Origin of the sequence: Streptomyces sp. NPDC051563, assembly GCF_044454225.1 — a bacterium.
Taxonomy (GTDB): domain Bacteria; phylum Actinomycetota; class Actinomycetes; order Streptomycetales; family Streptomycetaceae; genus Streptomyces.
This window is the reverse complement of sequence record NZ_JBITDL010000003.1, coordinates 114,689-227,333: the sequence shown is the minus strand read 5'-3', so window position 1 is coordinate 227,333 and position 112,645 is coordinate 114,689. Positions and strand designations below refer to the sequence as shown.

General features: G+C 71.9%; 107 protein-coding genes, 1 tRNA gene and 1 pseudogene (1 of these 109 only partly in view). 41 read left to right on the top strand and 68 right to left on the bottom strand.

Annotation, left to right across the window (positions count from 1 at the left end; translation table 11 throughout):
• The 3 genes from ACIA8F_RS05285 to ACIA8F_RS05275 form a co-directional block, all read right to left on the bottom strand.
• Positions 1-1,987 carry the 5' portion of an ATP-binding protein gene (locus ACIA8F_RS05285; protein WP_399376851.1) on the bottom strand. It extends 1,076 nt beyond the left edge of the window, so the window shows 1,987 of its 3,063 coding nt (coding positions 1-1,987); it begins with the start codon at positions 1,985-1,987; its stop codon lies off the left edge, out of view.
• 199 nt (positions 1,988-2,186) lie between these two features.
• The gene (locus tag ACIA8F_RS05280; RefSeq protein ID WP_243336243.1) at positions 2,187-2,510 is read right to left on the bottom strand and encodes an STAS domain-containing protein; all 324 of its coding nucleotides are present in this window, start codon (positions 2,508-2,510) and stop codon (positions 2,187-2,189) included.
• 160 nt (positions 2,511-2,670) lie between these two features.
• Entirely contained in the window at positions 2,671-3,519 is an 849-nt protein-coding gene (locus ACIA8F_RS05275; RefSeq protein ID WP_383947130.1) for a 3-hydroxyacyl-CoA dehydrogenase family protein, read from the bottom strand.
• A 195-nt stretch (positions 3,520-3,714) separates the two neighbouring features.
• On the opposite strand from ACIA8F_RS05275, the gene ACIA8F_RS05270 reads away from it, so the two are divergent.
• A complete protein-coding gene (locus ACIA8F_RS05270) occupies positions 3,715-4,287 on the top strand; it encodes a cob(I)yrinic acid a,c-diamide adenosyltransferase (RefSeq protein WP_399376850.1) in 573 nt (190 codons plus the stop codon).
• Positions 4,288-4,315: 28 nt separating this feature from the next.
• Here the strand turns inward: ACIA8F_RS05270 and ACIA8F_RS05265 are convergent, their stop codons facing one another.
• Positions 4,316-4,882, bottom strand: a complete 567-nt coding sequence (locus ACIA8F_RS05265) for a hypothetical protein (protein WP_399376849.1) — start codon at positions 4,880-4,882, stop codon at positions 4,316-4,318.
• 183 nt (positions 4,883-5,065) lie between these two features.
• Between ACIA8F_RS05265 and ACIA8F_RS05260 the strand changes: the two genes are divergently transcribed.
• From ACIA8F_RS05260 to ACIA8F_RS05250, 3 genes are all read left to right on the top strand, one after another.
• Complete coding sequence (locus ACIA8F_RS05260; RefSeq protein WP_399376994.1) at positions 5,066-6,271, top strand: sensor histidine kinase; 1,206 nt, start codon at positions 5,066-5,068, stop codon at positions 6,269-6,271.
• Positions 6,268-6,909: a response regulator gene (locus tag ACIA8F_RS05255; RefSeq protein ID WP_399376848.1), complete on the top strand. Its 642-nt coding sequence runs from the start codon at positions 6,268-6,270 to the stop codon at positions 6,907-6,909. Before ACIA8F_RS05260 ends, ACIA8F_RS05255 begins: the two co-directional genes overlap by 4 nt.
• Positions 6,910-7,111: 202 nt before the next feature.
• On the top strand, positions 7,112-8,971 hold the full coding sequence (locus ACIA8F_RS05250; RefSeq protein ID WP_399376847.1) for a glycosyl hydrolase family 18 protein: 1,860 nt from the start codon (positions 7,112-7,114) through the stop codon (positions 8,969-8,971).
• 88 nt (positions 8,972-9,059) lie between these two features.
• Here the strand turns inward: ACIA8F_RS05250 and ACIA8F_RS05245 are convergent, their stop codons facing one another.
• The 25 genes from ACIA8F_RS05245 to ACIA8F_RS05125 form a co-directional block, all read right to left on the bottom strand.
• Complete coding sequence (locus ACIA8F_RS05245; protein WP_327254967.1) at positions 9,060-9,509, bottom strand: DUF2550 domain-containing protein; 450 nt, start codon at positions 9,507-9,509, stop codon at positions 9,060-9,062.
• A 132-nt stretch (positions 9,510-9,641) separates the two neighbouring features.
• A complete protein-coding gene (locus ACIA8F_RS05240; protein ID WP_243336233.1) occupies positions 9,642-10,016 on the bottom strand; it encodes a F0F1 ATP synthase subunit epsilon in 375 nt (124 codons plus the stop codon).
• A 129-nt stretch (positions 10,017-10,145) separates the two neighbouring features.
• Positions 10,146-11,585 (bottom strand): F0F1 ATP synthase subunit beta, encoded by a 1,440-nt coding sequence (gene atpD / locus ACIA8F_RS05235; RefSeq protein ID WP_266881151.1) that lies wholly within the window; start codon positions 11,583-11,585, stop codon positions 10,146-10,148.
• Positions 11,585-12,502 (bottom strand): F0F1 ATP synthase subunit gamma, encoded by a 918-nt coding sequence (locus tag ACIA8F_RS05230; protein WP_266904423.1) that lies wholly within the window; start codon positions 12,500-12,502, stop codon positions 11,585-11,587. The genes atpD and ACIA8F_RS05230 overlap by 1 nt, the downstream gene beginning before the upstream one ends.
• Before the next feature lie 20 nt (positions 12,503-12,522).
• Positions 12,523-14,118: a F0F1 ATP synthase subunit alpha gene (gene atpA, locus ACIA8F_RS05225; RefSeq protein ID WP_266881149.1), complete on the bottom strand. Its 1,596-nt coding sequence runs from the start codon at positions 14,116-14,118 to the stop codon at positions 12,523-12,525.
• Positions 14,119-14,248: 130 nt separating this feature from the next.
• A complete protein-coding gene (locus ACIA8F_RS05220) occupies positions 14,249-15,064 on the bottom strand; it encodes a F0F1 ATP synthase subunit delta (protein ID WP_399376846.1) in 816 nt (271 codons plus the stop codon).
• Positions 15,061-15,600, bottom strand: a complete 540-nt coding sequence (locus ACIA8F_RS05215) for a F0F1 ATP synthase subunit B (RefSeq protein WP_399376845.1) — start codon at positions 15,598-15,600, stop codon at positions 15,061-15,063. Before ACIA8F_RS05215 ends, ACIA8F_RS05220 begins: the two co-directional genes overlap by 4 nt.
• 41 nt (positions 15,601-15,641) lie before the next feature.
• The gene (locus ACIA8F_RS05210) at positions 15,642-15,884 is read right to left on the bottom strand and encodes a F0F1 ATP synthase subunit C (RefSeq protein ID WP_328300823.1); all 243 of its coding nucleotides are present in this window, start codon (positions 15,882-15,884) and stop codon (positions 15,642-15,644) included.
• A gap of 78 nt (positions 15,885-15,962) precedes the next feature.
• Complete coding sequence (gene atpB, locus ACIA8F_RS05205) at positions 15,963-16,799, bottom strand: F0F1 ATP synthase subunit A (RefSeq protein ID WP_399376993.1); 837 nt, start codon at positions 16,797-16,799, stop codon at positions 15,963-15,965.
• A 211-nt stretch (positions 16,800-17,010) separates the two neighbouring features.
• A complete protein-coding gene (locus tag ACIA8F_RS05200; RefSeq protein ID WP_399376844.1) occupies positions 17,011-17,448 on the bottom strand; it encodes a hypothetical protein in 438 nt (145 codons plus the stop codon).
• Positions 17,449-17,723: 275 nt separating this feature from the next.
• Positions 17,724-19,058, bottom strand: coding sequence for an MraY family glycosyltransferase (locus ACIA8F_RS05195; protein ID WP_399376992.1), 1,335 nt, complete (start codon positions 19,056-19,058; stop codon positions 17,724-17,726).
• Between the two features lie 104 nt (positions 19,059-19,162).
• Positions 19,163-20,395 carry a serine hydroxymethyltransferase gene (gene glyA / locus ACIA8F_RS05190; RefSeq protein WP_399376843.1) on the bottom strand — a complete coding sequence of 411 codons (1,233 nt, stop codon included), beginning with the start codon at positions 20,393-20,395 and terminating at the stop codon, positions 19,163-19,165.
• A gap of 173 nt (positions 20,396-20,568) precedes the next feature.
• Positions 20,569-21,201, bottom strand: a complete 633-nt coding sequence (locus tag ACIA8F_RS05185; RefSeq protein WP_266881145.1) for a protein-tyrosine-phosphatase — start codon at positions 21,199-21,201, stop codon at positions 20,569-20,571.
• Positions 21,198-21,845, bottom strand: a complete 648-nt coding sequence (locus tag ACIA8F_RS05180; protein ID WP_399376842.1) for an L-threonylcarbamoyladenylate synthase — start codon at positions 21,843-21,845, stop codon at positions 21,198-21,200. Before ACIA8F_RS05180 ends, ACIA8F_RS05185 begins: the two co-directional genes overlap by 4 nt.
• 88 nt (positions 21,846-21,933) lie before the next feature.
• On the bottom strand, positions 21,934-22,779 hold the full coding sequence (prmC, locus tag ACIA8F_RS05175) for a peptide chain release factor N(5)-glutamine methyltransferase (RefSeq protein WP_399376840.1): 846 nt from the start codon (positions 22,777-22,779) through the stop codon (positions 21,934-21,936).
• A gap of 74 nt (positions 22,780-22,853) precedes the next feature.
• Positions 22,854-23,933, bottom strand: a complete 1,080-nt coding sequence (gene prfA, locus ACIA8F_RS05170) for a peptide chain release factor 1 (protein ID WP_399376839.1) — start codon at positions 23,931-23,933, stop codon at positions 22,854-22,856.
• A gap of 114 nt (positions 23,934-24,047) precedes the next feature.
• Positions 24,048-24,263 carry a 50S ribosomal protein L31 gene (gene rpmE / locus ACIA8F_RS05165; RefSeq protein ID WP_383947082.1) on the bottom strand — a complete coding sequence of 72 codons (216 nt, stop codon included), beginning with the start codon at positions 24,261-24,263 and terminating at the stop codon, positions 24,048-24,050.
• A gap of 215 nt (positions 24,264-24,478) precedes the next feature.
• Positions 24,479-25,579: an LCP family protein gene (locus ACIA8F_RS05160; RefSeq protein ID WP_399376837.1), complete on the bottom strand. Its 1,101-nt coding sequence runs from the start codon at positions 25,577-25,579 to the stop codon at positions 24,479-24,481.
• Between the two features lie 363 nt (positions 25,580-25,942).
• Entirely contained in the window at positions 25,943-28,078 is a 2,136-nt protein-coding gene (rho, locus tag ACIA8F_RS05155) for a transcription termination factor Rho (RefSeq protein ID WP_399376835.1), read from the bottom strand.
• A 470-nt stretch (positions 28,079-28,548) separates the two neighbouring features.
• Positions 28,549-29,475, bottom strand: a complete 927-nt coding sequence (gene thrB / locus ACIA8F_RS05150; protein WP_399376834.1) for a homoserine kinase — start codon at positions 29,473-29,475, stop codon at positions 28,549-28,551.
• A gap of 399 nt (positions 29,476-29,874) precedes the next feature.
• Positions 29,875-30,945 (bottom strand): threonine synthase, encoded by a 1,071-nt coding sequence (gene thrC, locus ACIA8F_RS05145; RefSeq protein WP_399376832.1) that lies wholly within the window; start codon positions 30,943-30,945, stop codon positions 29,875-29,877.
• Between the two features lie 6 nt (positions 30,946-30,951).
• Positions 30,952-32,250, bottom strand: a complete 1,299-nt coding sequence (locus ACIA8F_RS05140; protein ID WP_399376991.1) for a homoserine dehydrogenase — start codon at positions 32,248-32,250, stop codon at positions 30,952-30,954.
• A 161-nt stretch (positions 32,251-32,411) separates the two neighbouring features.
• Positions 32,412-33,803 carry a diaminopimelate decarboxylase gene (gene lysA, locus ACIA8F_RS05135; RefSeq protein ID WP_399376831.1) on the bottom strand — a complete coding sequence of 464 codons (1,392 nt, stop codon included), beginning with the start codon at positions 33,801-33,803 and terminating at the stop codon, positions 32,412-32,414.
• Positions 33,804-33,875: 72 nt separating this feature from the next.
• The gene (gene nrtL / locus ACIA8F_RS05130; protein ID WP_399376829.1) at positions 33,876-34,865 is read right to left on the bottom strand and encodes an ArgS-related anticodon-binding protein NrtL; all 990 of its coding nucleotides are present in this window, start codon (positions 34,863-34,865) and stop codon (positions 33,876-33,878) included.
• 89 nt (positions 34,866-34,954) lie between these two features.
• Positions 34,955-35,431, bottom strand: coding sequence for a response regulator (locus ACIA8F_RS05125; protein WP_399376990.1), 477 nt, complete (start codon positions 35,429-35,431; stop codon positions 34,955-34,957).
• A gap of 100 nt (positions 35,432-35,531) precedes the next feature.
• Between ACIA8F_RS05125 and ACIA8F_RS05120 the strand changes: the two genes are divergently transcribed.
• Positions 35,532-35,603 (top strand) — tRNA-Arg (locus ACIA8F_RS05120).
• A 245-nt stretch (positions 35,604-35,848) separates the two neighbouring features.
• On the opposite strand, the gene ACIA8F_RS05115 is transcribed toward ACIA8F_RS05120, so the two are convergent.
• A complete protein-coding gene (locus tag ACIA8F_RS05115; protein ID WP_399376828.1) occupies positions 35,849-37,408 on the bottom strand; it encodes a carboxylesterase/lipase family protein in 1,560 nt (519 codons plus the stop codon).
• Positions 37,409-37,503: 95 nt separating this feature from the next.
• Between ACIA8F_RS05115 and ACIA8F_RS05110 the strand changes: the two genes are divergently transcribed.
• From ACIA8F_RS05110 to ACIA8F_RS05095, 4 genes are all read left to right on the top strand, one after another.
• Positions 37,504-38,076, top strand: coding sequence for a TetR/AcrR family transcriptional regulator (locus tag ACIA8F_RS05110; protein ID WP_399376827.1), 573 nt, complete (start codon positions 37,504-37,506; stop codon positions 38,074-38,076).
• Positions 38,077-38,188: 112 nt separating this feature from the next.
• On the top strand, positions 38,189-39,016 hold the full coding sequence (locus ACIA8F_RS05105) for a DUF4365 domain-containing protein (RefSeq protein ID WP_399376825.1): 828 nt from the start codon (positions 38,189-38,191) through the stop codon (positions 39,014-39,016).
• Positions 39,017-39,176: 160 nt separating this feature from the next.
• Positions 39,177-40,160: an XdhC family protein gene (locus tag ACIA8F_RS05100; RefSeq protein ID WP_399376823.1), complete on the top strand. Its 984-nt coding sequence runs from the start codon at positions 39,177-39,179 to the stop codon at positions 40,158-40,160.
• Positions 40,161-40,219: 59 nt separating this feature from the next.
• Complete coding sequence (locus ACIA8F_RS05095; RefSeq protein WP_399376821.1) at positions 40,220-40,624, top strand: DUF6479 family protein; 405 nt, start codon at positions 40,220-40,222, stop codon at positions 40,622-40,624.
• Between the two features lie 68 nt (positions 40,625-40,692).
• Here the strand turns inward: ACIA8F_RS05095 and ACIA8F_RS05090 are convergent, their stop codons facing one another.
• Entirely contained in the window at positions 40,693-41,646 is a 954-nt protein-coding gene (locus ACIA8F_RS05090; protein ID WP_399376989.1) for an ATP-dependent DNA ligase, read from the bottom strand.
• The gene (ligD, locus tag ACIA8F_RS05085) at positions 41,646-42,530 is read right to left on the bottom strand and encodes a non-homologous end-joining DNA ligase (RefSeq protein WP_399376820.1); all 885 of its coding nucleotides are present in this window, start codon (positions 42,528-42,530) and stop codon (positions 41,646-41,648) included. Before ligD ends, ACIA8F_RS05090 begins: the two co-directional genes overlap by 1 nt.
• A 31-nt stretch (positions 42,531-42,561) precedes the next feature.
• On the opposite strand from ligD, the gene ACIA8F_RS05080 reads away from it, so the two are divergent.
• Positions 42,562-43,659: a Ku protein gene (locus tag ACIA8F_RS05080; RefSeq protein WP_399376819.1), complete on the top strand. Its 1,098-nt coding sequence runs from the start codon at positions 42,562-42,564 to the stop codon at positions 43,657-43,659.
• Positions 43,660-43,921: 262 nt separating this feature from the next.
• On the opposite strand, the gene ACIA8F_RS05075 is transcribed toward ACIA8F_RS05080, so the two are convergent.
• A complete protein-coding gene (locus ACIA8F_RS05075; protein ID WP_399376818.1) occupies positions 43,922-44,713 on the bottom strand; it encodes a nuclease-related domain-containing protein in 792 nt (263 codons plus the stop codon).
• Positions 44,714-44,935: 222 nt separating this feature from the next.
• On the opposite strand from ACIA8F_RS05075, the gene ACIA8F_RS05070 reads away from it, so the two are divergent.
• The 3 genes from ACIA8F_RS05070 (at position 44,936) to ACIA8F_RS05060 (ending at position 47,758) form a co-directional block, all read left to right on the top strand.
• Positions 44,936-45,556: a hypothetical protein gene (locus ACIA8F_RS05070; RefSeq protein ID WP_399376817.1), complete on the top strand. Its 621-nt coding sequence runs from the start codon at positions 44,936-44,938 to the stop codon at positions 45,554-45,556.
• A gap of 121 nt (positions 45,557-45,677) precedes the next feature.
• Positions 45,678-46,508, top strand: coding sequence for a hypothetical protein (locus ACIA8F_RS05065; protein ID WP_399376815.1), 831 nt, complete (start codon positions 45,678-45,680; stop codon positions 46,506-46,508).
• Positions 46,505-47,758 carry a histidine kinase dimerization/phospho-acceptor domain-containing protein gene (locus ACIA8F_RS05060; protein WP_399376814.1) on the top strand — a complete coding sequence of 418 codons (1,254 nt, stop codon included), beginning with the start codon at positions 46,505-46,507 and terminating at the stop codon, positions 47,756-47,758. The genes ACIA8F_RS05065 and ACIA8F_RS05060 overlap by 4 nt, the downstream gene beginning before the upstream one ends.
• Positions 47,759-47,798: 40 nt before the next feature.
• On the opposite strand, the gene ACIA8F_RS05055 is transcribed toward ACIA8F_RS05060, so the two are convergent.
• The 3 genes from ACIA8F_RS05055 to ACIA8F_RS05045 all read right to left on the bottom strand — a co-directional run bounded on the left by ACIA8F_RS05055 (position 47,799) and on the right by ACIA8F_RS05045 (position 50,031).
• Positions 47,799-48,074, bottom strand: coding sequence for a hypothetical protein (locus tag ACIA8F_RS05055; protein WP_399376813.1), 276 nt, complete (start codon positions 48,072-48,074; stop codon positions 47,799-47,801).
• A gap of 255 nt (positions 48,075-48,329) precedes the next feature.
• The gene (locus ACIA8F_RS05050; RefSeq protein ID WP_399376811.1) at positions 48,330-49,046 is read right to left on the bottom strand and encodes a TetR/AcrR family transcriptional regulator; all 717 of its coding nucleotides are present in this window, start codon (positions 49,044-49,046) and stop codon (positions 48,330-48,332) included.
• 55 nt (positions 49,047-49,101) lie between these two features.
• Entirely contained in the window at positions 49,102-50,031 is a 930-nt protein-coding gene (locus ACIA8F_RS05045; protein ID WP_399376810.1) for a diiron oxygenase, read from the bottom strand.
• A gap of 176 nt (positions 50,032-50,207) precedes the next feature.
• Here ACIA8F_RS05045 and ACIA8F_RS05040 point away from each other — a divergent pair, with 176 nt between their 5' ends.
• A complete protein-coding gene (locus ACIA8F_RS05040; RefSeq protein WP_399376807.1) occupies positions 50,208-51,320 on the top strand; it encodes a ferritin-like domain-containing protein in 1,113 nt (370 codons plus the stop codon).
• A gap of 86 nt (positions 51,321-51,406) precedes the next feature.
• On the opposite strand, the gene ACIA8F_RS05035 is transcribed toward ACIA8F_RS05040, so the two are convergent.
• Positions 51,407-52,882, bottom strand: a complete 1,476-nt coding sequence (locus ACIA8F_RS05035) for a penicillin-binding transpeptidase domain-containing protein (RefSeq protein ID WP_399376806.1) — start codon at positions 52,880-52,882, stop codon at positions 51,407-51,409.
• On the bottom strand, positions 52,879-54,249 hold the full coding sequence (locus ACIA8F_RS05030; RefSeq protein WP_399376805.1) for an FtsW/RodA/SpoVE family cell cycle protein: 1,371 nt from the start codon (positions 54,247-54,249) through the stop codon (positions 52,879-52,881). Before ACIA8F_RS05030 ends, ACIA8F_RS05035 begins: the two co-directional genes overlap by 4 nt.
• 109 nt (positions 54,250-54,358) lie before the next feature.
• On the opposite strand from ACIA8F_RS05030, the gene ACIA8F_RS05025 reads away from it, so the two are divergent.
• Positions 54,359-54,748: a DUF6325 family protein gene (locus ACIA8F_RS05025; RefSeq protein ID WP_399376804.1), complete on the top strand. Its 390-nt coding sequence runs from the start codon at positions 54,359-54,361 to the stop codon at positions 54,746-54,748.
• Positions 54,749-54,774: 26 nt separating this feature from the next.
• A complete protein-coding gene (locus ACIA8F_RS05020) occupies positions 54,775-55,197 on the top strand; it encodes an SHOCT domain-containing protein (RefSeq protein ID WP_399376803.1) in 423 nt (140 codons plus the stop codon).
• Positions 55,198-55,320: 123 nt separating this feature from the next.
• On the opposite strand, the gene ACIA8F_RS05015 is transcribed toward ACIA8F_RS05020, so the two are convergent.
• A complete protein-coding gene (locus tag ACIA8F_RS05015) occupies positions 55,321-56,001 on the bottom strand; it encodes a hypothetical protein (protein ID WP_399376801.1) in 681 nt (226 codons plus the stop codon).
• On the bottom strand, positions 55,998-56,657 hold the full coding sequence (locus ACIA8F_RS05010; RefSeq protein ID WP_399376800.1) for an RNA polymerase sigma factor: 660 nt from the start codon (positions 56,655-56,657) through the stop codon (positions 55,998-56,000). Before ACIA8F_RS05010 ends, ACIA8F_RS05015 begins: the two co-directional genes overlap by 4 nt.
• Positions 56,658-56,847: 190 nt before the next feature.
• Here ACIA8F_RS05010 and ACIA8F_RS05005 point away from each other — a divergent pair, with 190 nt between their 5' ends.
• Positions 56,848-58,155: an NlpC/P60 family protein gene (locus tag ACIA8F_RS05005; protein WP_399376799.1), complete on the top strand. Its 1,308-nt coding sequence runs from the start codon at positions 56,848-56,850 to the stop codon at positions 58,153-58,155.
• Here the strand turns inward: ACIA8F_RS05005 and ACIA8F_RS05000 are convergent.
• The 5 genes from ACIA8F_RS05000 to ACIA8F_RS04980 are packed head-to-tail and all read right to left on the bottom strand — an operon-like array spanning position 58,116 to position 63,918.
• On the bottom strand, positions 58,116-59,366 hold the full coding sequence (locus ACIA8F_RS05000) for a styrene monooxygenase/indole monooxygenase family protein (RefSeq protein ID WP_399376797.1): 1,251 nt from the start codon (positions 59,364-59,366) through the stop codon (positions 58,116-58,118). The genes ACIA8F_RS05005 and ACIA8F_RS05000 overlap by 40 nt on opposite strands.
• Positions 59,367-59,377: 11 nt before the next feature.
• Positions 59,378-60,019, bottom strand: a complete 642-nt coding sequence (locus ACIA8F_RS04995) for a GTP-binding protein (protein WP_399376796.1) — start codon at positions 60,017-60,019, stop codon at positions 59,378-59,380.
• A complete protein-coding gene (locus ACIA8F_RS04990) occupies positions 60,000-60,389 on the bottom strand; it encodes a DUF742 domain-containing protein (protein WP_399376795.1) in 390 nt (129 codons plus the stop codon). Before ACIA8F_RS04990 ends, ACIA8F_RS04995 begins: the two co-directional genes overlap by 20 nt.
• Positions 60,386-60,877 carry a roadblock/LC7 domain-containing protein gene (locus ACIA8F_RS04985; protein WP_399376793.1) on the bottom strand — a complete coding sequence of 164 codons (492 nt, stop codon included), beginning with the start codon at positions 60,875-60,877 and terminating at the stop codon, positions 60,386-60,388. The genes ACIA8F_RS04990 and ACIA8F_RS04985 overlap by 4 nt, the downstream gene beginning before the upstream one ends.
• Positions 60,874-63,918, bottom strand: a complete 3,045-nt coding sequence (locus tag ACIA8F_RS04980; RefSeq protein WP_399376792.1) for a nitrate- and nitrite sensing domain-containing protein — start codon at positions 63,916-63,918, stop codon at positions 60,874-60,876. The genes ACIA8F_RS04985 and ACIA8F_RS04980 overlap by 4 nt, the downstream gene beginning before the upstream one ends.
• A 437-nt stretch (positions 63,919-64,355) precedes the next feature.
• Here ACIA8F_RS04980 and ACIA8F_RS04975 point away from each other — a divergent pair, with 437 nt between their 5' ends.
• A complete protein-coding gene (locus ACIA8F_RS04975) occupies positions 64,356-65,129 on the top strand; it encodes a hypothetical protein (protein WP_399376791.1) in 774 nt (257 codons plus the stop codon).
• Between the two features lie 105 nt (positions 65,130-65,234).
• Here ACIA8F_RS04975 and ACIA8F_RS04970 read toward each other — a convergent pair whose 3' ends face one another.
• On the bottom strand, positions 65,235-65,675 hold the full coding sequence (locus ACIA8F_RS04970; RefSeq protein ID WP_243336175.1) for a MarR family winged helix-turn-helix transcriptional regulator: 441 nt from the start codon (positions 65,673-65,675) through the stop codon (positions 65,235-65,237).
• 105 nt (positions 65,676-65,780) lie between these two features.
• On the bottom strand, positions 65,781-68,177 hold the full coding sequence (gene lon / locus ACIA8F_RS04965; RefSeq protein WP_399376789.1) for an endopeptidase La: 2,397 nt from the start codon (positions 68,175-68,177) through the stop codon (positions 65,781-65,783).
• 184 nt (positions 68,178-68,361) lie between these two features.
• Between lon and ACIA8F_RS04960 the strand changes: the two genes are divergently transcribed.
• The gene (locus tag ACIA8F_RS04960; RefSeq protein ID WP_399376788.1) at positions 68,362-68,931 is read left to right on the top strand and encodes a DUF6817 domain-containing protein; all 570 of its coding nucleotides are present in this window, start codon (positions 68,362-68,364) and stop codon (positions 68,929-68,931) included.
• Between the two features lie 23 nt (positions 68,932-68,954).
• Here ACIA8F_RS04960 and ACIA8F_RS04955 read toward each other — a convergent pair whose 3' ends face one another.
• The 3 genes from ACIA8F_RS04955 to ACIA8F_RS04945 form a co-directional block, all read right to left on the bottom strand.
• Entirely contained in the window at positions 68,955-69,791 is an 837-nt protein-coding gene (locus ACIA8F_RS04955; protein WP_399376787.1) for a DUF4097 family beta strand repeat-containing protein, read from the bottom strand.
• A 107-nt stretch (positions 69,792-69,898) separates the two neighbouring features.
• A complete protein-coding gene (locus tag ACIA8F_RS04950) occupies positions 69,899-70,774 on the bottom strand; it encodes a sulfurtransferase (RefSeq protein WP_399376786.1) in 876 nt (291 codons plus the stop codon).
• 214 nt (positions 70,775-70,988) lie between these two features.
• Entirely contained in the window at positions 70,989-72,020 is a 1,032-nt protein-coding gene (locus ACIA8F_RS04945; RefSeq protein WP_399376784.1) for a hypothetical protein, read from the bottom strand.
• A 557-nt stretch (positions 72,021-72,577) separates the two neighbouring features.
• Here ACIA8F_RS04945 and ACIA8F_RS04940 point away from each other — a divergent pair.
• The gene (locus tag ACIA8F_RS04940) at positions 72,578-73,216 is read left to right on the top strand and encodes a hypothetical protein (protein ID WP_399376783.1); all 639 of its coding nucleotides are present in this window, start codon (positions 72,578-72,580) and stop codon (positions 73,214-73,216) included.
• A 108-nt stretch (positions 73,217-73,324) separates the two neighbouring features.
• Here the strand turns inward: ACIA8F_RS04940 and ACIA8F_RS04935 are convergent, their stop codons facing one another.
• Positions 73,325-73,999: a TetR/AcrR family transcriptional regulator gene (locus ACIA8F_RS04935; protein ID WP_399376782.1), complete on the bottom strand. Its 675-nt coding sequence runs from the start codon at positions 73,997-73,999 to the stop codon at positions 73,325-73,327.
• Positions 74,000-74,147: 148 nt separating this feature from the next.
• Between ACIA8F_RS04935 and ACIA8F_RS04930 the strand changes: the two genes are divergently transcribed.
• From ACIA8F_RS04930 to ACIA8F_RS04910, 5 genes are all read left to right on the top strand, one after another.
• Positions 74,148-75,527 (top strand): MFS transporter, encoded by a 1,380-nt coding sequence (locus ACIA8F_RS04930; RefSeq protein ID WP_399376780.1) that lies wholly within the window; start codon positions 74,148-74,150, stop codon positions 75,525-75,527.
• 107 nt (positions 75,528-75,634) lie between these two features.
• Complete coding sequence (locus ACIA8F_RS04925) at positions 75,635-77,422, top strand: glycoside hydrolase family 3 protein (protein ID WP_399376779.1); 1,788 nt, start codon at positions 75,635-75,637, stop codon at positions 77,420-77,422.
• 207 nt (positions 77,423-77,629) lie between these two features.
• Positions 77,630-78,373, top strand: coding sequence for a response regulator transcription factor (locus ACIA8F_RS04920; RefSeq protein WP_330298546.1), 744 nt, complete (start codon positions 77,630-77,632; stop codon positions 78,371-78,373).
• Entirely contained in the window at positions 78,370-79,464 is a 1,095-nt protein-coding gene (locus ACIA8F_RS04915; protein WP_399376778.1) for an ATP-binding protein, read from the top strand. Before ACIA8F_RS04920 ends, ACIA8F_RS04915 begins: the two co-directional genes overlap by 4 nt.
• A gap of 257 nt (positions 79,465-79,721) precedes the next feature.
• Positions 79,722-83,645, top strand: coding sequence for a multifunctional oxoglutarate decarboxylase/oxoglutarate dehydrogenase thiamine pyrophosphate-binding subunit/dihydrolipoyllysine-residue succinyltransferase subunit (locus ACIA8F_RS04910; RefSeq protein WP_399376776.1), 3,924 nt, complete (start codon positions 79,722-79,724; stop codon positions 83,643-83,645).
• A gap of 243 nt (positions 83,646-83,888) precedes the next feature.
• On the opposite strand, the gene ACIA8F_RS04905 is transcribed toward ACIA8F_RS04910, so the two are convergent.
• Positions 83,889-85,115: an aKG-HExxH-type peptide beta-hydroxylase gene (locus tag ACIA8F_RS04905; protein ID WP_399376774.1), complete on the bottom strand. Its 1,227-nt coding sequence runs from the start codon at positions 85,113-85,115 to the stop codon at positions 83,889-83,891.
• A gap of 155 nt (positions 85,116-85,270) precedes the next feature.
• On the opposite strand from ACIA8F_RS04905, the gene ACIA8F_RS04900 reads away from it, so the two are divergent.
• Positions 85,271-85,456, top strand: a complete 186-nt coding sequence (locus ACIA8F_RS04900; RefSeq protein WP_399376773.1) for a DUF6104 family protein — start codon at positions 85,271-85,273, stop codon at positions 85,454-85,456.
• A 129-nt stretch (positions 85,457-85,585) separates the two neighbouring features.
• On the opposite strand, the gene sodN is transcribed toward ACIA8F_RS04900, so the two are convergent.
• The gene (gene sodN / locus ACIA8F_RS04895) at positions 85,586-85,981 is read right to left on the bottom strand and encodes a superoxide dismutase, Ni (RefSeq protein WP_030709803.1); all 396 of its coding nucleotides are present in this window, start codon (positions 85,979-85,981) and stop codon (positions 85,586-85,588) included.
• Positions 85,982-86,173: 192 nt separating this feature from the next.
• On the opposite strand from sodN, the gene sodX reads away from it, so the two are divergent.
• A complete protein-coding gene (sodX, locus tag ACIA8F_RS04890) occupies positions 86,174-86,641 on the top strand; it encodes a nickel-type superoxide dismutase maturation protease (protein ID WP_399376771.1) in 468 nt (155 codons plus the stop codon).
• Here sodX and ACIA8F_RS04885 read toward each other — a convergent pair.
• On the bottom strand, positions 86,545-87,174 hold the full coding sequence (locus ACIA8F_RS04885; RefSeq protein WP_399376770.1) for a CGNR zinc finger domain-containing protein: 630 nt from the start codon (positions 87,172-87,174) through the stop codon (positions 86,545-86,547). The genes sodX and ACIA8F_RS04885 overlap by 97 nt on opposite strands.
• A gap of 166 nt (positions 87,175-87,340) precedes the next feature.
• Between ACIA8F_RS04885 and ACIA8F_RS04880 the strand changes: the two genes are divergently transcribed.
• Positions 87,341-88,030: a class I SAM-dependent methyltransferase gene (locus tag ACIA8F_RS04880; RefSeq protein ID WP_399376988.1), complete on the top strand. Its 690-nt coding sequence runs from the start codon at positions 87,341-87,343 to the stop codon at positions 88,028-88,030.
• 101 nt (positions 88,031-88,131) lie between these two features.
• Here ACIA8F_RS04880 and ACIA8F_RS04875 read toward each other — a convergent pair whose 3' ends face one another.
• The 3 genes from ACIA8F_RS04875 to ACIA8F_RS04865 form a co-directional block, all read right to left on the bottom strand.
• On the bottom strand, positions 88,132-88,884 hold the full coding sequence (locus tag ACIA8F_RS04875; protein ID WP_399376987.1) for an amino acid ABC transporter ATP-binding protein: 753 nt from the start codon (positions 88,882-88,884) through the stop codon (positions 88,132-88,134).
• Positions 88,885-88,895: 11 nt separating this feature from the next.
• On the bottom strand, positions 88,896-89,846 hold the full coding sequence (locus ACIA8F_RS04870) for an amino acid ABC transporter permease (protein ID WP_399376769.1): 951 nt from the start codon (positions 89,844-89,846) through the stop codon (positions 88,896-88,898).
• Between the two features lie 70 nt (positions 89,847-89,916).
• The gene (locus tag ACIA8F_RS04865; protein WP_383952195.1) at positions 89,917-90,864 is read right to left on the bottom strand and encodes an ABC transporter substrate-binding protein; all 948 of its coding nucleotides are present in this window, start codon (positions 90,862-90,864) and stop codon (positions 89,917-89,919) included.
• A 524-nt stretch (positions 90,865-91,388) separates the two neighbouring features.
• On the opposite strand from ACIA8F_RS04865, the gene ACIA8F_RS04860 reads away from it, so the two are divergent.
• From ACIA8F_RS04860 to ACIA8F_RS04840, 5 genes are all read left to right on the top strand, one after another.
• Entirely contained in the window at positions 91,389-92,591 is a 1,203-nt protein-coding gene (locus ACIA8F_RS04860) for an NADP-dependent malic enzyme (RefSeq protein ID WP_389691425.1), read from the top strand.
• 187 nt (positions 92,592-92,778) lie between these two features.
• Positions 92,779-93,741, top strand: a complete 963-nt coding sequence (locus ACIA8F_RS04855) for a zinc-binding dehydrogenase (protein WP_399376768.1) — start codon at positions 92,779-92,781, stop codon at positions 93,739-93,741.
• A 68-nt stretch (positions 93,742-93,809) separates the two neighbouring features.
• Positions 93,810-94,019 carry a helix-turn-helix domain-containing protein gene (locus ACIA8F_RS04850; RefSeq protein ID WP_243336126.1) on the top strand — a complete coding sequence of 70 codons (210 nt, stop codon included), beginning with the start codon at positions 93,810-93,812 and terminating at the stop codon, positions 94,017-94,019.
• A complete protein-coding gene (locus ACIA8F_RS04845) occupies positions 94,019-94,531 on the top strand; it encodes a Clp protease N-terminal domain-containing protein (protein WP_399376766.1) in 513 nt (170 codons plus the stop codon). Before ACIA8F_RS04850 ends, ACIA8F_RS04845 begins: the two co-directional genes overlap by 1 nt.
• 105 nt (positions 94,532-94,636) lie before the next feature.
• Positions 94,637-95,686: an ALF repeat-containing protein gene (locus ACIA8F_RS04840; RefSeq protein WP_399376765.1), complete on the top strand. Its 1,050-nt coding sequence runs from the start codon at positions 94,637-94,639 to the stop codon at positions 95,684-95,686.
• 235 nt (positions 95,687-95,921) lie between these two features.
• Here ACIA8F_RS04840 and ACIA8F_RS04835 read toward each other — a convergent pair whose 3' ends face one another.
• Positions 95,922-96,839 (bottom strand): helix-turn-helix transcriptional regulator, encoded by a 918-nt coding sequence (locus ACIA8F_RS04835; RefSeq protein WP_399376764.1) that lies wholly within the window; start codon positions 96,837-96,839, stop codon positions 95,922-95,924.
• A 1-nt stretch (position 96,840) separates the two neighbouring features.
• A complete protein-coding gene (locus tag ACIA8F_RS04830) occupies positions 96,841-97,788 on the bottom strand; it encodes a DUF4097 family beta strand repeat-containing protein (protein WP_399376763.1) in 948 nt (315 codons plus the stop codon).
• A 146-nt stretch (positions 97,789-97,934) separates the two neighbouring features.
• Here ACIA8F_RS04830 and ACIA8F_RS04825 point away from each other — a divergent pair, with 146 nt between their 5' ends.
• The gene (locus tag ACIA8F_RS04825; protein WP_399376985.1) at positions 97,935-98,762 is read left to right on the top strand and encodes a hypothetical protein; all 828 of its coding nucleotides are present in this window, start codon (positions 97,935-97,937) and stop codon (positions 98,760-98,762) included.
• A gap of 48 nt (positions 98,763-98,810) precedes the next feature.
• Here ACIA8F_RS04825 and ACIA8F_RS04820 read toward each other — a convergent pair whose 3' ends face one another.
• Positions 98,811-99,755, bottom strand: coding sequence for a LysR family transcriptional regulator (locus ACIA8F_RS04820; RefSeq protein WP_383952181.1), 945 nt, complete (start codon positions 99,753-99,755; stop codon positions 98,811-98,813).
• A 207-nt stretch (positions 99,756-99,962) separates the two neighbouring features.
• On the opposite strand from ACIA8F_RS04820, the gene snpA reads away from it, so the two are divergent.
• Positions 99,963-100,622, top strand: coding sequence for a snapalysin (gene snpA / locus ACIA8F_RS04815; RefSeq protein ID WP_399376762.1), 660 nt, complete (start codon positions 99,963-99,965; stop codon positions 100,620-100,622).
• Here the strand turns inward: snpA and ACIA8F_RS04810 are convergent.
• The 5 genes from ACIA8F_RS04810 to ACIA8F_RS04790 all read right to left on the bottom strand — a co-directional run bounded on the left by ACIA8F_RS04810 (position 100,619) and on the right by ACIA8F_RS04790 (position 104,864).
• Entirely contained in the window at positions 100,619-100,870 is a 252-nt protein-coding gene (locus tag ACIA8F_RS04810) for a hypothetical protein (RefSeq protein WP_399376761.1), read from the bottom strand. The two genes, snpA and ACIA8F_RS04810, sit on opposite strands and share 4 nt — an antisense overlap.
• Positions 100,871-100,906: 36 nt before the next feature.
• Positions 100,907-101,491, bottom strand: a complete 585-nt coding sequence (locus ACIA8F_RS04805) for a dihydrofolate reductase family protein (protein ID WP_399376759.1) — start codon at positions 101,489-101,491, stop codon at positions 100,907-100,909.
• Between the two features lie 90 nt (positions 101,492-101,581).
• Positions 101,582-102,181 carry a GNAT family N-acetyltransferase gene (locus tag ACIA8F_RS04800; protein WP_399376758.1) on the bottom strand — a complete coding sequence of 200 codons (600 nt, stop codon included), beginning with the start codon at positions 102,179-102,181 and terminating at the stop codon, positions 101,582-101,584.
• Positions 102,182-102,332: 151 nt separating this feature from the next.
• Complete coding sequence (locus ACIA8F_RS04795) at positions 102,333-103,379, bottom strand: family 2 encapsulin nanocompartment cargo protein polyprenyl transferase (protein ID WP_399376757.1); 1,047 nt, start codon at positions 103,377-103,379, stop codon at positions 102,333-102,335.
• 78 nt (positions 103,380-103,457) lie between these two features.
• Positions 103,458-104,864, bottom strand: coding sequence for a family 2B encapsulin nanocompartment shell protein (locus ACIA8F_RS04790; protein WP_399376756.1), 1,407 nt, complete (start codon positions 104,862-104,864; stop codon positions 103,458-103,460).
• A 225-nt stretch (positions 104,865-105,089) separates the two neighbouring features.
• Between ACIA8F_RS04790 and ACIA8F_RS04785 the strand changes: the two genes are divergently transcribed.
• The 3 genes from ACIA8F_RS04785 to ACIA8F_RS04775 all read left to right on the top strand — a co-directional run bounded on the left by ACIA8F_RS04785 (position 105,090) and on the right by ACIA8F_RS04775 (position 107,591).
• The gene (locus ACIA8F_RS04785; protein WP_399376754.1) at positions 105,090-105,542 is read left to right on the top strand and encodes an RrF2 family transcriptional regulator; all 453 of its coding nucleotides are present in this window, start codon (positions 105,090-105,092) and stop codon (positions 105,540-105,542) included.
• Between the two features lie 167 nt (positions 105,543-105,709).
• Positions 105,710-106,906, top strand: coding sequence for a globin domain-containing protein (locus ACIA8F_RS04780; protein WP_399376753.1), 1,197 nt, complete (start codon positions 105,710-105,712; stop codon positions 106,904-106,906).
• A 94-nt stretch (positions 106,907-107,000) separates the two neighbouring features.
• Positions 107,001-107,591 (top strand): N-acetylmuramoyl-L-alanine amidase, encoded by a 591-nt coding sequence (locus tag ACIA8F_RS04775; protein ID WP_399376752.1) that lies wholly within the window; start codon positions 107,001-107,003, stop codon positions 107,589-107,591.
• Positions 107,592-107,775: 184 nt separating this feature from the next.
• On the opposite strand, the gene ACIA8F_RS04770 is transcribed toward ACIA8F_RS04775, so the two are convergent.
• Both ACIA8F_RS04770 and ACIA8F_RS04765 read right to left on the bottom strand, forming a co-directional pair.
• Positions 107,776-108,246 carry an NUDIX domain-containing protein gene (locus tag ACIA8F_RS04770; protein ID WP_399376751.1) on the bottom strand — a complete coding sequence of 157 codons (471 nt, stop codon included), beginning with the start codon at positions 108,244-108,246 and terminating at the stop codon, positions 107,776-107,778.
• A gap of 4 nt (positions 108,247-108,250) precedes the next feature.
• Positions 108,251-108,898: pseudogene (locus ACIA8F_RS04765) on the bottom strand (XRE family transcriptional regulator); the annotation flags it as partial.
• A gap of 283 nt (positions 108,899-109,181) precedes the next feature.
• On the opposite strand from ACIA8F_RS04765, the gene ACIA8F_RS04760 reads away from it, so the two are divergent.
• Positions 109,182-109,409 carry a hypothetical protein gene (locus ACIA8F_RS04760; protein WP_351043155.1) on the top strand — a complete coding sequence of 76 codons (228 nt, stop codon included), beginning with the start codon at positions 109,182-109,184 and terminating at the stop codon, positions 109,407-109,409.
• A gap of 132 nt (positions 109,410-109,541) precedes the next feature.
• A complete protein-coding gene (locus ACIA8F_RS04755; RefSeq protein ID WP_399376749.1) occupies positions 109,542-110,474 on the top strand; it encodes a 1-aminocyclopropane-1-carboxylate deaminase/D-cysteine desulfhydrase in 933 nt (310 codons plus the stop codon).
• Positions 110,475-110,535: 61 nt separating this feature from the next.
• Here the strand turns inward: ACIA8F_RS04755 and ACIA8F_RS04750 are convergent, their stop codons facing one another.
• Positions 110,536-112,113, bottom strand: a complete 1,578-nt coding sequence (locus ACIA8F_RS04750) for a Na+/H+ antiporter (RefSeq protein ID WP_399376748.1) — start codon at positions 112,111-112,113, stop codon at positions 110,536-110,538.
• Positions 112,114-112,176: 63 nt separating this feature from the next.
• On the opposite strand from ACIA8F_RS04750, the gene ACIA8F_RS04745 reads away from it, so the two are divergent.
• Positions 112,177-112,437 carry a UBP-type zinc finger domain-containing protein gene (locus tag ACIA8F_RS04745; protein WP_383952157.1) on the top strand — a complete coding sequence of 87 codons (261 nt, stop codon included), beginning with the start codon at positions 112,177-112,179 and terminating at the stop codon, positions 112,435-112,437.
• Positions 112,438-112,645 lie beyond the last annotated feature (208 nt).

Genomic DNA, 112,645 nt, shown 5'->3' with positions numbered 1-112,645 from the left:
CGGGAACCCCGGGAAGCCCGGGCAGTCCGGGAGACAGCGCAGCACCCGCGGTCCCGGGGACGGGCGGAACACCCGAAGCACCCGCAGCACCCGCCACACCGGCTGAGCCCGGTATCCCCGCACCGCCCGGCGCCCCCGCGACCGGCGGAACGCCCGCAGCACCCGGCACACCGGACGCACCCGCGAGCCCCGCGAGGCCCGGCACACCCGCAACACCCGCAACACCCGCACCCGGGATGCCCGGAACGCCAACGGAACCCGCGCCCGGCCGGACCTCCCCGGCCGCCCGCGCCGCTCCCCCGGCCCCGGTCCCGGCCCCGGCCGCAGCCGCGCCCGGCGGAGCCAGTCGCAGCGGCGGTGATATCTGGGTCTCCGCCGACTCCCGGTCGGTGACCAGGGCCAGCGCGCGCCGTCCCGCCACGGTGCCCCGCTTGTCGGCCAGCGCACCGCGCAGCCCGGTCGAGGCCTCCAGCTCGGCACGCGCCCGGTCGAGGCGGCCCTCGCACAGGGCCAGTACGCCCAGCTCGTGGTGGAAGTACGCCTGCTCCGCGACCTCGCCGGCCTTCCGTGCGGCCTCCGCGCCCGCGCGCAGCACCCGGTCCCAGGCCTCCCAGTGCAGCGAGGCCGCGAACGCCGGAGCCGCCGTCCGTGCCAGCAGTACCGCGGCCACCACATCGGCGCCGGCCAGCGCCGCGAGCACCGCGTCGGCCTCCGCCGCGACCCGCCCGGGGCTGACCGAGGTGTGGCCGGTCCACCAGGCGTAGTGCCGGGCGGCCGTACGGGCTTCCTCGGCGGCGGTGTCCGCGTAGCCGATGTCCTCCAGCTGCCGGGCGACCCCCGCGGCCAGCTGGTAGCGCGTGCCGACGGGGCTCAGCAGCCCGCAGTCGAGGAGCTCCGCGACGGCCGTGTCGGCGTGCGTGTCTCCGACCAGCGCGGGCAGGTGCGCGTGGTGCGGCAGCTCCCCGCCGAGTGCGCAGGCGATCCGCAGCGCGGCCCGCGCCGACTCGCTGACCCGGGAGGCGAGCAGCTCCGCCGGGGCTGCGCCCTCGGCCAGCGTCGGCAGCGGCACGAACACGGTGTCGCGCGGCTTCTCCTCGAAGACGCCGGGCTCCTCCCCGTCGTCGTCGCCGTCGCCCTGGCCGGTGCGGTTGAGTTCGTCGCGCTGTCGCAGCAGCGCGGCCGCCTGGACGAAGCGCAGCGGCAGCCCTTCGGAGGCGAAGCTCAGGTCGCCCGCCCAGGCCGTTTCCTCGTCGGTCAGGGGCCGTCCGGTGCCCGATTCGAGCAGGGCCACGCAGTCGGCGCGGGCCAGGCCGCCGAGGAAGACCTCTTCGAGGTGCGAGTCGTCGGAGGGGGCGCGGGTGTCGGGGGTGGCGGCCAGCAGGTACGCGCACTCCGGCGTGGCCCGCAGCAGTTCGTCGAGGGCGGTGCCGCCCATGTCGAGGTCGTCGACGAGGACGACGGCGCCTATCTCCGCCACCCGGGCGAGGAGCCCGGCGCGGTCGGGGCGTTCGGCCGGGGCCTCGTACACGGTGGCGTACAGCGCCTGGAGCAGCTCGCCGGGCTGCTGGTGTCCCTGGGCGCAGAGCCGTACGACCCCGTCGGGGGCGAGGTCCGCGCAGGCGTCGGCGACCGAGTCGAGCAGCGCCGTGCGTCCGGATCCGGAGGGTCCCGTCAGCCGTACGGAGCGGCCGCGCGCGAGGAGCCGTACGAGGCGGTCGCGCTCTTCCTCCCGGCCCAGCAGGGTCCGCGTACCGGCGGGGGCGCCCGGCGGTACGGGGGGCCGTGCGGCGGCCGCCGCGGAGGCGCGGGCGGCGGGGGTGCGCTTGACCGGGACGGGGGCGGGTTCGCCGCCGGGGCGGTGGGTGCGGACGATCTCGCTGCCGTCGACGGGGTTCACGGTGAGGGTGAAGTCCCCGGACGTCAGCGTCACCACGCGCGCCGGCTGCTCAGCCGGATCGGCCTGCCCCTGTGTGCTGCTCCGGTCCATGACCAAGTCCCCCGATCGCGCCGTGCGCCGTCGTCCCGCCCGGCCTTCGCACGCCGTGTGTCGCTACTGGTCCGGTTTCCGCCCGAACCCTAGACCGTACCCGGCCGGGCGTGAACCGCAGGGGTGCCTTCACCACCGGACCGTTACGTTTGCGCAGGACCTGCAAAGGGGCCCGGCACACGTGAACCGGGTACGGGCGTCACGCGCGGGGCAGCGACTCCGCTTCCAGCCCGCCTTCGATCGCGAGGATCCGGTGCAGCCGGGTGGCCACGAGCAGCCGCTGCATCTGTGGCGGTACCCCGCGCAGGACGAGCCGCCGGCCGGTCCGGCCGGCCCGGCGGTGGGCGCCCATGATCACGCCGAGTCCCGTCGCGTCCCAGGAGTCGAGCCCGGTGAGGTCCAGCACGAGGTCGCCGTGACCGTCGTCGAGGGCGGTGTGCAGGACCGTACGGGCGTCCGCCGCGCTGCGCACGTCGAGGCGTCCCCCGACCGCGAGTTCGGCGTGGTCGCCCCTGATGTGCATGTGTACTCCCGGCAGCGCGGTACTGATTGCTTATGGTCCGACTGGTCCGTGGTCGGCAACTCTCACTGCAACTGACTGCCTCAGGGGCAGGGAAGTTGCCGACCGTGAGCGAACCGATACCTAATTCACCCTGTGGGGTGCAGGCCTTTCGAACTGGTGCTCAGTGCTTGTAGAAGCCCTGACCGCTCTTGCGGCCGATGTCGCCCGCGTCGACCATGCGGCGCATCAGCTCCGGCGGCGCGAACTTCTCGTCCTGCGATTCGGTGTAGATGTTGCTGGTGGCGTGCAGCAGGATGTCGACGCCGGTGAGGTCGGCGGTGGCCAGCGGGCCCATCGCGTGCCCGAAGCCGAGCTTGCAGGCGATGTCGATGTCCTCGGCCGACGCCACGCCCGATTCGTACAGCTTCGCGGCTTCGACGACCAGGGCGGAGATGAGACGGGTCGTCACGAAGCCGGCGACGTCGCGGTTGACGACGATGCAGGTCTTGCCGACCGACTCGGCGAACGCCCGGGTGGTGGCGAGGGTTTCGTCGCTCGTCTTGTAGCCGCGCACGAGCTCGCACAGCTGCATCATCGGGACCGGCGAGAAGAAGTGCGCACCGACGACCCGCTCCGGACGCTCCGTCACGGCCGCGATCTTGGTGATCGGGATGGCGGAGGTGTTGGAGGCGAGGATCGCGTCCTCGCGCACCAGCTTGTCGAGCGCGCGGAAGATCTCGTGCTTGACCTCGAGCTTCTCGAAGACGGCCTCGACGACGATGTCGGCGTCGGCGACCGCTTCCAGCTCGGTGCTCGTGGTGATGCGGGCGAGCGCCGCCTCGGCGTCCTCGGCCGTCAGCTTGCCCTTGGCGACGAACCGGTCGTACGAGGCCTTGATCCCGTCGGTGCCGCGCGTCAGGGCGGCATCGGTGACATCGCGCAGCACGACGTCCCAACCCGCCTGAGCGGAGACCTGAGCGATTCCGGAACCCATCAGTCCGGCACCGATGACGGCGAGCTTCCCAGCCACTGCACACCCCACGTTCTTCTAGGACACGGCCTCGAATACGGCACAGCCTCGTTCGTTCTCCGGCGGAGACTAGCGTCCGCGAGCGGCCCCGTGACCGCGAAGTAACACGCGTCACGTCTCAGATGACGGACATCACACCGGGACGGCCCAGCAGTGCGCCGGGGGGCTGCAGTTGACCGCCACTAGGGTGGCGGCATGGTGAACCTCACGCGCATCTACACCCGCACCGGCGACAAGGGCACGACCGCGCTCGGCGACATGAGCCGCACGGCCAAGACCGATCTGCGGATCTCCGCGTACGCCGACGCCAACGAGGCCAATGCGGCCATCGGGACGGCCATCGCACTCGGCGCGCTGCCCGCCGATGTCGTGAAGGTCCTGGTCCGTGTGCAGAACGACCTGTTCGACGTGGGCGCCGACCTCTGCACCCCGGTCGTCGAGAACCCCGAGTACCCGCCGCTGCGCGTCGAGCAGTTCTACGTGGACAAGCTGGAGGCCGACTGCGACCTCTTCAACGAGGAGTTGGAGAAGCTCCGCAGCTTCATCCTCCCCGGCGGCACCCCCGGCGCGGCCCTCCTGCACCAGGCCTGCACGGTGGTCCGGCGCGCCGAGCGCTCCACGTGGGCGGCCCTGGAAGCGCACGGCGAGGTCATGAACCCGCTGACGGCCACCTACCTCAACCGCCTCTCCGACCTCCTCTTCATCCTGGCCCGCACGGCCAACAAGGAGGTCGGCGACGTCCTGTGGGTCCCCGGCGGCGAGCGCTAGGGGGCATACGGCACTTCGGGGACAGCCCCTACGACGCGTCCACCGAGCCGGGCACGGCGGACTTCGCCGGCGCCCGCTTGGGCCACACCGTGTAGGTGACGGCGATCAGGGCGTGGATGCCCACCACCCGCAGGGCCGTGAGCTGCCATCCGCGCAGCACCGTGGTGTCGCCCGAACCGCCGACGTACCAGATCGCGGCCTGGAGCAGCCCGGCCGCGACGGCCGCCGCGAGGAGGGTCCGGGCGACGAGCTTCCACTCGTGCAGGGCCCTCGCCCCGCCGTGGCCGGGGCCGGCCGGCTTCGGGCCCCCGGCCAGCCGGTGCGCGGCGTGGCCGTCGAGCCAGCGCACGGTGTAGTGCCCGTAGGCGACGGTGAAGCCGAGGTACAGCGCGGCGAGCCCGTGCTTCCAGTCCGGCTCGGCGCCGCCGCGCAGGTCCGCCGCGGTGGCCGCCAGCAGGGCCAGCTCCAGGAGCGGCTCGCACAGCAGGACGGCGGCGCCGGTCCGCGGCATCCTCGCGAGGTACCGCAGGGCCAGGCCGCCGGCGAGCAGGACCCAGAAGCCGATTTCACAGGCGATGATCAGCGTGACGAGCACGGGAGTCTCCGTTCCTGCGGTGGTGGATGCCTCCAGCTTCCCGCCCGGTGCGCACCGTTTCCTCGTCGCCGGTGACGAAAGCCGCGGCGGCCGTCTGCATCCTTCGATGTACGGGCCCGTCCGAAAGGCGGCCGCGAAGGCGACGCCCGTCCCGGCCGCAGCCTGTTGGATGGGTCCGTGACCTTGAAGATCCCACCACCGCACCGCGACGACGTGCTGCTCGCCGTGATCAGCGTGGCCGCCGGCCTGCTCCTGTGGTCGCTCGGGGTGTACAGCTCCCCCACCCGGGACCTGTTCCCGGCCTGGGCCGCCCTGGTGCCGCTCCTCGCCCTGGGCGCGATGGAGCTGCTGCGGCGCAGCACGCCCCGGGTGACCCTGGCGGTCGGCACGGCGGGGCTGATCGCCGACCAGTTCACCGTGGGCAACCTGGCCACCGTCCTGATCTTCACCGACCTGATGTACGCGGCCGTGGTCTACGGCAAACCGGCCATGGCCCGCCGCCTCCCGGTGCAGACCGGGCTGATCACCATCGCCGTGACCATCGCCTCCGTGGCCTGGCTGCGCACCCCGCAGGCCCTGCTGATCGGTGTGGTCACCGGCGTCGTCAGCTTCGGCCCGGCGCTGACCGGGGCCACCCTGCGCAACCACCGCGAGGCCGCCATCGCCTCCCGGCTGCACGCCGAGCAGACGGCGCTGCTGGCCGAGATGGACCGGTCGCAGGCGGTCGTCGCCGAGCGGGCGCGGATGGCCCGGGAACTGCACGACATGGTGGCCAACCACCTCTCCGCCATCGCCATCCACTCCACGGCCGCGCTCTCCATCGACTCCCCCGCCACCAGCCGCGAGGCGCTCGGGGTGATCCGGGAGAACAGCGTCCAGGGCCTGGCCGAGATGCGCCGCCTGATCGGGCTGCTGCGGGACGCGGGCGCCGGGCAGGAGGCCGTCGCCACGCCCTCACTGGAGGGGCTGGAGGCCCTGCTGGAGCAGGCCCGGACGAACGGGGCCGCGAGCGGGCTGGAGTTCGTGCTCCTCGACGGCCGGCCGTCCGGGGAGCCGCTGCCCGCCCCGGTGGAGCTGGCGGCGTACCGGATCGTCCAGGAGTCGCTGACCAACGCCCTCAAGCACGCCGCTCCGGGCACGGTCACCGTCCGCCTGGTGCACGAGCGCCCCGCGGGCGGGGGCCGGGGCGGCGCCCTGCACGTGGGGGTCGACTCCCCCTACGGGGACCGCCCCGGCCCCCGCGCACCCGGCTCCGGGGCCGGGCTGATCGGCATGCGGGAGCGGACGGAACTGCTGGGCGGGGCATTCGAAGCGGGCCGCGCGGACGCGGTCTGGCGGGTCCGGGCGACGCTGCCCGTGGACGGGGAAGAAGGGGCGGTACGGGCATGACGATCAGGGTCGTGGTGGCGGAGGACCAGAGCGCGGTACGGGCCGGGCTGGTGCTGATCCTGCGCAGCGCGGGCGACATCGAGGTGGCGGGCGAGGCCGCGGACGGGGAGGAGGCCGTGCGGCTGGCCCGCGAGCTGCGGCCCGACCTGGTGCTCATGGACGTGCAGATGCCGCGCCTGGACGGGGTCTCGGCGACCCGCCTGGTGGTCGCGGAGGGGCTGGCCGACGTCCTCGTGCTCACCACCTTCGACCTGGACGAGTACGTCTTCGGCGCCCTGCGGGCGGGCGCGTCGGGCTTCCTGCTGAAGGACGCGGACGCGGCGGAGCTGATCGCGGCGGTACGGACCGTCGCGCGCGGGGAGGGTCTGATCGCCCCGGCGGTGACCCGCCGGCTGATCGCGGAGTTCGCGGACCCGCGGCCCGTACGGGTCCCCGTACCGGCGGCGGTGGAGTCGCTGACCCCGCGCGAGCGGGAGGTGCTGGGCTGCCTGGGCGGGGGGCTGTCGAACGCGGAGATCGCGGTCCGCCTGGAGATGGCGGAGGCGACGGCGAAGACCCACGTCAGCCGGGTGCTGGCCAAACTGGAGCTGCGCAGCCGGGTCCAAGCGGCCGTGCTGGCACAGGAGTTGGGGCTCTAGCCGGATTCGGCCGGAAATTCATCAGCGGTTGCTATGGGAGGTCTGGACCTCTTGACGGTTGGTCCAGACCTTTCTACTCTCACGCACAACTGTGGTGAGCGTGCCATGACAAAACGTCATACGGCGCACTCACGGGCGGCGCAGGTCCCACCCCCATGCAGCGGCCGGCCCCACGGCCGCTGCGGACCTCGGAGGAGCACCCTTGAGCACAGCACCCCCACGACGCGCACCGCTGTTTCGAAGAGTCGCGGCCGCACTGGCCGTCCTCACCCTGCCCCTCGCCGGACTGGTCGCCATCGCCGGTCCCGCCGAGGCGGCCGCCTCGGCCACCGCGACGTACACCAAGGTCTCCGACTGGGGCTCCGGCTTCGAGGGCAAGTGGACGGTGAAGAACACCGGGACGACCACCCTCAGCAGCTGGACCGTGGAGTGGGACTACCCGGCCGGCACCGCCGTCACCTCCGCCTGGGACGCCACCGTCACCAGCTCGGGCACCCACTGGACCGGCAAGAACGTCGGCTGGAACGGCACCCTCGCCCCCGGCGCCACCGTCAGCTTCGGCTTCAACGGCACCGGCGCCGGCGCCCCCAGTGGCTGCAAGATCAACGGCGGCACCTGCGACGGCGGCACCACCCCCACCGACAACCCGCCCAGCGCCCCCGGCACCCCCACGGCCAGCGGCGTCACGGACACCGGGCTGACCCTCGGCTGGGCCGCGGCCACCGACGACAAGGGCGTCAAGAACTACGACGTTTACCGCAACGGCGCCAAGATCGCCACGGTGACGGGCACCTCCTACACCGACTCGGGCCTGACCAAGGGCACCTCCTACAGCTACACGGTCACCGCCCGCGACACCATCGACCAGACCGGCCCCTCCTCCGGCGCCCTCTCGGTGACCACCACCGGCGGCGGCGGGACGGACCCCGGCGACCCCGGCACCCCGGGATCCGCGGTCAAGCTCGGCTACTTCACGAACTGGGGCGTCTACCAGCGCAACTACCACGTGAAGAACCTGGTCACCTCCGGCACCGCCGCGAAGATCACGCACATCAACTACGCCTTCGGCAACGTCCAGGGCGGCAAGTGCACGATCGGTGACGCCTACGCCGACTACCAGAAGACCTACGACGCCGGCTCCAGCGTCTCCGGCACCGCCGACACCTGGGACCAGCCCGTAGCGGGCAACTTCAACCAGCTGCGCCAGCTGAAGAAGAAGTACCCGAACATCAAGGTCCTCTACTCCTTCGGCGGCTGGACCTGGTCCGGCGGCTTCGGCCAGGCAGCCGCCAACCCGGCCGCCTTCGCCCAGTCCTGCTACGACCTGGTCGAGGACCCGCGCTGGGCCGACGTCTTCGACGGCATCGACATCGACTGGGAGTACCCGAACGCCTGCGGCCTGTCCTGCGACACCAGCGGCGCCGCCTCCCTGAAGAACGTCCTCTCCGCGCTGCGCACGAAGTTCGGCAGCAGCAACCTGGTCACCGCCGCCATCTCCGCCGACGGCTCCAACGGCGGCAAGCTCGACGCTGCCGACTACGCGGGCGCCGCCCAGTACGTCGACTTCTACAACGTCATGACGTACGACTTCTTCGGCGCGTGGGACGCCAAGGGCCCGACCGCCCCGCACTCCCCGCTCACCTCGTACACCGGCATCCCGATCGCCGGCTTCAACTCCGAGGCCGCCATCACCAAGCTCAAGGGCAAGGGCATCGCCGGCTCGAAGCTCAACCTCGGCATCGGCTTCTACGGCCGCGGCTGGACCGGCGTCACCCAGGCCACCCCCGGCGGCACCGCCACCGGCCCGGCCCCGGGCACCTACGAGCAGGGCATCGAGGACTACAAGGTCCTCAAGGGCAGCTGCCCGTCGACCGGCACCATCGCCGGCACGGCGTACGCCAAGTGCGGCAGCAACTGGTGGAGCTACGACACCCCCGCCACCATCGCCTCGAAGATGGCCTGGACCAAGCAGCAGGGCCTCCGCGGAGCCTTCTACTGGGAGTTCAGCGGCGACACCGCCAACGGCGAACTGGCCCAGGCGGTCCACGCCGGCCTCTCGTAACCCCTGAACGCACCACCCGGTGAAAGACGAAGCCGGGGGAGACGGGTCCGCCCCCGTCTCCCCCGGCTTCTCCGTGCCGTACCGGCCCTCAGGCCACGTTCACCCGTTGCCCGGGAGGCGCGGCCTCCAGCCAGGCCAGGAAACCGGTCAGCGCGTCGTCGCTCATCGCCAGCTCCAGGCGGGTACCGCGGTGCGCACAGCAGAGCACGACGGCATCGGAGAGCAGGGCCAGCTCCTCCTCGCCCTCGGGCGCACGGCGGGCGATGACCTCGATGGAGGACCGCTCCAGCAGCCGGCGCGGCCGCGGGGAGTAGCTGAAGACGCGGAACCAGTCGATGCGGTCACCGCTGTAGCGCGCGACCCCGTACACCCAGCCCTTGCCGGAGACGTCGGGTTCCTCGGACACGCCCCAGCGCATGCTGCAGTCGAAGGTGCCGCCGGAGCGCTGGATCAGCCTGCGGCGCAGCCCGAACACGAACAGTCCGATCACCACCACGGCGACTACGACCAGGCCGCTCACAAGCAGAGCGAGGAGCATCTTTCACCGACCTCCTCGCTCATCGAATAGCCCAAAACGAAAAACGACCCGCATCGCCTCAGCCGCGACCCGGTCCGGAAAATTCCGGAACGAGCCGCGGCTGAGGGTTGAAACGTTTAACAGTACCGGGACTCAGCGCCCCGAAACCGCGCGCAGCCGGACATCGGCGCGACGCTCGGACACCGAATCGGTCTCCGCCTTCGCGCGCTCCAGTGCCCGTTCCGCCCGCTCGACATCGATCTCGTCGGCAAGCTCGGCGATCTCGGCCAGCAGCGACAACTTGTTGTCCGCGAACGAGATGAATCCGCCGTGCACCGCGGCGACAACAGTGTTGCCCCCGACGGTACGGATGGTCACCGGGCCCGATTCCAGCACACCGAGAAGCGGCTGGTGACCGGGCATGACGCCGATGTCGCCGGACGTGGTGCGGGCGACAACCAGGGTGGCCTCGCCGGACCAGACATTCCGGTCCGCCGCGACCAGCTCGACGTGCAGCTCAGCAGCCATGGTGGCTCCTCGGGTCACCACCCGGCGGGATGGCCGGGTGTTGGGTCAAATTCTAATGGGCGTGAGGAGAGGGACGGGACACACCCGCCCCTCTCCGTCAATCAGCTGTGCTCACGGATGAGCGCGGCTTCAGGAGACGCCCAGCTCCTTGGCGTTCGCCTTGAGGTCCTCGATGCCACCGCACAGGAAGAACGCCTGCTCGGGGAAGTGGTCGTAGTCTCCGTCGCAGATCGCGTTGAAGGCCACGATCGACTCGTCGAGCGGAACGTCCGAACCGTCGACGCCGGTGAACTGCTTGGCGACGTGCGTGTTCTGCGACAGGAAGCGCTCGACGCGACGGGCACGGTGGACAACGAGCTTGTCCTCCTCGCCCAGCTCGTCGATACCGAGGATCGCGATGATGTCCTGGAGGTCCTTGTACTTCTGCAGGATCCCCTTGACGCGCATCGCCGTGGCGTAGTGGTCCGCCGCGATGTACCGCGGGTCGAGGATGCGGGACGTCGAGTCCAGCGGGTCCACGGCCGGGTAGATGCCCTTCTCGGAGATCGGACGGGAAAGAACCGTCGTCGCGTCGAGGTGGGCGAAGGTGGTGGCCGGCGCCGGGTCGGTCAGGTCGTCCGCGGGGACGTAGATCGCCTGCATCGAGGTGATCGAGTGACCGCGGGTCGAGGTGATGCGCTCCTGCAGCAGACCCATCTCGTCAGCCAGGTTCGGCTGGTAACCCACGGCGGACGGCATGCGGCCCAGAAGGGTCGACACCTCCGAACCGGCCTGGGTGTAACGGAAGATGTTGTCGATGAAGAAGAGCACGTCCTGCTTCTGCACATCGCGGAAGTACTCCGCCATGGTCAGACCGGCCAGCGCGACGCGAAGACGCGTGCCCGGGGGCTCGTCCATCTGGCCGAAGACGAGCGCCGTCTTGTCGATGACGCCGGACTCGGCCATTTCCTCGATGAGGTCGTTGCCCTCACGGGTACGCTCACCGACGCCCGCGAAGACCGACACACCATCGTGGTTGTTGGCGACGCGGTAGATCATTTCCTGGATCAGAACGGTCTTGCCGACACCGGCACCACCGAACAGACCGATCTTTCCACCCTTGACGTACGGGGTGAGAAGGTCGATGACCTTGACGCCGGTCTCGAACATCTCGGTCTTCGACTCGAGCTCGTCGAAGCGGGGCGCCTTGCGGTGGATCGGCCAGCGCTCGGTGACGTTGGCGTTCTCCTCCGGGTAGTTCAGCACCTCACCCAGGGTGTTGAAGACCTTGCCCTTGGTGAAGTCGCCGACGGGGACGGTGATGCCCTCGCCCGTGTTGACCACCGTGGCCTGGCGGACCAGACCGTCGGTCGGCTGCATCGAGATGGTACGGACGAGGCCGTCACCCAGGTGCTGCGCGACCTCGAGGGTCAGGGTCTTGAGCTTGCCGTCCTCGGCCGGGTCTGCGACCTCGACCTTGAGGGCGTTGTAGATCTCGGGCATGGCGTCGACGGGGAACTCCACGTCGACGACCGGGCCGATGACCCGGGCGACGCGGCCCGTGGCGGCGGCCGTCTCAATGGTCGTCATTACTTGTCACTCCCCGCGGTCGCGTCTGCCATGGCGCTGGCGCCACCGACGATCTCGCTGATTTCCTGGGTGATTTCGGCCTGGCGGGCCGCGTTGGCAAGCCGGGAGAGGCTCTTGATGAGATCCCCGGCGTTGTCGGTGGCCGACTTCATCGCCCGGCGGCGGGCGGCGTGCTCGGAAGCGGCCGACTGCAGCAGTGCGTTGTAGATGCGGCTCTCGACGTAGCGCGGCAGAAGGGCGTCGAGGACGTCCTCCGCCGACGGCTCGAAGTCGAACAGCGGAAGGATCTCGCCCTTCGCGCCGGTCTCTTCTTCGACCTTGTCGAGGCTGAGCGGCAGCATCCGGCCGTCCACCGCGTTCTGCGTCATCATCGACACGAATTCCGTGTAGACGATGTGCAGCTCGTCGACGCCGCCCTCGGCCGTGACCGTCTGGATGGCCTCGATCAGCGGCGCCGCGACGCGCTTGGCGTCGGCGTAGGCCGGGCTGTCGGTGAAGCCGGTCCACGACTCCGCGACCTTGCGCTCGCGGAAGCCGTAGTAGGCGACACCCTTACGGCCGACGATGTACGTGTCGACCTCCTTGCCCTCGCCGCGCAGCCGCTCGGTGAGCCGCTCCGCCTGCTTGATGGCGTTCGAGGAGTAGCCGCCGGCCAGACCGCGGTCGCTCGTGATGAGCAGGACCGCGGCACGCACCGGTGCCTCGACCTCGGTCGTCAGGGCGTGCTTGGTGTTCGACCCGGTCGCCACCGCGGTCACCGCACGGGTGAGCTCGGTCGCGTACGGCATCGATGCCGCCACCTTGCGCTGCGCCTTGACGATGCGCGAGGCGGCGATCATTTCCATCGCCTTGGTGATCTTCTTGGTCGCCGTGACGGCACGGATACGACGCTTGTAGACCCGGAGCTGCGCTCCCATGAGTCAGCTTCCTTCCGTCGTCACTTGGAGACGTTGACGGCCGGCGCGTCCTCGCCCAGGAGCTTGCCGTCCGAGGTCTCGAACCCACGCTTGAAGTCAGCGATGGCGTCAGCGATGGAGGTGAGGGTGTCGTCCGACATCTTGCCGCCGTCCGCGATGGAGGTGAGGAGGTCCTTGCGCGAGACGCGCAGGTGCTCCAGCAGCTCCGACTCGAAGCGACGGATGTCGTTGACCGGGACCTCGTCCATCTTGCCGGTGGTGCCGGCCCAGACCGAGATGACCTGCTCCTCGACGGGCATCGGCTGGTACTGGCCCTGCTTCAGCAGCTCCACCAGGCGCTTGCCGCGCTCCAGCGAGGCCTTCGAGGCGGCGTCCAGGTCGGAACCGAAGGCGGCGAACGCCTCCAGCTCACGGTACTGGGCGAGGTCCAGGCGCAGACGGCCGGAAACCTGCTTCATGGCCTTGTGCTGGGCCGAGCCACCGACGCGGGAGACCGAGATACCGACGTTCAGCGCCGGGCGCTGGCCCGCGTTGAACAGGTCGGACTCGAGGAAGCACTGGCCGTCGGTGATGGAGATGACGTTGGTCGGGATGAACGCCGACACGTCGTTCGCCTTGGTCTCGACGATCGGCAGACCGGTCATCGAACCGGCACCCATGTCGTCGGAGAGCTTGGCGCAGCGCTCCAGCAGACGGGAGTGCAGGTAGAAGACGTCGCCCGGGTAGGCCTCGCGGCCCGGCGGACGGCGCAGCAGCAGCGACACGGCGCGGTAGGCGTCGGCCTGCTTCGACAGGTCGTCGAAGATGATCAGGACGTGCTTGCCGGCGTACATCCAGTGCTGGCCGATGGCCGAACCGGTGTACGGGGCCAGGTACTTGAAGCCGGCCGGGTCGGACGCCGGGGCGGCGACGATCGTCGTGTACTCGAGCGCACCGGCGTCTTCCAGGGCGCCGCGAACGGACGCGATGGTCGAGCCCTTCTGGCCGATGGCGACGTAGATGCAGCGAACCTGCTTGTTCACGTCGCCCGAGCGCCAGTTGTCGCGCTGGTTGATGATCGTGTCGACGGCAAGAGCGGTCTTGCCGGTCTGACGGTCACCGATGATCAGCTGACGCTGACCGCGGCCGACCGGGACCATCGCGTCGATCGCCTTGTAGCCGGTCTGCATCGGCTCGTGGACCGACTTGCGGACCATGACGCCGGGGGCCTGCAGCTCGAGGGCGCGGCGGCCCTCGGTCGCGATCTCGCCGAGGCCGTCGATCGGGTTGCCGAGCGGGTCGACGACGCGGCCGAGGTAACCCTCGCCGACGCCGACGGAGAGCACCTCACCGGTGCGCTGCACCGGCTGGCCCTCCTCGATACCGCTGAACTCGCCGAGGACGACCGCACCGATCTCGCGCTCGTCGAGGTTCAGGGCGAGACCGAGGGTTCCGTCCTCGAACTTCAGCAGTTCGTTCGCCATGGCGGAGGGCAGGCCCTCCACCTTCGCGATGCCGTCGCCGGCAACGCTGACCGTTCCGACCTCCTCGCGCGAGGCCGCGTCCGGCTGGTACGACTGGACAAAGTTCTCCAGTGCGTCCCGGATCTCCTCCGGCCGGATCGTGAGCTCCGCCATCTGGGTTCCCTGCTCTCCTTGTTGGGCCTGAAGCTTCTTAGGGGTCTGGGGGCGACCCCCAGGAATCTTCTGCAAGTTCTGCACGGCCCAACCGGGCCGCTAGGAATGCTTCGTACTAATTTGTGGCTGGTCAGCCGGCCATGCGGCGCGACGCCTCGGCGATGCGGTCCGCGATGGTGCCGTCGATGACCTCGTCGCCGACCCGCACCGAGATCCCGCCGAGGACCGTCGGGTCCACGTCGAGGTTCAGGTGCATCGGGCGGCCGTACAGCTTGGCCAGCACCGCGCCGAGACGCTGCTTCTGGACATCGCTGAGCGGAACCGCGGTGGTCACGGTGGCGACCATGCGGCCACGACGCTCGGCGGCGACCTTGGAAAGGGACTCGAGGCCCGCTTCCAGGCTACGTCCACGCGGGTGCGTGACGAGACGCGTGACCAGCCGCTCGGTGACGGCGTTCGCCTTGCCGCCGAGCAGGCTGCGGAGCAGCTGGCTCTTGGCGGCGGCGGTGGCCGACCGGTCGGTCAGTGCTGCGCGCAGCTCGGTGTTCGAGGTGACGATCCGGCCGAAGCGGAACAGCTCGTCCTCGACGTCGTCGAGACCGCCGCTCTGCTGGGCCGCAGTGAGGTCGGCGGTGGCCGCCAGGACCTCGAGCGAGTCCACCAGGTCACGGGACTGCGACCAGCGGGACCGGACCATGCCCGACACCAGGTCGAGGGTTTCCCCGCCCACCTGGCCGCCCAGCAGGCGGTTTGCCAGCTCGGCCTTGGCCTCGCCGGACTGCGCCGGGTCCGTGATGACCCGACGCAGCGAGACCTCACGGTCGAGCAGCGCGGTGACGGACGCCAGCTCGCCGGCGAGCTTCGCCGCGTCGACGGACGTGTTGTCCGTCAGCGCGTCGAGACGCTCGCGGGCGGTGGCCAGCGCGTCGCGGCTCGCTCCGTTCATCGGGCGGCCTCGGCCTTCTCCTCAAGCTCGCTGAGGAAGCGGTCGATCGTGCGGCTCTGCCGGGCGTGGTCCTCGAGGGACTCGCCTACGAGCTTTCCGGCCAGGTCGGTGGCAAGCTTGCCGACGTCCTGACGGAGCGCCGAAGAGGCTGCCTTGCGGTCGGCCGCAATCTGGGCGTGACCGGCAGCGATGATCTCCTCACGCTGCCGCTGGCCCTCTGCGCGCAGTTCTTCCTTGAGCGCAGTGCCCTGCTCCAGAGCGTCCTGGCGCAGGCGAGCGGCCTCGTGCCGGGCTTCGGCGAGCTGGGCCTTGTACTGCTCCAGCACGCTCTGAGCCTCGGTCTGAGCGGCCTCAGCCTTTTCGATACCGCCTTCGATGGCCTCGCGGCGCTCGTCCAGAACCTTGTTGATGTTCGGGAGGAGCTTCTTCGCGAGGAAACCGAAGACGATGACGAAGGCGATCAGACCGATGACGAGCTCGGGGATCGGCGGAATGAGCGGGTTTTCCGTCTCAGCCGCGAGAACCAGGAGGTTCACTTCAGTGCCTTTCGTCTAGGGAGTGGTCGTGGATCCGAGGATCACGGGCCGTAGACGAACGGCATGACCAGACCGATGAGGGCGAGCGCCTCACAGAAGGCGAAGCCGAGGATCTGGTTGGCGCGGATCAGGCCGGCAGCCTCAGGCTGACGAGCGAGGGCCTGGGTGCCGTTACCGAAGATGATGCCGACGCCGACGCCGGGGCCGATGGCCGCAAGGCCGTAACCGATGGAGCCGAGGGAGCCGGTGACGCCTTCGGCGGCGATGGTCTGGAGAGCGGACATGCCGGTTCTTCCTTCTCTTTCACGGACCCGGTGGGGGTTGGCCACCGGACGACATAGTGGTTTGGGGGAGGGCTTGACTCAGTGGTGCTCTGCGAGCGCGCCCTGAATGAAGCTGCAAGCCAGGAGGACGAAGACGTACGCCTGGACAGCCTGGATGAAGAGCTCGAAAGCGGTCATCACCAGGACCATGACGAACGAGACGCCCGCGTAGGCGATCCCGATGCCGTTCAGCAGGTACCAGCTGGCGATCGTGAAGAGCAGCAGCAGGGTGTGACCGGCGAACATGTTCGCAAACAGTCGGACCGCGTGGGTGAACGGGCGCACCAGGACGTTCGAGAAGAACTCGATGACCATGACCATCGGCAGGACCGGGCCGAGCGACTTGTCGTAGCCGGTCAGGTTCTTGAAGCCGCCGACGAAGCCGTGACGCTTGAAGGTCACGCTCATCCAGATCACGTAGACGATGGCCGCGAGGGCCGCCGGGTACGAAATGATCGCCGTGACCGGGAACTGCGCCAGCGGGACGATCGACCAGACGTTCATGATCCAGACGAAGAAGAACAGCGAGACCATCAGGGGGACGTACTTCTCGCCCTCCTTCTTGCCCAGCGTCTCGTAGACGATGCCGCGGCGCACGAAGTCGTAGCCGGCCTCCGCCACCATCTGCAGCTTGCCCGGGACGACCTTCGGCTTGCGGAAGGCGGCCCAGAAGAAGGCGACGATGACGACCGAGCCGAGCAGGGCGAGCAGCATCGTCTTGTTGAAGTACGCGCTGCTGTCACCGTCCCCGAAGATCGGCTCGAACAGGAACGAGTGCAGGCCGGGAGCCGGGAATCCACAACCGTCGAAGATGTGGCAATCGGTCTCGAAGGCGAGCACCGTCGTCGGGTCAGCACTCACCGCGGGCTCCTTCAGCGTGGCGCATAGGTACGGCAACCTCGTTGTGTCGGCGCGGCGGACAGCCGCTGTTCGGCACTGGACTGGTGTAACGGATGTGGGGGCGGCGGTCAGGCATCGAGCCTCGCGATGGAACAGGCGTCAGCCTCAGATGCCCGCGCCCGCATTGCCACAGTTGAAACCGGACGATAGCAGCATCCCGAACGCGTACTTATTCCGCCCCTACCCCTCACGACTTCTGACCCGAATTTCCGGGCTTGTCGCCCTTCATCGAGTCAGGTTCGACGTAGAGGATCTTGGCCTTCATATGAGCACGCGCCTGTGCGCCGATCCACACCAGGGTGGCGACGACGAGCGTGATGGCGAAGGCCCGGGGGTTAAAAAGAGTCGTGTTCTTGAACACGGCGAGAAAGACGAAGAGCAACAGGATCTGGGCCGTGTAGAGCATGAGCCCCATGGCCTGGAACAGGTGCGGAAGCGATTTCGCCGTGCGCTGCAGTACGAGGAACCCGATGCCCATGAACAACATCACCAACACCGTCGCTACGACGGCACCCAGGGCCCCCTTGCCACCGGCGACGATCCCACTGATGACGGCGGCGAGAGCGCCGGCGACAGCCGTGGGAACGGCGGATTGCAGGAGGGATCGGACGTCATCTGACCGCATGGCGGTTTGCTCCGCGTGGTGGTGGGGGCACTGGGACTCGTACAGGACGAGCGTAAGCCCGGTCCGAGAGGGAACCTCGGGCCAATGGACCGTCGCACTACGGTCCTTCGGCTCTGTCGCCGGGTTTAGTGAACGGTATCACAAAGTATTTGATGAGAGCTTTACTCGGAGGGTGTGCGGACTGTCACACATGAGAGTGACCCTGCGCGTGTGTGCGCGACAGCCAAGTGGCTTGTCTGGTAAAGGGGGTTCATGTCCGACATGTGTGCGGGACGTCAGCGCGAGGAGCCGGCCTTACGCCGGTCGGGGAAGCGCGAACGGGGGCCAATGGCAGTCGCCCCGTTGACGCCGGACACACCCGCCGCGATCGGGCGGACGAACTCCGGCTCCGCGGCGGCGTCGTCCTGCAGGGCGGCCTCGGCGGCCCGTTCGGCGTGCCGGTAGCGCGGCGGCACCAGTCGCTCCGCCCAGAGCGGGGCCCGCGGGGTGAAGCGCGGCAGCAGGAGCAGCAGCAGGCCCACGGCGCTCAGTCCGGAGATGGCCAGCACGATCCACATCGAGGCGGAATGCACGGAATAGGTCACCGTGCCGAAGGCGATCAATCCTGACCAGAAGTACATGATGAGCACCGCCCGGCTGTGCGAATGCCCGAGTTCCAGGAGCCGGTGGTGGAGGTGTCCGCGGTCGGCGGCGAAGGGCGACTGGCCCTTCCAGGTGCGCCGCACGATGGCGAGGACCAGGTCCGTCATCGGGATCGCGATGATCGTGAGCGGCAGGATCAGCGGGATGAAGACCGGCAGCATCGCGTGGGTCGCGTTGCGCTCGCCGCCGACGAACAGCGCCATCGCGTCCGGGTCCACCTGTCCGGTGACGGAGATGGCGGAGGCGGCCAGCACCAGGCCGATGAGCATCGAGCCGGAGTCGCCCATGAAGATCCGGGCCGGGTGCATGTTGTGCGGCAGGAAGCCGAGGCACATGCCCATCAGGATGGCGGCGAAGAGGGTCGCGGGCGCGGCCGCCTCGATCCCGTAGCCGAACCAGATCCGGTACGCGTAGAGGAAGAACGCACAGGTCGCGATGCAGACCATGCCGGCGGCGAGGCCGTCGAGCCCGTCCACGAAGTTCACCGCGTTGATGGTGATCACCACGAGGGCCACCGTCAGCAGGTTGCCCTGCCAGGGGGTGAGCGAGACCGAGCCGATGCCGGGGACCGGGATCCACAGGATGGTCAGGCCCTGCATGCACATCACGCCGGCGGAGATCATCTGGGCGCCGAGCTTGATCAGGGCGTCGAGCTCGAACTTGTCGTCGAGCACGCCGACCAGCCAGATCAGGGCCGCTCCGGAGAGCAGGGCCCGGGGCTCGTTCGACAGCTCGAAGACCCCGTTGAGGTTCTGCAGGTGGTCCGCGACGAGCAGGCCCGCGCACAGTCCGCCGAACATCGCGATGCCGCCGAGCCGCGGCGTGGGCTCCCGGTGCACGTCACGGGCGCGGATCTCTGGCATCGCGCCCACGGCGATCGCGAACTTCCGCACGGGCCCGGTGAGTAGATACGTCACCGCGACCGTGACGCAAAGCGTCAGCAGATATTCACGCACGGGCTGCCCCAGATGTTTCGCCGGCCATCTCAGCCCCACACACTAGCTGCGATGTACTCACTGTCGGGGACGTGCAGGGGCGGTATCCCGGTTGCGGTACGTCGCTCTTGCCCCTCTTAAACCCCATACGGCGGAAAACTGACCACCAGCTCGTTGACTTCGCTACGGATCTTCGCGGGCTCCCCGCCGGTCAGCGCGGCCGTGAACAGCGCGGCGATCCGGCCCATCTCCGCCTCCCCCATGCCCTGCGTGGATACCGCCGCGGTGCCCAGGCGGATCCCGCGCCGGTCACCGTAGGGCAGGGCGCAGGTGTCCAGCACGATGCCGGCGGCGGCCAGCCGGCCGCGGGCTCCCGCGCCGTCGAGGCCCAGCGGTGCGGGGTCGGCGGTGATCAGGTGGGTGTCGGTCCCGCCGGTCGTGATCGCGAACCCGCGGGCGGCGAGCGCGTCGGCCAGGGCGCGGCCGTTGGCGACCACCCGGTGCGCGTAGGAGGTGAAGGCGGGCCCGGCGGCCTCGCCGAAGGCCACGGCCTTGGCGGCGATGCCGTGCATCTGCGGGCCGCCCTGGGTGAAGGGGAACACCGCCCGGTCGATCCGTTCCGCGAACTCGGACCCGCACAGGATCATCCCGCCGCGCGGACCCCGGAGCACCTTGTGGGTGGTGGCCACGACGATGTCGGCGTAGGGCACGGGGCTGGGCGCGGCCCCGCCGGCCACCAGGCCGATGGGGTGGGCGGCGTCGGCGATCAGGAAGGCCCCGACCTCGTCGGCGATCTCCCGGAAGACCGAGTACTCCGGGTGCCGCGGATAGGAGATGGACCCGCACACGATGGCCTTGGGCCGGTGCTCGTGGGCGAGCCGCTGCACCTCGGCGTAGTCGATGAGCCCCGTCGCGGCGTCCACTCCGTACCCGACGAAGTCGAACCAGCGCCCGGAGAAATTGGCCGGCGACCCGTGGGTGAGGTGTCCCCCGGAGGTGAGCGCCATGGCGAGCACGGTGTCCCCGGGGCGCAGCAGCGCGGCGTACGCGGCGAGCACGGCGGCGGATCCGGAGTGCGGCTGCACGTTCGCGTGCTCGGCGCCGAAGAGGGCCCGCGCCCGCTCGACGGCGATCTGCTCGGCGAGGTCGGCGTACTCGCAGCCGCCGTGGTGGCGGGCTCCGGGATACCCCTCGGCGTACTTGTTGGCGAGCGCCGATCCGAGTGCGGTGAGCACGGCGGCCGAGGTGAAGTTCTCGGCGGCGATCAGCTGCAGCCCGGTCGCCTGGCGCTGCCGTTCCCCGTCGAGGACGTCGGCCATCTGCGGGTCCTGCTGCCGCAGCAGGTCCAGGGGCTGGGTGATGACGCTCATGGCGCGACTCCAGGGGGGTACCGCATACCGGGTACCAGCCACTGTAGGCCGGGCCCGCCCGTCCCGCCTCGCGACGGGACGCGGGGTCGGGGTCCGGGGCGCAGCCCCGGGGAACGGTGGAAGGGCGGGTTGGGGACGGCCCCGCAGGGCAACCGCACCCGGCGCCGCAGGCCTCAGCGGGAAGCCGTGACGCCCGTCAGGGCCGTGACCACGGGGTCCAGCGCCTGGTTGATCTCGTCGCCGATCGACCGGAAGAAGGTGATCGGCGCCCCGTACGGGTCGTACACCTCGTCCGCGTCGGGCGAGGGGGCGAGCAGCCAGCCCCGCAGCGCGGCGGCCGCCCGGACCAGCGCCCGGGCCCGCTCGACCATCCCGTCCTCCAGGGGCGGCAGGGTCGCCGGGTCTATCGCCCGCACCAGCCGGGTGAACTCCTTCAGGGTGAAGGTGCGCAGTCCCGCCGAGTGCCCCATCGAGATCACCTGGGCGCGGTGGTCGCGGGTGGCGGTCAGCACCAGGTCCGCGCGTATGACGTGCTCGTCGAGGAGTTCCCGGCCGGTGAATCCGGAGGCGTCCGCTCCGAAGTCGGCCAGTACGGCGGCGGCGTTGGCCTCCATGGGTGCGCCCTCGTGGCCCCAGGTGCCCGCGCTCTCCACGATCAGGTCGCCGGTGACGGGCCCGCCGAGCCGGTGGGACAGCGCGTGCCGCGTCAGCCGCTCGGTGATGGGCGAGCGGCACACGTTGCCGGTGCTGACGTGGAGTATGCGGAAGGTGCTGTCCCCGGCTATGCCACGCCCCTCAGGGCTCACGGGGCCACCTCGAGGTCGGGCACGACCTCCCGCAGCTGCTCGGCGGTCAGGGCGCCCGCGCGCAGCAGGACGGGTACCTTCCCGGTGACGTCGACGATCGACGAGGGCTGGATGCCCGGGGTCGGGCCGCCGTCCAGGTACACGGACACGGAGTCGCCGAGCATCTCGCGCGCGGCGTCGCAGTCCTCCGGCGCCGGGTGTCCGGTCAGGTTCGCCGAGGACACCGCCATCGGGCCGACCTCGGTCAGCAGCTCGATCGCGACGGGGTGCAGGGGCATGCGTACGGCCACGGTGCCGCCGGTCTCGCCCAGGTCCCACGCCAGCGAGGGCTGGTGCTTGGCGACGAGCGTCAGGGCGCCCGGCCAGAAGGCGTCGACGAGCTCCCACGCCTGCTCGGAGAAGTCGGTGACCAGGCCGTGCAGGGTGTTCGGGGAGCCGATGAGGACCGGGGTGGGCATGCTGCGGCCGCGCCCCTTGGCGGCGAGGAGGTCGCCGACGGCCTCCGCGCTGAAGGCGTCCGCGCCGATCCCGTAGAGGGTGTCCGTGGGCAGCACGACGAGCTCGCCGCGGCGTACGGCGGAGGCGGCTTCGCGCAGGCCCGTCTTGCGGTCCGTCGCGTCGTTGCAGTCGTATCGCCGGGCCATCAGCGGGCCTCCTCGTGCAGCAGGGGGGTGGCGGGAATGCGCGCGGTGACTGCCCCGGTCGGGGCGGGGCCGGTCGGGGCGGGGCCGGTCACGGCAGGGCCTTGCGGGCGGTCGCGAAGCGCGGGCGCTTGTTCAGGTCGGGGTGGTCGGCGGCGTCGGCCCAGCCCCGCTCCTCGGCGAAGATCCACGGGACCTGTCCGCCCTGGGTGTCGGCGTGCTCGATGACGACGATGCCGCCGGGGCGCAGCAGCCGGTGGGCGGTGCGCTCGATGCCGCGGATGGTGTCCAGGCCGTCCTCGCCGGAGAACAGCGCCATCTCGGGGTCGTGGTCGCGGGCCTCCGGGGCGACGTACTCCCACTCGGTGAGCGGGATGTACGGCGGGTTGGAGATGACCAGGTCGACCTGGCCGTCCAGCTCGGGCAGGGCGCTGAGCGCGTCGCCCTGGTGGACGGTGACCCGGGAGCCCTCGGCGTTCTTGCGGGTCCACTGGAGGGCGTCCTCGGACAGCTCGACCGCGTGCACGCGCGAGCGGGGCACCTCCTGCGCCATGGCGAGCGCGATGGCGCCGGAGCCGGTGCAGAGGTCCACGATCAGCGGTTCGACGACGTCCATCGCCCGGACGGCCTGTATGGCCCAGTCCACGACCGACTCGGTCTCGGGCCGGGGCACGAAGACCCCAGGCCCGACCTGGAGCTCCAGGTACCGGAAGAAGGCGCGGCCGGTGATGTGCTGGAGCGGTTCGCGCGCCTCGCGGCGGGCGACGGCCTCCCAGTAGCGGGCGTCGAAGTCCGCGTCCTTGACGTGGTGCAGTTCCCCCCGCTTGACGCCGTGCACGAAGGCCGCGAGCTCCTCCGCGTCGAAACGCGGTGAGGGCACGCCGGCGGCGGCCAGCCGCTGGGTGGCCTGGGCCACCTCGGCAAGCAGCAAGTTCACGCTGGTCCTCCGGGCTGCTGTCGTACGGGGGGTGGTGCGGGGTCCTGCGGGATGGTGCGGGTCCTGCCCGGTGCTCAGTGCGCGGACGCGAGCTTGGCGGCGGAGTCCGTGTCGACGCAGGCCTGGATGACCGGGTCGAGATCTCCGTCGAGCACCTGGTCCAAGTTGTACGCCTTGAAGCCCGTGCGGTGGTCCGAGATCCGGTTTTCCGGGTAGTTGTACGTGCGGATCTTCTCCGAGCGGTCCACGGAGCGCACCTGGCTGCGGCGCACGTCGGAGGCCTCCTGCTCGGCGGCTTCCTGGGCGGCGGCCAGCAGGCGCGAGCGCAGGATGCGCATCGCCTGCTCCTTGTTCTGGAGCTGGCTCTTCTCGTTCTGGCAGGAGGCGACCACACCGGTCGGGATGTGCGTGATGCGCACGGCCGAGTCGGTGGTGTTGACGGACTGGCCGCCGGGGCCCGAGGAGCGGTACACGTCGATGCGGAGGTCGTTCATGTTGACCTCGACCTCCACCTCCTCGGCTTCCGGGGTGACGAGCACGCCGGCGGCGGAGGTGTGGATGCGGCCCTGGGACTCGGTGGCCGGCACGCGCTGGACGCGGTGCACGCCGCCCTCGTACTTCAGGCGGGCCCAGACGCCCTGGCCGGGCTCGGTGGCCCCGTTGCCGCCCTTGGTGCGGACGGAGACCTGGACGTCCTTGTAGCCGCCGAGCTCGGACTCGGTGGCGTCGATGATCTCGGTCTTCCAGCCCACGCGCTCGGCGTAGCGCAGGTACATGCGGAGCAGGTCGCCGGCGAACAGGGCCGACTCGTCGCCGCCCGCACCCGCCTTGACCTCCAGGAGCACGTCCTTGTCGTCGCTGGGGTCGCGCGGAACGAGCAGCAGGCGGAGCTTCTCGGTGAGCTCTTCGCGCTGGGCGCTCAGTTCCTTGACCTCGGCGATGAAGTCCGGGTCGTCGGCCGCGAACTCCTTCGCCGTCTCGATGTCCTCGGCGGACTGCTTCCAGGCACGGAAGGTCGCGACGATCGGGGTCAGCTCCGCGTAGCGCTTGTTCAGCTTGCGCGCGTTGGCCTGATCCGAGTGGACCGAAGGGTCGGCGAGCTTCTTCTCAAGATCGGCGTGCTCGCCGATCAGTTCCTCGACCGCCTCGAACATCGGGGGCTCCTGAAGATGGTGAATGTGAAGAAAAGGGCTGCGGGACGAGAAAGGCGCCGGTCCGGCTGCCCCCGTACGAACAGGGTGCAGCCGGATCCCGGCGCCTGAGGCTCGCTACTTCTGTGCAGCCTTGCCGAAGCGGGCCTCGAAGCGGGCCACGCGGCCACCGGTGTCGAGGATCTTCTGCTTGCCCGTGTAGAACGGGTGGCACTCGGAGCAGACCTCGGCACGAATGTTGCCTTCGGTCAGGGTGCTACGGGTGGTGAACGACGCGCCACAGGTGCAGCTGACCTGGGTCTCGACGTACTGGGGGTGAACATCGCGCTTCAAGGTGTCTCCTAGATTCGGGAGGGCGCCGGGTCGCAGGAGCCGAATTGCGCGCTGCGTGAACCGGGGCCGACAGACCAGTCTGCCAGGACCGGGCTGCCTGTCAAAATTCTGAGGACGCCTCCCTCAACGGAGGGGGGCCGGCATCTATTCCACGGCCCGGCGGAACCTGTCCGACCGGATGGTTCGGTCTCCCGGACCTACGGGACCCACGGGCCCTACCGCACGACCGTGCCGGCCGTGCCCTTGTCGCCGGCCGAGTTCGCGGTGGCCTCGGCGGGGACCTGCCGGTCGGCCAGCAGGGCGTCCCAGACCATCGTGGACTCCTTGGTGAGCGGGACGACCCGGTTGGGGTCGCGGGTGTCGCCGGTCACCGGCAGCGTGATCATCTGCATGTTCTCGGGGCTGATGCCCTCCAGGCCCTGGGCGAAGCCCATGAGGGACTTCACGTCGCCGAGGGCCTTGTCCGTGGTGATGGCCTTGGTGGCGGTGTCGGCCACGTCGAGCAGCTGCTTCGGGTTGTCGAAGACGCCGATGCTCTTGACCTGCTTGATCAGCGCCTTGATGAAGGCCTGCTGGAGCTGTATTCGGCCCAGGTCGCCGCCGTCGCCGACGCCGTGCCGGGTACGGACGAGGCCGAGGGCCTGCTCGCCGTTCAGCCGGTTGGTCCCGGCGGGCAGGTTCAGGTGGCTGTAGTCGTCCTTGATCGGCTTGGTGGTCGTCACCTCGACGCCGCCGAGCTTGTCGATGATCTTCTTGAAGCCCGTGAAGTCGACTTCCAGGTAGTGATCCATGCGGATCCCCGACATCTTCTCCACCGTCGCGACCGCGCAGGCGGCCCCGCCGACGGTGAAGGACTCGTTGAACATCTTGCGCGGGCCGCCCAGGTCGCTCTTGCCGTTCGGGAGCTTGCAGGAGGGCCTGGTCACGAGGGTGTCGCGGGGTATGGACACGACGGTGGCCTTGGTGTGGCCCTCGTTGAGGTGGACGATCATCGCCGTGTCGGAGCGTGCGGAGCCGCCGTCGTCCTGGCCGTACTCCCCGTTGGCGCCGCCGCGGGAGTCGGAGCCGAGGACGAGGATGTCCATCGAGCCGTTGTCCACGTTCTTCGGGCGGTCCGCGCCGAGGGCCGCGTCGATGTCGACCGTCTTCAAGTTGCCGTTGAACTTGAAGTAGAAGTAGCCGAGCCCCGCCCCGCCCAGGAGGACCACGCCGGCGGCGGTCCACGCGGCGATGACGACGGCCCTGCGGCGCGCGGCAGGCTTCCGTCGGCGTCTGCCCGCGCTCCTGCGGCCGTGTCCCCTGCTGTCCTGGCTCATGCTCTCCGCTGCCGCCCGTCCGTGCTCGATTCGTCTCCCCGATCCCTCTGACACAGACGGTCGGACGCTTCCCAGGGTTCCACGGCCGCCTGTGCGTCCGGTGTGCGTCCCGGGTGCGGCCCGCCCCGTCCGCCCTCCGTGTCCGACCGGGGCGGACCCCCCGTGGCCCCGCGCCTACCTGCGGTTTCCCCGCCCCGCGCGAGGTGACCGCCCGGGGTCGGGCCGGGTACGGAGTGTGGCCAAGGTCGCACCTGTGCGCGAAGCCCCGTAGACGGCCCGGACCACCCGCGTACGACGCGACCGCCCCCGTCGCTGATGCGGCGGGGGCGGTCGGGGTCACGCAGGTGGTGCCACGGGGAGACGTCAGTCGTCGTTCTTGCCCGACGGGGTCGTCTTCGCGATCTGCATGAGGAACTCGGCGTTCGACTTCGTCTGCTTCATCTTGTCGAGGAGCAGCTCGATGGCCTGCTGGGAGTCGAGCGCGTGCAGCACCCGGCGCAGCTTCCAGACGATGGCGAGCTCCTCGCTGTTGAGGAGGATCTCCTCCTTGCGGGTGCCCGAGGGGTCCACGTCCACGGCCGGGAAGATGCGCTTGTCGGCGAGCTTCCGGTCGAGCTTGAGCTCCATGTTGCCGGTGCCCTTGAACTCCTCGAAGATCACCTCGTCCATGCGCGAGCCGGTGTCGACCAGCGCGGTGGCCAGGATGGTCAGCGAGCCGCCGTCCTCGATGTTGCGCGCGGCACCGAAGAAGCGCTTCGGCGGGTACAGCGCGGTCGAGTCGACACCACCGGACAGGATGCGGCCGGAGGCGGGGGCGGCGAGGTTGTACGCACGTCCCAGGCGGGTGATGGAGTCCAGCAGGACGACCACGTCGTGGCCGAGCTCGACGAGGCGCTTGGCGCGCTCGATGGCCAGCTCGGCGACGGTGGTGTGGTCCTCGGCCGGGCGGTCGAAGGTCGAGGAGATGACCTCGCCCTTCACCGACCGCTGCATGTCGGTGACCTCTTCCGGACGCTCGTCGACCAGGACGACCATCAGGTGGCACTCGGGGTTGTTGACCGTGATCGCGTTGGCGATCGCCTGCATGATCATGGTCTTACCGGTCTTCGGCGGGGCCACGATCAGACCGCGCTGGCCCTTGCCGATCGGCGACACGAGGTCGATGATGCGGGTCGTCAGCACGCCCGGGTCGGTCTCCAGACGGAGCCGGTCCTGGGGGTACAGGGGGGTCAGCTTCTGGAACTCCGGGCGGCCGCGGCCGGATTCGGGCGCCATGCCGTTGACGGAGTCCAGGCGCACGAGCGCGTTGAACTTCTCGCGGCGCTCGCCGTCCTTGGGCTGGCGGACGGCGCCGGTGGTGTGGTCGCCCTTGCGCAGACCCGCCTTGCGGACCTGGGCGAGGGAGACGTACACGTCGTTCGGGCCGGGCAGGTAGCCCGAGGTCCGGATGAACGCGTAGTTGTCGAGGATGTCGAGGATGCCCGCGACGGGGATCAGGACGTCGTCGTCGGCGACCGGGGTCTCCGCGGGGGCGAACTCGTCGCGTCCGCGACGGCCACGGCGGTCGCGGTAGCGTCCGCGCCGGCCGCGCCGGCCGTCCTCGTCGAAGTCGTCCTGCGGGCCGTTGTCCTGACGGTCCCGGTCCTGACGGCCGCCCTGCTGACCCTGGCCCTGACCCTGACCGCGGCCGCCCTGCTGGCGGTCCTGACGGTCGGTCCGGTCCTGACGTCCGCCCTGCTGGCCCTGACCCTGGTTCTGGCCCTGGCCACCCTGACCGGCCTGGGCCTGACCCTGACCCTGGGCGCCCTGGCCCTGGTCGTCGGCCTTGGCCCCGCGCTCACGGCGCTCGCGGCGGCCGTCGGCGCGGTCGTTGCCCCGCTCGCGGCGGTCGCGACGGCCGCGGCCCTCGCCTTCCTGGCCCTGGGCCTGGCCGGCGGGGGCGGTGGCGGCCTCGGCCTTCGCCTCGGCCTGTGCGGCCGGAGCGACGGTCTCGGACTTCTGCTCCACCTGTACGGCGGCGGCGGCGGGGGCCGAGCCCTCGGGGCTGCCGGAGGGGGCGGTGGCACGCCGGCGGCGGCGCTCGCCGACCGGGGCGTCCTCGCTGGCGGGCTGGCCCGGGATGTCGATCTGGGCCTGCGTGGCCGTCTTCTCGGCGGGCGCCTCGGCGGCGGCCTCGCCCGTACGGGCCTTGCTGGTGGCGCGGCGCTTCGGCTTGGTCTCGCCGCTTTCGGCGGGCGCGGCGGCCGGTGCGGCGGCCGCGGCCTTGGGGGCGCTGCTTCCCGCCTGCGCCTCCTTGATGACCTCGATCAGCTGGCCCTTGCGCATCCGCGCGGTGCCCCTGATGCCGAGGCCCGACGCGACCTGCTGGAGCTCGGCCAGGACCATGCCGTCAAGGCCGGTGCCGGAGCGGCGGCGCTTGGTCGGCGCTGCGCCCTCGGCGGGGGCACTGGTGTCGACGTTGGTGTCGGCAGCGCCCATCAGATCGGTGGTGTCGCTCACGAAGGGTCCTTCCCTGGAGCGGACGTCGGCCTGTCTGGCTCGGCGACCGGTTGTGCTGTCCGACGGCAGTCTGCGACTTGACGAGGCAGGGGCTGCAGCCGGGGCGGTGGTCCGCCGATAGAGATACGGCGGAGAGAAACGTGCATGTGCGTGGGTGGTTCCGGCGAGAAGCCCCCGAGCTGAAAGCGTGGGAATGTCACGCCGATTCCGGAGCGTGCTCGAAACTGCTGGCAGCGATCAAAGCAGTCGGGGAGGCTCCCGGAAGAAAGGTGGTCCCTGATAGGGACACTGAGCACCAAGCCATGGCGGCTTCGGATGCGCACTTGAGACTAACACTACCGGATCCAACAGATATTCCCCCTCTCCATCACCGGCTATAGAGCCCATCCGCGCAAGTTCTGCGCGGGCTCCGCGCGGGCGGCCTGCCCTGGCCGCCCGCCCCTGGCCGGCTGTGTCCTCTCCTGCGCGGATCAGCCGCCCTGGGTTCCCAGCGGAAGTACGCTCGCACCCGCTGCGTCGAGTGCCAGCCGGTTGGCCGCCCACCCCTCGCCCGCGAGCCGTGCGACCTTGTCGGCCGCACCGTTGTCGACCAGCGCGAGGACCGTGGGGCCCGCGCCGGAGATCACCGCGGGGATGCCGTCCGCCCGCAGTCGGGCCACGAGCGCCACGCTCTCGGGCATCGCCGGGGACCGGTACTCCTGGTGGAGACGGTCCTCGGTGGCCGGCAGCAGGAACTCGGGACGCCTGGTCAGGGCCTCTACGAGCAGTCCGGCGCGGCCGGCGTTGACGGCCGCGTCCACGTGCGGGACGGTGCGCGGCAGCAGGCCGCGCGCGGTCTCCGTCAGGACCGGCTTGGAGGGGACGAAGACCACCGGAACGATGGACTCGGCGGGCTCCATGCGGATCGCCTTGGCGCTGCCGCCGTCCATCCACGCGAGGGTGAAACCGCCGAGGAGACAGGCGGCGACGTTGTCGGGGTGACCCTCGATCTCGGTGGCGAGCTCCAGCAGAGCCGTGTCGTCGAGCTTGGCCTCGCCGCCTATCGTCACGGCGCGGGCGGCCACGATGCCCGCGCAGATGGCGGCGGACGAGGAGCCGAGGCCGCGGCCGTGCGGGATGCGGTTGGCGCAGACCACTTCGAGGCCGCGCGGCTGGCCGCCCAGCAGGTCGAAGGCGGTGCGCATGGAACGTACGAGGAGGTGGCTCTCGTCCCGGGGCAGGGTGTCGGCACCTTCACCCGCGATATCGATGTTCAGGCCGGAATCGGCCACGCGTACGACGACATCGTCATAGAGCCCCAAGGCCAGCCCGAAGGCGTCGAAGCCCGGGCCGAGGTTGGCACTGCTGGCGGGAACGCGCACCCGTACGGCGGCGGCGCGGAAGGCGGGACCGGCCATCTTCCGATGACACTCCTTGTGACTGTGCGAGACGGGATCTTCGCTGGCTCGCTGTGAATGTACTGGAGAACGTACGACACCCGAAGGCCCTGTGGGCAGCACCGCGGTCATATGCGCGGCGGCGGATGTAAGTACAGCCTATCGAAGGAAGGTTCTTCTCCGACATAGGGCGCACAGCAGGCGCACGATGCGTGTCGCGGGCTCCCGCGGATCCTGTCGGGTTTCCACGGGAATATCCCCCGGGTTTCCGTAGGTTTTTGTGCCCTACGGCCCGAGTTGCCGGATTCCTCGGCCTTCGAAAGACTTCCGGAATCCGGCAACTCGGTTACTGCGGTAGCGCCGGTTCCGCCGGTTCCGGCGGCCGGCCGCCCTTCCGGGCGGCCGGATCCCGCTTCCCGGTCAGACGAGGCCGAGGCGGATGGCGGCGGCCTCGGCGTCGACCGGAATGGTGACCGGCTGCGGAGCGCCGGCGACCGCCCAGTCGGGGTCCTTCAGGCCGTTGCCGGTGACGGTGCACACGATCTTCTGGCCGGGGTCGACCAGACCGAGGTCAACGGCCTTGAGCAGGCCGGCCACGGAAGCGGCCGAGGCGGGCTCGACGAAGACGCCCTCCTGGGCGGCCAACAGGCGGTAGGCCGCCAGGATCTGGCGGTCCGTCACCTCGTCGATGAAGCCGCCCGACTCGTCCCGGGCCTGCAGGGCGTAGTCCCACGAGGCCGGGTTGCCGATGCGGATCGCGGTGGCGATGGTGTGCGGCTCCTTGACGATCTCCCCGCGCACGATCGGCGCGGAGCCGGAGGCCTGGAAACCCCACACGCGGGGCGTACGGGAGGCCAGCCCGTCGGCCTTGTACTCCTTGAAGCCCTTCCAGTACGCCGTGATGTTGCCGGCGTTGCCGACGGGCAGCACGTGGATGTCGGGGGCGTCGCCGAGCGCGTCCACGATCTCGAACGCGGCCGTCTTCTGGCCCTCGATGCGTACCGGGTTGACGGAATTGACCAGCGCCACCGGGTAGTTGTCGGACAGCGCGCGGGCCAGGTCCAGGCAGTCGTCGAAGTTGCCGTCGACCTGGAGGATCTTGGCGCCGTGCACGAGCGCCTGGCCCATCTTGCCCAGCGCGATCTTGCCGCGGGGCACGAGGACGGCGCAGACCATCCCGGCGCGGACCGCGTAGGCGGCGGCGGAGGCCGAGGTGTTGCCCGTGGACGCGCAGATGACGGCCTTGGCGCCCTCCTCCTTGGCCCTGGTGATCGCCATGGTCATGCCGCGGTCCTTGAAGGACCCGGTGGGGTTGGCCCCCTCGACCTTGAGGTGTACCTCGCAGCCGGTGCGCTCGGAGAGCACCTGGGCGGGGACGAGGGGAGTGCCGCCCTCGCGGAGCGTGACCACCGGAGTCGACGCCGTGACCGGCAGGCGGTCCCGGTACTCCTCGATGATGCCGCGCCACTGGTGGGTGCGATTGCTGCTCATGGGTCCTTACTCCCCTTCAACACGCATGATGCTGGCGACACCGCGGACGGTGTCCAGCTTCCGCAGCGCCTCGACGGTCCCGGAAAGGGCGGCGTCGGGTGCACGGTGGGTGACGACGACGAGGGAGGCCTCGCCGTCTTGTGCTTGACGACCTTGCTGGCGGACGGTGTCGATGGAGACACCGTGCTCCGCGAAGGTGGTCGCCACCTGGGCGAGGACGCCCGGCTTGTCCGCCACATCGAGGCTGATGTGGTAGCGGGTGACGACATCCCCCATGGGGCTGACCGGCAGCTGGGTGTACGCCGACTCGCCCGGCCCCTTTGCCTCGGCGAGCTTGTTGCGGCAGACGGCGACGAGGTCGCCGAGCACCGCCGACGCGGTGGGCGCGCCGCCCGCGCCGGGCCCGTAGAACATGAGCCGCCCGGCGGCCTCCGCCTCGACGAAGACCGCGTTGTACGCCTCACGGACGGAGGCGAGCGGGTGGGTCAGCGGGATCATCGCCGGGTGGACGCGCGCGGTGACGGACTCGCCGTCGGCGGCGCGCTCCAGGATGGCGAGGAGCTTGATGGTGCAGCCCATGCGCTTGGCGGACGCGAAGTCCGCGGCGCTGACCTCGGTCATGCCCTCGCGGTAGACGTCGTCCAGGCGGACCCGGGTGTGGAAGGCGATGCCGGCCAGGATCGCGGCCTTGGCGGCGGCGTCGTAGCCCTCCACGTCGGCCGTGGGGTCGGCCTCGGCGTACCCGAGGGCGGTGGCCTCGTCGAGGGCCTCCTGGTACCCGGCGCCGGTGGAGTCCATCTTGTCGAGGATGAAGTTCGTCGTGCCGTTGACGATGCCCATCACCCGGTTGATCTTGTCGCCCGCGAGGGACTCGCGCATGGGGCGGACCAGCGGGATGGCGCCGGCCACGGCGGCCTCGTAGTACAGGTCCAGCCCGGCGGCCTCGGCGGCGGCGTGCAGCGCGGCGCCGTCCTGGGCGAGCAGCGCCTTGTTCGCCGAGACGACGGAGATGCCGTGCTCGAAGGCGGTGGTGATCAGGGTGCGGGCCGGCTCGATGCCGCCGATGACCTCGATCGCGATGTCGATGTCACCGCGTTTGAGCAGGGCGGTCGCATCGGTGGTGACCAGCGCCTGGTCGATGCCCTCGCGCACCTTGGAGGGGCGCCGCACAGCCACGCCCGCGAGCTCGACGGGCGCGCCGATCCTGGCCGTCAGGTCGTCGGCGTGCGTCGTCATGATGCGGGCAACTTCCGAGCCGACCACTCCACAGCCCAGCAGCGCCACCTTCAGCGGACGCGTACGCATCATTCGACCTACGCCTTTCGATCTTCACATCAGTACCTGTTGTGCGGTTTGCACCCCAGGTGTGAACCAGTCTCACTCAATGGACAACAGTTTCCACCCTCGGTCCATTGAGTGAGACACCTATTCAGGGGTCCGAAGGCCGTCCCCCAGAAGAATGCGCGTCACCCGACGTCGAGACGCAGGAGATCCTCCTCCGTCTCGCGGCGGACGATGACGCGCGCCTCGCCGTCGCGCACGGCGACGACCGGCGGGCGGAGCACGTGGTTGTAGTTGCTCGCCATGGAACGGCAGTACGCACCGGTCGCCGGGACCGCGAGGAGGTCCCCGGGGGCGATGTCGGCGGGCAGGAAGGCGTCCTTGACCACGATGTCGCCGCTCTCGCAGTGCTTGCCCACGACGCGCACGAGCATGGGCTCGGCGTCGGAGGTGCGTGAGACGAGGCTGACCGAGTACTCGGCATCGTAGAGGGCCGTCCGGATGTTGTCGGACATCCCGCCGTCGACGGAGACGTACGTCCGCAGGCCCTCCAGCGGCTTGACCGTACCCACCTCGTACAGGGTGAAGGCCGTCGGTCCGACGATCGCCCGTCCGGGTTCCACGGAGATCCGCGGGGCGCGCAGACCGGAGGCCTCGCACTCGCGGGCGACGATCTCGTGCAGGGCCTTGGCGATCTCGTGCGGCTCGCGCGGGTCGTCCGCGGAGGTGTAGGCGATGCCCAGCCCGCCGCCGAGGTCGATCTCGGGCAGCTCCACCCCGTGCTCGTCGCGCACGGCGGCCAGCAGCCGCACCACGCGCTTGGCGGAGACCTCGAAGCCGGCCATGTCGAAGATCTGCGAACCGATGTGGGAGTGGACGCCCAGCAGCTCCAGGCTGTCGTGCCCCAGCGCGCGCCGCACGGCCTCGGCGGCCGATCCGTCGGCGACGGCGATCCCGAACTTCTGGTCCTCGTGCGCGGTGGCGATGAACTCGTGGGTGTGCGCCTCCACGCCCACGGTGACGCGGATCTGCACGGGCTGGCGCACACCGAGCTCGCGGGCGATGTGCGCGACGCGGGCGATCTCCTGGAAGGAGTCGAGCACGATCCGGCCGACGCCGGCCTCGATGGCGCGGGTGATCTCGCTCGTCGACTTGTTGTTGCCGTGGAAGGCGATGCGCCCGGCCGGCATCTCGGCGGCGAGCGCGGTGGCGAGCTCCCCGCCGGAACACACGTCGAGGTTGAGCCCCTCCTCCTTGAGCCACTTCACGACGGCCTTGGAGAGGAACGCCTTGCCGGCGTAGAAGACGTCGGCGTCCGGCCCGAAGGCGTGCGCCCAGGCGCGGCAGCGCGCCCGGAAGTCCTCCTCGTCGAGGAAGTAGGCCGGCGTCCCGAACTCCTCGGCGAGACAGGTCACTTCGATCCCGCCGACGGTGGCGACCCCGTCGTCGTTCCGGCCGACCGTCCGGGCCCAGACCTTCTCGTCGAGCACGTTGAGGTCGGCGGGCGGCGGGGAGTAGTGCCCCTCGGGCAGGACGTCGGCGTGGCGGGGGCCGGCGGGGTGTGCGGAACGGCTCATCTCTGCATTCTCTCTTCGCAAATCATCCGGATCGCAGGCGAATCACAGCGGATCACATACGTATCGCAGGCATCACAGGTGGTCGGGCGCATCGATGCCGAGCAGGGCCAGGCCGCCGGCCAGCACCGTTCCGGCGGCTTCGGCAAGGGCCAGCCGGGCACGGTGGGCGGCCGAGGGTTTCTCGTCCCCCTTGGGCAGGACGTGGCACTGGAAGTCGAGCAGGGCGTCGGCGATGACTACGAGCTGCCGCACGAGCCGCTCGGGCGCACGGTGGTGCGCGGCGGCTTCGAGCACGAGGGGCTGATCGCGAAGGGCGCGGAGCAGGGCGTCGGCGCCGTGCGCCCCTCCCGGCTCCCCGGGCTCGCCCCGGAACCCCAGCTGCGCGGCGTTGCGGGTCAGGGCCCGCGCCCGGGCATGGGCGTACCGCACGCGGAAGAACTCGCTCGACTCGTCCTGGACGAGGAGCCACGCGGGAAAAACGGGGGTCTCGTGCCCGGGCACGGACAACATCGCCCAGGCGGCGGCGCCGGCCCCGTACGCACCGACCACGTCCCCGTCCCGCCGGGCCACGGGGGCGATGCGGGCCTCGCCGACACCCTCCCCCGCCACCCCCTGACTACTCACGATCCGCTGCACGGCCGCCTGGAGCACGCGCTCACGCAGGACGGCGACTGGCACGCCGACGAACTCGACGGGGGCGGGGGCAGGGCCGTAGGAGTCCGCCCCACCGGTCCGTCCGGCTTGAACGCTCCGTACGTACTCCCCCACCGAACCCTCGGCGAGCACGAAGTTCAGGAACCCGGCGCCGGTGATCTCCACGCGCTCGATCCCGGGCAGCTCCGCCAGCCGCGGCGCCAGCACCTCGGCCACTCCGCGGGGCGGGACTCCGGCACCCTTCGCCACCCCGAACGCGACGGGCGAGGCGTAATCCCCCACTCCCCCGGGCCGGGTCCGCTCGACGACGACCCGCTCGGGCACGACCAGCCCGGCGGGCAGCTCCCCGTCCTCGACGGCGCGGCGCAGGGCGCGCACGACGGAGCGGGAGAGGTCGACGGGGGTCACGCGACCAGCCTAGGGGAGAAGCCCCCAGGTCACGGATACGGTTTCGCCATGTGAACAGCGGGCCCCGACGGGGAGGTCAGCGGGGGGACTCATCCCCTCCCTCTCCCGGCGGGGGCACCCTTCCGCTCTCTCCGGTCACGGCGCTCGATGAGCCGGCGCACGATCCGCACCAGCTCCGCGGGCTCGAAGGGCTTGGCGAGGAAGGCGTCCACGCCTGCGGCGATCCCGGCCTCGACCTCGTGCTGCGTGCAGGCACTCACGATCGCAACGGGCAGATGCCGCGTCCTCGGATCGGCCCGCAACTGCGCGGCTGCCCCGAACCCGTCCAGCCGGGGCATGACCACATCAAGAGTGATCACATCGGGCATCACGCGATGGACGACGTCCAGGCACTCGGCACCATCGTTCGCGGTCACGACCTCGAAGCCCTCCAGCTCGAGATTGACCTTGATCAGCTGCCGGATGACCTTGTTGTCGTCGACAACAAGCACCCGGCCCGAGGCGCCCGACACAACTCGAGAGTAGGTCGACGGCAGCCCCCGCGTCCGGGTTTTTGTCACTTCCACCCCCTCCGGGCGACCCACGTCCCCCTCCCCGTCAATCCGTTCCTGATCACCGTCCGGAAGCTGGTAGTGTTCAACCCGTCGCCGCAACACCAGCGACAGCGCCCCCGTAGCTCAGGGGATAGAGCAACGGCCTCCGGAGCCGTGTGCGCAGGTTCGAATCCTGCCGGGGGCACTTCGCAGGAAGTGCCCAAAGACCCCGCCATCAGCGAGTTCGCTGAGAACGGGGTCTTCGCGTTTGTGCGGCCAACTGCGGCGGTGTGCAGCCGTATGTCAGGCCCTGTGGACTATGGGGTCACATCCTGGCGACCGTCGAGGGACTTCGCGTACCGACTGATCAGCACTTCCATGCTGCTGCCCACGCGCTCGGCGACCTGGGGTACTGGGGTCTCTGCGGGTGGGGCTCCGGGGCGTTGGCCGTCAGTGGCTGTTCTGCCAGAAGGTGGTGTTGTGGTCGGCTGCGAAGTCGGCGCGCTTCCAGGTGGTTGAGGACAGGGTCTGGACGTAGTCGCGGCCGGTGCGGAAGTCGGGCCAGTCGGTCTTTCCCGTGGCGGCGAAGTGGGTCCAGGTGCGGAGCATGCGGGTGCGGAAGCGGGCCTGGTCCGCGGGGACTTCCTCGAACAGCGGCGGGTGATCGAAGAGGTAGGGCAGTTCCGTCATGTGCGCGGCGTGCTGCTCGAAGCTGGGCTTCGGGAAGCCCTCGAACCACGGGGTGCCGCGTTCGGAGAACTCGTACGCCCGGGTGGGGGTCCAGCGGGAGAGGAGCCGGGCCGTCTCCAGGGTGGGCGTGGACCAAGCGGAGTCGGTGAGGGCGGCGGCCAGCGCCTCGCCCGCCGAGCCGTACCGGGTGAGCGGGTAGCGGGCGAGGACGGCGTCGGACGTGGAGCCGAACTCCTGGCGGATGGCCGGCTCGTACTCCTCCGGCTTCATCGGCGCGCCGGAGGCGAGTTCCTGGCCGATCACCCTGCCGCGTTCCTCGTCGTGGTTGACGCCGATGAGGACGGGGACCCGGTTGAACCTCCCCGTGCGCAGTGCTTCGGCCGGGGAGAGGGGCATGAGCTCGGTATCGGTGACCGGGCGGGGTTCGTTGTAGGGGCCGTAGGCGGCGAGGAGTTCGGAGACGGGCTTGTCGCGCAGGCAGTCGGCGGTGCCGGTCTCGCAGCCCAGGGCGGCGATGACGCGTCTGGCGTCGGCCTCGGCCTCGGCACGGGTGCGGGAGCCGCCGGCGGCGCAGGGGGCGCTCTGGACGACGGCACGGTGAAAGAGGCCCGCGGAGGCGGGTGAGGCGAGATGGCCGCAGACGCTGTAGCCGCCGCCGGACTGGCCCGCGATCGTGACGTTGTCCGGGTCTCCGCCGAAGGCGGCGGCGTTGGCCTTCACCCACCGCAGGGCGGCCTGCTGGTCTTCGAGGCCGAGGCCGTCGGCGCCGGGCTGGGAGGGGTCGCTGAGGAAGCCCATGACGCCCAGGCGGTAGTTCATCGAGACGACCACCGCGCCCTGCTCGGCCAGGCTCGTGCCTCCGTACTGGTGGCCGGCGCCGTACATGAGGCTGCCGCCGTGGATCCATACGATCACCGGTCGCTTCCCGGCCTGCTTCCCCGCCTGCTTCGCAGTCGGGGTGGTGACGTTCAGGTAGAGGCAGTCCTCGTTGTCGTTCGGGATGCCGATCGGTATCCCCTCGGGCTGGGCGCAGGCCTGGGCGGGGGCTGTCGCTTCCCGTATCCCGGTCCAGCGCGCCGCGGGCTGCGGAGACTTCCAGCGCAGGTCTCCGACGGGGGGTGCGGCGTAAGGGATGCCCTGGAAGGTGCGGACCTCGCCGGCGGTACCACGGACCTTGCCGTTCGTGGTGGCGACCACCGTCCGGTCGGCGATGGTGCCGACGGGGGCGGCGTGGGCGAGGGTCGGGGCGGCCAGGGCGAGGCCGAGGCCCATCGACGCGGCGACGGCCGACCACTTCGCAACGATCTTGGTGTTCGTCATGGAAGGAACAGTAGAGAGGTTTGCTCGATCGAGCAATACGTTTGTATAGATCGATCGAGTGAGTCGATCGGGCAACAGGTGCTAGCGTCCGTCGCATGGGAAACCGCGAAGCCCTCCTCATCGGCGCGAAGGCGTGCCTGCGGGAGAAGGGGTACGACCGCAGCAGCATCCGGGACATCGCCACCGCCGCCGGGGTGAGCACGGCCGCGATCGGCTACCACTACGGATCCCGCGAAGCCCTTCTGAACCAGGCGCTGTTCGAGATCCTCGACGAATGGGGCGATGCCATGGGGCGCGCCGTCCTCCCGGACGCCGACGGCTCCACCGAGCGGGATTTCGCGCGGATGTGGCAGAGCCTGATCGACGATTTCGCAGCCCACCCCGACCTGTGGCTCGCCTCGATGGAGCTGTTCATGCAGGCCCAACGCCAGTCCGACCTGCGCACCGCCCTCGCCGGCGGGACGGCCCAGGGACGGCGTGGCATGGCCGCCATCTTGGAGGGTGTCCCCGAGGACCAGGTCCCCGAGGACACCGTGCGAAGCCTCGGCAGCGTCCAGCTGGCCCTGATGTCGGGCCTGATGATCCAGCACCTCAGTGATCCCGCGAGCGCTCCCACGGCGGACGAGATCCTCGCGGGGCTCCGCGCACTGGCGAAGTTCGCGAACTGAAGGTCACATCGGCCGCGTCGACCCGCCTTGGCGCGTCATCGCGAGGAGCGTCCTGTCAGAGGCTGGTGGAACGCTGGGCCGGACGGTCGGTCACATGGAGAGGGTGAGGGGCATGACCACGATTCCCAGCGGGCGGCGGATGGAGCAGGCGGCCGTGAACGCGCTCCGTACGCTCCTGCAAGACTATGACCACGTGGTGGAGGAGATTTCGGGCCAGAACGACTACGGCGAGGATCTGTTCGTCACCTTCGCCGACGCCGGCCGCGTGACCAACGACGTGATCAAGGTGCAGGTCAAGGGCGGCACTTCATGGCGCCGGTCCTACGGCTACGGAGTAGCAGTGCGCCAGCACGCCGAGACGTGGGCGAACGGGAACGTGCCCGTGTTCTGCGTCGTCTTCGACCCGGTTACGAAGCAGCTGTACTGGGCGAACGCCACCGAACAGCTTCGGCGTGGGGAGCACGAGGGCCGTCGGCCTCGGACCATCCGCGTGCCTGCCGACGCGGTCCTGGACGACACCACTCTGGCGGCCTTCGTCAACAAGGCTCGTGCGTACGTTGGTGGGTACCGGGGACGGAACGCCGTGCTTGCCCACCTCGGGGAGATGGCAGGGGTGGCCTTCAGCCGCTCGGACCATGTCCTGCACTGGGTCAACGAGTTCGAAGAGCAGTTGATCTTCTGGCAGCGCCCCGGGGAGCCCCATGCCACTCTCCTCCACAGCGACCTCGACTGGGACCCGATCCCGATCACGCCCGCCCGCCTGCTCATTCCGGGCGGCTTGCCCCTGGGATCGTTCGGCCAGGACTTCCCGGAAGAGATTCGGCGGCTCACACCCATGGCGTGCGTCGGTGGGGTCATCCTCAACATGCCGGAGGCCCTATGGCTCGCCTCTTGTTTCTCGGCCACGGAGTGGGCTCGGCGGGGCGCAGAAGTGGGATAGACGCCGGGGCGGTTCCGGTGGTCCGTACGAAGGGGGTGGGGGTGGGTCTGTGGGTTTTGGGGGGTGGGGGCGGGGGTGTGCGTGCGTAGGTTGGAGGGGAGGCCACTTGGGTTGTGAGGCTGTGTGGCGTGCTCTGACGGTGAGGATGGGGCGGCGCGGAATGCGTGACTTGGTGGAGACGGCGCGGCAGTGGGTGGCCGAGGGGCGGGTCGGGTTCCTGGCGCGGCCCGTGACCGAGCAGGGCTTCGGGCCCCGGGATCCCGCCGGTGCGGTGCTCGTGGATGTGGGCGGGGAGTGTGTCGGGGCCCTGTACCGGGGGGTGTTCGATGCCGAGCTGGTGGCGGAGGCCGCCGCCATGGGGGGCGGGGAGACCGCTCGGGTGTGTGAGGTGTCCGTGGGCGCCGGGGAGGCCGTCGAGGCCAAGCTGACGTGTGGCGGGCAGGCCGAGGTGCTGTTGCAGCCGCTGGCGGCGATTCCCGGTGAGTGGTGGGAGCTGCTCGGGCAGGGGGTCGGGGTCGCGCTCGTGACCCAGTTGAACGAGCGGGCGGATCAGGCTGTGAGTGTTGTCGTGCGGGGGGCCGACGAGCCGTCCGGTGACGCCGAGCGGCGGGCCGGGGAGCTGCTGCGGACCCGCCGGCCCGGGCGGGACGCGCTGTACGCGGGGTCCGGGCTCGTGCTCGTCGAGGCTTATCCCTCGGCTCCGTACGTGGTGATCGGCGGGGGCGGGGAGCTGGCCGAGGTCATCGAGGCCCAGGCCCGGCTGCTCGGGTGGGAGGTCAGTGTCGTCACCGGCGTCGGCGAGGCCGAGAAGCTGCTCGGGGCGCGGCGGGACGCCGCTTGTCTGGCGATGCTGAGCCATGATCCGGAGTTCGACGTGCAGACGCTGCGGACCGCGCTCGCGCTCGGGATTCCGTACGTCGGCGCGCTCGGCTCCCGCAAGACCACCGCGCGGCGGCGCGAGGGGCTGCTCGCGGCCGGGGTGAGCGAGGAGCGGCTGCGGACGGTGCACGGGCCGATCGGGCTGGACCTGGGCGGGCAGACGCCGGCGGAGACGGCGCTGGCCATCTGCGCGGAGATCCTGGCGGTGCTCGGAGGGCGCGAGGTTCGTGGGGTGCGGGACGCGGACGGCCCCCTCAAGGGGTGAAGAGGCCCGGCAGGGGTGCGATCGGGTGAAATCGTCGCAAATGCGGGAAAATGGGTTGTATGGACACGACTCTGATCTTCCTCGCGGTGGACAGAACACTGACCAACATCGCGTGGTTCCTGGTCGTCGGGCTCATCGTGGTCGGCTTCCTGCTCGGCGGCTTCTTGCTGGGCAAGCGGGTCCGGGCACAAGAACCCGCACCCCCCTCTCCCGAGAGCCAGCCGCACCTGCCCGACGGCGGTGCGGTGCACGAGGTCTCCGAGGAGCGGGAGTACGTCGAATTCCCCGCGAGCGGACTGCGCCCGCACGAGATGCAGGGCTACGGGAACTTCGGCTCCCGCACCCACAGCCATCAGGACGAGGCGCGGGCCGAGCGGGAATCCGGCTACGAGCACCCCAATCCGCGGCCGGCCCGCAAGCAGCCGCCCACCCTGCCGCCCCTGGGCGGCGCCAAGCCCGCCTGAAGGAGCGGGTGAAGGCCTGAGGCCGACCCGACCCACCCGGCATGTGACCCGCGGCCTCCCGCCGCGGGTCACATGTCCGTGCGCAGGCGCAGGACCTCCGGGGGCGGGTGGCGGGTGGAGGTGTGGCGGACCTCCGCCGTGAGCGGCGGGTCCAGGGGGTGGAAGGGGACCTCGCCGAGGCCGATGGCCGTGACGGTGTCGGAGGCCGTGTCGGAGGCGGCCTCCGTGACGGTGGCGTCCTGGGGGCTCCGCCGGGTTCCCGCGGCCGCCTGCGGGCCGCGGGCGGCCACCGCGGCTGCCACCTCCGCGCGGAGCGGCGCCGTCAGTGGGCTCGAAACCAGCGGGGTCTCGTCGCCGACCGGGAGGACCAGGACGAGGGCGAGCGGGCGGCGGGCGGTGCCGGTGTAGCCGACCACCGCCGCGTCGCGGACGTTGGTGTGGCGGAGCTTCTGCCAGCCGCGCCGGCCGGCGGGATAGGGCTGGTCCATCCGCTTGACGACCAGGCCCTCGATGCCGCTGGCGGGCAGGGCCTCGTACCAGGTCTCCGCGAGCTCGGGGTCCGTGGTCATGGGGACCGGCTGGAGCGGCGGGCCCAGCGGCAGGAGCAGGTCGACGAGGAGGGCGCGCCTGCGTTCGTACGGGCGGCCGCGCAGGTCGATGCCGGCCAGTTCCAGCACGTCGAAGGCGGCGTACGAGGCCGGCAGCGTCCGGGCCAGCACGGCGGCCCGGGCGGCCGAGGCGGCGGCAGCCCGGCGCTGTACGAGCGCGAAGTCGGTGCGGCCCGCGTGCCAGACCACCACCTCGCCGTCGAGGACGGTCCCGGCGGGCAGGTGGCGGGCGGCGGCCGCGAGGTCGGGGAAGGCCGCGGTGACGATGCGGCCGGAGCGGGCCTGGAGGACCACCCCGTCAACGGCGCGGTCGGTGCGCACGATGACGAGGCGGTGGCCGTCGAACTTGGGCTCGTACGCGAGACCGGGCCCGCGCGGCAGGGTCCGTACGGCCGCGGCGAGCGCGACGGTGATCACGGGAGCCGTCCGGCCAGGCCGGGATCGAGGAGCGGGGCGAACAGATCGCCTTCGCGGGCCAGCCGGGGGGCGATGTCGTCCGCGAGAAAGACCAGGTCGGAGGCGGTGCGGCAGGACTCGACCTCGGCCCAGGAGAGGGGGGCGGACACCGTCGGCAGGGTGCGGGCGCGCAGCGTGTACGGGGCCGCCGTGGTCTTGGCGGCGGCGTTCTGGCTGTGGTCGACGAAGACCTTCCCGGGCCGCAGCGCCTTGGTCATCCGGTGCACGACGAGGTCGGGGAGCTCGCGCTCGGCCTCCTGGGCGAGGGCCTTCGCGTACGCCGACACCTGCTCGGAAGGGGTCGGTTCGAGGGGTACCGCCAGGTGGAGCCCCTTGGAGCCGGAGGTTTTGGCGCAGGCGTGCAGGCCGTCGGCCGTGAGGCGGTCCCGGAGCCACAGGGCGGCGGCGGCGCATTCGACGACGGTGGCGGGGGGACCGGGGTCGAGGTCGAGGATCAGCCGGTCGGCGAGGGCGGGGGCTCCGGCCGGCCACTGCGGGGTGTGGAACTCGACGACGAGGTTGGCGACCCACATGAGGGCGGGCAGGTCGGCGACGACCACCTGTTCGGCCCGCAGGTCCTCCGAGCGGGGCACGGGCGTGGTCTTCACCCAGGTGGGGGTACCGGGCGGTGGGTTCTTCGTGAAGAAGAGCTGTCCGTCCGGGCCGTCGGGATAGCGCAGGAAGGACACCGGGCGGTCGTGGATGTGGGCGAGCAGGGGGCCCGCGACCGTGGCGTAGTAGTGGAGGACCTCGCCCTTGGTGAAACCGGTCTCCGGGTAGAGGACCTTGTCGAGGTTGCTGAGCGAAATGCGACGGCCCTCCACCAGGGTGATCGGCGTCATACGATGAGATTGCCACGAAACAGGAGGAACCGTGCGATCCATATGGAACGGGGCGATCTCCTTCGGCTTGGTCAGCATTCCGATCAAGCTCGTGAACGCCACCGAGAGCCACTCGATCTCCTTCCGCCAGATCCATGTCGGCGACGGCGGACGCGTCCGCTACCGCAAGGTCTGCGAGCTGGACGGGGAGGAGGTGCCGACCGCCGAGATCGGCAAGGGGTACGAGGAGGCCGACGGGTCGATCATTCCGATCACCGACGAGGATCTGGCGCAGCTGCCGATCGCCACCGCGAAGACGATCGAGATCGTTTCGTTCGTTCCGGCCGATCAGATCGATCCGTTGCAGATGGACTCTGCCTACTACCTCGCGGCGAGCGGGGCCACGGCGGCCAAGCCGTACACGCTGCTGCGGGAAGCGCTGAAGCGGAGCCAGAAGGTCGCGATCGCGAAGTACGCGCTACGGGGGCGGGAGCGGCTGGGCATGCTGCGGGTCGTCGACGACGTGATCGCGATGCACGGGCTGCTGTGGCCGGACGAGATCCGGGTCCCGGAGGGGGTGGCACCCGAGGGCGAGGTGTCGGTGCGGGAGGCCGAGCTGGATCTCGCGGACGCGCTGATGGCCACCTTGGGGGAAGTGGAGATGGACACGCTGCGCGACGACTACCGGGAGGCCGTCGAGGCGATGATCGCGGCGAAGGCGGGCGGGGAGACGGTGGTGGCGCCTGGGCCGCCCGCGGAGGGTGCGGGTGGGCAGGTCATCGACCTGATGGCGGCGCTGGAGAACAGCGTGCGGGCGGCGAAGGCCTCGCGGGCGGGGGTGGCTGCGCCGGATGGCGAGGGTGAGGAGGGGGCTGGGGCCGAGGTGACGCCGCTACGGCGGAAGCGGGCCTCGGCGGCTCCGAAGGCCGTGGGCGGGAAGAAGTCGACTGCGGCGGGGGGTGCGGGGGGTGGTGCTGGTGCCGGTGCGGGTGCCGGTGCTGCGAAGAAGTCGACGGCGGCTGCCGCTGCGAAGAAGAAGGCCGCTGCGGCGGCTGCGAAGAAGACGGCCTCGGCCAAGGCTGCGGAGGCGAAGCCGGCGCGGGCTGCCGCGAAGAAGGCGGTGACGCCGCGCAAGCGGAGCTCCGCTTGAGGTGGCTGCGGCCCGGCTGCGCGGCCCTGCGGGGCGAAGTCCCCTACCCCCCCTTCCACCGTTCCCCGGGCGCTGCCCGGAGCCCGGTCCTCAAACGCCGGACGGGCTGCCAGGGGGGGTGCGGGGCTGCGCCCGGACCCCTTCTGGGGCTCCGCCCCAGACCCCGGTCCTCAAACGCCGGACGGCTGAAAGATCTCTGGAGCTCCGCCCCAGCCCCCCGTCTCAGACGGGGACGGCTGACAGGCCCCCGGGGCCGGCGCGGCTACCGCCAGGTGCGGCGGTCCCTCGCCTTGGTGTGGAGGGATTCCACGTCCGGGGGTTTGAGGGTGGTGGGGGTGTTCGTGAGGAAGGTCGATGTGGTGGACGGGGTGAGGATGCGGACGTCGCGGAGGGTGGGGGCGACCTCCAGGCGGGTCGCGTCGACGATGGCCAGGACCGGGGTCACCGGGGTGGAGAGGGCGCGGGTGGCGCGGTCCGCTGCGCGGCGGGTCTCGCGCGGGTCCGGGGTGGGGTCGGCGCGGCCCACCGTGAGGAGGAGGTCGCCGATCACCGTGCGCTGGCGGCGGCCCTGGACCGTGCGGATGCAGAAGACGCCGGGCGGGCCGATGAGCAGGTGGTCCGCGACGGAGCGGACCGAGTGCAGGACCTTCCAGTCCTCCGTCTCCGCCAGGGCGTCGAGGACCTCGCCCATCCGCTGCCGCACCGTGAGCTCCTGACGGAGCCGGTGCCGGGCGCGGGTGCCCGCGGTGCCGTAGGTGAGGGCTCCGAGCTGGGCCTCGCCCGGGCGGTTCGGTGCCAGGTCCTCGTCGGGCGGGAGGGACAGGCGGAGCAGGTCCTCGGCCGTGGGGACGGGTGGCGGGCCGATGGCCACGGTTCCGGTGAGGTAGGGCCGTAACGCCGTCAGGATCTCCTCGCGGCGCTCGTCCGCCAGCACGCTGATCCGGTTGGCCCGCCGGTCGTACCAGGCCACCGCCCTGCCGTCGGGCAGGTTCACGTACAGCCGGCCGCGGCCCGGCCGGCCGCTCGGCAGTACCTTCAGTCCCCTCGGAGCCATCGCCCTCACCCCCGCCGTCCATGGGAGCAGCCCGGGCGCCCCGCGGCAATCCCCCGGTGGGGTCCGGCCCGCCGTGGGTGGTGCGGGGCCCGTGGCGTGTAACGACTCCGCCGGGTCGCCGAGGCATGGCTGTTACAGAAGCAACGGGTTACCGCAACGGCCGCTGCATACGTTTATCCCACCTGGACAGCCCAGCGCCTGACCTGCACCGAAGGACGCCCCGTGAACACCGTTCGCCGCAGCCGCCGCACTCTCGTACGCGCCGTGGCCGTGGCCGTGGGTGCCGGCACCCTGCTGGCGTTCCCGGCGGCGGCCGCGCTCGCCGACGGGGTGCCGTCGGGCTCCTCCGTGCAGGGCGTGGCCGCCCCGCGGACCCTGGTCAAGACCCTGTCGCTCGCCGACGGAGTCTCCACCGCGCACGTGTACCGCGTGGCCAAGGGTGCCTACCAGGCCGATGTACTGAACCCCGACGGGTCCACGGCCGCCACCCTGACCAGCCGGGACGGCAGCACCGGCTTCGCCGACGCCGGGGAGATGCACCTCGCGCTGCGGTCCGACGGCCGGCTCAGTTCCTGGTCCGGGCCCGGGAACGGGGGCGAGAGCGGTACGGACGGCGCCGGGAGCGCGGCCGGGCACAAGACCGCCACCCGCGACGGCCGGGTCGTCCCGGTCTCCGCGCCCTCGCGACCGGGTACCGGGACCGTCGAGGCGCTGGGCCTGAACACGCTGGCCGACGGCCCGGGCGACGGCATGCTGCTGCTCGCCGCGGGCGGCGGCATCGCGGCGGTCGGCGCAGCCGGGCTGGGCTTCGCGATGCTGCGCCGCGGGCGTACGGACGCGTAGGCGCCGGCCTCCCCCGGCCCGTCGGGCGCCGGGGCCCCGCGGGCCCGGGCGCACGGGCGGAAACGATGCGGCTCTGCCTACTGTGGACGGGCACATGCTCATGGGAGAGGAGGGCCGCCGGGTGATCGACGCAGCATTCCGATCCGCTTCCGACTCCCGGTCCTCCTCCTGCTCCGGTTCCGGACTCCGGAGTCCGGATCGGCACCGGCGCCTGCGGGCCGTTCTGCCGGCCCTGCTCCCGCTCCTGCTGCTGCCGCTGGCGAGCGCCTGCGGGGACACCGGCGGGCTGGCCGGCGCCGGGGCGACCCCGACGGCGAGCGGGCCCGTACATCTGTGGCCGGGGCGCGCGGGGGCCGTCGTACCGCCGGCCGATCCGGGGGGCGCGCCGCCCGAGTACGTACCCGGGATCGCGCCCGTGCAGGACCAGAACGTGCACGCGATCGACCCGGCGACCCTGGTGCAGGCCGAGCTGCGGGCGCACCCGAACGTGCAGACAGGTCCCGACGGGATGCCGCCCGAGACCCTCGCCGCGATCAAGGAGTGCGGGGCGGACGGGGCCGATCCGAGGAAGTGCCCGGTGCTGACGCCGTACTACCGGGACCTCACCGGCAACGGCAAGGACGAGCTGATCGTCGGCATCGAGTACCCGGAGCAGCAGCTGTCCGTGCGCGTCTACACCGCGGACGCCGAGGGCCGGCTCAACCGGATCATGGCCACCACCGATACCGTCATCAGCGTCGAGCTCGCCGGACGGGACGTGATCCTGCGCGTTCCCAGCGGCAACGCGGGCTACGAGGTGAACACCACCTGGTCCTGGGACGAGACGCAGCGCTCGATGCTGCCGGCGTGGGAGCAGATCGTCCGGGTGCCCGGCAGCACCGGCCCGGGCCGGGCTCCGCGCCCGTCCCCGAGTCCGGGCTCGGGAACGGCCTCGCCGGGGGCCTCCCGGTGAGGCTCCGGCTCCCCTCCTGGACGGCGACGCTGACCTGGAAGTCGGCGTGCTTCATCGTGCTGATGTGCTGCTCGCTCGCCGCGGTGCTGGGTGTGCTCGTGCACGTGGAAGTGACCCGGCAGACCGTCGCGACGGCCCGCGAGAAAGCCCTGGCCAAGCTGAACGACGCCTCGCGCGCCTACGAGGCCGGCGAGGTGCTGCCGCCGGAGTCCGGGCTGGATCCGGCCGGGCTGCCGGAGCGGTTGCGCGCGCTGGCCCTGTCCGGGGAGCGCGGGACGCTCGTGGCCCGGTTCGGGGACCGGCAGCTGATGTGGGCGGCGGCTCCGGCCGACGGCAAGGCCCTGGCCGCGGCCGTCGACTACGGGCAGAGCGCGCGGACGATCACCGGGCTGGACAACGCGATCATCGGCTCGTCGGTGCTGGCCATCGGCGGGACGCTGCTGGTGGGCGCCTTCGCCGTGACGCGCGTGACGCGGCGGCTGCACCAGACGGCGACGGTGGCCCGCCGGATCACCCAGGGCGACCTGGACGCCCGGGTCGGGGACCCGCGCACGAAGGACCCCTCGCGGCACCAGGACGAGGTGGCGACGGTGGCGGCGGCCCTGGACACGATGGCGGGCAGCCTCCAGACCAGGCTCCAGCGGGAGCAGCGGTTCACCGCGGACGTGGCGCACGAGCTGCGCACCCCGCTGACCGGTCTGCAGGCGGCGTCGGAGCTGCTGCCCGAGGGGCGGGCGACGGAGCTGGTGCGGGAGCGGGTGCGCACGATGCGGCAGCTGACGGAGGACCTGCTGGAGATCTCGCGGCTCGACTCGGGCAGCGAGGTGGTGGAGACGGACCTGCACCAGCTCGGGCGGCTCGCGCGGCGGGTGGTGCGGGCGTCGGGGACCGATACGGAGGTGGTCGTGGTGCGGGACGCGCACGTGGAGACGGACCGGCGGCGCCTCGAGCGGGTACTGGGCAACCTGGTCGCCAATGCCCACAAGCACGGGCGGGCGCCGGTGGTGATGACGGTCGACGGGCCGGTGGTGACCGTACGGGACCACGGCGACGGCTACCCCGAGTACCTCGTGTCCCACGGGCCCCAGCGGTTCCGCACCGGGGACGGGAGCAAGGGGCACGGGCTGGGGCTGACCATCGCGGTGGGTCAGGCGGAGGTCATCGGGGCCGGGCTGGTGTTCCGGCAGGCGGCGGACGCGGGGGGCGGGGCCGAGGCCGTACTGACCCTGGTGGAGGCCCGGCTGCCGTGAGGACCCGCCGCCGCTCCCCCGGCGCGGCGGGACCCGGCCCTCAGGCCGCCGGCGGGGTCGGCTTCGTCCAGGGCCAGCGGAGCTTCGGCTTCTGGCCGTCGGGGGCGTAGACGTACTTCCAGCCCCGCTGGAGGCCCAGGCGCTTGGAGTACCCCGCCGGGACGCGCTCGTAGAGCAGCACCGTGGGGGCGCCGCCGTCCGGGGCCGGGACCGGGATCTCGTACCACTTGGACGGGTGGCCGGTCGGGCCGAGCAGGATCGGCAGGCTCCGGCCGTCCATCGGGCCGCCCTCGAAGGGGGTGGGTTGGCTTCTCACCCCTCCAGTCTCACAGCTTTTCGAATGTCACAGCTTTTCGGATGTCACAGCTCCCCGGATCAGGCAGCTCCCCGGATCAGGCAGCTCCCCGGATCCCGCAGCCTCCCCGATCACACAGCTCCCCGGATCCCGCAGCCTCCCCGATCACACAGCTCCCCGGATCCCGCAGCCTCCCCGATCACACAGCTCCCCGGATCCCGCGGCCTCCCCGATCACACAGCTCCCCGGATCCCGCAGCCTCCCGGACGTCCGAAATCACAGCAGGTGGGCCGCCTCGGAGACCACCGGGATCACCCGGCGGGCCAGTATCCCCACCGGGCCGTCCGCCGATTCGAGCGCGAGGGCGGCGCGGGCCGCCGCGGCCGTCTCCGGATCGGTGGCGGCCGTGGCCGTGAGGAGGGCGATGAACTGGTCCACGAGCCAGTCCCGGAGCGAGTCGGTCCCCGGCTGCTTGCCCTCGTCGATCCAGATCAGCGAGGCCGCCTCGACCGCGGTGATCCACGTGCGCACCATCATGCGCAGCCGCGGGCCGGGGGCCGGTACGCCGAGGTGGAAGAGGATCGCCTCGGCCGCCGCCCGGCGGATGCCGTCGACGGTGGCGGTGGTGCGGGAGGTTTCGACCACGCTGCCGCCCTGGAGCAGGGCGGCGAAGCCGGCGTCGTGTTCGTCGACGAAGGCGAGGTACCGGTCCAGGGCCCGGGAGAGCCGCTGGGTCAGGGGGCCGGCCTGGGGTTCGGCAAAGCAGAGCCGCAGGACGTCGGCGGCCGAGCCGAGGGCGGCCTCGTAGAGCTGCTGCTTCCCGCCGGGGAAGTAGCGGTAGACGAGGGGGCGCGAGACACCGGCGGCCTCGGCCACGTCGTCCAGCGAGACCTCCTCCGGCGCCCGGTGTGCGAACAACGTCAGGGCCGCGTCGAGGAGCTGGGCCCGGCGCTCCTCGACGCTCAACCTGCGGTACGCCCGTACGGCTGTCATGTCCGCAGGGTAACCCCACCCCGCGGCCCTGGGGTGAGGGGTGTTCAGGCGAGGTTCACGCAAGGAGGCCCGAGCTCTTCCACAGCGTGCGGCCGACTCCGCGCATCAGGCCTATGTCCTCGAGGAAGTCGGTGAGCCGCTTGGCTCCGGTCTGCATGACCTCCCGGCGGTGGCCGCTGGCCTTGACCTGGGCGAGCGCCTCGTGCCGGTCGAGGCCGATGTTGTCGTAGACCTGGGGGTTCACGAAGGCCTGGGAGAAGACGCGGGCGGCCTGGCCGCAGCTCACGCGGGTGAGTTCCTGCTCCCAGCGCGGGGCGGTGAGCATCTGGCGGCGCAGTTCCTCGCGGGCGTAGCGGACGTGGCGCGCCTCTTCGATGACGTGGATGCGGGTGACTCCGCGGACGAGGGGCTGGACGCGCTCGTCCGGGAAGGTCAGGCGCTGCATCCAGTCGAGGACCTCCTCGCCGAGGAGGGTGCAGGCGAAGGAGCCGGGGGTGGTGGAGATGGTCTTCAGGATGCGGGCGAGGTTGTGGTTGGCGCGGGAGACCGGGTACTCGGGGGCGCCGCCCGTTTTGATCATGCGGGCGAACATCATGGAGTGGCGGCACTCGTCCGCGATCTCGGTGAGCGCGTAACGGACGTGATTGCTGGTCAGGGACTTGTCGTAGACGTGCCGGACCAGCAGCTGCATGAGGATGATCTCGAACCAGATGCCGAGCGAACCGAGCGCGGCCGCCTCGTGGCGGGAGAGTTCGATGCGCTGCTCCTCGCCCATCTTCTTCCACAGCGGGGTGTCGAAGAGGGAGAGCAGCTCGGGCGGCCAGTAGTACTTGCCCTCGATGGGCGGGGCGTCCCAGTCGAGTTCCTTGTCCGGGTCGAAGGAGTGCTTCGCCGAGGATTCGAGCAGTCGCTCGGCGATCTGCTCGCGGTCCTTGAGCAGGCCGAGGGCGTCGCGCAGCTCGGCTCGTTCGGTCACGGTGGTCATGGCTTCGGACACCTCTGCATCGAGTTACCGGCGGTCACTTCTTATGAGACTGCCTGTCAGCAAGACCGTCAATCCCTCGCGCACGACTTGTTGACCGCGCGTCTACCAACGTGTGACGCTGCCAACTGTCCCGCCCCGTACGGAAGTACGCGGCCACGTGAGGCGAGGGGGCGTCAGTGTCGACGCACGAGCTCTACACCAACGATCCGGGCGAGACCGTCTGGCCGGTCCCCGCATCCGGCCAGGCCCGTTTCAGCTGGGAGTACGACGGCGGCCGCGAGCGGCTGCTGGCCCTGTACCAGAAGGGCAAGGACAAGCAGTGGGACGGCGCCAAGCGCATCGACTGGTCCATCGAAGTGGATCCGTACGATCCCCTGGGCACCCCGGACGAGGCGCTTCCGCTGCACGGCACCCGGCATTGGGCCAAGCTCACGGAACGGGACCGGGGCGAGCTGCGCCGGCACTACGGCGCATGGAACTTCAGCCAGTTCCTGCACGGCGAACAGGGCGCGATGGTGTGCGCGGCGCGCATCGTCGAATCGGTGCCGGACCTGGACGCGAAGTTCTACTCCGCCACCCAGACCATGGACGAGGCCCGGCACGCGGAGGTCTTCGGGCGGTTCCTGCACGAGAAGATCGGGATGCTCTACCCGATCAACGACAGCCTGCAGGGACTGCTCGGCGACACCCTGCGCGACTCCCGCTGGGACATGCCTTACCTGGGCATGCAGGTGCTCATCGAGGGGCTGGCGCTGGCCGCCTTCGGGATGATCCGCGACACCACGAACAAGCCGCTGCCCAAGCAGATCCTGGCCTACGTGATGCAGGACGAGGCGCGCCACGTGGCGTTCGGGCGGATGGCCCTGCGCGATTACTACAAGCAGTTGTCGGACGCCGAGCTGCGCGAGCGCGAGGAGTTCGTGATCGAGGGCTGCTACCTGATGCGGGACCGGCTGCGCGGGGTGGAGGTCCTGGAGAACTTCGGCATCTCGCGGGCGGAGGCCGAGGAGTTCAGCGAGCGGTCGGAGTTCCTGGCGCTCTTCCGCAAGCTGCTCTTCAGCCGGATCGTGCCGTGCGTGAAGGACATCGGACTGTGGGGCGAGCGGCTGCAGAAGGCGTACCTGGACATGGGCGTCTTCGAGATGGGGAACTCCAACCTGGACCTGCTGATGAGCCAGGACGAGGAGATCGCCGAGGCCCTCGACCGGGAGCGGTTCGCGGCCGAGGAGGAGGAGCGGGTGGCGGAGGTGGCGCAGGCCATCGCGGAGGGCGCGGGCGCGGGCGCCTAGGGCAGCGGGCGGCGCGGGATGCCCCGGGCGGCCGGATCGGAGGACGGGGCAGCCGCTGCCGGGCCGGGCCGGCCGACGGTTCCGGTTCAGGGCGCGGACGGTGCGGGCGCGGAGAGCGCCGCCTCCATGACCGCCCGGGCGATCGGCGCGGCCGCGCCGTTGCCGCTGATGTCCCCGCGGACGGCCGAGGCATCCTCGACGACCACCGCCACCGCCACGGCCGGGGGCCGGCCGCCCTGGGGCTTGGCCCAGGAGATGAACCAGGCGTACGGGGTGCCCGCGTTGCCGACGCCGTGCTGGGCCGTGCCGGTCTTGCCGCCGACCACGGCGCCGGGGATCGCCGCATTGCGGCCGGTGCCGTTCTCGACCACCTTCACCATGAGCTCCTGCATCCGCATCGCGGTCAGCGGGGTCATGGCCCGGCCGAGGCTGCGCTGGTCGGCGCGGCGGACCGGGTCCCCGTCGTCCTGGGTCGTGCGGTCCACCAGGTAGGGGGCCTTGAGCTCGCCGCCGTTGGCGACGGCCGCCGCCACCATCGCCATCTGGAGCGGGGTGGCCTTGGTGTTGAACTGCCCGATCGAGGACAGGGCCAGCTGGTCGGGGCTCATGTCGGTGTCGAAGTTCGACCGCGACACCCAGGCCGGCACCCGCAGCCCCGCGTCGTTGAAGCCGAACCTCCGCGCCGCCTCCGTCATCCCGCGCAGCCCGACCTGTACGCCGATCTTCGCCATCACCGTGTTGCACGACCACTGCACCGCGTCCGCCATCGAGGCGTCGGCGCAGCCCGTACCGGCGTTCGGCAGCAGGGTGCTGGTGCCGGGCAGCGGGTACGGGTCCGGGGTCTCGGTCGGCGCGTCCACGTCGGTGACCACGCCCGCGTCGAGAGCGGCGGCGGCCGTCACGATCTTGAACGTGGAGCCGGGCGGGTACGTCTCGCGCAGCGCGCGGTTGAGCATCGGCTTGGCGGGATCGGCATTGAGCTTCTCCCAGGCCGCCTTGACCTGCGGGCCCGTGCCGGAGAGCACCGCCGGGTCGTAGGAGGGGCTGCTGACCAGCGCGAGGATCTTGCCCGTGGCCGGCTCGACGGCGGCGACGGCGCCCCGCTTGCCCGCGAGCCCGGTGTACGCGGCCAGCTGCATGCCCGCCCGGATGGTGGTGGCGGCGTTGCCGCCGCCCGGGCGGCCGCGCGAGAGCTCGTACCAGAGCGGGAAGGCCGAGAGCCCGGGGTCGGTGCCGGAGAGGATGGGGTCCTCGGCGCGCTCCAGGAAGCTGGTCCCGTAGGTCTGGGAGGCGAAGCCGGTGACGGGAGCGTAGAGCGGTCCGTTCTTGTACGTGCGCTCGTAGCGCAGCAGTTGGCGGCTATCCCGGGAGCCGGTGACGGGCCGGCCGTCGACGGTGATGTCCCCGCGCGGTTCCGCGTAGCGCTCGATGGCGGGGCGTTTGTTGGCCGGGTTCGCGCCGTAGCCCGCGGCCTCCCAGACCTGCACGCGGGTGACGTTGACCAGCAGGGCGACGAGCAGCAGGGCGCAGAAGTACGCGCACCAGCGGATGTAGCGGATCATGCGTCGGCCCCCTCGGCCGGTCCGGGTCTGCGGGCGCTGTCGCTGAGCCGGACGAGGAGGGCCACGATGATCCAGTTGGTGACCACGGAGGAGCCTCCCTGGGCGAGGAAGGGCATCGCCATGCCGGTCAGCGGGATCAGGCCGGTGACTCCGCCGGCGATGACGAACACCTGGAGCGCGACGATCGAGGCGAGTCCGGTGGCGAGGAGCCGCCCGAAGGGATCGCGCAGCGCCAGCCCGGCGCGGAAGCCGCGGGCGACGAGGAGCCCGTAGAGGAGCAGGATCGCGGTGAGGCCGACGAGGCCGAGCTCCTCCCCGGCGGTGGCGAGGATGAAGTCGGACTTGGCGGCGAACCCGATGAGGAAGGACTGGCCGTGCCCGAGTCCGGCGCCGAGCAGTCCACCGGCCCCGAAGGCGAAGAGGGACTGGGCGAGCTGGCCGGGGCCGTCGCCGCGCTCGATGGAGGCGAAAGGATTCAGCCAGTCGTCCACGCGGCCGTGCACGTGCGGCTCGAACGTCCCGACCGCGTACGCGCCCACGGCCGAGAGCAGCAGCCCGATCGCGATCCAGCCGATCCGGCCGGTGGCCGTGAACAGCATGATCACGAAGAGGCCGAAGAAGAGCAGCGAGGTCCCGAGGTCGCGCTCCAGGACGAGCACGCCGACGGAGAGCAGCCAGATGGCCAGGATCGGGCCGAGGACCCGGCCGGGCAGCAGCCTCAGCTTCCAGAACAGGGTGCGCCCGGTGAGCGCCAGGGCGGTGCGGTTCGCCGCGAGGTAGGAGGCGAAGAAGACGGCGAGCAGGATCTTGGCGAACTCCCCCGGCTGGAAGGAGAGCCCGGCGAACCGGATCCAGATGTGCGCCCCGTTCACCGCCGGGAAGAAGACGGGCACCAGCATCAGGGCGAGCGCGACGGCGACGGACAGGTACGCGTACTTCTGCAGCGCCCGGTGGTCGCGCAGCAGCGCGACGGCGAGCACGAAGAGCACCACGCCGAGGGCGGACCAGCGCAGTTGCTCGTCGGCCGTGGCCTGGCCGGGGGTGGTGGCGTCGAGCCGCTGGATGAGGACGAGGCCGAGGCCGTTGAGCAGGACGGCGATCGGGAGCAGCAGCGGATCGGCGTACGGGGCGTAGAGGCGGACGGCGAGGTGGGCGACGAGCGCGGCCACGGCGAGGCCGGCGGCGTAGTGGGCGGCGGGCGCGGGGATGCGGCCGGTGGTGGCGAGCCCCACGTGGAGGTGGCCGAGGACGGCGATCAGCACGGCGCCGAAGAGCAGGGACAGCTCGACTCCGCGACGCTTGGGCGCACGGGCGCCGGGGGGTGGTGGCGGGGCGGGTTCCGTCACCTTCGCCGTCAGAGCGGTCATACGGGGAAACGTAGCAAGGAGCCGGGCCGTATGTCCGCTTATGTCATAGTGTGCCGAAGAGTCGTCAGAACTGGTCGGAAGTGAAGTAGCGGATCAGGAGTCTCCCCTCATGGGACCTGCGGAGTTCATCATCCTGGCCTTTCCGGAAGAACAGCTGCGGGTCACGGCGGTCGAGGCGGTGATGGGGCTCCGCAAGGCCGGGGTCGTGCGGCTGATCGACGGGCTGGTGGCCACCAAGACCGCGGGCGGCGAGGTGCTGTCGGCGGAGTTCGACGAGTTCGTCGAACTCCGGGGCCTGCTCGCCCACCGGGAGGCGGCCCCGCTGATCGGCCCCGAGGACGTCAGGGAATCGGCCGAGCTGATGGACCGCGGCAGCTGCGCCCTCCTCCTGGTCGTCGAGCACGTGTGGGCCGAGGATGCCGCCACCGCCGTCCGCGCGGCGGGCGGCCGGATCGCGGGAGCGGTCCGCCTCCCGGCCGACCGGCTGGGGGTGGCCTGATGTTCATCCGGCCCATCGGTTCCGTAGTGAATCCCTCCCTCCGCCCCTCGGGCCGCCCTCTGCTGCGCGGGATCCTGGCGCGCGGGGCCTACGTCTGGGACGCGGCCCAGCGCCCGGCGACGGCGGCGGCGGCACCACAGCCCCAGGACGGCACGCCCCCGCCCCCCGCATCCCCCGCCGCGCCCCCGAGCACCCGCCCCGGCCCGCCCGCCGCGGCCCCCGGTCCGGCCCCGGGCGCGTACCCCGCCCCGGCCCCCGCGCCCCCGGCGGCCCCCTCCGGCCGACGGGAGCCCGCGGCCGCCCGCCCGGCTCCCCGCCCCGGCCCGGTACCGGCCTCCCCCGGGGCCGATCTGACGGACCGCCTGACCCAACTGGCCGCCCTGGCACGCGAAGGCCTGCTCACCCCGGAGGAGTTCTCCGCCGCCAAGGCCCGCCTCCTGGCCGACTGACCCCGGGCCGAACGGCCGGAGCGGCCCGCGCGACCCGACCGGGCCGGCCGGCCCGCAAGCCCCGCATGGCCCGACCCGCCCGCATGCCCCGACCCGCCCGCATGGCCCGACCCGCCCTCGTGGCTACTTCGATACCCCTCCTTCCGCCCCCTTCCCCGGGACGTCCAGGCTGAGCGTCGGGGCGTCGGCAACGCTGAAGTCCGGTAGGCAGGACGGCACCCGCTCCGTGGGCATCGAGCCGGCGCCCACATAGGTGAGCCGGGGCCGCACCGGATCGACCAGTACCAGGGTGTGCCCCGCGGGGAGCGTCCTCGCATTGATCGTCAGGACGAGACCCCCGTCCCCGCCCTTCCTGAAACCGAAGAGCTGCTCCTGGGACACGCCCGTGATCACCCCGCGTTCGTCGGTGATCAGGCCCACGGGCCCGTCGAAGCCGCCCGCCACCGCGGGGCACTGCGCCTGCGGCTTCTCGGGAACCACCGCCACGGGTATGCCCAGTGCCCGGAGCTCCCGCTCCACGCCGGCGATCCCGTCGGGGTTGTACAGATTGACGACGATGCTGCCGTCATCACTCCTGCTCAGGGCGTACGCAGCGGAACTACCCCCCTGGTCCCCCATGACCGGCAGGGCGATCAGGCCGGCGGCCACCACGGCCGCCAGCCCGACCGCGAGGGGTATGCGCAGGCGCCGGGCAGGCGAGCGGGCGACGAGCTCCGCCCCTCCGCCGGACTGCGCCCGGTCGGCGGCTATCGCCACGAGCTCCGCCTTCAGTCGTCCTTCGAACGCAGTGGGCCTGGTGCTCATCGTGCTACCTCCAACCGCTGTGCCGGGGCAGGGACGGCGGGATCCGCCGGGGTGCTCAGCGCCCGCCGGGCACGGTGCAGGCGGACCCGGATCGTGGCCTGGGTGACGCCGAGGGCCTGGGCGGCCTCGGCCGGTGTGAGGCCGTCGATGACGACCAGGTCGAGCGCGGCCCGCAGCGGCTCCGACAGGGCGGCATGCCGCTCGGCCAGGTCGCGGAAGGCCCGCTGTGCGTCTATCCGCTCCTCCAGGGCCGCCACGTCCTGGTCGTCGAGCAGCCTGCGTCCGCTGAGCCGTTGCAGCGCGCCGCGCTCGCGGGCGCCCGCCCGGGCGTGGCTCGCCAGGACGTTGCGCGCGATCCCGTAGAGCCAGGCGATCGGCACGCCTTTGTCGGGCCGGTAGCCGGCCGCGTCCTTCAGTGCGGCGAGGAAGATGTCGGCCGTCAGGTCCGCCGCCAGGTGCGGGTCGGTGACCCGCCGGGTGACGAACCCGAGCACGGCGTCGATGTGCTTCTCGTAGAACGCTCCGAACCCCTCCGGTGTCCGGAGGTCCGGTGGCCCGGCCCCCGCCCATCCGGAGTCCTTGCCCCTGCTCCCCGTCCCCGCGGTGCCCGTCCCCGTGGTGCCCGTCCCCGCGCGGTCCTCGTGTGCGCTGTCCACCCCGGCCCCTCCCCTGGTCTGCGGAGCCCCGTCGGCCCCTCACCCCTTACTTGGCGAAAGCCGCATCAAGCGTTTCATCGCGCCCAGCCGGCGGCCGTACGCCGACCGGGTGAGCGGAGCGGCCCGACCGCCCCGGCTGGGCGATTTGTCATACCGCGCGTGGCAGCATCGGCCGCCAGGAGGTGACCCCATGTCACGACGACGCAGACGTCGGCTGCTTCGCGCCGCGTGCCTCGCCGCAGCCCTCGTCACGGCCGGCCCGCTCCCCGTCGCCCACGCCGAGCCCACCACCCCCGGCGTCCCCGCCGCACCGGAAACACCGGACTCCCCGGAGACACCGGACTCCCCCGCAGCCCCCGCACCCCCCGGCGCGCTCGGCGCTCCCGCCTCCCCCGCCTCCCCCACCGAACCCGTCGGCGCGCTCCTCACCCGCCTCCAGGGCCTCTACCAGCGCGCCGAGCAGGCCTCCGAGGCCTACAACGCCGCCGAGACCGCCCTCACCGCGCGGCAGCGCGAGGAGCGCCGACTCAGCACCGAGCTCGGCAAGGCCCGTACCGCCGTCACCGACGCCCAGGCCACCACCGGCCGGCTGGCGCGCGAGCAGTACAAGGGGTCCCGCGGGTTCTCGCCGTACGCCCGGATGCTGTTCGCCGGGGACCCCCAAGGGGCCCTGGATCAGCGCCGGGTCGCGGAGCACGAGGGGGCCCGGCGGGCCGCCGCGCTGGAGCGGCTCACCCGGGGCGAGAAGCACGCCGACACCCTCGCCACGGCCGCCCGCAAGGCCCTGGACTCGGAGCAGAAGCTGGCCGCGCAGACCAAGGAGCGCAAGGAGGCGGCGGCCGCGCAGCTCAAGGAGGTCGAGCGGATGCTGGCCTCGCTCAGCCCCGCCCAGCTGACCGAGCTGGACACGCGCGAGGCCGAGGACACCGCCACGGCGCAGCGGGAGCTGATCGGTTCGGGGAAGCTGGGCAGCGCCGGACCGCAGCTGCGCCGTCCCACCGCGGCCGGCGGTACGGCCCTCACGTACGCGGCGGCCCAGATCGGGAAGCCGTACGTGTGGGGCGCCGAGGGACCGGCTTCCTTCGACTGTTCCGGGCTGACCTCGCAGGCCTGGGCGCACGCGGGCCGCGAGATCCCCCGGACCAGTCAGGAGCAGTGGGCCCGGCTGCCCCGGGTGCCGCTCGACGAACTGCGCCCCGGGGACCTGGTGGTGTACTTCCCGACCGCCACCCACGTGGCCCTGTACGTCGGCGACGGCAAGGTCATCCAGGCGCCCCGGCCGGGCGCGCGCGTGAAGGTCTCCCCGATCGCCGCGAATCCGCTGCTCGGCGCGGTACGGCCGGACCCCGACGGGGCGCCGCTGTCCGCCTTCACCCCGCCGCCGCTGCCCGAGCCGGGCGGGGCCGAGCCGGGCGGGGCCGAGCCGGGCGCCGCCGCGGCGGCCGGGGACGATACGGGTTACTCCGGCGAGACCGAGCCCGCGACGTCCGCGAGGTAGTCCGCCGCGTCCTCGGGGTCGTAGAAGTACGCGTCGAAGTCTGCCGGGTTGTCGAAGCCGTTGGCGAAACGATCCGCCACCGGCTGGAGCTGCCCGGCCGCGCCGATCAGGTTCAGCACGTGCTCCGGCGGGACCCCGAGCATCGCGTTCGTCCACTGGGTGGCCGGCTTGCCGCTGGTGAACCAGTACTTGTCGAAGGTCGCCTTCATCCACGCCTCGTCGAACGGGTTGTCCCCGTGCATGAGGATCGACGAGAGGTACGAGGCCGCGCACTTGGCGGCGGAGTTCGAACCCTGCCCGGTGATCGGGTCGTTGGCGACGACCACGTCCGCCACGCCCAGCACCAGCCCGCCGCCGGGCAGCCGGCCGATGGGGTTGCGGACGACGGGGGCGTACCGCCCGGCGAGCGTGGCGCCCGCGTCGGTCAGCTCCACCTTCGTGGCCCGCGCGTACTCCCAGGGAGTGAACTTCTCCATCAGGTCCAGCGTCAGCGCGAGGTGGTCCGCCGGGTTCTTCACCCCGCCGAAGACGTCCAGCGGTCCGCCCGGGACCCCCTCCCAGAAGAGGATGTCGGCCCGCCCGGAGGTGGTCAGCGTCGGCATCACGAACAGCTCGCCGGCGCCCGGAACCAGATTGCAGCGCACGGCCTCCGTCCCGGGGTGCTCGGGGCGCGGAGCCAGTCCGTGCACGTACGACACGGCGAGCGCGCGCTGCGGGGCGTCGTACGGGGAGCGGGCCGCGTCCCGGCCGAACAGCGAGACGAGCTCGCCCTTGCCGGCCGCGACGAGCACCAGGTCGTACGTACGGGAGAAGAAGTCCAGGTCGGAGACGGAGGCCCCGTGGATGACCAGCTGGCCGCCGCGCTGCGCGAAGGTGTCGAGCCAGCCGGCCATCTTCACGCGCTGGTCGACGGACTGGGCGAAGCCCTTCAGCCGGCCCAGCCAGTCCACGGCGCGGCTGCCGTCGGGGGCGGAGACCGAGACGCCCAGGCCCTCGATCTTCGGCGCCTGCTGCTCCCAGAAGTTCAGCCTGAGGTCCCGCTCGTGTTGGAGCGCCGTGTCGAACATGCACTGGGTGGACATGACCCGGCCGGTGCGGATCTCGTCCGCCGTCCGGTTGGACATGAGGGTGACCTCGTACCCCTTCGCCTGGAGTCCGAGGGCGAGCTGGAGGCCGGACTGGCCGGCGCCGACGACGAGTATCTTGCGCATCTGGACGTTCTCTATTCGGGGGTCGAGTCGAGGGCGTGGCCCACGAGGGTCATCAGGGATTCCAGGACCGTCGCCCGGCGCCGCGCGTCCATGATCACGACGGGTACGTGCGCCGGTATGGTCAGCGCCTCCCGCACGTCCTCCGGCGCGTACGACCGCGTCCCCTCGAAGTGGTTGACGGCCACCGCGTACGGGAGGCCGCAGCTCTCGAAGTAGTCGAGCGCGGGGAAGCAGTCGCGCAGCCGCCTGGTGTCCGCGAGGACGATCCCGCCGACGGCGCCGCGCACCAGGTCGTCCCACATGAACCAGAAGCGCTCCTGGCCGGGGGTCCCGTACACGTACAGGACGAGGTCGTCGTCGAGGGTGACGCGCCCGAAGTCCATGGCGACCGTGGTGGTGTGCTTGTCCGGGGTCCCGGACAGGTCGTCGGTCGGTGCGGCGGCCTCGGTCATCACCGCCTCGGTGCGCAGCGGCCGGATCTCGGAGACGGAACCGACGAACGTGGTCTTGCCCACCCCGAAACCGCCCGCCACCAGCACCTTCACGGCGACGGGCGCGCGCGAGCGGTCGTACTGCCAGGGCTGTACGGGCTCGTCCGGACCGGCGTCCGGGTGCGCGGAGAAGAGGCCGGTTTCAGAGACGGCGGAGCCCACTGAGCACCCTTTCGAGCAGAGCGCGGTCGGGACGGCCACTGCCGTGGCCGGTCCCGTAGACACGGATCCGGCCCTGGTCGGCGAGGTCGCTGACCAGGACGCGGACCACGCCGAGCGGCAGCTTCAGCAGTGCGGCTATCTCGGCGATCGTCCGCATGCGGCGGCAGACCTCGACGATCGCCGGCATCTCCGGCATGCGGTCGGGCTTGCGCGGTGCGGACACCTTGGTGTCGAGCGCCGCGACGAAGGTCTCGACGTGCAGGACCTGGGTGAAGCGGGTGCGGCCGCCCGTCAGCGAGTACGGGCGTACGCGGGCGGGACGGCGGTCGGCGCCGCGTATCGGCAGCCGGTCGGAGGCCGGACTCCTCACGGGGTGTTCTCCATCGACTGGCGCAGCTCACTGCGGACTTCGGGGGTCAGGACGTGGCCGGCGCGGCCCACGAACAAGGCCATGTGGTACGCGACGACGCTCATGTCGCAGTCGGGCGTGGCGTGCACGCCGAGGAGCGAGCCGTCGCTGATGGACATGACGAACACGGAACCGTGCTCCATGGCCACCATCGTCTGCTTGACCGAGCCGCCGTCCATCAGGGCGGCGGCGCCCGTGGTGAGCGAGCCGAGGCCGGAGACGATGGTCGCGAGGTCGGCGGAGGCACCGCGGGGGCCGCTGGGGCGGTCGGGTGCGGAGGGTGCGCCGGGTGTGTCGGGGGCCACCGGATCGGAGGACAGCAGGAGGAGCCCGTCCGAGGAGACGACGGCCACCGAGTTGACCCCCGGGACCTCCTCGACGAGGTCGGTCAGCAGCCACTGAAGGTTGCGTGCCTGGGTGCTCAGTCCGTACGTACTGGACGCGTTCATGTGCGTGCCTCCTGTGCGGTGTCCCCCCGGTCGGTCTGCCCCTGTGCCTGCGGCGGGCCCTGTCGGGGGTCCTGAGGCGCGTCCTGCGGCGCGTCCTGCCCGGGGGCCTGCGCGAGCTCGGCCTCCACGACGCGGCGCCCGTCCTGGGCGCCCCGGTAGAAACCGCCGAGCCGTCGGCGCAGCTCGTCGGCGTCCACCCTGGCCGGTGCCGGGCGCACCTCCTCCGGGCGTCCGGCGCTCACCGTGCGGGGGCTCCGCTTGGGGAGCCCCTTGTCGGTGAGGACCTCCTCGGGCCCGGTCCCGTACGGGGCGGGCGCGGGCGCCTCGGGGGCGGCCTGGGCCGGGTGCGGCTGCCCGGCGGGCGCCTCGGCCTGCGGCGGTACGCGGAACACCTGCTCGGCGGGCACCTCCGCGGGCGGCCCGGCCGGCGCCTCGGCGGCTGCACCGTCCTGCGGCCGTACCCGGAACACCTGCTCGGCCGGCACCTCGACCGGGGCCGGGACGCGGAACACCTGTTCCGTGGGCGGCAGCTGACCGGCCGGAGGAACGAACCCCGCCGGAGCGGGCTCCGGGACCGCCCGCACGGGCGGCTCCGCGGCGGTGGCCCGCGCGGACCCGTGCGCGGGCTCCGGCTCGGGGAAGGCGGAGGGGGTGGACCCGGGGTCGGACCGGGGCTCGGGCTCGGCGACCGGGTCGGACTCCGGGTCCACGGCCGGTGCGGCGGCGGCTTCGGGCGCGGCTTCGTGCACGGCCTGGCCGGGCTCCCCGGGAAGCAGCCCGGACTCCGGCTCCGCCGCGAAGGCCTGCTCCGCCCCGGCCGGGGCCGCCTGGGCCTCGGGCGGGAGGCCCGCAAGGCCCCGTACGCGTGCGGGGAGGGTGTTCTCGTTGGCCTCCGCGATCACCCCGGGCAGGTGCAGCGCGGGTGCGCCGGGCGCGCCCAGGGCGTGGACCGGCGAGGCCGGCGGGGTGGCGGGCAGCAGCGCGGCCGGTACGACGACCAGCGCCTCCGTGCCGCCGTGCTGCGGGGCGCGCAGCTCGGCGCTCACCCCGTGCCGGGCGGCGAGCCGCCCGGCCACGTACAGGCCGAGGCCCAGGCCGTGTTCGGACTCGGGCTCCTCGTCGTACGCGTCGGGGGTGGCCAGCCGCTCGTTCAGGGTCGTCAGCCGGTCCCCGGTGATCCCGATGCCCTCGTCGACCACGGACAGCACCACGTCGCCGGAGTCGAGCAGCCAGCCGGACACCTTGACCTTGACGTCGGGCGGGGAGAAGGTCGTCGCGTTCTCCAGCAGCTCCGCCAGGACGTGCGAGATGTCGTCGGCGGCGTGCCCGGCGACCTGCGTGGAGGAGGGCAGCACCCCGAGGTCGACGCGCTCGTAGCGCTCGATCTCGCTGACCGCCGCCCGCATGACGTCGACCAGCGGCACCGGGAGGCCCTGGCCGTGGCCGTGTTCCTGGCCGGCGAGGACGAGCTGGTTCTCGTTGTGGCGGCGCATCACGGTCGCCAGGTGGTCGAGCTTGAAGAGGGTGGAGAGGCGGTCCGGATCCGGCTCCTCGGACTCCAGCTCCTCGATGACGGCGAGTTGCCGCTCGACGAGCCCCAGGGTCCGCAGGGACAGCGACACGGAGGCCGTCGACATGATGCGGCGGTGCTCTTCCAGCCCGGCCCGCAGCTGGGCGAGTTCCTCCTCCAGTGCCTCCCGGCCGCCCGAGAGGGCCTCGTTGCGGCCGATGAGGCGGCGCCGGTCGGCGTCGAGTCCGGCGATCCGGGTGTGCAGGGAGACCGTCTGGTCGCGCACCGCGTTGAGGTGGCGCACCACCTCGGCGAACTCGTCGTTGCGGCCCGTGAACCGGACCGGTTCCACCGAGCCCTCCGGCGTGGCCAGCCGGGCCGCACCGCGCCGCAGGACCGACAGCGGCCGGGTGAGGGAGCGTGCGATGGCGGTGGAGATGCCGAGGGTGACGAGGAACAGCACGCCGAGGAAGGCAACCATGACCTCCAGCGCGGTCACGTCGTCGTCGCGCAGTGCGGCGAGGGCGGTGGCGCGCTGGGCCGCCAGGGTGGCCTCGACGGAGCGCATCCGGTCGACGCGGGCGGTGAGGGCGGGGCCCACGGTGCCGGGGTCGAGCTTGCGGTCCGCGGAGGACAGGGCCGGCCGGTCGGTGAGCCGCTTGAGGTAGTCGTCGGCCGTCTTGACCTCGGGTCCGGTGACGGTGGCGGTGAGGCTCTGGCGCACGTCGGGACGCGCGGCGCGCGCGAAGTCGTCGAGCGCGCCCTGCTCCCGTACCCGGGCCCGCTGGGCGGCGGCGGTGAGTTCGTCCACGGAGGCGGTGCCCGGCTGCCGGTCGCCGCCCGGTACGGACAGTGCGGCGAGGAGCAGTCCGCGGGTGGCGGAGGCCTGCTCCACGGCCTGCCCGAGGGCGTCCAGCGGGCGGGCCGTGACGAGGGCGTCGGCGGCGCGCGGCGGGGTGAGTTCGCCGAGCCGGCCGCTCGGTGCGAGGAGTTCGGCGATGACGCCGGAGTAGGCCTGGTGGGCGGCGAGGGCGCTGTCCTTGCCCTCGATGGCCTCGGTGCGGACGGCGCCGACCCGGCCGAGGGCCTGGGCGAGTTCCTCGTCGGCGTCGGCCTGGACCTCGGCGAGCTGGCGGTCGGTGCCCGCGGTGCGTTCCTGCACGGCGGCGGCCTGTGCGCCCCGGGCGCCGCCGGGGCGGCCCTTGGCCACGTACGCGGTGACGGCGTCGCGCTCGTCCCCGAGCAGGTGGGCCAGGGTGAGGGTCTGCCGGCTCTGGTCCGCGAGGGTGACCAGCTGCTGGGAGTCCTTGAGGTCCGCGGAGGCGGACAGGACGGCGGGTGCTCCCGCCGCGAGCACGGCGAGCCCGGCGACGGCGACCCCGATGACCAGCCTGCGGCGCACGCGGACGCGGCGCCCTGCGGGAGCGGTCGCGGCGACCGGGCCGCCGGGGGCTCGTCGGTCGGGTGCGGTGCCGTCGGGTGCGGTGCCGTTCGCGACGGTGCCGTTCTTCCGAGGCCGCTTCTTCTGCACCGGTGCTCGCAATCCTGTTTACGTGTGCTGCTCGTGCTCGTGCTCGTCGTCCGATGCCCGGCGGTGATGCCCGGCAGGTGGTGCCCGGTACGTGCTGTTCGATACGTGCCGCTTGCGCGCATCCACCGCCGTACCGCCGTACCGCCTCAGACCCTCGCAGTGAGTTGGGAAGAGGGCCGCACATCGCCCGCCCGGCCACACGAAGGAGTGAACAGCACGGACGAGTTGGCGACCAACTCGGCGATCGGCTGTCAGGGCCCCGCCGTGGACGGGTGGTTGAAAGATCGATGGGGCCTTTGGCAGGATGCCCGCCCACATCGGCGCGCCGCACCCCGCACCCCCCGGGAGCCCCTTCCCTCCCCACCCGTCCCCCTTTGGTCCGGACCTTCCTCGGTCCTTCCCGCCGCTACGGAGCCCCGCGCGGGCAGAATGTCCGCATGCGCATCGATCTCTGCTCCGTACCCGGCAACCCGGAACGCCCCAACGAGGACTGGCTGTCGGCCGCGATCCCCGCCTCGGGCGGCGGAGTCCTGGTGGCTCTCGACGGGGTCACCCCACCTCCGGGCGAGGTCGGATGCGCGCACGGAGTGCCGTGGTTCGCGGCCCGGCTGGGCGGCCGATTGACCGAACTGTCCGGATCGCGCCGGGACATGCCCCTCGACCGCGTCCTGGCGGAGGCCATCCGGGTCACCGCGGACGCCCACCGCGACACCTGTGACCTTTCTCACGTCCGGACCCCGCAGGCGACGGTGGTCGTGGTCCGCTGGGACGCCTCCTGGGTCGAACACCTCGTGCTCTCCGATTCCGTACTCCTCCTCCAGGCGCCGGTCGGGGAGGTGCGCGCGGTCCTCGACGACCGGCTGGACCGGATCCCGCGCGAGCAGCTGCGTACGGAGGCCTCCGCCGACAGGCTGCGCAACGCTGAGGGCGGCTTCTTCACCGCCGCCGCCGACCCGGAGGTGGCGGCCCGGGCGGTGACCGGGCGGACGCCCCGTACGGAGGTGCGGGCGGTGGCGGCGCTCACGGACGGGGCCAGCCGGTGGACGGACACGTTCGGGGAGGGCGACTGGGCCGAATGCCTCGCGGTGCTGCGCAAGGAGGGCGCGCAGTCGCTGATCGACCGGGTGCGCGCGCTCGAAACGGACCCGAGCCGGGCGCACCGCCGCGGCAAGCGCCACGACGACGCGTCGGCGGCTTACGCGGAGTTGTAGGGGGTGTCGGGCGGCGGTTCGGGGATGCGCCGTGCGCTCGGCATGCGCCGTGCGCTCGGGATCCGCCGCATGCTCGGGGATCCGCCGTGCGCCGGGGATCCGGCGCTACTCCCCGCCCGCGTTCAACTGGTTCAGGAGCCGGGCCAGTTCAGCGACCTCTCCCCGGTCCCAGTCCGCGAGCTTGCGCATGTACTGCTCGCGCCGGGCGCCGCGGACCCGCAGGAAGCGCTCCCGGCCCTCCTCCGTCAGCCCGACCAGGAAGGCCCGCCCGTCCGCCGGGTCCGGCTCGCGGGCCAGCAGGCCCAGCACCTCCAGGGCGCGCAGCTGCCGGCTCATGGTGGCCTTGCCGACCCCGAAGTACGCGGCCAGCTCGGTCGCCCGCTGCCGGCCGGCGGCTTCCAGCCGCACGAGGAGCCCGTACGCGGCCGGTTCCAGCTCGGGGTGCAGCTCGCGGGCCATCTCCCCGGAAGAGGCGCGGGCCCGCCGGAGGAAGACGGACAGCTCCCGCTCCAGGGCAAGGAACTCCTGGTCTTCGGTCCCGTGCACGGCCCGCTCCTTCGCTGATGTGTGAGGCACCAGTATTTCGCAGCGGGTGTGCCGGGGGCCCGGGGCCCCGCCGGAGCGGGGAACCCCGGGATCCCGGTGCCCGGATCAGGCCACGACGGCCACCGGGACCTCGTCCGCGGCCAGGGCCAGTTCCAGGACCTGCCGTACGTCCGTCACCGGGTGCACCGACAGCCCGGCCAGCACCTCGGCGGGAACGTCGTCCAGGTCGGCCTCGTTCCGCTTCGGGATGATGACGGTGGTCAGTCCGGCCCGGTGCGCGGCCAGCAGCTTCTGCTTGACCCCGCCGATCGGCAGCACCCGCCCGGTCAGCGAGACCTCGCCGGTCATGGCCACGTCGGTGCGGACCTGGCGGCCCGACAGCAGCGAGGCCAGCGCCGTCGTCATCGTGATGCCCGCGCTCGGGCCGTCCTTGGGGACCGCGCCCGCCGGGAAGTGGATGTGCACGCCCCGGTCCTTCAGGTCGGCGACCGGGAGCTCCAGTTCGGCGCCGTGGGAGCGCAGGAAGCTGAGCGCGATCTGCGCCGACTCCTTCATCACGTCTCCGAGCTGGCCCGTCAGCGTGAGCCCGGCCGCGCCCGTTTCGGGGTCGGCCAGGGAGGCCTCGACGAAGAGCACGTCACCGCCGGCCCCGGTCACGGCGAGGCCGGTGGCCACGCCCGGTACCGCGGTGCGCCGCTCGGAGGGGTCCTGCGCGGACTCCGGTACGTGGTGCGGCCGTCCGATGAGCGCCCGCAGGTCGTCGGCGCCGATCCGCAGCGGCAGCTCCCGCTCCCCCAGCTCGTGCTGGGAGGCCACCTTGCGCAGCAGCCGGGCGAGGGAGCGCTCCAGGGTGCGCACGCCCGCCTCGCGGGTGTACTCCCCGGCCAGCTTGCGCAGCGCGTCCTCCTCCAGGACCACTTCCTCCGCGGCCAGGCCGGCCCGCTCCAGCTGCCGGGGCAGCAGGTGGTCCCGGGCGATGACGACCTTCTCGTCCTCCGTGTAGCCGTCGAGGCGGACCAGTTCCATCCGGTCGGCGAGGGCCTCGGGGATGGCCTCCAGCACGTTGGCGGTGGCGAGGAACACCACGTCGCTCAGGTCCAGTTCCACCTCCAGGTAGTGGTCCCGGAAGGTGTGGTTCTGGGCCGGGTCGAGGACTTCGAGCAGGGCCGCGGCCGGGTCTCCGCGGAAGTCGGAGCCGACCTTGTCGATCTCGTCGAGCAGGACGACCGGGTTCATGGACCCGGCCTCCTTGATCGCCCGTACGATCCGGCCGGGCAGCGCGCCCACGTACGTACGCCGGTGGCCGCGGACCTCGGCCTCGTCGCGGACCCCGCCGAGGGCCACGCGGACGAACTTGCGGCCCATGGCGTGGGCCACGGACTCCCCGAGGGAGGTCTTACCGACACCGGGAGGGCCCACGAGCGCCAGCACGGCCCCGCCCCGGCGGCCGCCGACGACGCCCATCCCGCGCTCGGAGCGGCGCTTGCGCACCGCCAGGTACTCGGTGATCCGGTCCTTCACGTCGCTCAGCCCGGCGTGCTCGGCGTCCAGGACGGCGCGGGCTCCCCGGATGTCGTACTCGTCCTCGGTCCGCTCGTTCCAGGGCAGTTCGAGCACGGTGTCCAGCCAGGTGCGGATCCAGGACCCTTCCGGGGACTGGTCGCTGGCGCGCTCCAGCTTGTCGACCTCCTTGAGGGCGGCCTCGCGCACCTTCTCCGGCAGGTCGGCGGCCTCGACCCGGGCGCGGTAGTCGTCGGACTCCTCGCCCTCCTTCTCCCCGCTGAGCTCGCGCAGCTCCTTGCGCACGGCGTCGAGCTGCCGCTTCAGCAGGAACTCGCGCTGGACCTTGTCGACGCCGTCCTGGACGTCCTTGGCGATGGACTCGGCGACGTCCTGCTCGGCGAGGTGGTCGCTGAGGGCCTTGACGGCGAGCCGCAGCCGGGTGACCGGGTCGGCCGTCTCCAGCAGCTCCACCTTCTGCTCGATGGTGAGGAACGGGGAGTACCCGGAGTTGTCGGCGAGCGCCCCGACCCCCTCGATCTGCTGCACCCGGTCCACGACCTGCCAGGCCCCGCGCTTCTTGAGCCAGCTCGTGGCGAGCGCCTTGTACTCCTTGACGAGCTCGGCGACGGCCCCGGGCAGCGGATCGGGGACGGTCTCGTCCACGGTCTCGCCCTCGACCCAGAGCGCGGCCCCGGGCCCGGTGGTCCCGGCCCCGATACGGACCCGGCCGCGACCCCGGATGAGCGCCCCGGGGTCCCCGTCGGACAGCCGCCCCACCTGCTCGACCGTCCCGAGCACTCCGGTGCCCGCGTACGTCCCGTCGATGCGGGGCACGAGCAGCACCTTCGGCTTGCCACCCGCGGCAGCCGCCTGCGCGGCCTCCACGGCGCCCCGCACCTCGGCGTCGGACAGGTCCAGCGGAACGACCATCCCGGGCAGCACGACCTCGTCGTCGAGCGGCAGCACGGGCAGGGTGAGCGTTACGGACGTCGAAGCCATGATGTTCCCTCCGGCAGTGAAGTTGAGCTATGCCGACTCAATGCACGTGCGCCTCCGGATGTTCCCCACGTGCCGTTCGCCGGGGGCGAACACTCGCCTTGCGGGCTGCCGGACGACGGCCGAGGGGTGTCCGCATGGCGATCGCCCCGGACGCCGGGCTCGGGCGGCTCGTCATGATGGGTGCATGACGCACAGCGACGACAAGCACGACGCACCCACCGATTCACCGGCGATCGCCCTGCTCAAGGAGGTGGGGGCGGAAACCACCAAGCACTCGGGCGGAACGCTCCTGACCCACCTGGTGCGCGTCGAGGCACTGGTGGCCGCCTGGGCCGGTCGGCCGGCGCTCCGGGCCGCGGCACTGTGCCACGCCTTCTACGGAACCGACGGGCTGCCCCTGATACTCCTGGACCTTTCCGAGCGGGCCCGCCTCACCGAGGCGATCGGTACGGAGGCCGAGGAGCTCGTCTACTTCTACGCGAGCTGCGACCGCAAGGCCTCCTACCCCGGCCTCGCGGCACCGGACGAAGCATCGGCGGTCTTCCGGGACCGGTTCACGGGCGAGGAGTTCGTTCCGTCCGCCCAGCAGCGCCGCGACTTCGCCGAGCTCACGGCGGCCAACGAGCTGGACCTGGCCAAGGTGAACACGTCCTTCCGCGAACGCAACGGGGCCGGCCTGCTCGAACTGTTCACCCGGTGGTCCCCCCTGCTCTCGGAGCCGGCCCGCCGCGACGTGGCCGCCGTGCTCGGCTGAGACGACGCCGTGCGGGGCCCGGCTCAGGCCGCCGAGATGGTGACGTCGCCGGACGAGGTCCGGACGGCGAGCCGGGCGGGCGCGGACGGGTCCGCGGGGACGGTGATCCTGCGGTCGCCGGAGGCGGTGGAGACGTCGACGGCGTACGGGGCCGCGGGGGCCTGCACCTCGGCGTCGCCCGAGCTGGTCTTCACGGCGACCGAGGACGGCGCCTTCGCGAAGGTCAGGCGGACGTCGCCGGAGTCGGAACGGGCCTCCGCGCCCGGGCCGGCGAGTTCCCCGGCGGTGATCGAGCCCGTGGACGTACGGACCTTCAGCCCGCCGGCGACCCCGTCCGCCCGGACCGGGCCCGAGTCGGTACCGACCTCCAGCGCGCCGGCGATCCGGTCCACCCGCACCCCGCCCGAGGACGTCACGACCTTGGCGGCGGCCACTCCCGACACCGTGACGCGGCCGCTGCTGCTCTTGGCCCGCACCGTGGCGGATGCCGGCACCTCCACCCGGTAATCCACGGAACAGCGGCCCGAGCAGGCGCCGTTGGTGAGGGTCAGCACGCCGCCGGAGACCCGCTGGGCGGGCTCGGGCACGGTGTCGCCGCGGTAGTGGACGGTACGGCGGACGGTGACGCCCGGGCCGGAGCCCGCGACCACGTCGATGGATCCGCTGCCCGCGTCCGAGACCTCGACCGCGGTGACGGCCTCGGCGACCGTGGCATCGGCGCTCGCCGTCTTCTCGGGGCCGCCGCGCGAGACGAGCGAACCGAAGGAGCAGCCCGAGAGCAGGAGCCCGGCGGCGAGGGCCGCGGCGGTGCAGGTGACGGTGGCCTTGGCGGTGCGCGGGAACGTCTTCGTCGTGGTCATGATGCCGATCGTGCCCGTGCGGCGGCCGCGGGGGCATGGTGCACGTGCCCGGATCCGGGGTGGGGTTAACCCCCGGTCCGGGGGCCGGGACCGGGGGGGGAGCCGGCCTAACTGCCCTCCACCACCGGCCGGTCCGGGGACGGTACGCCCCACTCGCTCCAGGAGCCGTCGTACACCGCGAGGTCCTCGTACCCGGCGAGGTCCGCGCCGAGGGCGAGCACACAGGCGGTGACCCCCGATCCGCAGCTGAAGTACAGCCGCTCCCGCCCTCCCGCCGCCGCCTCGAAGGCCTCGCGGAGCTCCGCCGCGGGGCGCATCAGGCCGTCGGGGCGCTGGAGTTCGCCGAAGGGGAGGCTGACCGCGCCCGGCATGTGGCCTGCGCGCAGGCCCGGTCGGGGTTCGGGGGCGGTGCCGGCGAAGCGTGCGCGGGTACGGGCGTCCAGGACGGCGGCGGCCGGATCGGCCAGGGCCGCCGAGACGGTGGCGGCGTCCACCAGCAGCCCGGCGCGGGGCCGGGCCGTGAAGGAGCCGCGCGGGCCCTCGTAACCCGGCCGGAGCTCCTCCACCGGCCGCCCGGCGGCGACCCACGCGGGCAGCCCGCCGTCGAGGACGGCGACCCGGTCGAAGCCCATGCTGCGCAGCATCCACCAGGCGCGGGCGCTGGAGTAGATCCCCGCGCCGTCGTACGCGACGACCGTGCTGCCGTCGTCCACACCCAGGGCGCGCATCGCCTCGGCGAAGGCGGCGGGGCCGGGCATGGTGTGCGGGGCGGCGGCGGTGTGGTCGGACAGTGCGCCGTCGAGGTCGAAGGGACGGGCCCCCGGAATCCGCCGTCCCGGATCCCGGTGCGCCCCGACGGAGGCGTCGAAGACGATGAGCCCGGCCGTACCGAGCCGCTCCGCGAGCCACTCCCCGCCGACGAGCGGCCCGGGCGGCACGAGGGAACGGGACTGGGAACGGGACTGGGGGCGGGCTGCATCCACGGGGCACCTCCGACAGACACCGGCCGGGACCGGCAGAATCCAACGGCCCCCGGCACGATCGGCGACCCACCGCCCATCCTCTCCCCCACACCCCGGCACCCCGCGAACACCCCCGCCCCGGAAGCAGTTTGCGGCCTCGCCGGGAGACGGGTCGGGACCGGTCCGGAGTGGGGTCCGGCGGTCCCGCCTGGGGTGGTGGCCGGGGTGCCGGGAGCTACGGGCAGGTGCCCGGGCGGGCGAAAAGGGCCACGCGGGCGCCGCGTACGGGCGTCACGGTGCACAGGTCGAAGCGGGAGACCAGCGTCTGGCGCTTCACCGCTTCGGCCGGGTAGCCGTCCAGCGGCTGCCCCGCCGGGTCCAGCAGGGCGATCACCCGGACGACGTGCGGGTCCAGCAGGGCCGCCTGGATCTCCTCCGGAGTCCGCTCGACGCCCTGGAGGCTCCGCGAAGCCGCCGGGGTGCGGGACAGGGCCAGGTCGCGCAGGGATCCGTAGGCCTGCGGGGAGGACAGCAGCCATTCGCGCCGCCGCGAGGGCAGGAACAGCACCGCGTCGCCCGGGCGCGCGAGTGCGCTGACGGCGGCCGCGACCGCCCGCGCGTCGTCCTTGCGGCTCTCGGGCGTGCGCAGCCACGCGGACCAGAAACCGAGGGGGACGAGCAGGACCCCGACCAGCGCCCACACCCACCATCCGCGCACGGTGGCGAGCCGCGCCCCCGCCAGGAGGGCGAGGCCGGCGAGGGCGTAGAGGACGTACCGGTCCACGTACCAGGGGTGCACGAGCGAGACCGCGAGGAGCAGTCCGGGCGGCAGCAGCGCCAGGGGAAGGGCCACCCGTACGAGTTCCCGCGCGGCCCCCCGGGCCAGGAGCAGCGAGGCCGTCGCGAGGACCCCGTACGCCGCCCAGTCCTGCCAGGTCGGCCGCCCCAGCCAGCCCAGTTGCTGCTGCGCCTGCCGGGCGCTGACCAGCGCGAGCGGCAGCAGCGCGGCCACCACCGCCCCGGCGGCGAGCCGCCAGCCGCGCGAGCGCCGGGCGGCGAACGCGTGCGCGGGCAGCGCCAGTACGGCGAACTCGTGCAGCCAGCAGGCGAGCACCAGCACCACGGCGTAGCCGACCCAGCGCTCGCGCAGCATCAGGTACGTGGCCCAGACGACGGCCGCGGCGACGAGCGCGTACGAGCGTCCCTCCTGGGCGTACATCTGCACGGGCGGGAGCAGCGCGTACGCGACCCCGGCGAAAAGCGCCACGCGGCCGGCGGGGTTGTCAGGCCCGCCGGGACCAACGGCCACACCAGCCCCGTCGGGGACACCAGACCCGGCAGGCCCGGTGGCCACACCAGACCCCCCGGACCCACCCGCCCCGGGCTCCCCGCTCCGCGCCCCCGCGAGCCGGTGGGCCACCGCGGCCACGCCGGCGGCGGCCAGGGCGGTGGCGGCCACCGAGGGGAGGCGCAGGGGCCAGAGGGCGGGGTCCGAGGGGGCGGTGCCCGTTGCGGTGAAGACCGCGTGCATCAGCAGGTAGTAGAGGCCGTGGACGGCGTCGACCTGGCCGAGCAGTTCCCAGAGTTCCCCGAGCGGCCGGTGCGCGACCTGCCACGTGACGGACTCGTCGCGCCACAGGGAGCCGCTCCGCGAGAGGCCCCAGAGGCCGAGCGCGACGGCGGTGAGCGGCGGCAGCCAGCGCCAGGGGGCGAAGCGGCGGATGTCGGCCTCCGAGTGCTATCCGTACGGGTGGTGCTGACTCCATACTCGGGGTTCGAGCCGGATACCTGCGGGGGTGGGGCGTGCGAGCACATGGCGGGCGAGTGGGTTTGGCGACGGCGGCCCTGGCGCTGGCCGTGGCGGCGGCCCTGGGCGGGTGCTCCTCCGGCGGGCCGAAGGACGGGTCCTCGGCGAAGCCCGGCACGGGCGCGAGCAGCAGCACCGGCACCGCGACGGGCGCCCCGTCCGGGACGGCGACGGACGGCTCGGGGAGTCCCTCCCCCGGTCAGAGCGCCGGCTCGACCCCCGACCCGGGCAGCACCGGTACGGCCGGTCCCGCCCCGCAGCCCGCGCCGAGCACCTCCGCTCCGGCGCCGGCCCCCAGCGCGTCCCCGCCCGGCGCCGGCGAGACGCTCGTCTCGGTCACCCGCAGCGGGGGCTTCGGCGGAAAGGCCCATACCTTGATCATCAAGGGTGACGGATCGTTCCTGCGGCTCAACGCCAAGGCAGAGACGGTCGACCGCGACACGCTCTCGGCCGCCGCCCTCGCGAAACTCCGCACCGCGCTCCAGGCGGCGGACTTCCCCCGCCTGCCGCGGATCTCGATGCCGGAGCAGCCGGTCTTCGACTCCCTCACGTACGCCTTCCGGCACGGCGGTTACGAGGTCGCCGCCGACCAGACCACGCTGCCGCGCCCCCTGGAGGCGGTACTGAGCGCCCTGCCAGCCTTCGAGCCCCGCTGACCCGGCTGAACCGACGGAACCAGCCGCCTGAGCCGACCGGCCCAACCGCGCTCGGGCAGCTCGGGCGGCTCGGGCGGCATCGCTCCCGGCCGCACCGTCTCTCCCCCGTCACGGGCCCGTTCCCGCCACGGCGATCTCCCGGAGCCGCCGGTCCAGGTACCCGCGCAGCAGGACCGCCATGTCCACGCCCTCCGGGTCCAGCACCCACTGGATCTGGAACCCGTCCATCACCGCGATGATCTCCCGGCCGACCGCCTCGCAGTCCGTGTCCGGCCGCACCTCGCCGCGCGCGACGCCCGCCCGGAGCAGGTCGACGCTGTAGCCGAGGACCCGGTCGTAGCGCTGCCGGAAGTAGGCGTGCGCGGGGTGGCCGGGGTTCCCGGACTCGCCGACCAGCGTGTTGTACATCCGTACGAGCCCGGGCCGCCGGGCGTTCTCCTCGGCGAGCGCGACCACCGCGGCAAAGTGCGCGGCGACCGGCGGGACCTCCTCGGCGGGCCCGCTGAAGAGCCGTTCGACGTCGTGCTGCTCACTCTGCGCCAGGACGGACAGGAGCAGGTCCTCCTTGCCGCGGAAGTGGTGGAGCAGACCGCCCTGGGTGATCCCGCAGTCGTTGGCGATCCGGGCGAGCGAGGAGGCGTGGAAGCCCCACTGCGCGAAGTGCTCGACGGCGGTGTCGAGGATCTTCTGGCGCCGGGCGTCGCCCACCGCGTAGCCGCCCCGGGCCGTCGTCGCTTTGGCAGCCGGCGCTTTCGGGGCCGTTCGACCCTTGTCCTGTGGCATGCGGACCACCCTAAACCCGACCGTTTCCGGCCATCCCGAGGGAGTGATCCAGCTCACTGAACGAAAACCTAGTGGGTGCATGGTTTTCGCGCCTACGGTGAAAACGCCCGGTCGGCGACGAGGCCGACGCGGAGACGTTGGAGCCCCCATGCCGCTCACGCAGGACCCCGGACGCGCACTCGACGCCCCCGACCGACCCGATCCGGCCACGCCGGCCCACGCCCCGGCCCCATCGGCCCAGGCCCCGGCCGCACCGGCCGCCCCGGCCCCGGCCACCCGATCCGCCGGCGCCCCCGCCGCGCCCCCCGCCGACGCCCCCGCCAAGCTGATCTTCGGCCTGGTCGCCGCCCAGCTCGGCGTCTGCATCGCCGTCTTCACCCCGATCGTGGTGACCCTCGCCCTGCGCGTGGCCCAGATCGTCCCCGAGGCCGAGCGCGGCGCCGCCCTCGGCAAGGTGCTCTCCGTCGGAGCCCTCCTCGCCCTCGTCGGCAATCCGCTCTTCGGCGCCCTCTCCGACCGCACCACCAGCCGGTTCGGCCGCCGCCGCCCCTGGCTCGTGGGCGGCATGCTGGTGGCCGCCGTCGGGCTGACCGTCGTCGGCCTCGGCTCCAGCGTCGGCACGCTGCTCATCGGCTGGGCCATCGCGCAGCTCGGCTGCAACGCCGCCCTGTGCATGGTCACCGCCTGCATCCCGGACCTGATCCCGGACCACCAGCGCGGCCGGGTCTCCGGCATGGTCGGCATGATGCTGTCCGTCTCGATGGTGGCGGGCAGCTTCCTCGCGCAGCTCTTCACGGACAACATGGCGCTGGCCTTCATCGTCCCGGCCGTCGTCGGCGTCCTCGGGGTGAGCGTCCTGGCCGCCGTGATGCCCGACCGGCCGGCCCGCGCCGAGTCCGTGGCCCCGTACGGCTGGCGGGAGTTCCTGCACAGCTTCTGGGTGAACCCGCGCAAGAACCCGGACTACTCCTGGAACTTCGCGAGCCGCTTCCTGGTCTTCATCGGCATCGCCTGCGTGACCAGCTACCAGGTGTACTTCCTGATGGACCGCCTCGGGGTCGCCGAGGGCGAGGTCGCCTCGAAGATGTTCACCACCACCCTCGTCACCGTCGGCGGAGTGGTGGTCGGCTCCCTCGCCGGGGGCTGGCTGTCCGACGCCAGCGGCCGCCGCAAGCCCTTCGTGCTCGCCTCCGCCTTCGTCATCGGCGTCGGGCTGCTGCTCATCGCCACCGCGGGCACCTTCGGGATGTTCCTCTTCGCCGTGGCCGTCTTCGGCTTCGGCGAGGGCCTCTACCTCGCGGTCGACGTGGCCCTCGCCGCCGCGGTCCTGCCCGACCCGGAGACCGCCGCCAAGGACATGGGCGTCCTGAACATCGCCAACGCCCTCCCGCAGTCCCTCGTCCCGATGCTCGCGCCGTTCGTGCTCGCCATCGGCGGAGGGGGCAACTACGGCGCCCTCTTCCTCGTCGGCGGCATCGCGGCGGCCGTCGGCGCCGCTCTCGTCCAGCTGATCCGCTCGGTCAGGTGACGGCCCGCCCGCCCGGGCCCGCCGTCGCGCACCCCCACACCCCCGGCCCCGAACGGCCACCCGCCCCCGCGACCTCCCGCGCGACCGACCCCTCCAGGAGCCCCGCCATGAACTCCACCCCGAGCACCCCGACGCCCCCCGCCTCGCCCCTCCCCTACCGGGACGCCTCCCTCCCCGTGGACCGGCGCGTCGAGGACCTGCTCTCCCGCATGACCCTGGAGGAGAAGGCCGGCCAGCTCTTCCACTCGATGCTGATGATGAACCCGGACGGCACCCCGGTCACCGAGACCGACGGCTCGATCCTCCCCTTCACCACCCCCGAGCTGATCGAGGGCCGCCACCTCACCCACTTCAACCTCCTCGGGAGCTACGGCGCCCGCGAGATGGCGACCTGGCAGAACGCGGTCCAGGAGATGGCCGCCGGTACCCGCCTCGGCATCCCGGTGACCCTGTCGACCGACCCCCGGCACTCCTTCACCGACAACGTCGGCGCCTCCTTCAACGCCGGCGCCTTCTCCGCCTGGCCCGAGGCCATCGGCCTGGCCGCGATCGGCGACCCGGAGCTGGTCTTCGAGTTCGCCGACATCATGCGGCGCGAGTACCTCTCCGTCGGCTTCCGCGTCGCCCTGCACCCGCAGATCGACCTGGCCACGGAGCCGCGCTGGGCCCGCCAGTCGGGCACCTTCGGCTCGGACGCGAAGCTGACGGGCGAGCTCGTCCAGGCCTACGTACGGGGCCTGCAGGGCGAGACCCTCGGCGCGGCCTCGGTCTCCGCGATGGTCAAGCACTTCCCCGGCGGCGGCCCGCAGAAGGACGGCGAGGACCCGCACTTCGCGCACGGCAAGGAGCAGATCTACCCGGGCGGGATGCGCGAGCACCACCTGGAGCCGTTCAAGGCGGCCATCGCGGCCGGCTGCTCGCAGATGATGCCGTACTACGGCCAGCCCATCGGCACCGACTGGGAAGAGGTCGGCTTCGGCTTCAACAAGGGCGTCGTCACCGGCCTGCTCCGCGAGGAGCTCGGCTTCCAGGGCATCGTCTGCACGGACTGGGGCCTGCTCACCGAGTCGACGATCTTCGGCGAGCCGCACCCGGCCCGCGCCTGGGGCCTGGAGCACGTCGGCGTCTCCGAGCGGGCGGCCCGCGCGCTGGAGGCCGGCTCGGACCAGTTCGGCGGCGAGCAGTGCCCCGCGGTCATCGTGGAGATGGTCCGCTCGGGCCGGGTCTCCGAGGCCCGGATCGACGCGTCCGTCCGCCGGCTGCTGCGCGAGAAGTTCGTCCTCGGCCTGTTCGAGAACCCGTACGTGGACCCGGACGCGGCGGCCGAGACGGTGGGCCGCGCCGACTTCGCGGCGGCCGGCGCCGCGGCCCAGCGGCGCTCCCTGACGGTGCTCACCAACACCGGGAGCACCCTGCCGGTGTCCGGCCGGCCGAAGCTGTACGTCAAGGACGTGGACGCGGAGGTCGCGGCGGCCTACGGGGAACTCGTGTCCGACCCGGCCGAGGCGGATCTGGCCGTGCTGCGGCTGCGCACCCCGCACGAGCCCCGCAGCAACATCTTCGAGTCCTTCTTCCACTCGGGTTCGCTGGCCTTCCCCGAGCCGGAACTCACCGAGATCCTGGCCCTCCTGGACGCCGTCCCGACCCTGGTCTGCATCAACCTGGAGCGGGCCGCGGTGATCCCCGAGATCGCGGAGCGGGCGGCCGCGCTGATCGCGGACTACGGGGCGTCCGACGCCGCCCTCCTGGACGTGGCCTTCGGCAGGGCGGCCGCCGGGGGGCGGCTGCCCTTCGAGCTCCCACGCTCCATGGAGGCCGTCGCGGCCTCCCGGCCCGACGTTCCGAACGACACCGCCGACCCGGTCTTCCCGCACGGCCACGGCCTGACCCTGTAGCCCCGCAGCCCCGCAGCCCCGCAGCCCCGCGCGGACCCCGCGCCTCGAACGCCGGCGAGGCTGGATTTTCCAGCCCGTCGGCGTTTGAAGCGCAGGTCCGGGGGCAAGGGGCTCGGCGACGAACCCGCGCAGCGCACCCGTCATAGCCGGAGCCCGGCCGCTCCTCTACGCTGCACCCCTACCACGCGGGATCTTCAGGGGCGGGACATGGAACAGACGCACACCACCACCCACAACGGCGCCGCGGCCACCCCCGGCGCGCAGCGCCGGGTGCTCGTCGTCGAGGACGACCACACCATCGCGGAGGCCATCGCCGCGCGCCTGCGCGCCGAGGGCTTCCAGGTGCAGACGGCCGCGGACGGGCCGGCGGCCGTCGCGGCGGCCGAGAGCTGGCTGCCGGAGCTGCTGGTCCTGGACGTGATGCTGCCGGGCTTCGACGGCCTGGAGGTCTGCCGCCGGGTCCAGGCGCAGCGGCCCGTCCCGGTGCTGATGCTCACCGCCCGGGACGACGAGACCGACATGCTCGTCGGCCTGGGGGTCGGCGCCGACGACTACATGACGAAGCCCTTCTCGATGCGCGAGCTGGCCGCGCGGGTCCACGTACTGCTGCGGCGGGTGGAGCGGGCCACGCTGGCCGCGCACGCCCCGCGCGGGGCCACCCTGCGCCTCGGCGATCTGGAGATCGACCACGCGCAGCGCCGGGTCCGGGTGCACACCGAGGACGTGCACCTGACGCCGACCGAGTTCGACCTGCTGGTGTGCCTGGCCGGGACCCCGCGGGCGGTGCTCTCGCGGGAGCAGCTCCTCGCCGAGGTCTGGGACTGGGCCGACGCGTCCGGGACCCGTACGGTCGACAGCCACATCAAGGCGCTGCGCCGGAAGATCGGCGCCGAGCGGATCCGTACGGTCCACGGCGTCGGGTACGCCCTGGAGACCCCGGCGCAGCCGTGAGCGGCTACCGGCCGCCGGGGCAGCGGCCGCCCGGGGGGCTGCGGCCCTTCTCCCCGTTCTCGATCAAGACCAAGCTGGGCACGCTCGTGGTGGTGTCGGTGTTCATCACCACCGGCCTGCTGATGGTGGCCCTGCGCACGGCCACCGAGGTGCGCTTCATCACGGTGTTCTCGGTGATCGCCTCGATGCTGATCACCCAGTTCGTGGCGCACAGCCTGACGGCGCCGCTGGACGACATGACCACCGTGGCCCGGGCGATATCCCACGGGGACTACACGCGCCGGGTCCGCGGGGCGGGCCGCCGCGACGAGCTGGGCGACCTGGCCTCCACCATCAATCTGATGGCGGACGACCTGGAGGCGGTGGACCGGCACCGCAAGGAGCTCGTCGCGAACGTCTCGCACGAGCTGCGCACCCCGATCGCGGCCCTGCGGGCGGTACTGGAGAACGTGGTGGACGGGGTCTCCGCCGCCGATCCGGAGACGATGCGCACGGCCCTGAAGCAGACCGAGCGGCTCGGCCGGCTGGTGGAGACCCTGCTGGACCTCTCCCGCGTGGACAACGGGGTGGTGCCGCTGCGGGCCCGCCGCTTCGAGGTGTGGCCCTATCTGTCGGGGGTGCTGAAGGAGTCGGGCCTGGCGGCCGCCGGCCGGCCGGGGCTCTCCTCCGGCTCGGGCGGGCACACCCGCAACGACGTCCACCTCCACCTGGACGTGTCCCCGCCGGACCTGACGGCGTACGCGGACGCCGAGCGGCTGCACCAGGTGGTGGCGAACCTGATCGACAACGCGGTCAAGCACAGCCCCCCGCACGGCCGGGTCACGGTCCACGCCCGGACGGGCGACGCGCCCGGGGGCCTGGTCCTCGAAGTGCGGGACGAAGGTCCCGGAATCCCGGAGTCCGAGCGGCACCGGGTCTTCGAGCGGTTCAACCGCGGCAGCGCGCGGGGCGGCGACGGCGGCACGGGCCTGGGCCTGGCCATCGCCCGCTGGGCCGTGGGCCTGCACGGGGGCCACATCGGAGTGGCCGAATCCTCACGGGGCTGCCGGATCCTCGTCACGCTTCCGGGCAGCTCGCAAGCGCCGAGTTGACGTAGGGTTCGAGTGGGAAGGACATGATCTCGGCCACACGGACCGGGGTCCGTCAGGGGTGCGAAGCCAGGGGGCCGCAACCGCGGTGCCTCCTGCCCGAACCACGCTTGTTTCCCGCCATTCCTGGTGGTGAAACCCGCCGTTCGATGTGACCTACGCGACGTAAGTCCCGCCCGGTCTGCATCTCACGGCCCGGGAGGCGTAGCCTTTATTCCCGCTGTCCATACCTTGTGAAGCGGAAGAGGGCGGTTGCCGCCGTGTCGCCACAGTCCCCCAGTAACTCGAGCACCACGACCGAAGCAGGAGAAGGCGGGAAGAACCCCGCCCCGGGCTTCGGCGCGAATGAGTGGCTCGTCGACGAGATCTATCAGCAGTACCTCCAGGACCCGAACTCGGTCGACCGGGCCTGGTGGGACTTCTTCGCCGACTACAAGCCGGGGGGCGCTGTCGCTCCGGTGAAGGCGGATAAGCCCACGGACCGGCCCGCTCCCCCTGCCGCGACGACGACGGACGGCGCCTCCGCACAGGCCGCCGCCCCCGTCACCGCCGCGCACCCGCAGGCTTCCGACGCCGCCGCCACAGGGACGGCGAGCCTCGCGCCCGCCGCCCCCGCAGCAGCGGCCACGACGCCCGTGTCAGCACCTGCCCCTGTACCTGCCACCCCCTCTGGTGCCCCTGCTGTGACTGTCACCTCCCAGGCCCCGGCCGCCGCCGCACCGGCTGCCCCCGCCTCCCCGGCTCCGGCTCCCGCCGCCGCCCCCGCCTCCGTAGCCCCCCAGAAGGCCGCGCCCGCCACCGAGGCCCCTGCCGGCCCCGAACTGGTGACGCTCCGCGGCCCCGCGGCGGCCGTGGTCAAGAACATGAACGCCTCGCTGGAAGTGCCGACGGCCACGTCCGTCCGCGCCGTCCCGGTGAAGCTGCTGTTCGACAACCGCATCGTCATCAACAACCACCTGAAGCGCGCCCGGGGCGGGAAGATCTCCTTCACGCACCTCATCGGCTACGCGATGGTGCAGGCCATCAAGGCCATGCCGTCGATGAACTACTCCTTCGCGGAGAAGGACGGCAAGCCGACCCTGGTCAAGCCGGAGCACATCAACTTCGGCCTCGCGATCGACCTGGTGAAGCCCAACGGCGACCGCCAGCTCGTCGTCGCCGGCATCAAGAAGGCCGAGACCCTCAACTTCTTCGAGTTCTGGCAGGCCTACGAGGACATCGTCCGCCGGGCCCGCATCGGCAAGCTGACGATGGACGACTTCACCGGGGTGACGGTCTCCCTCACCAACCCCGGCGGCCTGGGCACCGTCCACTCCGTGCCCCGCCTGATGCCCGGACAGTCGGTCATCATGGGCGTCGGCTCCATGGACTACCCCGCCGAGTTCCAGGGCACCTCGCAGGACACCCTGAACAAGCTGGGCATCTCCAAGGTCATGACCCTGACCTCGACCTACGACCACCGGGTCATCCAGGGCGCGGCCTCCGGCGAGTTCCTGCGCATCGTCGCGAACATGCTGCTCGGCGAGAGCGGCTTCTACGACGACGTCTTCGAGGCGCTGCGCATCCCGTACGAGCCGGTCCGCTGGCTCCGGGACATCGACGCCTCGCACGACGACGACGTCACGAAGGCCGCCCGCGTCTTCGAGCTGATCCACTCCTACCGGGTCCGCGGCCACGTCATGGCCGACACCGACCCGCTGGAGTACAAGCAGCGCAAGCACCCCGACCTCGACATCACCGAGCACGGCCTCACCCTGTGGGACCTGGAGCGCGAGTTCGCGGTCGGCGGCTTCTCCGGCAAGTCGATGATGAAGCTCCGCGACATCCTCGGCGTGCTGCGCGACTCGTACTGCCGCACCACCGGCGTCGAGTTCATGCACATCCAGGACCCGAAGCAGCGCCGCTGGATCCAGGACCGCATCGAGCGCCCGCACTCCAAGCCGGAGCGCGAGGAGCAGCTGCGCATCCTGCGCCGGCTGAACGCCGCCGAGGCCTTCGAGACCTTCCTGCAGACGAAGTACGTCGGCCAGAAGCGCTTCTCCCTGGAGGGCGGCGAGTCCGTCATCCCGCTGCTCGACGCCGTCATCGACTCGGCCGCCGAGGCCCGCCTCGAAGAGGTCGCGATCGGCATGGCCCACCGCGGCCGCCTGAACGTGCTCGCGAACATCGTCGGCAAGTCGTACGCGCAGATCTTCCGCGAGTTCGAGGGCAACCTCGACCCGAAGTCCATGCACGGCTCCGGCGACGTCAAGTACCACCTGGGCGCCAACGGCACCTTCACGGGCCTGGACGGGGAGCAGATCAAGGTCTCCCTCGTCGCGAACCCCTCGCACCTGGAGGCGGTGGACCCGGTCCTGGAGGGCGTGGTCCGCGCCAAGCAGGACATCATCAACAAGGGCGGCACGGACTTCACGGTCCTGCCCGTCGCCCTGCACGGCGACGCGGCCTTCGCGGGCCAGGGCGTCGTCGCCGAGACGCTGAACATGTCGCAGCTGCGCGGTTACCGCACCGGCGGCACCGTGCACGTGGTCATCAACAACCAGGTCGGCTTCACCGCCGCCCCGGAGTCCTCGCGTTCCTCGATGTACGCGACCGACGTGGCCCGCATGATCGAGGCGCCGATCTTCCACGTGAACGGCGACGACCCGGAAGCGGTCGTCCGCATTGCCCGCCTGGCCTTCGAGTTCCGCCAGGCGTTCAACAAGGACGTGGTCATCGACCTCATCTGCTACCGCCGCCGCGGTCACAACGAGTCGGACAACCCGGCGTTCACGCAGCCGCTGATGTACGACCTGATCGACAAGAAGCGCTCGGTGCGCAAGCTGTACACCGAGTCCCTCATCGGTCGCGGCGACATCACGCTGGAAGAGGCGGAGCAGGCGCTCCAGGACTTCCAGGGCCAGCTGGAGAAGGTCTTCGCGGAGGTCCGCGAGGCCGCCACGCAGCCCGCGGTCGCCCCGGTGGCGCCCGCCCAGGTCGCGCAGGAGTTCCCGGTCTTCGTGAACACCGCGATCTCCCAGGAGGTCGTCAAGCGGATCGCCGAGGCCCAGGTCAACATCCCGGACACGGTCACCGTCCACCCGCGCCTGCTGCCGCAGCTGCAGCGCCGCGCCGCGATGATCGACGACGGCACCATCGACTGGGGCATGGGCGAGACCCTGGCCTTCGGCTCGCTGCTGATGGAGGGCACCCCGGTCCGGCTGTCCGGCCAGGACTCCCGCCGCGGCACCTTCGGCCAGCGCCACGCGGTCCTGATCGACCGGGAGACCGGCGAGGACTACACCCCGCTGCTCTACCTGGCGGACGACCAGGCCCGCTACAACGTCTACGACTCGCTGCTCTCCGAGTACGCGGCCATGGGCTTCGAGTACGGCTACTCGCTGGCCCGCCCGGACGCGCTGGTCCTCTGGGAGGCCCAGTTCGGTGACTTCGTCAACGGCGCGCAGACCGTCGTCGACGAGTTCATCTCCTCGGCCGAGCAGAAGTGGGGCCAGACGTCCGGCGTCACGCTCCTCCTGCCGCACGGCTACGAGGGCCAGGGCCCGGACCACTCCTCCGCCCGCCCGGAGCGTTTCCTGCAGATGTGCGCGCAGGACAACATGACGGTCGCGATGCCGACGCTCCCGTCGAACTACTTCCACCTCCTGCGGTGGCAGGTCCACAACCCGCACCACAAGCCGCTCATCGTCTTCACCCCGAAGTCGATGCTGCGTCTGAAGGCGGCGGCGTCGAAGGCGGAGGAGTTCACGACCGGCTCGTTCCGTCCGGTCATCGGCGACTCCACGGTGGACCCGAACGCGGTGCGCAAGGTCGTCTTCTGCGCCGGCAAGGTCTACTACGACCTGGAGGCCGAGCGCGAGAAGCGCGGCATCACCGACACGGCGATCATCCGCATCGAGCGCCTCTACCCGCTCCCGGGCAGCGAACTCCAGGCGGAGATCGCCAAGTTCCCGAACGCGGCGAAGTACATCTGGGCCCAGGAGGAGCCGGCGAACCAGGGCGCGTGGCCCTTCATCGCCCTCAACCTGATCGACCACCTCGACCTGGCGGTCGGCGCGGACATCCCGGCGGGCGAGCGCCTGCGCCGGATCTCGCGTCCGCACGGCTCGTCCCCGGCGGTCGGCTCGGCCAAGCGCCACCAGGCGGAGCAGCAGCTCCTCCTGAACGAGGTCTTCGAGGCCTGAGCACTGCGCTGGCTCGAACGCCGGAAGGCCCGGCCCCCTCGGGGGGCCGGGCCTTCCGGCATCCTCGGCCACATCCAGCCCGTCCGGCGTTTCCTCCAGCCCGTCCGGCGTTTGAGGACCGGGGTCTGGGGCGGAGCCCCAGGTTCCTCCAGCCCGTCCGGCGTTTGAGGACCGGGTCCGGGCAGAGCCCGGGGAACGGTGGAAGGGCGGGTAGGGGACGGCCCCGCGCAGCGGCCCGCCCCGTCAGCCGGACGCGTACGAGGCCAGGTTCGGGTGCGCCGCGCACCAGGCGGTCCGGTCCCGGTCCACCACCCCGCGGGCCACCGCGTACCGCGCCCCCGGCGCCGACACCCCGTCCATGGCCCGCTCCGCCGCGGCCATCGCGCCGACGAACACCCGTCCGCCCGCGGTGAGTTCCGGGCAGGCGTCCAGGACGGGCAGCACCGCCGCCACCTGAGCCCGCACCCGCGCGTGCTGCGCCCACGCCCCCCTGGCCCCGTAGAGCGCCGCGCGCTGCCAGTAGCCCGCCAGCCCGAGATGCGCGTAGGCGCCCCTCAGGAGCCCCTCCAGCGGTCGCGGATCGGCCCGCCAGGGCGCCCAGTACCGTGCGGTGCGGTCGGCGGTGTGCAGCGGGAGCGCCTCCGCGAGGGCCGCCAGCTTCGCGTGCTGCACCTCGAACACGAGGGTGGCGGCCAGCGCGGGCGGCGGCTGCGCCCGCGCCAGGAGGGAGCCCGGCGCCGCGGGGAGGGTCCCGCCGTAGGTCCGGGAGCTGCCGGACAGCGGGATCAGGCAGCGCAGCAGCCCACCTGCCTCCTCCGCGCGGGCGGTGTCGTAGCGCCGCAGCAGGGTGAGGGCCCCGGACCACTGGGTGTCCCAGCGCCTGTGCCCCTTGGGGGTGAGCCGGCGGGCGGCGGGCACCGTCACCGGGGCGCGGTAGGGGTCGAGGTCGTCGAGGGCGGTCCGCCCGTCGGGCAGCGCGTGCAGGGCCAGCACTTCCGGGTGCGCGGGGTCCCAGGAGCCCTCGGTCAGGGCGAGCGGGCCCGGCCGGTCCGGGCGCAGCAGTCCGAGGGTGGGCAGCGCGAGGCGTCCGTGCGCGGGCCGCAGCGTGATCTTGAAGCCGATCCCGGCGCGCAGCGCCGCGGCGGCGGCGAGCGCCCCGAGGTGTCCGAGGTCGGCGGGCGGCCCGTGCCGCGTGCGCAGCCGGCGCAGGGTCTCCTCGGCCCACACCCCGGTGGCCGGATAGTGCACGACGTCGGCCACGGCAGGGGGGTCGCGCCGCCCGGCCTCCTCCAGCAGGGCCCAGCGCTCGGCCGCCTCCCCGGTACGGGCGCCGGGCAGGTCCGCGAGCTCGCGCAGCAGCCGCAGCCGCCGGGCCCGCCGTACGCCGCACACCAGCGCGGTCCCCTCGGCGGACGGCTCGGTGGAACCGAGGGCCCTCAGCACGCCGTCGCTCGGCTCGGGGTGATCCATGCATACCTCCCGCCGCGGACCCCTCATCCCTGCCCTGGGGAGGGGCTCCGCGAACGGCGGAAAGCGGTCAGGTCCGGGCCCGGCGGGACGGGACGGGACGGCGGATTATCCTGACGGGGCACACCCGAACACCCGACCACGGCACGGAGCCCGACTTGTACTTCACCGATCGCGGCATCGAGGAGCTGGAGAAGCGGCGCGGCGAGGAGGAGGTCACCTTCGAGTGGCTCGCCGAGCAGCTGCGCGCCTTCGTCGACCTGAACCCGGACTTCGAGGTCCCGGTGGAACGCCTCGCCACCTGGCTGGCCCGCCTGGACGACGACGAAGACGACGACGAGTAGGCCGCACGGCACCACGCACGGCACGACGTACGGCACCACGTACGGCACGGCGAAGGGGCCCGACCGCGATGCGGCCGGGCCCCTTCGTCATCGTCCCGCGGGACGAGGCCGATCGGACGGAGAGTCCGATCAGGCGGCCTTCGTCTCCCAGAAGATGCGGTCGATCTCGGCGATGAGCTCCAGCGCCTTGGCGCCGGTCGCCGGGTCGTTCGACGCCTTGGCGGCCGAGAGGGCCTTCAGGGTGTCGTTGACCAGGGTGTGCAGCTGCGGGTACTTCTCAAAGTGCGGCGGCTTGAAGTAGTCGCTCCACAGCACGGAGACGTGGTGCTTCGCGAGCTCGGCGCGCTGCTCCTTGATGGTGATGGCGCGCGCACGGAAGTCGGCGTCGTCGTTGGCCTGGTACTTCTCCTGCACGGCCTTGACGGACTCGGCCTCGATGCGGGCCTGGGCAGGGTCGTACACGCCGCACGGAAGATCGCAGTGGGCGGAGACCTTCGCCTTGGGGGCGAAGAGGCGGGAAAGCATGGAGTTTGTCCTCCTCGTGATCGTCTTCTCAAGGGGGAGATTACTCCGTGAGAAAGACGATTTCGCGGCCGCCCCCGTGCGGTTGGGACAAAAGTCCAGGGGTGTACCCGGGCCGGTGACCGAATGTACGGAAGAGTGCGGCAGCATGCGGGGGGCACGAAACGTGCACCAGGGCTGGTGAGGAGGTCACGGATGGCGGGGAGCAGTCGCTCGCGCGGCCGGACGCGGGAGTGGGAATCGCCGTTGAAGCGGATCGGCACCGTGGAGGTGAGGGGCCCCTCGATGGCGCCGACGCTGGAGAACGGTGACCAGGTGCTGGTCCGCTACGGGGCACCCGTGCGGCCGGGCCACGTGGTGGTGCTGCGCCACCCGTTCCAGCAGGACCTGCTGGTCGTGAAGCGGGCGGCGGAGCGGCGGCCGGGCGGCTGGTGGGTGCTGGGCGACAACCCGTACAACGAGACGGGCGACAGCACGGACTACGGCGCGGTCCCCGACGAGCTGGTGCTGGCGACCGCGCTGGCCCGCTTCCGGCCGCTCCCCCGGCCGGAGCACGCGGCGGAGGATCAGCGCTCGCTGAGGGCGTGGCTCTCCTGGGCTTCCTCGGCGCTGCGCCCGCTGTGGGCGGACTCCTCGGCCTCCAGCCGCTTGCGGGCGCGGTAGGCGGCGACGTTGGCGCGTGTGGCGCAGCGGTCGGAGCAGTACCGCCGGGAGCGGTTGGTGGAGGTGTCGAGGTAGGCGTTGCGGCAGGGCGGCGCCTGGCAGATGCCGAGCCGGTCCGGGCCGTGCGCGGTGAGGTGGAAGGCCAGCCCGAAGCACGCGATCGCGGCGTAGCCGGCGGAGGCGTTGGAGGGGTGGTCGGCGAGGTGGATGTGCCAGTTCGGGCCGCCGTGCTCGCCGATCGTCTCGTGGCCGGAGACCTGGGGGCTGACCGGGAACTCCATGAGCAGGGAGTTCAGCAGGTCGACGGCGAGGACGTGGTCCCCGCCGTCGGCGGCCTCGAAGACGGTGCGCAGCCGGCCGCGGACGTTGCGGAAGCGGGTGACGTCGCCGTCCGTGACCCTGCGGGCCATCTGCACGCTGGCGCCGAAGAGGCCGCGGACGGCGTCCACGGAGGTCAGCGAGTCCTTGTTGCGGGCCGGCTCCTCGGTGTTGACCAGGCGCACGGCGTAGTCCGAGTAATGGGCCAGTTCCACTTGTAGTCCTTACGGCTGCGGATTAGTGTCTCCGGTAACGGCTGATACATGTTCGAGGGTATTACGCATGGAGGCGCTCGTGGCGGATTCAGCACGCTCCGATACCGCGGAACGATCCGACTGGCAGGCCTGGCAGGACAGCTGGGACCGGCAGCAGGAGTGGTACATGCCCGACCGCGAGGAGCGGTTCCGGGTGATGCTGGACATGGTGGAGGCGCTGGTCGGCACCGCCCCCCGCATTCTCGATCTGGCGTGCGGTACGGGAAGTATCACGGACCGCGCCCTCAAGCGGTTCCCGCAATCCACCAGTACGGGAGTCGACCTCGACCCCGCACTGTTGACGATCGCCCGGGGCCACTTCGCCGGCGACCCCCGCGTCACCTTCGTGACCGCCGACCTCAAGGACCCGGGCTGGCGCACGGCCCTCCCCCACGGCTCCTACGACGCCGTGCTGACGGCCACCGCCCTGCACTGGCTGCCCAGCGAGGACCTCGCCGTCCTGTACGGGCAGCTCCCGGAGCTGCTGCGGGCCGGCGGGGTGTTCATGAACGCCGACCACATGCCCGACCCGGCCACCCCGCGGATCAACGCCGCCGAGCGTGCCCACCGGCACGTCGGCATGGACCGGGCGAAGGCGGCCGGGGCGCTGGACTGGCGCGAGTGGTGGGAGCTCGCGGCGGCCGACCCCGCGCTGGCCGGGCCGACGAAGGCCCGCTTCGAGATCTACGGGGAGCACGCCGACGGCGACACCCCGCCGGAGTCCTGGCACGCCGCCGCGCTGCGCGGCGCCGGCTTCGCGGAGGCCCGTACGGTCTGGCGCTCCCCCTCCGACGGGCTGGTGCTGGCCCTGAAGTAGGTGAGGCAGGCCCGGTCCGGGAAGCCCGCGGCGCGGGCCGGGCGTGCGTGAGGGGCGGTACGGATTCCCGTACCGCCCCTCACGCGTGGATCGCCGCCGTCCTAGAGGACCTTCGAGAGGAAGGCCTTCGTCCGGTCGTGCTGCGGGTTGCCCAGGACCTCGCGGGGGTGGCCGGATTCGACCACGACGCCGCCGTCCATGAAGACGAGGTTGTCGCCGACCTCGCGGGCGAAGCCCATCTCGTGCGTGACCACGATCATGGTCATGCCCGACTCGGCCAGGTCCCGCATGACGTCGAGGACGTCGCCGACGAGCTCCGGGTCGAGCGCCGAGGTGGGCTCGTCGAAGAGCATCAGCTTCGGTTCCATGGCCAGCGCGCGGGCGATGGCCACGCGCTGCTGCTGGCCGCCGGAGAGCTGGGTGGGGTAGTTCCCGCCCTTGTCGCCGAGGCCGACCCGGTCGAGGAGCTTGACGGCGCGCGCCCGCGCGACCGCCTTGCTCTCGCCCTTGACCATGACCGGGGCCTCCATGACGTTCTCGACGGCCGTCATGTGCGGGAAGAGGTTGAAGCGCTGGAAGACCATGCCGATGTCCCGGCGCTGGGCCGCGACCTCGCTGTCCTTCAGCTCGTAGAGCTTGCCGGCCTTCTCGCGGTAGCCGACCAGCTGGCCGTCGACCGAGAGCCGCCCGGCGTTGATGCGCTCCAGGTGGTTGATGCAGCGCAGGAAGGTGGACTTGCCGGAGCCGGACGGGCCGACCAGGCAGAACACCTCGCGCGGGGCGACTTCGAGGTCGATGCCCCGCAGGATGTGGGCGGGGCCGTACGACTTGTGGACGGCCTCGGCCTTGACCATCGGCTGGGCGGTCACTTCGCCACCTCCGTACGGCGGAACATGTTCAGGTTGGCCCGCAGGCGCTGGAACGGCGTGGGCGGCAGGGAACGCAGCGAACCACGTGCGTAGCGGCGCTCCAGGTAGTACTGGCCGACACTGAACACGCTGGTCAGGGCCAGGTACCAGATGGAGGCGACGAACAGCATCTCCATGATGGCGCCGGCCGTGGACCCGATGTTCGACGAGGCCCTCAGCAGTTCCGTGTACTGGACCGCGGAGACCAGCGACGAGGTCTTCAGCATGTTGATGAACTCGTTGCCCGACGGCGGGATGATCACGCGCATCGCCTGCGGGAGCACCACCCGGCGCATCGTCTGCGTCTGGGTCATGCCGAGCGCGTGCGAGGCCTCGCTCTGGCCCTCGTCTACGGACTGGATGCCCGCACGGACGATCTCCGCCATGTACGCGCCCTCGTTCAGGCCGAGGCCCAGGAGCGCGACCATGAACGGGGTCATCAGTTCGACGGTCTCTTGCTTGTAGATCGGGCCGAGGTTCACGTACTGGAAGATCAGCGACAGGTTGAACCACACCAGCAGCTGTACGTAGACCGGGGTACCGCGGAAGAACCAGATGTAGAGCCACGCGACGGTGTTCGTCACCGGGTTCTTCGAGAGCCGCATGACCGCGAAGAGGATGCCGAGCACCAGGCCCAGCGCCATCGCGGACACGCTGATGATCACGGTGTTGCCGAGGCCGGCGATGATCGAGGGGTCGAAGAGCTTGTCCCCGACCGTCTTCCAGATCACGTTGCCCTGGGAGAAGGCGTAGACGAGCCAGCCCAGCAGGACGATGACCACGACGCCGCTGACCCAGCGGCCGTAGTGCCGCACCGGGATTGCCTTGATGGCCTCGTACGGGGTGCCCGAGGCGCCGGATCCGGCGGGCGGGGTCGCGGCCGGATCCTTGTCGATCTTGTCAGTCACAATGACTGCCCTTCAGTGGAGCTCAGGAACCAGGGACCGGGGGCGCGGGGTGCCCCCCGGTCCGCACGGGTCACTTGCCTGCGTTGACCGTCGCCGACTGCACGGCGCTGTCCTTGACGTTCCACTTCTCCAGGACCTTGGCGTAGGAGCCGTCCTTGATGATCGCGTCGAGGGCCTGCTTGAGGGCGTCGCGCAGCTGGGTGTTCTCCTTGCTGACGCCGATGCCGAAGAGGCCGACGTCGGACTGCGCGCCGCCGACCTCGAAGTCGTTGCCGCCGCCCGAGGTCTTCGCGATGTACGCGGCGACCGGGAAGTCGTTGAGGTCGGCCACGGCGCCGCCGGCCTTGACGCGGGTCTGGGCCTCGGCGTCGGTGTCGAAGGCCTCGATGGTGAGCTTCTTGTCACCGCACTTCGTGGCCTGCGCCTTGAAGGTGTCCTCGTAGATCGTGCCGCGCTGGACGGCGACCGTCTTGCCGCAGAGGTCGTCCAGGGTCTTGATGTTCTGCGGGTTGCCCTTCTTGACGAGGAGCGAGACGCCGGAGGAGAAGTAGTCGACGAAGTCGACGCCCTTGCCGATCTGCTTGCCGTCGTCGTCGAGGCCCTTCTGACGCTTCTCGTTGTCCGAGACCGAGGACATGATCGCGTCCTGGCGGCCGGAGTAGATCGAGGTGATCAGACCGTCGAAGCTGCCCGAGGTGAACTCGAACTTCACACCGAGCTGCTTGCCCAGGGCCTCCGCGATGTCGGGGTCGACACCGACGATCTTGCCGCCCTCGGTGAACTCCATCGGGGCGTACGCCGCGTCCGTGCCGACCTTGATGACACCCGCGTCCTGGATCTTCTTCGGCAGCGCGGAGAAGAGGGGGGCCGCGTTGGGCTTCGTGGTGTCCCCGGACTCCTTCTTCTCGGTCTGGTCTCCACAGCCGGTGAGGATCAGGGCGCCGGCGACCGCGATCGCGCCGACCGCGGCGATCCGGGACCGGGCGGCGGTCGTACGGCGGGTGGTGCTTGCGGTCATGAGCTGGTTCCTCCGGCAGGTGGAAAGCATCGAAAAGCGGTCGGGCACGCCCCATCGAGTGTCGCGACCTTGTGTGATTAGGGGCATCTTGCCATTCGGACTGAGTCATTCAGGCAGCCCGTCAGGTCAAAATCGGATAACGGCAGCCCCTTCGTACCCAACAGGACTGCGGACAAGGCCCCTCAGAGCCGCACGAACGGCCGTGACCTGGTCCTTTTGCCGCACTATTTGCGGCGCGTCTCGCCCATCGGACAGAGAGGTTTGGACTTTTCGCCAAAACCGGGACAAGGGGCTTATGGTCGAGCGGGAATCGACTCGTCTGGGTGAGTGTTCTTGCGGTAGAACGGATCCTTACACCCCTCATCCGGGGCTCAGGGCGCGCGTGCGGCGCGCCCGCGCGTACGAACCTCCCCTTCGCGGAGACGGACCTACAACCGTCGCCGCAAAGACGGACGCGGTGCCCGCCCACCCCTTAACCAGGAGTGGCCACCCTCAACGATTCAAAGACTTAAGGGGTTAAGACAGTGGCAGCGGAGATCGTCAATCCTCGCAGCGACAGCGTGACGGACAACAACCCGGATGCGGTGTTCGCGCTGCACCGGGGCGGCAAGATGGCCATCGTGGCCACCGTGCCGGTCCACAACAAGGACGACCTGTCCCTGGCGTACACGCCCGGCGTTGCGAAGGTCTGCAGCGCCATTGCCGAGCAGCCCGAGCTCGTGAACGAGTACACCTGGAAGTCCAACGTGGTCGCCGTCGTCACCGACGGTACGGCCGTGCTCGGACTCGGTGACATCGGGCCCGAGGCCTCCCTCCCCGTGATGGAGGGCAAGGCCATTCTCTTCAAGCAGTTCGGTGGCGTCGACGCGGTTCCGATCGCGCTCGCCACCAAGGACACGGACGAGATCATCGAAACCGTGATCCGCCTCGCTCCGTCCTTCGGCGGGGTGAACCTGGAGGACATCTCGGCGCCCCGCTGCTTCGAGATCGAGCGCCGCCTCCAGGAGGCGCTGGACATCCCGATCTTCCACGACGACCAGCACGGCACGGCCATCGTGACGCTGGCCGCCATGCGCAACGCCGCGAAGCTCACCGGTCGCACCCTCGCCGACCTGCGCGCCGTGATCTCGGGCGCCGGTGCCGCGGGCATCGCGATCGCCAAGATCCTCGTGGACGCGGGCATCGGCGACGTCTGCGTCACCGACCGCAAGGGCGTCGTCTCCGCCGACCGCTCCGACCTGACGGACGTCAAGGCGGAGATCGCGGGCCTGACCAACAAGACCGGCCAGACCGGTTCCCTGGAGAGCGCCCTCGCGGGCGCGGACGTGTTCATCGGCGTCTCCGGCGGTACGGTCCCCGAGGCCGCGGTGGCGACGATGGCGAAGGACTGCTTCGTCTTCGCCATGGCCAACCCGAACCCGGAGGTCCACCCCGACGTCGCGCACAAGTACGCGGCGGTCGTGGCCACGGGCCGCTCGGACTTCCCGAACCAGATCAACAACGTGCTGGCGTTCCCCGGCATCTTCGCGGGCGCGCTGAAGGTCCGCGCGACCCGGATCACCGAGGGCATGAAGATCGCCGCCGCCGACGCCATCGCCGGCGTCGTCGGTGACGAGCTCGCCGCCGACTACGTGATCCCGTCGCCGTTCGACACCCGCGTCGCCGAGGCCGTCACGGCCGCGGTCGCCGCGGCGGCCAAGGCCGACGGCGTGGCCCGCCTGGCGTAAGCGCTGCGCCGAGCCGTACGAAGAGGGGCCAGGCCGAACGATTCGGCCGGGCCCCTCTTTCCGTCCGCCCCCCCCTGACCATCCGGCCCCGCAGGGCCCGGCCCCGGGGGCCCGCTCCACCGAACGCCGTCCGCCGGGCCGGGCCAGGCCCTGGATCCCCGGGCTACCGACCGGTAGCCTCGCGGCCATGTTCGCTGCCTACGCCGCCCGAATCGACCGTGACCAGCCGCTGAACGGCCTCGAGCTGGGCGAACGCCCAGCCCCGCAGGCCCGCCCCGGCTGGGTGACCGTGAACGTCAAGGCCGCCTCCCTCAACCACCACGACCTGTGGTCGCTGCGCGGGGTCGGCCTCGGCGAGGACAAGCTCCCCATGATCCTCGGCTGCGACGCCGCCGGGATCGACCAGGACGGCAACGAGGTCGTCCTGCACTCCGTCATCGGCCAGAGCGGCCACGGGGTCGGCCCCGACGAGCCCCGCTCGATCCTGACCGAGCGCTACCAGGGCACCTTCGCCGAGCAGGTCACCGTCCCCGCCTGGAACGTCCTGCGCAAGCCCGCCGAGCTCTCCTTCGAGCAGGCCGCCTGCCTGCCCACCGCCTGGCTCACCGCGTACCGCATGCTCTTCACCAACGCCGGCGTCCGCCCCGGGGACTCCGTCCTGGTCCAGGGCGCCGGCGGCGGGGTCGCCACCGCCGCCATCGTCCTCGGCAAGGCCGCCGGCCTGCGGGTCTTCGCGACCAGCCGCGACGAGGCCAAGCGCAAGCGCGCGGTCGAGCTGGGGGCCGTGGAGGCCTACGAGCCCGGCGCGCGGCTCCCCCTGCGGGTCGACGCGGTCATCGAAACGGTCGGCGCCGCCACCTGGTCGCACTCGGTCAAGTCCCTGCGCCCCGGCGGCACCCTGGTCATCTCGGGCGCCACCAGCGGGGACCGCCCGGCGCACGCCGAGCTGACCCGGATCTTCTTCCTGGAACTCAAGGTGGTCGGCTCGACGATGGGCTCGAAGGACGAGCTGGAGGACCTGCTGTCCTTCTGCGCGGCGACCGGCGTCCGCCCGGTGATCGACGAGACCCTGCCGCTGGACCGGGCCCGCGAGGGCTTCGAGAAGCTGGAGTCGGGCGACGTCTTCGGCAAGATCGTCCTCACCGTCTAGCGCCCGGCACCGCCGTCATTGTCAATGTGGGTTGACACCCTCCCGTGCGTCAACCTACATTGACAGCCATGACGGAAGCTACCGATCTGGCCGAACGCGCCGGTGACCGTGACCCCCGCGTGGGCCTGCGCGCCGTGGCCGCCCTCCGGCGACTGCTGGAGCAGCTGGAGGCCGTACAGGTGCGCGGTGCCCGCGCACAGGGCTGGTCCTGGCAGGAGATCGCGGCCGAGCTGGGCGTCAGCCGGCAGGCCGTACACAAGAAGCACGGGAGGCTCTGATGTTCGAACGCTTCACCCAGGACGCCCGCTCCACCGTGACGGGCGCGCTCGCCGAGGCCGAACGGACCGGGGCGCAGCGCATCGGCGAGGAGCACCTGCTGCTCGCGCTCCTCGCCCTCGGCGTCCTCGACCCGCTGGGCGTCGACCGGGCCGCGATCTCCGCGGACCTGGCCGTGGCCCGCCGCCGGGGCGGCATGTCCAAGGCGGACGAGGAAGCCCTCGCAGGGCTCGGCATCGACCTCACGGAGATCGTCTCCCGCGTCGAGGAGACCCACGGCGAGGGCGCCCTGGCGGACCCCGCCGCCCGCAGCCGCTCCGGCCGCACCCGCTTCACCCCGGGCGCCAAGAAGGTCCTGGAGCAGTCCCTGCGCATCGCCGTGGGCCGCAAGGACCGTCACATCTGCGCCCTCCACCTGCTCCTCTCGCTGCTCTCCCGCCCCGGCACGGCCGCCGAGGTCCTCACGGACCACGGGGTCACCTACGCGGGAGCGGAGGCGGCCCTGGCGGGGTGAGCGGCGGGAGCACTCTCCGAAAGTTTTTCAATGCGGCGTACAACCATGTGGGCGCCCGGACAGTCCTCCCCTGCGAAAGAACGTTCTCCACTGGGGGTTTTCGCTGTGAAGTTGTCCCGGATCGCCGCTGCGGTCACCATCTCCGCGCTGGCCCCGGCCGTGCTCCTGTCGTCCCCGGCCTTCGCCACCGGCGAGGAATCCGGCGCGCCCTCGACCCCCACGGCTCCGACCGCGCCGGACCAGCCCACCGCGGCGCAGCCGCCGGCGGCCCAGACCCCGGCCGAGCAGCCCGGTGACACCCAGGCCGAGCAGGACCGCAAGACGATCCTCGCGATCATCGCCGACCCGATGGCCAGCCAGTACATGAAGGACGCCGGCCTCAAGGCCATCGCCGACGGCCCCGCGGCCATGCGGAAGTTCATCGAGACCGACCAGCACGTGATCCGCCGCGACGACTACCGCGTGCTCATCACCCGCCTCGTGACCGACGCCGGCCCCGACCTGAAGGAGGGGATCAAGCAGATCATGCGGAGCGACGCGACGCTGGAGCAGCTGCGCCACTTCTACGAGGTCACCCAGCACGAACTGCGCGACTCGGACAACAGGGTCGACATCGCCCGGATCTCAAACGGCGCCGGCCCCGGCCTGAAGGAAGGCGCCCTGAAGGCGCTCAAGGGCACTCCCGCCGACCGCATCGAGTTCCTGAAGAACGGCCAGCACCACCTGCGCGACCAGGACAACCGGGTCGAGATCGCCCAGATCATGGACGGCGGGGGTCCGGAGGTGATCAAGGCGGGGCGCGCAGCGCTCAACGGCACTCCCGCCGACCGCGCCGAGTTCCTGAAGACGGGCCAGCACGAGGCGCGCGCCAAGGACAAGAAGGCTCAGGAGGACAAGGACAAGGACAAGGACAAGGGTCAGCCGACCCCGACTCCGACCCCGACTCCCACCCCGAGCACTCCCGGCACCACCCCCGGCTCCGGGGGCAGCACCGGGAACACCTCCGTCACCCCCCAGGGCGGCAGCGGCGGGCACCTCGCCACCACCGGTGCCGGTGACTCCGCCTGGATCGCGGGCGGCGCGGGCACCGCGGTCGTCGCGGGCGCAGGACTCCTGCTCGCCGCACGGATGCGCCGCGCGGGCTCCGCGCGCTGATCCGCCTCTCGCGATGAGTCCCGCCGCGGCCGTACAGGGGTCGGCCGCGGCGAAGACTCAGGGGAGACCCCTAGGCCGTCTCTTTCGGATCTTGTCGGCCGAGCCCGCGGCGTCCGGTGCCGTGCCCGGGCGTGCTGCCGGGGCGTTCGCGTACTGGGCGTACGTGGTCGCCCCGGCAGTGCGGCCGGGCGCGGTGCCGGGCGTCGCGGGCCCGGCAAGATCCGAAAGAGACGGCCTAGCCCTGCGGGCCCAGGGCCGAGGAGATGCGGGCGGCCGCGTCGGCGAGGTGGCTACGGGCCTGCGCCAGCTGCTCGTCGCTGACGCCCCGGTCGCGGGCCGCGTCGCGGATGTCGTCGCGGAAGCGGTCAAGCAGCCGGTCCAGGTCGCGGGCCGGGTCGCCCGTCGGCGGCACGTCGCGCGCCCAGTCCGGGTCGGGAGCGGGCGCCGGGGCGGCCGGCTGGGCAGAGGGCGCAGAGGGCGCGGACGGCGCCGTCGGGCCGGATCCGGAGCCGCCGAGCCAGGCCCCCGCCAGACTGCCCAGCACCCCGCCCGACTTCGCGAACTGTTCCTGCAGCTGACCTGCGATGCGCTGGACCTCCTCGCGGGCCCGCTCCTGCGCCTCCTTGGCCTGCCGGCGCGCCTGCTGGGCCTCCTCGCGGGCCCGGCGGCTCTCGTCCTTTGCGCGGCGCGCCTGTTCCTTCCACTCGGCCTTCGCCTTGCGGAGCTCCTCCTTGGCGGCCTTCCAGGACTCGTCCTCCACCTGGGTGGCCGACGCACTGGCGGCGGCCCGCAGTTCGCGCCGCAGATCACCGGCCGCGCCGCTCACGTCGGCGCGGATCTCGGCGGCCAGTTCGGAGACCGAGTCGCGGATCTCCAGTTCCAGATCGGCCAGTTCGCCGCCGCGGTCGGCCAGTTCGGCGCGGCCCGCGTCGGTGATCGAGTACACCTTGCGCCCGCCTTCGGTCGCGTGCGTGACCAGGCCCTCGGACTCCAGCTTGGCCAGGCGCGGGTACACCGTGCCCGCGGAGGGCGCGTACAGCCCCTGGAAACGCTCCTCCAGCAGCCGGATCACCTCGTACCCGTGGCGCGGGGCCTCGTCGAGCAGCTTGAGGAGGTAGAGCCGGAGGCGGCCGTGGGCGAAGACGGGCGGCATGTCAGAGCACCTTCTTGTCGAGCGCGAGCGGGGCGGCCGGGGCGCCCGCCGGGTCGGCGGCCGGGCGGCGCAGCAGGGCGATGGAGCCGGAAACGGTGGTGGCGCGCAGGGTGCCGGTGCCGGCACCGAGGGTGCCGGTGATCCTCTTGGCGCCCATCTGGCCCGAGACGCGGAGGTCCTCGAAGGCATTGGAGACCCCGCCGGTGGCGGTGTTGGCCTCGACGCGTGCGTCGGCCGGGTGCGGGAGGCGGATGGCGACCTGCCCGGATACGGAGTTGAGGGAGATGTCGACCGGCCGGGGTGCGGGGCGGTCGTCGAGGGCCAGGTCGATCAGCATGTCGCCGCTGACCGAGTCGGCCCGTACGTTGCCCACCGCGCCGTCGACGACCGTCAGGCCGCCGGAGACGGAGTGGAATCCGAGCTCGCCGGTCACGGACTGGGCCTCGACCCCGCCCGAGACCGTGTGCGCCTTGACCCGGCCGGAGAGGCCGACGAGCGTGGTGTCGCCGGAGACCCCGTGGATGTCGGTGCCGCCTTCGACGCCGGAGACGAAGACGGTGGCGCTGACGGTGGCCAGCTGCACCCGGGTGGCCGCCGGGACCGTGAGGGTCACGGTCGCGCTGCGCTCCCAGGCCTTGCGGCCGGAGTCGGAGGCGGACCAGGCCTTCCACGGCTTGCTCTCGAACCACTGCTTGAGCCCCTGGGAGCCGTTCCAGGGAAGGTCCTCGTAGGACACGGTGAGGGTGCCGCCCTCCTGCACCACGTGCAGGGGCGGGCCGTCCACCTCGGACACCTCCAGCCGGGCCAGGCCCTCGTCGGCGGCGCCGGCGACGACATTGACCGTGCCGCCGGCCATCCGCACGCGAACCTCGGTCACCGGCTCCTCGAAGGCGAGCTTCTGCGGTGCGGCGACCGACCACGTCTGCGGATTCTGCGCTGCCTCTGCCATGGTGCTGACCCTCCTCGGCGTACGTGCACGCAACATATCGCGTCTTCTGACCAACACGATATATCGCGGTTGCGGGAAGTCAAGCGGGTCAGGATGATCCAAAATCATTACTTTGGGCGGTTTTGGCTTAGCGTGTGGGCATGCCGATCTCCCAGACCACGGCGGGCGGACTGCTGCTCTGCCGCGCCGAGCCCCTCGCCGCCCGACCCGCCGCGCACATCCTGCGCGAACGCCTGCTGCTGGCCCCCGCCGGCGAGTGGAGCGTGCTGGTGCCCGAGGCCAAGCCCTGGATCGGCGGCCCGGAATCCGTGGCGGAGGTCCTGGCGGGCTGGGGCGCGGCGGTCGCACTGAGCTCCAACTGGCCGGTGCTGAGCCTGTGGTGGGAGGACGGCCGGACCGGCTTCGTCCTGGCCTCCGGGTTCCGCAGGTCGGCGGCCTACGAGTGGGACGCGGCGGGCCGCCCGCACGGCGGGCCGGACGCCCCCCACGCCGCGGACGCGGACGCCATGCGGGTGCTGGCGGCGCGGCTCGCCCTGGACCCGGTGCTGGACCTGGAGGAACTGGAGCGCCTCACCCGCCCCGACCCGGCGGCCGACGGCGACTCCCGGCTGCTCGGCGTCATCGCGCTGCTGGCCCGCGCGGGCCTGGCCCTGCCGGCGGGCCTGGCCCCGGGCGAACCGGCCGACCGGCTGCGGGAGGCCGCCCGGGTCGCGCCGGGGGCCGAGCGGGTGGAGTGGGCGGGCTGGCGCGACACCGTGCGGGCGGAGCTCGCGGTGGTCGAGGACAGCCCCCTGGGCCCGTGGATCCGGGGCCCCAAGGCGCGCCTGGCGGGTGCGGCCCAACTGGCCGCAGGAGCCCCCCTGATGATGTGGGCGGCCCGCCGCCGCAGCCCGGGCTGGCTGGCCGCGGGCACCGTACTGGTGACCCACGGCGCGGCCGCCCTGGCCTACGACCGGGCCCGCCGCAGGGCGTAACCGCCCGGGCCGCCGCGCCCGCCCGGGCCGTACCGGCCCCTGCCCGCCCTACGCCGCCAGCAACGGGCTCGCGTTGCGGCGCAGCCAGGCCCGGTAGGGCGGAGTCTCCAGGGCCGCTTCGCGGTAGGCCGCGCGGAGGTCCTCGTACACCCCGTCGGACACCTGCGCGTGCACCCCGGGGCGGGTCGCCAGGAGGAGGCGTACGGCGAGCGGATCACCGGAGAGCGGCCGGATCGCCATGTCCTCGCGCACGCCGGAGGTGGGCTGGCAGGGGGCGACGGCCTCGCCGGAGGCGATCAGCGAGGCGGCCGTGTGGTAGTCGGCGTGCAGCAGGGGCGGGTCGAGGCCCGCTCCCGCGAGGACCCGGCGCAGCCCGTCCCACTCCCCGTCCACCGACGGGTCCACGGTCCACCGGTCGGCGGCGAGGTCGCGCAGCTCCACCACGGCCCGCGCCGCCGCGGGATGGTCCCGGGACATGGACACGAACTGCGGCTCGCGCTCCATCAGCACCCGTAGCTCCAGCCCGGCCGGCACCCGCAGCGGGCTGCCCTCCACCTCGTGCACGAAGGCCACGTCGAGCCGGCCCGAAGCGGTCATCCGCAGCAGCGCGTTGGCGGACACGTCGACCATCAGGTCGGTCTCCGTGTCGGGCAGCCGCCGGTGCAGCCGCCGCAGCCAGCCGGGCAGGGCGCGGCTGGCCGTCGAGCCGATCCGCAGCCGGGGCCCCTGCGACAGCGCCCGGGCCTCCGCGACGAGGGCGGCCATCTCGGCCAGGAGCGGCCGCGCCCGCCCGAGTATGGTCCGACCGAAGGGAGTCGGCCGGCATCCGGTGCGCTCGCGCAGGAACAGCTCCCCGTCCAGGGCGCGTTCGATGCGCCGCAACTGGGTCGTCAGGGAGGGCTGGCTCACGCCGAGCTGCCGGGCGGCCTTGTGCAGGCTGCCGGCGTCGGCGATGGCGCACAGGGCGCGCAGGTGCCTGACCTCAAGCTCCATGCCCCGAGAGTAGGCCGGGCCGAGCCGACCGCACCAGTAACCGGTATCCCCTCGAATCCCGCCATTCTCATGGTGGTTGGGCTTCCGAAATCCTCCCGATAGCCCGGCGTTATCGGGGTCTGACATCATCCGCCGGCCCCTCCCGCTCCCGCAGACTCCGGTACCGAACGATCCCCCCACCGCACCGGATGAGCAGGAGTCCCCCACATGCAGCACTCCCGCAAGACCACTCTGTCCGCCGTCGGCCTCGGCGTCGCCGCCGTCCTCGGCGCCGTCGTCCCGGGCGCCGCCGCCTCGGCCTCCCCGGGCGCCGGCAGCCCGGCCACGTACGCCGCGTACGAGCAGTCGAAGGAGAACCAGGCCGCCAACCGGGCCTTCTTCGAGGCCGTGCAGCGCTCGGTGGCCGAGCAGCGCGCCGCGAGCCCGGGCCTGGCGGCCGTCACCGTCACCTACAACACCCGCAACGCGCCGAGCTTCCGCAGCCAGATAGCCCGTTCCACGCAGATCTGGAACAGCTCGGTGGTCAACGTCAAGCTGCAGGAGGTGTCCTCGGGCGGGAACTTCTCGTACTACGAGGGCAACGACTCGCGCGGTTCGTACGCGAGCACCAACGGCCACGGCCAGGGCTACATCTTCCTGGACTACCGGCAGAACCAGCAGTACGACTCCACCCGCGTGACCGCGCACGAGACCGGCCACGTCCTCGGACTGCCGGACCACTACTCGGGCCCGTGCAGCGAGCTGATGTCCGGCGGCGGCCCCGGCACCTCGTGCACGAACCCCAACCCGAACTCCGCCGAGCGCTCGCGCGTCAACCAGCTGTGGGCGAACGGCCTCGTCGCGTCCGGCCTGGACGCGAAGGGCTAGGCCCCGCCGGGACGGGACCCCTCACCCCGGGGCCCGTCCCCCGGCTGCTCGTACGCAGCCTCGTACGCCGTGCACCCCCGGTTCCGGCAGGGACCGGGGGTCCACACCGGTACGAAGATCCCCAGGGATTTGCGCCGCCCGACGATCGTGTCGACGGGGCTCCCGCACGCCGGGCACGACTGCTGGTCGTGCCCGGCGTGCGGGGCGACCGTCCCGTGCGCCTGCTGGTCCCGCTGTTCACCGGCCATACCTCCACGGTAGGCCGGTTCCGCCGGTTCGGCGGGTCAGCGCCTGACGGTGTACGAGGTGACGACCTGGCCGCCGCCGAGGGCCTGGAACCCGGTCAGTTCCAGGGGGCGGGCGCCGAATCCGGCGCGCGACATCGGCATGCCGGTGCCGACGAAGACCGGGTACGTCTTGACCACGAACGCGTCGATCTCGTCGATCAGCTGTCCCGCGAGGTCCGCGCCGCCGCACAGCCAGATGCCGAGACCCTCCTCGGCCTTGAGCTCGCGGACCTTGGCCACCAGGTCGCCTCCGATCAGCCGCACCGCCGGGTCCGGCGCTTCGGTGAGCGAGCGCGAGACCACGTACTGCTCGCGCATGTGCCCGTACGGGCTGGTCAGGCCCTGCTTGAGGCCGGGCTCGTACGTACCGCGCCCCATGAGCACCGTGTCGAAGTGCCTGGGTTCCGCGTCCCCGATCCCCAGCTGGACGCGCCCCGGGGTGGAGATGGTCTCCGGGTACTCGGCCTTGAGGTGCTCGATGAACTCCTGGTCGAGGTGGCCGTAGATGAATGCGGCGTCGCCGTCCGGGGCCCCGATGAAGCCGTCGACCGACGCGGCGACGAAGTACGTGAGCTTGCGCAAGCGATTCTCTTCCGTTCGACAGTGCACCCCCATCGAGGCACGTCGCTCAAAGTACTTCAGGCGGAGTGGTTTGGCAACGGGGATCGGCTGCTACCGCGGCTTGCGCCACATCGGCCACATCAGCGGCCCGTCCGGCAGCCGCACCGCCTCGCCCGTGAACTGCCAGCCCAGCCGCTCGTACAGCGCCTTGCTGCGCTCGCTGCTCGCCTCCAGGTAGGCCGGCACGCCCTCGCGGTCGCAGCGCTCCAGCACCGGCCGGATCAGCTCCGTGCCCAGACCCTCGCCCTGCCGCCCGGGGGCGACGGCGATCATCAGCAGGTACTCGTGCTCCTCCGCCGTCGGATGCACCTCGCCCGTCAGGAGGCCCACCAGCTCGCACCGCTCGTTGTCCGGGTCGGCCACGGCGCGCATCCTCGCCGGGATCTCGTCCTCCACGGGCTCGGCCTCCGGATCGGCCGCCGGGATCCGCAGCCACAGCGCCGCCGCCGAGCCGTCCGCCGCGTAGTCGATCCGCCCCTCGGCCAGCGCCACGTCCACGAAGACGCCCAGGAACTTCCCGTGCACCGCGGCCCGGTGCTCCGGGTCCGGGAACACCCAGCTGCTCACCGGATCGCTGCGGAAGGCCTCGTCGAGCAGCCGCGCCACGGCGTCCCGGTCCGACGGCCCGGCCTGGCGTATGTCCAGTCCCATGGGTCACACCCTTCACATCACTCACGCGCGTCAACAACCGTGAGCGATCCTAGAGTTGCCCCCTCCACGCGGTAAGGCCCGTTCCGGCACCGTGCGGTGCCGGAACAGGCCTCCCGGGGTCCCCCTCGCCCCTACGCGCCCCCTTGCGCGCTCACATCGTGCGCCGCGTCACGAACTCCGCCAGCGCCAGCAGCCCGCCCGCCGCCCCGAGATCCGGAACGGCCCGTGACAGCTGCTGCACCGCCCGCCCCATCCGGTCGGCGGCATGGGCCTGCGCCCAGTCCCGGCCACCGGCCCGCTCCACCGCGGCGGCGGCCCTGGCCACGTCGTCCCCGGTCATGGGACCCGCGTACAGCGCGGCCAGTTCCTCCCCCGCCGGGGTGCCCGAGGTGAGGGCGGCCACGACCGGGAGGGACTTCTTGCGGGCGAGCAGATCGGCCCCGGCCGGCTTGCCGGTGTGACCGGGGTCCCCCCAGATGCCGATCAGGTCGTCGATGAGCTGGAAGGCCAGTCCGGCCTCCCGGCCGAAGGCGTCCATGGCCTCGACCTCGTCCGGCCCGGCCCCCGCGTACAGCGCGCCGAGCGCGCACGCGCAGCCCAGCAGGGCCCCGGTCTTGGCCGTCGCCATGGTCAGGCACTCGTCGAGGGAGACACTGGGGCGCCGCTCGAAGGCGCAGTCCGCCTGCTGGCCGGCGCACAGCTCGACGATGCAGGCGGCCAGCCGCGCCGCGGCCGCCGCCGAGGCCGGATGCGGATCCTCGGCGAGCAGTCGCAGCGCGAGCGCCATCATGGCGTCCCCTGTGATGATCGCGTCCGAGGTGCCGAAGACCGTCCAGGCCGTCGGCCGGCCGCGCCTGCGCACGTCCTTGTCGATGACGTCGTCGTGCAGCAGCGTGAAGTTGTGCGCCAGCTCCACGGCCACCGCCGCCCGTACGGCGTCACCGGGCACCCCGTCCCCGCGCAGGGCCTGCGCGGCGGCGAGCACCAGGGCGGGCCGGATGGCCTTGCCGGTGCTGCCCGCCGCCGGGGTGCCGTCCTCGTGCTCCCAGCCGAAGTGGTACATCGCCACGTGCCGCATCGAGCCGGGCAGGCTCTCCACGGTCCGGCGCAGCTCCGGGTTGACCGTTTCCCTCGTCCGCTCCAGCAGGACGGCGGCTTCCTGCCCCTCGCTTGTGGTCGTCGCCTCAGTGGTCGACATGGCGTGTGCGCTCCGTCCCGTCCTGTCCCGTTGTCCGTCGGTCCCCTCGCTCCGGCGCCGGCGCCGGAACCGGCCGGGTCAGCTCCAGCGGGCGATCTCCACGTTCTCCAGGACGCCGAGCGCGTCCGGCACCAGCACGGCGGCGGAGAAGTAGGTGGTGACCAGGTACGAGATGATCGCCTGTTCGCTGATCCCCATGAACCGCACCGAGGTGCTCGGCTCGATCTCGTCCGGGATGCCGGGCTGGTGCAGGCCGATCACGCCCGACTCGTCCTCGCCGGTGCGCATGCACAGGATGGAGGTCGTACGGGCGTCGCTGATCGGGATCTTGTTGGACGGGAACATCGGGACCCCGCGCCAGGACGGCACCCGGTGTCCGCCGATCTCGACCGACTCGGGGTACAGCCCGCGCTTGTTGCACTCGCGCCCGAAGGCGGCGATGGCCTTGGGGTGGGCGAGGAAGAACTTGGAGCCGCGCCGCATGCTGAGCAGCTGGTCCATGTCGTCGGGGCTGGGGGCCCCGTCGTGGGACTGGATGCGCTGGTCGTAGTCGGCGTTGTGCAGGAGGCCGAAGTCGCGGTTGTTGAGCATCTCGTGCTCCTGGCGCTCGCGCAGCGCCTCGACCGTGAGCCGCAGCTGCTGCTCGGTCTGGTTCATCGGCTGGTTGTACAGGTCGGCGACGCGGGTGTGGACGCGCAGAACCGTTTGCGCGATGGAGAGTTCGTACTCGCGCGGCCGGGCCTCGTAGTCCACGAAGGTGCCGGGCAGCACGGCCTCGCCCTGGTGGCCGGCGGAGAGGTCGATCGCGGCCTCGCCGTACTTGTTGGTGCGCTGCTCGGGCAGGGCCCGTACGGAGTCCAGGTGCGCGCGCAGCGAGTCGACGCGGTCGGCGAGGATCTGGAAGTCCTGGCGGGAGAGGACGAGCACGGTGCCGGCGGTGGCGGTGCGGGCGGTGTACTCCCAGATGGCCTCCTCGTCGACGAGGGAGTCCTCGCCGAAGAAGGCCCCGTCGGCGACGGTCTGCAGGACGGCGTCGTCGCCGTACGGGCCGGGGCCGATCTGGTCGATGCGCCCGTGGGCGAGGAGGAACACCTTGTCGGCGGGGCTGCCGAAGGAGGTCAGCTCCTGGCCGGGCTCGAAGTCGATCTGGTGGCAGCGCGCGGCGAGTTCGGCCAGCGCGTCGGGGTCGTCGTAGTCGCGCAGGACCGGGAGCTCCCCCAGCTCGGCCGGAATCACCTGCACCTGCGTGCCGGTCTTGATGAACTCCACGATGCCGTTGCCGACGGAGTAGCTCAGCCGCCGGTTGACCCGGTACGTACCGCCCTGGACGGACACCCAGGGGAGCATCTTCAGGAGCCACCTGGAGGTGATCTCCTGCATCTGCGGCGCGGACTTGGTCGTGGTTGCCAAGTTCCGCGCGGCCGTGGTTCCCAGACTGCGCTGCGGTGCCTGGGTCTCGGATTCGGAACCTGCCTGGACCGACATGAATTTCCCCTTCGATCACTCCATGAATCTGCGGACGGAGCCTTTCAGCACGGACCGTGGTGGGACCATTACACAAAAGGGTGGGACTACTCCGTTCGTGGCTGGGCACCCTTCTGAGTTCACCTCCCGCCCCACGCGGCACTTGGACCCCACCCGTTTCGGCCACCGATGTGATCATCGCCGTTTTAATTTGCACCTCGGATGCAAGTTTTCTACGCTGGACCCATGCGGCTGACCCGATTCACCGACCTCGCCCTGCGCGTACTGATGCGCCTGGCCGTCGCCGAGGCGGACCTCCCCACCACGCGCGACGTGGCGGCGACCATGGAGGTCCCGTACACCCACACCGCCAAAGTGGTCGCCAAGCTGCAGCATCTCGGCCTGGTCGAAGCCCGTCGCGGACGCGGCGGCGGCCTCACCCTGACCTCCGCCGGGCGCGCCGCCTCGGTGGGCGGGGTGATCCGCGAGCTGGAGGGCGCCGGCGACGTGGTGGACTGCGACGGCACCGTCCCGTGCCCGCTGCGGAGCGCGTGCGTGCTGCGCGGAGCACTGCGCCGGGCCCAGGAGGCCTTCTTCGCCTCCCTGGACCCGCTGACGGTGAACGACCTGGTGGCAGCCCCGACCGGGCCGCTCCTGCTGGGCATTTCGGGCGGACCGGCGGGGGCCGGAAGACCCTGACGGCGGAGGCCGGATGGCCGGTTCGCATCGGCACTGGGCCCGCATAGCCTGATCTCCACGACCCCTTCGAACAGGAATCCGCATCTCGGCGGACGCCCGGACCCTGTCCGTAAATACGCATCTCGCATTCAAATTCTACGATCCACCCCCGACCGAGGAGTCACCGCATGCTGTCCGAGAAGTCGACCGCGACCGTACGCGCCACCCTGCCCGCCGTGGGCGCGGCCATCGGCGACATCACGGAGCTCTTCTACGGAAAGCTCTTCGCGGCCCACCCCGAACTGATCCGCGACCTCTTCAACCGCGGCAACCAGAACGCCGGCCTCCAGAAGCAGGCCCTCGCCGGCTCCATCGCCGCCTTCGCGACGCACCTGGTCGAACACCCCGACGCCCGCCCCGACGTGATGCTGAACCGCATCGCCCACAAGCACGCCTCCCTCGGCGTCACCCGCGAGCAGTACCCCATCGTCCACAAGCACCTCTTCGAGGCCATCGTGGAAATCCTCGGCGAGGCCGTCACCCCCGAGGTCGCCGAGGCCTGGGACGAGGTCTACTGGCTCATGGCGAACGCCCTCATCACCATCGAGGAGCGCCTCTACGCCGAGCAGCAGGTCCTCGCCGGGGACGTCTGGCGCGACTGGACGGTCTCCGCCCGCGTCGAGGAGACCGTCGACTGCACCACCTTCCACCTGACCCCGGCCGACGGCGCCCCGGCGCCCGGCTTCAAGCCCGGCCAGTACGTCTCCGTCCAGGTCGAACTGGCCGACGGCGCCCGCCAGATCCGCCAGTACAGCCTCTCCAGCGCCCCCGGCTCCCCGGTCCGCTCGATCACCGTCAAGCGGGTCCACGGCCCGGCCGCCGACGGCCCCGACGGCGAGGTCTCCAACCACTTGCACGCCCACGTCCGCACCGGCGACACCCTGCGCGTCTCCACCCCCTACGGCGACCTCGTCCTCCAGGACTCCGCCGCCCCGGTGATCCTGGCCTCGGCCGGCATCGGCTGCACCCCGATGCTCTCCATGCTGGAACACCTGGCCGACACCGCGCACGCGGCCCCCGTCACCGTCCTGCACGCCGACCGCTCCCCCGCCGACCACGCCCTGCGCACCGACCACCGCGCCCTGACCCACAAGCTCCCCGACGCCACGGCGCACTTCTGGTATGAGGCCGACGCCGAGCCGGGCGACCGCGAGGGCCGCCTCGACCTCGGCTCCCTCCCCGTCGCCCCGGGCACGAAGGCCTACCTCTGCGGCCCACTCCCCTTCATGCGGGCGGCGCGCCAGCAGCTGATCGCCAAGGGCGTGGCGCCCGCGGACATCGCCTACGAGGTCTTCGGCCCCGACCTGTGGCTCGCCTCGGCGTGATCCGTGATCCGTGCGCCGGGTGCGCGCCCTTGCGGCGGAACGACTGCCTCCACTAAACGTTGAGTAACCGTCCGGCTACTCAAAGGAGGCGGTCATGTCCGCACCCCTGTCCGCAGACCGGTTCCTCGGCGCCCTGCGCGCCGAGGGGCTCACCGTCGTCGAAATCGGCGGCTGGCGCACCCACAACCGCAACCACAAGGGCCCCTGGGGGCCGGTCCACGGGGTGATGCTCCACCACACCGTCACGCACGGGACCGCGTACACCGTCCAGCTCTGCCGCGACGGCCACGCGGACCTCCCCGGCCCGCTCTGCCACGGCGTGATCACCAAGGACGGCCGGGTCCACCTGGTCGGCAACGGCCGGGCCAACCACGCCGGCGCGGGCGACTCCGACGTCCTGGCGGCCGTGATCGCCGAGCGCCGCCTCCCGCCCGACCACTCCTCGGACACCGACGGCAACCGCCACTTCTACGGCTTCGAGTGCGAGAACCTCGGCGACGGCCAGGACCCCTGGCCGGCCGCCCAGCTCGACGCGATGGCCCGCGCATCGGCCGCCCTGTGCCGCGCCCACGGCTGGACCGCCCGCTCGGTCATCGGCCACCTGGAATGGCGCCCGGGCAAGATCGACCCGAAGGGCTTCACGATGGCCTCGATGCGCACCCGCGTGGAGGAACGGCTGAAGTAGGCCCCGCCGCGGACCGGCATCCGGGGAGGGCGGATAACGTCCGCCCGACCCGAACAAAAGGTGCAGGTGGAATACGTTCAACAGCCGTGTGGGTGGTCGGTGACGTACCCGACGAGGAGGCGCAGGCCATCCCTCACCGCTGTCTCCCCTCGCTGACACCTGTCACGTGGCCGTCGCTGCCCGGTTAGCCGAGGTATGGCGCGGGACGGCGCTCCAGAAAGTGCCGGAGGCGCAGGCGTTGGGTGTGGTGCATGGGTAGCACGTCCAGGTCGGCCGGCGCCACGAACCGGAGTTCCGTGCTCTCGTTCGAGAGGGACAGTTCTCCGCCGGTGATGCGGGCCGTGAAGCAGACGTTGAACTGTCGCCTGACCTCGCCGTCGGTGTACTCGATGATGTGCCGGGGGTCCGTGTACGTGCCGACCAGTCCCGTGATCTCCACGTCGAGCCCGGTCTCCTCCTTGACCTCGCGGACAGCCGTGCCGGGCAGTGAGTCGCCCAGGTCCATCCCTCCGCCGGGGAGCGCCCACAAGTCGTTGTCCGTGCGCCGTTGCAGCAGGATGCGGCCCTCGCCGTCGGTGACCACCGCCGAGGCGGCCACGACCATGCTGTTCGGCTCCGGAGCGTGGGGATCGTCGTAGTACTCGGTCCGGGCCATCCGGTCATGCCTCCACAGGGTGGGCTGTCTCCCACACGGCATTGAAGCTGTCCGCGTAGGTGTCGAACATGCCGCCGGAGTCCTGGCGGCGAAGGTGCCACACGGGCGCACCGTACGCGTTCACACTCCAGACGTGGGCATTGACCAACACCTGATCATCAGCCCGGTACAAGCTGTTGTAGAGCGTCGTGCCGTGTGTCCGAAGCTCTATGCCCGGCACGCTCGCCAACGGCCGGTAGTGCAAGAGAGCGAGGCGACAGCGGGATTCGATGCCATGCCCGAACTTCTCCTCCTGTCCTCGCTGCTGGACGTTCTCGCTGTCCGCGTCGCCGACTGCGATGCGTACCGCGCACCCGTCGGCAGCACGCTCCCGCAGGAGATCGTTCAGCCGGGGATACGCCTCGTGCAGGAACACCGCCGCGTAGACCAGGACGTCGATGCGCTCGCGCGCTGCCGAGAGGAGATCCACGAACACAGATACGGGAAGGTCTGCCCGCTGGTCGTACAGAGCGACCAGTTCCGGACTGACGGCCCGCGCTGCCCGTGCTTGCCGGAGAGCCGGCCACAGGGCGTGAATGTCCTCGCCCAACGTCTCCGCCGCCTTGAGTGCGGTTGCCCGGCGTGGGGTGCGCCCGAGGTTCACCCAGCGTTCCCGAAGTGCCGAACGTACGAGGTTCCCCCGTCCTGATCATCGGCGGGACGATCGCGGCACCAGCGGACGGTGAAGGGGTTTTCGGTATGGCGCCGGGATTGTGGCAACAAGTCGAGCAGCGGCATCCGTTCCCCGTGCCCGACCCCGATCCAGCAGACCCTGACTGCGACGTGTGCGGGGCACTGGTCGCTCAGCGCACTGAGTGTTACCGGCGCCGGGACCTCTCGGGGGTCATGGACTGCAACGTGGAGATCCGCCAGCACCCGCACACGGAGGTGAGTCGATGACCCGCGCCGTGCTCCGCTACGTCCCCCACACGATCCGGCACGCCCCCGAAGGCGGGGTGACGTACGAGGCGTTCTGCGTCGCCCAAGGCTGTGGAGCCGAGTCCGGCGCTCACGACGAACAGGCGGACGCGCAGGACTGGGCGCTCCGGCACGCCGGGCGGACGGGGCACGACCTGTTCAGGCGGGTGTTCACGGATCACGCGCGCGTCACCCGCCAGACGTAGACCCCGGCCCGCTGGGCGACGGCGATCAGGACAGTCCAGCGCGCCGGCTCCGGCCCCGCTCACACCACCCGAATGGCGTGGGCGGGGCTCTGACGTGCGACGGCACGGGCAGGAGCGCCCCACAATGGACGGGTGAATCGCCCCGCGAACGTTGACGTGCTCTTGCAGCCACGCCCGCCGTCCCCGTTGCAGGAGATCCGTGACGACAGGTTCGAGCGGTACGGCGTCCGCTTGCTACTGAAGCGGGACGACCTGATCCACACCAACGTCCCGTGGGACACGGACCTACTTGGACCAGTGGACCTGTACCCTCCCGGCAACAAGTGGCGCAAGCTCGCGCCGAATCTGCGGGCCGCCGTCGCGGGCGGGTACCCGGAGCTCGTGACCTTCGGCGGGGCCTACTCCAACCACCTGCGGGCCACCGCCGCGGCCGGCCGGCTGCTGAGGCTGGGCACGGTCGGGATCGTACGGGGGGACGAGCTCGCGGGGCGGCCGCTGAACGACTCGCTGGCCCGGTGCGCGGCGGACGGCATGCGGCTCCACTTCGTGACCCGGTCGGCCTACCGGGACAAGGCCGCCCTGCCCGCGCTGGCCGGCGCCGAGGGGGCCTACGTCATCCCCGAGGGCGGCAGCAACGCCCTCGCCCTGCACGGCTGCGCCGAGCTCGGCCGCGAGCTGGCCGGAGTCTGCGACGTGGCCGCCGTGGCCTGCGGGACCGGAGGCACGCTGGCCGGGCTGGCGGCGGGACTCGGCGCGGGGCAGCGGGCGCTGGGCGTGCCGGTGGTCGGGGGCGGTTTCCTGGGGGCGGAGATACGTTCTCTCCAGGCGGCCGCCTTCGGCGGACCGGCGGGCGACTGGTCGCTGGCCGAGGGCTACGCCCACGGGGGCTACGCCCGGGTCCCCGCCGAGCTGGCGCTGTTCGCGGCGGACTTCGAGTCCCGCCACGGCCTGCCGGTGGAGCGGATCTACGTGGCGAAGCTCCTGTGGGCCCTGCTCGCCCTGACCCGCGAGGGCGCCTTCCCCCGCGGCACCACCCTGGCGGCGGTCGTCACGGGCCGCCCGTAGGGGGTGTCCGCACAGTCCCGCCTGCCTCACGACGCCCGGCACGCGCTCCGCGGCCCCGGCGCTAGCCCGCTTCCTCCCGGTACGCCGCGGCCTCCTCCAGGTCCAGGCGGCGCAGCAGGGCCCGGAGCATCTCGTCGTCGATGCGGCGGGCGTCGCGCAGGGAGACGAAGACCTCGCGTTCCGCTTCGATCATCTCCCCGGCCAGCCGGCGGTAGACGTCGTCCGCGGACTCGCCCGTCACTGCGTTGACCTCGCCCAGCCGCTCCCACACCGCGTTGCGGCGCCGCTCCAGCACCGTGCGCAGCCGGTCCGCCAGCGGGGGCGGGAGGGCGTTCGCGGGGGAGGCCAGGAGTTCCGCCAGGCGGTCCTCCGCAGCCTGCGAGGCCTCGCTCTGGGCCTGGGCCTCCGCCAGGGTCTCGGCGTGGGTGTCCTTGGGCGGCAGGCGCAGCAGCCGGATCAGCGGCGGCAGGGTCAGGCCCTGGACCACCAGCGTGCCGATCACCGTCGTGAAGGTCAGGAACAGGATGAGGTTCCGGTGCGGCACGGTGACGGGCACGGAGAAGGCGATCGCCAGGGAGACCACGCCCCGCATGCCCGCCCATCCCACGATGACCGGAGCCTTCCAGTTGGTCTCCGGTTCGCGGCTGCGGATCCGCTGCGAGAACCTCGGCAGGAACGTCGCCGGGAAGACCCACGCGAAGCGGGCCGCGACCACGACGAGGAACACGACCACCGCGTAGCCCGCCGCGGCCCTGCCCTCGTACTCCCCCAGCCCCTTCAGCACGACCGGCAGCTGGAGCCCGATCAGCGCGAAGACCACCGATTCGAGGATGAAGGCGACCACCTTCCAGACCGCTTCCTCCTGGAGCCGGGTCGCGAAGTCGACCTGCCAGTTGCGGTGCCCGAGGTACAGCGCGACCACCACGACCGCCAGCACTCCCGAGGCGTGCACCCGCTCGGCGGCCGCGTAGGCCACGAAGGGGATGAGCAGCGACAGGGTGTTCTGCAGGAGCGGTTCGCGCAGCTTCGTGCGCAGGACGTGGATCGGGACCATCAGCAGCAGGCCCATCGCGACCCCGCCCACCGAGGCCACCAGGAACTCCCGGATCCCGTCCGTCCAGCCGGCGCTCGCCCCGACCGCCGCCGCCAGCGCCACCTTGTACGCGGTGATCGCGGTGGCGTCGTTGACCAGGGACTCGCCCTGGAGGATGGTCGTGATCCGGTTGGGCAGCCCGAGCTTGCGGGCGATGGCCGTGGCCGCGACGGCGTCGGGCGGGGCGATGACCGCCCCCAGCACCAGCGCCACCGGCAGCGAGAGCCCCGGCACCAGCAGGTACGCCGCGTACCCGACGGCGACGGTCGCGAAGAGCACGTACCCCACCGAGAGCAGCGCCACGGGCCGGATGTTCGCCCGCAGGTCCAGGTACGAGCTGTCCACCGCGGCCGTGTAGAGCAGCGGCGGGAGCAGCAGGGGCAGCACGATGTGCGGGTCCAGGTCGTATTCCGGCACGCCCGGCACGTAGGCCGCGGCCAGGCCTGCGGCCACCAGCATCAGGGGCGCGGGCACCGGGGTGCGGCGGGCCAGGCCCGCGACGACCGCACAGCCGGCGACCAGCGCCACCAGCGGCAATACCTCCATCGAAGATCACCCTCGCTTGAGTCATGGCATCCCGGGCGCCCGTACCTCAGTACGCTGGCCATCATGAGCGAGTGCACCCACGTTCCCGAACTGCCGCGCCCCGAGCCCGTCCCGCTTGCCCAGACCTGCCCCGAATGTCTGGCGCTCGGCAGCCATCCCGTCCAGCTCCGGATGTGCCTGGGGTGCGGGCACGTCGGCTGCTGCGACTCCTCGCCCCACCGGCACGCCACGGCGCACCACCGGGAGACCGGTCATCCGGTGATGCGCAGCTTCGAACCGGGTGAGACCTGGCGATGGTGTTTCGTCGACGGTTCGATCGTTTGAATTCGACGGTTCGATCGCCCCGAGCGGGGTAGATCAACCCTCCGCCGGTTCCCCTGATTTGGGCCCGCAGACCCCTAGCCACTGTGCGTCCCCAAGGGCTTACCATCAGTCACTGGTCGCAGGCGCGGCCTTCCGGCCGGCTATGTGCAGCTTTGTTCAAAGGGGTTCTGCACCGTCCGACAGGGGTGCCGCGACACGATCGCCCGGA

Bases quoted from the DNA above. Each gene is read 5' to 3' on its own strand.
- ACIA8F_RS04960 (WP_399376788.1), top strand. From the start codon at position 68,362: ATGACGCACAGCGACGACAAGCACGACGCACCCACCGATTCACCGGCG.
- glyA (WP_399376843.1), bottom strand. From the start codon at position 20,395: ATGAGCGTCATCACCCAGCCCCTGGACCTGCTGCGGCAGCAGGACCCG.
- ACIA8F_RS04835 (WP_399376764.1), bottom strand. From the start codon at position 96,839: ATGCCGCCCGTCTTCGCCCACGGCCGCCTCCGGCTCTACCTCCTCAAG.
- atpA (WP_266881149.1), bottom strand. From the start codon at position 14,118: ATGGCGGAGCTCACGATCCGGCCGGAGGAGATCCGGGACGCACTGGAG.
- ACIA8F_RS04790 (WP_399376756.1), bottom strand. From the start codon at position 104,864: ATGTCGGTCCAGGCAGGTTCCGAATCCGAGACCCAGGCACCGCAGCGC.
- ACIA8F_RS04975 (WP_399376791.1), top strand. From the start codon at position 64,356: ATGCGCATCGATCTCTGCTCCGTACCCGGCAACCCGGAACGCCCCAAC.
- ACIA8F_RS05280 (WP_243336243.1), bottom strand. From the start codon at position 2,510: ATGCACATCAGGGGCGACCACGCCGAACTCGCGGTCGGGGGACGCCTC.
- ACIA8F_RS04985 (WP_399376793.1), bottom strand. From the start codon at position 60,877: ATGAACGCGTCCAGTACGTACGGACTGAGCACCCAGGCACGCAACCTT.
- ACIA8F_RS04770 (WP_399376751.1), bottom strand. From the start codon at position 108,246: ATGGCCCGGACCGAGTACTACGACGATCCCCACGCTCCGGAGCCGAAC.
- sodX (WP_399376771.1), top strand. From the start codon at position 86,174: ATGGCGGGGAGCAGTCGCTCGCGCGGCCGGACGCGGGAGTGGGAATCG.
- ACIA8F_RS05105 (WP_399376825.1), top strand. From the start codon at position 38,189: ATGACCACGATTCCCAGCGGGCGGCGGATGGAGCAGGCGGCCGTGAAC.
- ACIA8F_RS04820 (WP_383952181.1), bottom strand. From the start codon at position 99,755: ATGGAGCTTGAGGTCAGGCACCTGCGCGCCCTGTGCGCCATCGCCGAC.
- prfA (WP_399376839.1), bottom strand. From the start codon at position 23,933: ATGTTCGAGGCGGTCGAGGAACTGATCGGCGAGCACGCCGATCTTGAG.
- ACIA8F_RS05030 (WP_399376805.1), bottom strand. From the start codon at position 54,249: ATGACCGCTCTGACGGCGAAGGTGACGGAACCCGCCCCGCCACCACCC.
- ACIA8F_RS05220 (WP_399376846.1), bottom strand. From the start codon at position 15,064: ATGAACGGAGCGAGCCGCGACGCGCTGGCCACCGCCCGCGAGCGTCTC.
- atpD (WP_266881151.1), bottom strand. From the start codon at position 11,585: ATGACGACCATTGAGACGGCCGCCGCCACGGGCCGCGTCGCCCGGGTC.
- ACIA8F_RS04830 (WP_399376763.1), bottom strand. From the start codon at position 97,788: ATGGCAGAGGCAGCGCAGAATCCGCAGACGTGGTCGGTCGCCGCACCG.
- ACIA8F_RS05050 (WP_399376811.1), bottom strand. From the start codon at position 49,046: ATGACAGCCGTACGGGCGTACCGCAGGTTGAGCGTCGAGGAGCGCCGG.
- ACIA8F_RS05140 (WP_399376991.1), bottom strand. From the start codon at position 32,250: ATGCGTACGCGTCCGCTGAAGGTGGCGCTGCTGGGCTGTGGAGTGGTC.
- ACIA8F_RS04925 (WP_399376779.1), top strand. From the start codon at position 75,635: ATGAACTCCACCCCGAGCACCCCGACGCCCCCCGCCTCGCCCCTCCCC.
- ACIA8F_RS05075 (WP_399376818.1), bottom strand. From the start codon at position 44,713: ATGGCTCCGAGGGGACTGAAGGTACTGCCGAGCGGCCGGCCGGGCCGC.
- lysA (WP_399376831.1), bottom strand. From the start codon at position 33,803: ATGAGCCGTTCCGCACACCCCGCCGGCCCCCGCCACGCCGACGTCCTG.
- ACIA8F_RS04845 (WP_399376766.1), top strand. From the start codon at position 94,019: ATGTTCGAACGCTTCACCCAGGACGCCCGCTCCACCGTGACGGGCGCG.
- ACIA8F_RS04850 (WP_243336126.1), top strand. From the start codon at position 93,810: ATGACGGAAGCTACCGATCTGGCCGAACGCGCCGGTGACCGTGACCCC.
- ACIA8F_RS05210 (WP_328300823.1), bottom strand. From the start codon at position 15,884: ATGTCCGCTCTCCAGACCATCGCCGCCGAAGGCGTCACCGGCTCCCTC.
- ACIA8F_RS05110 (WP_399376827.1), top strand. From the start codon at position 37,504: ATGGGAAACCGCGAAGCCCTCCTCATCGGCGCGAAGGCGTGCCTGCGG.
- ACIA8F_RS05160 (WP_399376837.1), bottom strand. From the start codon at position 25,579: ATGAGCCAGGACAGCAGGGGACACGGCCGCAGGAGCGCGGGCAGACGC.
- ACIA8F_RS05255 (WP_399376848.1), top strand. From the start codon at position 6,268: ATGACGATCAGGGTCGTGGTGGCGGAGGACCAGAGCGCGGTACGGGCC.
- ACIA8F_RS04810 (WP_399376761.1), bottom strand. From the start codon at position 100,870: ATGGCCGGTGAACAGCGGGACCAGCAGGCGCACGGGACGGTCGCCCCG.
- snpA (WP_399376762.1), top strand. From the start codon at position 99,963: ATGCAGCACTCCCGCAAGACCACTCTGTCCGCCGTCGGCCTCGGCGTC.
- ACIA8F_RS04750 (WP_399376748.1), bottom strand. From the start codon at position 112,113: ATGGAGGTATTGCCGCTGGTGGCGCTGGTCGCCGGCTGTGCGGTCGTC.
- ACIA8F_RS05025 (WP_399376804.1), top strand. From the start codon at position 54,359: ATGGGACCTGCGGAGTTCATCATCCTGGCCTTTCCGGAAGAACAGCTG.
- ACIA8F_RS05045 (WP_399376810.1), bottom strand. From the start codon at position 50,031: ATGACCACCGTGACCGAACGAGCCGAGCTGCGCGACGCCCTCGGCCTG.
- ACIA8F_RS05115 (WP_399376828.1), bottom strand. From the start codon at position 37,408: ATGACGAACACCAAGATCGTTGCGAAGTGGTCGGCCGTCGCCGCGTCG.
- ACIA8F_RS05200 (WP_399376844.1), bottom strand. From the start codon at position 17,448: ATGCGGTCAGATGACGTCCGATCCCTCCTGCAATCCGCCGTTCCCACG.
- ACIA8F_RS04760 (WP_351043155.1), top strand. From the start codon at position 109,182: ATGACCCGCGCCGTGCTCCGCTACGTCCCCCACACGATCCGGCACGCC.
- ACIA8F_RS04880 (WP_399376988.1), top strand. From the start codon at position 87,341: ATGCCCGACCGCGAGGAGCGGTTCCGGGTGATGCTGGACATGGTGGAG.
- ACIA8F_RS04795 (WP_399376757.1), bottom strand. From the start codon at position 103,379: ATGTCGACCACTGAGGCGACGACCACAAGCGAGGGGCAGGAAGCCGCC.
- ACIA8F_RS04800 (WP_399376758.1), bottom strand. From the start codon at position 102,181: ATGGGACTGGACATACGCCAGGCCGGGCCGTCGGACCGGGACGCCGTG.
- sodN (WP_030709803.1), bottom strand. From the start codon at position 85,981: ATGCTTTCCCGCCTCTTCGCCCCCAAGGCGAAGGTCTCCGCCCACTGC.
- thrC (WP_399376832.1), bottom strand. From the start codon at position 30,945: ATGAGCAGCAATCGCACCCACCAGTGGCGCGGCATCATCGAGGAGTAC.
- ACIA8F_RS05005 (WP_399376799.1), top strand. From the start codon at position 56,848: ATGTCACGACGACGCAGACGTCGGCTGCTTCGCGCCGCGTGCCTCGCC.
- ACIA8F_RS04930 (WP_399376780.1), top strand. From the start codon at position 74,148: ATGCCGCTCACGCAGGACCCCGGACGCGCACTCGACGCCCCCGACCGA.
- ACIA8F_RS05245 (WP_327254967.1), bottom strand. From the start codon at position 9,509: ATGCTCCTCGCTCTGCTTGTGAGCGGCCTGGTCGTAGTCGCCGTGGTG.
- ACIA8F_RS04745 (WP_383952157.1), top strand. From the start codon at position 112,177: ATGAGCGAGTGCACCCACGTTCCCGAACTGCCGCGCCCCGAGCCCGTC.
- ACIA8F_RS05180 (WP_399376842.1), bottom strand. From the start codon at position 21,845: ATGGCCCGGCGATACGACTGCAACGACGCGACGGACCGCAAGACGGGC.
- ACIA8F_RS05240 (WP_243336233.1), bottom strand. From the start codon at position 10,016: ATGGCTGCTGAGCTGCACGTCGAGCTGGTCGCGGCGGACCGGAATGTC.
- ACIA8F_RS04865 (WP_383952195.1), bottom strand. From the start codon at position 90,864: ATGACCGCAAGCACCACCCGCCGTACGACCGCCGCCCGGTCCCGGATC.
- thrB (WP_399376834.1), bottom strand. From the start codon at position 29,475: ATGGCCGGTCCCGCCTTCCGCGCCGCCGCCGTACGGGTGCGCGTTCCC.
- ACIA8F_RS04785 (WP_399376754.1), top strand. From the start codon at position 105,090: ATGCGGCTGACCCGATTCACCGACCTCGCCCTGCGCGTACTGATGCGC.
- ACIA8F_RS04935 (WP_399376782.1), bottom strand. From the start codon at position 73,999: ATGCCACAGGACAAGGGTCGAACGGCCCCGAAAGCGCCGGCTGCCAAA.
- ACIA8F_RS04955 (WP_399376787.1), bottom strand. From the start codon at position 69,791: ATGACCACGACGAAGACGTTCCCGCGCACCGCCAAGGCCACCGTCACC.
- ACIA8F_RS04855 (WP_399376768.1), top strand. From the start codon at position 92,779: ATGTTCGCTGCCTACGCCGCCCGAATCGACCGTGACCAGCCGCTGAAC.
- ACIA8F_RS04775 (WP_399376752.1), top strand. From the start codon at position 107,001: ATGTCCGCACCCCTGTCCGCAGACCGGTTCCTCGGCGCCCTGCGCGCC.
- lon (WP_399376789.1), bottom strand. From the start codon at position 68,177: ATGGCTTCGACGTCCGTAACGCTCACCCTGCCCGTGCTGCCGCTCGAC.
- ACIA8F_RS05230 (WP_266904423.1), bottom strand. From the start codon at position 12,502: ATGGGAGCGCAGCTCCGGGTCTACAAGCGTCGTATCCGTGCCGTCACG.
- ACIA8F_RS04920 (WP_330298546.1), top strand. From the start codon at position 77,630: ATGGAACAGACGCACACCACCACCCACAACGGCGCCGCGGCCACCCCC.
- ACIA8F_RS05095 (WP_399376821.1), top strand. From the start codon at position 40,220: ATGGACACGACTCTGATCTTCCTCGCGGTGGACAGAACACTGACCAAC.
- ACIA8F_RS05035 (WP_399376806.1), bottom strand. From the start codon at position 52,882: ATGATCCGCTACATCCGCTGGTGCGCGTACTTCTGCGCCCTGCTGCTC.
- ACIA8F_RS05100 (WP_399376823.1), top strand. From the start codon at position 39,177: ATGCGTGACTTGGTGGAGACGGCGCGGCAGTGGGTGGCCGAGGGGCGG.
- ACIA8F_RS05270 (WP_399376850.1), top strand. From the start codon at position 3,715: ATGGTGAACCTCACGCGCATCTACACCCGCACCGGCGACAAGGGCACG.
- ligD (WP_399376820.1), bottom strand. From the start codon at position 42,530: ATGACGCCGATCACCCTGGTGGAGGGCCGTCGCATTTCGCTCAGCAAC.
- ACIA8F_RS05015 (WP_399376801.1), bottom strand. From the start codon at position 56,001: ATGAGCACCAGGCCCACTGCGTTCGAAGGACGACTGAAGGCGGAGCTC.
- ACIA8F_RS04875 (WP_399376987.1), bottom strand. From the start codon at position 88,884: ATGGTCAAGGCCGAGGCCGTCCACAAGTCGTACGGCCCCGCCCACATC.
- ACIA8F_RS05000 (WP_399376797.1), bottom strand. From the start codon at position 59,366: ATGCGCAAGATACTCGTCGTCGGCGCCGGCCAGTCCGGCCTCCAGCTC.
- ACIA8F_RS04905 (WP_399376774.1), bottom strand. From the start codon at position 85,115: ATGGATCACCCCGAGCCGAGCGACGGCGTGCTGAGGGCCCTCGGTTCC.
- ACIA8F_RS04780 (WP_399376753.1), top strand. From the start codon at position 105,710: ATGCTGTCCGAGAAGTCGACCGCGACCGTACGCGCCACCCTGCCCGCC.